This window comes from Staphylococcus saprophyticus subsp. saprophyticus ATCC 15305 = NCTC 7292 (assembly GCF_000010125.1).
In the GTDB taxonomy this organism is placed as follows: Bacteria; Bacillota; Bacilli; order Staphylococcales; family Staphylococcaceae; genus Staphylococcus; species Staphylococcus saprophyticus.
This window is the reverse complement of record NC_007350.1, coordinates 1,557,132-1,672,474: the sequence shown is the minus strand read 5'-3', so window position 1 is coordinate 1,672,474 and position 115,343 is coordinate 1,557,132. Positions and strand designations below refer to the sequence as shown.

General features: G+C 33.4%; 100 protein-coding genes and 1 riboswitch (1 of these 101 only partly in view). Of the genes, 92 read left to right on the top strand and 8 right to left on the bottom strand.

What is annotated here, in order from left to right; translation table 11 throughout:
- The first annotated feature begins 349 nt into the window (after window positions 1–349).
- The 5 genes from SSP_RS13190 to SSP_RS08080 all read left to right on the top strand — a co-directional run bounded on the left by SSP_RS13190 (window position 350) and on the right by SSP_RS08080 (window position 4,760).
- Window positions 350–604, top strand: coding sequence for an adenylate kinase (locus tag SSP_RS13190; RefSeq protein WP_011303338.1), 255 nt, complete (start codon window positions 350–352; stop codon window positions 602–604).
- Window positions 605–1,129: 525 nt separating this feature from the next.
- On the top strand, window positions 1,130–3,013 hold the full coding sequence (locus SSP_RS08095) for a glycosyltransferase family 2 protein (RefSeq protein ID WP_011303336.1): 1,884 nt from the start codon (window positions 1,130–1,132) through the stop codon (window positions 3,011–3,013).
- 616 nt (window positions 3,014–3,629) lie between these two features.
- The gene (locus SSP_RS08090) at window positions 3,630–3,764 is read left to right on the top strand and encodes a beta-class phenol-soluble modulin (RefSeq protein ID WP_011303335.1); all 135 of its coding nucleotides are present in this window, start codon (window positions 3,630–3,632) and stop codon (window positions 3,762–3,764) included.
- Between the two features lie 38 nt (window positions 3,765–3,802).
- Window positions 3,803–3,937: a beta-class phenol-soluble modulin gene (locus tag SSP_RS08085; protein ID WP_011303334.1), complete on the top strand. Its 135-nt coding sequence runs from the start codon at window positions 3,803–3,805 to the stop codon at window positions 3,935–3,937.
- 139 nt (window positions 3,938–4,076) lie between these two features.
- Window positions 4,077–4,760 (top strand): YjjG family noncanonical pyrimidine nucleotidase, encoded by a 684-nt coding sequence (locus tag SSP_RS08080; RefSeq protein WP_011303333.1) that lies wholly within the window; start codon window positions 4,077–4,079, stop codon window positions 4,758–4,760.
- Window positions 4,761–4,874: 114 nt separating this feature from the next.
- Here the strand turns inward: SSP_RS08080 and SSP_RS08075 are convergent, their stop codons facing one another.
- Window positions 4,875–5,315, bottom strand: coding sequence for an N-acetyltransferase (locus SSP_RS08075; RefSeq protein WP_011303332.1), 441 nt, complete (start codon window positions 5,313–5,315; stop codon window positions 4,875–4,877).
- Between the two features lie 262 nt (window positions 5,316–5,577).
- Here SSP_RS08075 and bshC point away from each other — a divergent pair, with 262 nt between their 5' ends.
- The 31 genes from bshC to SSP_RS07920 all read left to right on the top strand — a co-directional run bounded on the left by bshC (window position 5,578) and on the right by SSP_RS07920 (window position 40,198).
- Window positions 5,578–7,191 (top strand): bacillithiol biosynthesis cysteine-adding enzyme BshC, encoded by a 1,614-nt coding sequence (gene bshC, locus SSP_RS08070; protein ID WP_011303331.1) that lies wholly within the window; start codon window positions 5,578–5,580, stop codon window positions 7,189–7,191.
- A gap of 149 nt (window positions 7,192–7,340) precedes the next feature.
- Window positions 7,341–7,772, top strand: a complete 432-nt coding sequence (gene mraZ, locus SSP_RS08065) for a division/cell wall cluster transcriptional repressor MraZ (protein ID WP_011303330.1) — start codon at window positions 7,341–7,343, stop codon at window positions 7,770–7,772.
- 14 nt (window positions 7,773–7,786) lie between these two features.
- A complete protein-coding gene (rsmH, locus tag SSP_RS08060; RefSeq protein ID WP_011303329.1) occupies window positions 7,787–8,722 on the top strand; it encodes a 16S rRNA (cytosine(1402)-N(4))-methyltransferase RsmH in 936 nt (311 codons plus the stop codon).
- A gap of 14 nt (window positions 8,723–8,736) precedes the next feature.
- Window positions 8,737–9,129 carry a cell division protein FtsL gene (ftsL, locus tag SSP_RS08055; RefSeq protein ID WP_011303328.1) on the top strand — a complete coding sequence of 131 codons (393 nt, stop codon included), beginning with the start codon at window positions 8,737–8,739 and terminating at the stop codon, window positions 9,127–9,129.
- Window positions 9,110–11,344, top strand: coding sequence for a penicillin-binding protein (locus tag SSP_RS08050; RefSeq protein WP_011303327.1), 2,235 nt, complete (start codon window positions 9,110–9,112; stop codon window positions 11,342–11,344). Before ftsL ends, SSP_RS08050 begins: the two co-directional genes overlap by 20 nt.
- Window positions 11,345–11,537: 193 nt before the next feature.
- Window positions 11,538–12,503: a phospho-N-acetylmuramoyl-pentapeptide-transferase gene (gene mraY, locus SSP_RS08045; protein ID WP_011303326.1), complete on the top strand. Its 966-nt coding sequence runs from the start codon at window positions 11,538–11,540 to the stop codon at window positions 12,501–12,503.
- A gap of 1 nt (window position 12,504) precedes the next feature.
- Window positions 12,505–13,854 (top strand): UDP-N-acetylmuramoyl-L-alanine--D-glutamate ligase, encoded by a 1,350-nt coding sequence (gene murD, locus SSP_RS08040; RefSeq protein ID WP_002483544.1) that lies wholly within the window; start codon window positions 12,505–12,507, stop codon window positions 13,852–13,854.
- 15 nt (window positions 13,855–13,869) lie between these two features.
- Window positions 13,870–14,757, top strand: coding sequence for a cell division protein FtsQ/DivIB (locus SSP_RS08035; protein ID WP_011303325.1), 888 nt, complete (start codon window positions 13,870–13,872; stop codon window positions 14,755–14,757).
- Between the two features lie 105 nt (window positions 14,758–14,862).
- Window positions 14,863–16,293 carry a cell division protein FtsA gene (ftsA, locus tag SSP_RS08030; RefSeq protein WP_011303324.1) on the top strand — a complete coding sequence of 477 codons (1,431 nt, stop codon included), beginning with the start codon at window positions 14,863–14,865 and terminating at the stop codon, window positions 16,291–16,293.
- 29 nt (window positions 16,294–16,322) lie between these two features.
- Window positions 16,323–17,495: a cell division protein FtsZ gene (gene ftsZ, locus SSP_RS08025; protein WP_002483541.1), complete on the top strand. Its 1,173-nt coding sequence runs from the start codon at window positions 16,323–16,325 to the stop codon at window positions 17,493–17,495.
- A 486-nt stretch (window positions 17,496–17,981) separates the two neighbouring features.
- Window positions 17,982–18,770 (top strand): peptidoglycan editing factor PgeF, encoded by a 789-nt coding sequence (pgeF, locus tag SSP_RS08020; protein ID WP_011303323.1) that lies wholly within the window; start codon window positions 17,982–17,984, stop codon window positions 18,768–18,770.
- A 17-nt stretch (window positions 18,771–18,787) separates the two neighbouring features.
- Window positions 18,788–19,462: a YggS family pyridoxal phosphate-dependent enzyme gene (locus SSP_RS08015; RefSeq protein ID WP_011303322.1), complete on the top strand. Its 675-nt coding sequence runs from the start codon at window positions 18,788–18,790 to the stop codon at window positions 19,460–19,462.
- Window positions 19,463–19,467: 5 nt separating this feature from the next.
- Entirely contained in the window at window positions 19,468–20,073 is a 606-nt protein-coding gene (locus SSP_RS08010) for a cell division protein SepF (protein WP_002483538.1), read from the top strand.
- A 13-nt stretch (window positions 20,074–20,086) separates the two neighbouring features.
- Entirely contained in the window at window positions 20,087–20,377 is a 291-nt protein-coding gene (locus SSP_RS08005; RefSeq protein ID WP_002483537.1) for a YggT family protein, read from the top strand.
- Window positions 20,378–20,433: 56 nt separating this feature from the next.
- Window positions 20,434–21,264, top strand: a complete 831-nt coding sequence (locus tag SSP_RS08000) for an RNA-binding protein (RefSeq protein ID WP_046199697.1) — start codon at window positions 20,434–20,436, stop codon at window positions 21,262–21,264.
- 139 nt (window positions 21,265–21,403) lie between these two features.
- On the top strand, window positions 21,404–22,006 hold the full coding sequence (locus tag SSP_RS07995; RefSeq protein WP_011303320.1) for a DivIVA domain-containing protein: 603 nt from the start codon (window positions 21,404–21,406) through the stop codon (window positions 22,004–22,006).
- 242 nt (window positions 22,007–22,248) lie between these two features.
- A complete protein-coding gene (ileS, locus tag SSP_RS07990; RefSeq protein WP_011303319.1) occupies window positions 22,249–24,999 on the top strand; it encodes an isoleucine--tRNA ligase in 2,751 nt (916 codons plus the stop codon).
- Between the two features lie 251 nt (window positions 25,000–25,250).
- A complete protein-coding gene (locus SSP_RS07985) occupies window positions 25,251–26,045 on the top strand; it encodes a VOC family protein (protein ID WP_011303318.1) in 795 nt (264 codons plus the stop codon).
- 194 nt (window positions 26,046–26,239) lie between these two features.
- Window positions 26,240–26,716, top strand: a complete 477-nt coding sequence (gene lspA / locus SSP_RS07980; RefSeq protein ID WP_011303317.1) for a signal peptidase II — start codon at window positions 26,240–26,242, stop codon at window positions 26,714–26,716.
- Window positions 26,717–26,728: 12 nt separating this feature from the next.
- Complete coding sequence (locus SSP_RS07975; RefSeq protein ID WP_011303316.1) at window positions 26,729–27,646, top strand: RluA family pseudouridine synthase; 918 nt, start codon at window positions 26,729–26,731, stop codon at window positions 27,644–27,646.
- A gap of 484 nt (window positions 27,647–28,130) precedes the next feature.
- Window positions 28,131–28,658, top strand: coding sequence for a bifunctional pyr operon transcriptional regulator/uracil phosphoribosyltransferase PyrR (gene pyrR / locus SSP_RS07970; protein WP_011303315.1), 528 nt, complete (start codon window positions 28,131–28,133; stop codon window positions 28,656–28,658).
- Window positions 28,659–28,931: 273 nt separating this feature from the next.
- Window positions 28,932–30,239, top strand: coding sequence for a uracil-xanthine permease family protein (locus SSP_RS07965; protein WP_002483529.1), 1,308 nt, complete (start codon window positions 28,932–28,934; stop codon window positions 30,237–30,239).
- Between the two features lie 33 nt (window positions 30,240–30,272).
- On the top strand, window positions 30,273–31,175 hold the full coding sequence (locus SSP_RS07960; protein WP_011303314.1) for an aspartate carbamoyltransferase catalytic subunit: 903 nt from the start codon (window positions 30,273–30,275) through the stop codon (window positions 31,173–31,175).
- Window positions 31,172–32,446 carry a dihydroorotase gene (locus SSP_RS07955; RefSeq protein ID WP_011303313.1) on the top strand — a complete coding sequence of 425 codons (1,275 nt, stop codon included), beginning with the start codon at window positions 31,172–31,174 and terminating at the stop codon, window positions 32,444–32,446. Before SSP_RS07960 ends, SSP_RS07955 begins: the two co-directional genes overlap by 4 nt.
- Complete coding sequence (locus SSP_RS07950; protein ID WP_011303312.1) at window positions 32,446–33,546, top strand: carbamoyl phosphate synthase small subunit; 1,101 nt, start codon at window positions 32,446–32,448, stop codon at window positions 33,544–33,546. Before SSP_RS07955 ends, SSP_RS07950 begins: the two co-directional genes overlap by 1 nt.
- The gene (gene carB, locus SSP_RS07945; RefSeq protein WP_011303311.1) at window positions 33,539–36,712 is read left to right on the top strand and encodes a carbamoyl-phosphate synthase large subunit; all 3,174 of its coding nucleotides are present in this window, start codon (window positions 33,539–33,541) and stop codon (window positions 36,710–36,712) included. The genes SSP_RS07950 and carB overlap by 8 nt, the downstream gene beginning before the upstream one ends.
- Before the next feature lie 96 nt (window positions 36,713–36,808).
- Complete coding sequence (gene pyrF, locus SSP_RS07940; protein WP_011303310.1) at window positions 36,809–37,501, top strand: orotidine-5'-phosphate decarboxylase; 693 nt, start codon at window positions 36,809–36,811, stop codon at window positions 37,499–37,501.
- A gap of 1 nt (window position 37,502) precedes the next feature.
- Window positions 37,503–38,114 carry an orotate phosphoribosyltransferase gene (pyrE, locus tag SSP_RS07935; RefSeq protein ID WP_011303309.1) on the top strand — a complete coding sequence of 204 codons (612 nt, stop codon included), beginning with the start codon at window positions 37,503–37,505 and terminating at the stop codon, window positions 38,112–38,114.
- A 22-nt stretch (window positions 38,115–38,136) separates the two neighbouring features.
- Window positions 38,137–38,322 carry a hypothetical protein gene (locus SSP_RS07930; protein ID WP_011303308.1) on the top strand — a complete coding sequence of 62 codons (186 nt, stop codon included), beginning with the start codon at window positions 38,137–38,139 and terminating at the stop codon, window positions 38,320–38,322.
- 521 nt (window positions 38,323–38,843) lie between these two features.
- Complete coding sequence (locus SSP_RS07925) at window positions 38,844–39,698, top strand: YitT family protein (RefSeq protein ID WP_011303307.1); 855 nt, start codon at window positions 38,844–38,846, stop codon at window positions 39,696–39,698.
- A 92-nt stretch (window positions 39,699–39,790) separates the two neighbouring features.
- Window positions 39,791–40,198 (top strand): VOC family protein, encoded by a 408-nt coding sequence (locus SSP_RS07920; RefSeq protein WP_011303306.1) that lies wholly within the window; start codon window positions 39,791–39,793, stop codon window positions 40,196–40,198.
- A gap of 102 nt (window positions 40,199–40,300) precedes the next feature.
- On the opposite strand, the gene SSP_RS07915 is transcribed toward SSP_RS07920, so the two are convergent.
- Complete coding sequence (locus SSP_RS07915; RefSeq protein WP_011303305.1) at window positions 40,301–41,998, bottom strand: Rqc2 family fibronectin-binding protein; 1,698 nt, start codon at window positions 41,996–41,998, stop codon at window positions 40,301–40,303.
- Window positions 41,999–42,157: 159 nt separating this feature from the next.
- On the opposite strand from SSP_RS07915, the gene gmk reads away from it, so the two are divergent.
- From gmk to SSP_RS07845, 15 genes are all read left to right on the top strand, one after another.
- Entirely contained in the window at window positions 42,158–42,781 is a 624-nt protein-coding gene (gene gmk, locus SSP_RS07910; RefSeq protein ID WP_011303304.1) for a guanylate kinase, read from the top strand.
- Entirely contained in the window at window positions 42,781–42,993 is a 213-nt protein-coding gene (gene rpoZ, locus SSP_RS07905; RefSeq protein ID WP_011303303.1) for a DNA-directed RNA polymerase subunit omega, read from the top strand. The genes gmk and rpoZ overlap by 1 nt, the downstream gene beginning before the upstream one ends.
- 236 nt (window positions 42,994–43,229) lie before the next feature.
- Window positions 43,230–44,438: a bifunctional phosphopantothenoylcysteine decarboxylase/phosphopantothenate--cysteine ligase CoaBC gene (gene coaBC / locus SSP_RS07900; protein ID WP_011303302.1), complete on the top strand. Its 1,209-nt coding sequence runs from the start codon at window positions 43,230–43,232 to the stop codon at window positions 44,436–44,438.
- A 1-nt stretch (window position 44,439) separates the two neighbouring features.
- The gene (priA, locus tag SSP_RS07895; protein ID WP_011303301.1) at window positions 44,440–46,848 is read left to right on the top strand and encodes a primosomal protein N'; all 2,409 of its coding nucleotides are present in this window, start codon (window positions 44,440–44,442) and stop codon (window positions 46,846–46,848) included.
- Between the two features lie 399 nt (window positions 46,849–47,247).
- The gene (locus tag SSP_RS13185; protein ID WP_225310421.1) at window positions 47,248–47,562 is read left to right on the top strand and encodes a hypothetical protein; all 315 of its coding nucleotides are present in this window, start codon (window positions 47,248–47,250) and stop codon (window positions 47,560–47,562) included.
- Window positions 47,487–48,182 (top strand): GNAT family N-acetyltransferase, encoded by a 696-nt coding sequence (locus SSP_RS07890; protein ID WP_002483513.1) that lies wholly within the window; start codon window positions 47,487–47,489, stop codon window positions 48,180–48,182. Before SSP_RS13185 ends, SSP_RS07890 begins: the two co-directional genes overlap by 76 nt.
- Window positions 48,183–48,481: 299 nt before the next feature.
- Entirely contained in the window at window positions 48,482–48,970 is a 489-nt protein-coding gene (locus SSP_RS07885; protein ID WP_011303300.1) for a peptide deformylase, read from the top strand.
- Window positions 48,963–49,895: a methionyl-tRNA formyltransferase gene (fmt, locus tag SSP_RS07880; RefSeq protein ID WP_002483511.1), complete on the top strand. Its 933-nt coding sequence runs from the start codon at window positions 48,963–48,965 to the stop codon at window positions 49,893–49,895. Before SSP_RS07885 ends, fmt begins: the two co-directional genes overlap by 8 nt.
- A 2-nt stretch (window positions 49,896–49,897) precedes the next feature.
- Window positions 49,898–51,202 carry a 16S rRNA (cytosine(967)-C(5))-methyltransferase RsmB gene (gene rsmB / locus SSP_RS07875; RefSeq protein ID WP_225310433.1) on the top strand — a complete coding sequence of 435 codons (1,305 nt, stop codon included), beginning with the start codon at window positions 49,898–49,900 and terminating at the stop codon, window positions 51,200–51,202.
- A 3-nt stretch (window positions 51,203–51,205) separates the two neighbouring features.
- On the top strand, window positions 51,206–52,300 hold the full coding sequence (rlmN, locus tag SSP_RS07870) for a 23S rRNA (adenine(2503)-C(2))-methyltransferase RlmN (protein ID WP_011303297.1): 1,095 nt from the start codon (window positions 51,206–51,208) through the stop codon (window positions 52,298–52,300).
- Between the two features lie 4 nt (window positions 52,301–52,304).
- Window positions 52,305–53,048, top strand: coding sequence for a Stp1/IreP family PP2C-type Ser/Thr phosphatase (locus SSP_RS07865; protein WP_002483508.1), 744 nt, complete (start codon window positions 52,305–52,307; stop codon window positions 53,046–53,048).
- On the top strand, window positions 53,045–55,099 hold the full coding sequence (gene pknB, locus SSP_RS07860) for a Stk1 family PASTA domain-containing Ser/Thr kinase (protein WP_011303296.1): 2,055 nt from the start codon (window positions 53,045–53,047) through the stop codon (window positions 55,097–55,099). Before SSP_RS07865 ends, pknB begins: the two co-directional genes overlap by 4 nt.
- Before the next feature lie 286 nt (window positions 55,100–55,385).
- The gene (gene rsgA / locus SSP_RS07855; RefSeq protein WP_011303295.1) at window positions 55,386–56,261 is read left to right on the top strand and encodes a ribosome small subunit-dependent GTPase A; all 876 of its coding nucleotides are present in this window, start codon (window positions 55,386–55,388) and stop codon (window positions 56,259–56,261) included.
- Window positions 56,262–56,906 (top strand): ribulose-phosphate 3-epimerase, encoded by a 645-nt coding sequence (gene rpe / locus SSP_RS07850; protein WP_011303294.1) that lies wholly within the window; start codon window positions 56,262–56,264, stop codon window positions 56,904–56,906.
- 5 nt (window positions 56,907–56,911) lie between these two features.
- On the top strand, window positions 56,912–57,547 hold the full coding sequence (locus SSP_RS07845) for a thiamine diphosphokinase (RefSeq protein WP_011303293.1): 636 nt from the start codon (window positions 56,912–56,914) through the stop codon (window positions 57,545–57,547).
- Between the two features lie 98 nt (window positions 57,548–57,645).
- Here SSP_RS07845 and rpmB read toward each other — a convergent pair whose 3' ends face one another.
- Window positions 57,646–57,834: a 50S ribosomal protein L28 gene (rpmB, locus tag SSP_RS07840; RefSeq protein WP_002483503.1), complete on the bottom strand. Its 189-nt coding sequence runs from the start codon at window positions 57,832–57,834 to the stop codon at window positions 57,646–57,648.
- A 251-nt stretch (window positions 57,835–58,085) separates the two neighbouring features.
- On the opposite strand from rpmB, the gene SSP_RS07835 reads away from it, so the two are divergent.
- The 5 genes from SSP_RS07835 to recG all read left to right on the top strand — a co-directional run bounded on the left by SSP_RS07835 (window position 58,086) and on the right by recG (window position 64,059).
- The gene (locus SSP_RS07835; RefSeq protein ID WP_002483502.1) at window positions 58,086–58,457 is read left to right on the top strand and encodes an Asp23/Gls24 family envelope stress response protein; all 372 of its coding nucleotides are present in this window, start codon (window positions 58,086–58,088) and stop codon (window positions 58,455–58,457) included.
- A 14-nt stretch (window positions 58,458–58,471) separates the two neighbouring features.
- Window positions 58,472–60,130, top strand: a complete 1,659-nt coding sequence (fakA, locus tag SSP_RS07830; protein ID WP_011303292.1) for a fatty acid kinase catalytic subunit FakA — start codon at window positions 58,472–58,474, stop codon at window positions 60,128–60,130.
- 333 nt (window positions 60,131–60,463) lie between these two features.
- On the top strand, window positions 60,464–61,129 hold the full coding sequence (gene sdaAB, locus SSP_RS07825) for an L-serine ammonia-lyase, iron-sulfur-dependent subunit beta (protein WP_011303291.1): 666 nt from the start codon (window positions 60,464–60,466) through the stop codon (window positions 61,127–61,129).
- 12 nt (window positions 61,130–61,141) lie between these two features.
- Window positions 61,142–62,011 (top strand): L-serine ammonia-lyase, iron-sulfur-dependent, subunit alpha, encoded by an 870-nt coding sequence (gene sdaAA, locus SSP_RS07820; protein WP_011303290.1) that lies wholly within the window; start codon window positions 61,142–61,144, stop codon window positions 62,009–62,011.
- A 2-nt stretch (window positions 62,012–62,013) separates the two neighbouring features.
- Window positions 62,014–64,059 (top strand): ATP-dependent DNA helicase RecG, encoded by a 2,046-nt coding sequence (gene recG, locus SSP_RS07815; protein WP_011303289.1) that lies wholly within the window; start codon window positions 62,014–62,016, stop codon window positions 64,057–64,059.
- Between the two features lie 163 nt (window positions 64,060–64,222).
- On the opposite strand, the gene SSP_RS07810 is transcribed toward recG, so the two are convergent.
- Window positions 64,223–65,785: a M4 family metallopeptidase gene (locus SSP_RS07810; protein ID WP_011303288.1), complete on the bottom strand. Its 1,563-nt coding sequence runs from the start codon at window positions 65,783–65,785 to the stop codon at window positions 64,223–64,225.
- Window positions 65,786–66,140: 355 nt separating this feature from the next.
- Here SSP_RS07810 and fapR point away from each other — a divergent pair, with 355 nt between their 5' ends.
- From fapR to ffh, 10 genes are all read left to right on the top strand, one after another.
- Complete coding sequence (fapR, locus tag SSP_RS07805) at window positions 66,141–66,710, top strand: transcription factor FapR (RefSeq protein ID WP_011303287.1); 570 nt, start codon at window positions 66,141–66,143, stop codon at window positions 66,708–66,710.
- A complete protein-coding gene (gene plsX / locus SSP_RS07800; RefSeq protein ID WP_011303286.1) occupies window positions 66,703–67,689 on the top strand; it encodes a phosphate acyltransferase PlsX in 987 nt (328 codons plus the stop codon). Before fapR ends, plsX begins: the two co-directional genes overlap by 8 nt.
- Window positions 67,682–68,608, top strand: coding sequence for an ACP S-malonyltransferase (gene fabD / locus SSP_RS07795; protein ID WP_011303285.1), 927 nt, complete (start codon window positions 67,682–67,684; stop codon window positions 68,606–68,608). Before plsX ends, fabD begins: the two co-directional genes overlap by 8 nt.
- A complete protein-coding gene (gene fabG / locus SSP_RS07790) occupies window positions 68,601–69,335 on the top strand; it encodes a 3-oxoacyl-[acyl-carrier-protein] reductase (RefSeq protein ID WP_002483493.1) in 735 nt (244 codons plus the stop codon). Before fabD ends, fabG begins: the two co-directional genes overlap by 8 nt.
- A 243-nt stretch (window positions 69,336–69,578) precedes the next feature.
- Window positions 69,579–69,812 carry an acyl carrier protein gene (locus tag SSP_RS07785; RefSeq protein WP_002483492.1) on the top strand — a complete coding sequence of 78 codons (234 nt, stop codon included), beginning with the start codon at window positions 69,579–69,581 and terminating at the stop codon, window positions 69,810–69,812.
- Window positions 69,813–70,039: 227 nt separating this feature from the next.
- Window positions 70,040–70,774 carry a ribonuclease III gene (gene rnc / locus SSP_RS07780; RefSeq protein WP_011303283.1) on the top strand — a complete coding sequence of 245 codons (735 nt, stop codon included), beginning with the start codon at window positions 70,040–70,042 and terminating at the stop codon, window positions 70,772–70,774.
- A gap of 243 nt (window positions 70,775–71,017) precedes the next feature.
- Window positions 71,018–74,587 carry a chromosome segregation protein SMC gene (gene smc / locus SSP_RS07775; protein WP_011303282.1) on the top strand — a complete coding sequence of 1,190 codons (3,570 nt, stop codon included), beginning with the start codon at window positions 71,018–71,020 and terminating at the stop codon, window positions 74,585–74,587.
- Window positions 74,584–75,804 carry a signal recognition particle-docking protein FtsY gene (gene ftsY / locus SSP_RS07770; RefSeq protein ID WP_011303281.1) on the top strand — a complete coding sequence of 407 codons (1,221 nt, stop codon included), beginning with the start codon at window positions 74,584–74,586 and terminating at the stop codon, window positions 75,802–75,804. The genes smc and ftsY overlap by 4 nt, the downstream gene beginning before the upstream one ends.
- Window positions 75,791–76,123 carry a putative DNA-binding protein gene (locus SSP_RS07765; RefSeq protein WP_011303280.1) on the top strand — a complete coding sequence of 111 codons (333 nt, stop codon included), beginning with the start codon at window positions 75,791–75,793 and terminating at the stop codon, window positions 76,121–76,123. The genes ftsY and SSP_RS07765 overlap by 14 nt, the downstream gene beginning before the upstream one ends.
- Window positions 76,124–76,151: 28 nt before the next feature.
- Entirely contained in the window at window positions 76,152–77,519 is a 1,368-nt protein-coding gene (gene ffh / locus SSP_RS07760) for a signal recognition particle protein (protein WP_011303279.1), read from the top strand.
- Window positions 77,520–77,644: 125 nt separating this feature from the next.
- Here ffh and SSP_RS07755 read toward each other — a convergent pair whose 3' ends face one another.
- The gene (locus SSP_RS07755; protein WP_011303278.1) at window positions 77,645–78,943 is read right to left on the bottom strand and encodes an LLM class flavin-dependent oxidoreductase; all 1,299 of its coding nucleotides are present in this window, start codon (window positions 78,941–78,943) and stop codon (window positions 77,645–77,647) included.
- Between the two features lie 21 nt (window positions 78,944–78,964).
- The gene (locus SSP_RS07750) at window positions 78,965–79,717 is read right to left on the bottom strand and encodes a 3-oxoacyl-ACP reductase (RefSeq protein WP_011303277.1); all 753 of its coding nucleotides are present in this window, start codon (window positions 79,715–79,717) and stop codon (window positions 78,965–78,967) included.
- A 106-nt stretch (window positions 79,718–79,823) separates the two neighbouring features.
- Window positions 79,824–79,922: riboswitch (TPP riboswitch) on the bottom strand.
- A 213-nt stretch (window positions 79,923–80,135) separates the two neighbouring features.
- On the opposite strand from SSP_RS07750, the gene rpsP reads away from it, so the two are divergent.
- The 4 genes from rpsP to rplS all read left to right on the top strand — a co-directional run bounded on the left by rpsP (window position 80,136) and on the right by rplS (window position 82,325).
- Entirely contained in the window at window positions 80,136–80,402 is a 267-nt protein-coding gene (rpsP, locus tag SSP_RS07745) for a 30S ribosomal protein S16 (protein ID WP_002483484.1), read from the top strand.
- Window positions 80,403–80,627: 225 nt separating this feature from the next.
- Window positions 80,628–81,134 carry a ribosome maturation factor RimM gene (gene rimM, locus SSP_RS07740; RefSeq protein WP_002483483.1) on the top strand — a complete coding sequence of 169 codons (507 nt, stop codon included), beginning with the start codon at window positions 80,628–80,630 and terminating at the stop codon, window positions 81,132–81,134.
- Window positions 81,134–81,871 (top strand): tRNA (guanosine(37)-N1)-methyltransferase TrmD, encoded by a 738-nt coding sequence (trmD, locus tag SSP_RS07735; protein WP_002483482.1) that lies wholly within the window; start codon window positions 81,134–81,136, stop codon window positions 81,869–81,871. Before rimM ends, trmD begins: the two co-directional genes overlap by 1 nt.
- Before the next feature lie 103 nt (window positions 81,872–81,974).
- The gene (gene rplS, locus SSP_RS07730) at window positions 81,975–82,325 is read left to right on the top strand and encodes a 50S ribosomal protein L19 (RefSeq protein ID WP_011303276.1); all 351 of its coding nucleotides are present in this window, start codon (window positions 81,975–81,977) and stop codon (window positions 82,323–82,325) included.
- Window positions 82,326–82,463: 138 nt separating this feature from the next.
- Here rplS and SSP_RS07725 read toward each other — a convergent pair whose 3' ends face one another.
- Complete coding sequence (locus SSP_RS07725) at window positions 82,464–85,085, bottom strand: YfhO family protein (RefSeq protein WP_011303275.1); 2,622 nt, start codon at window positions 85,083–85,085, stop codon at window positions 82,464–82,466.
- A gap of 42 nt (window positions 85,086–85,127) precedes the next feature.
- Window positions 85,128–87,707, bottom strand: a complete 2,580-nt coding sequence (locus SSP_RS07720) for a YfhO family protein (RefSeq protein WP_011303274.1) — start codon at window positions 87,705–87,707, stop codon at window positions 85,128–85,130.
- A gap of 366 nt (window positions 87,708–88,073) precedes the next feature.
- On the opposite strand from SSP_RS07720, the gene ylqF reads away from it, so the two are divergent.
- The 22 genes from ylqF to nusA all read left to right on the top strand — a co-directional run.
- Window positions 88,074–88,934 carry a ribosome biogenesis GTPase YlqF gene (ylqF, locus tag SSP_RS07715; protein ID WP_011303273.1) on the top strand — a complete coding sequence of 287 codons (861 nt, stop codon included), beginning with the start codon at window positions 88,074–88,076 and terminating at the stop codon, window positions 88,932–88,934.
- 6 nt (window positions 88,935–88,940) lie between these two features.
- Window positions 88,941–89,711, top strand: coding sequence for a ribonuclease HII (locus SSP_RS07710; protein WP_011303272.1), 771 nt, complete (start codon window positions 88,941–88,943; stop codon window positions 89,709–89,711).
- Between the two features lie 107 nt (window positions 89,712–89,818).
- Window positions 89,819–90,985, top strand: a complete 1,167-nt coding sequence (gene sucC / locus SSP_RS07705; RefSeq protein WP_011303271.1) for an ADP-forming succinate--CoA ligase subunit beta — start codon at window positions 89,819–89,821, stop codon at window positions 90,983–90,985.
- 21 nt (window positions 90,986–91,006) lie between these two features.
- Window positions 91,007–91,912, top strand: coding sequence for a succinate--CoA ligase subunit alpha (sucD, locus tag SSP_RS07700; protein ID WP_011303270.1), 906 nt, complete (start codon window positions 91,007–91,009; stop codon window positions 91,910–91,912).
- A gap of 306 nt (window positions 91,913–92,218) precedes the next feature.
- Complete coding sequence (dprA, locus tag SSP_RS07695; protein ID WP_011303269.1) at window positions 92,219–93,094, top strand: DNA-processing protein DprA; 876 nt, start codon at window positions 92,219–92,221, stop codon at window positions 93,092–93,094.
- Between the two features lie 202 nt (window positions 93,095–93,296).
- Window positions 93,297–95,363: a type I DNA topoisomerase gene (gene topA / locus SSP_RS07690; RefSeq protein WP_011303268.1), complete on the top strand. Its 2,067-nt coding sequence runs from the start codon at window positions 93,297–93,299 to the stop codon at window positions 95,361–95,363.
- 154 nt (window positions 95,364–95,517) lie between these two features.
- A complete protein-coding gene (gene trmFO, locus SSP_RS07685) occupies window positions 95,518–96,825 on the top strand; it encodes an FADH(2)-oxidizing methylenetetrahydrofolate--tRNA-(uracil(54)-C(5))-methyltransferase TrmFO (protein WP_011303267.1) in 1,308 nt (435 codons plus the stop codon).
- A 118-nt stretch (window positions 96,826–96,943) separates the two neighbouring features.
- Window positions 96,944–97,834 (top strand): tyrosine recombinase XerC, encoded by an 891-nt coding sequence (gene xerC, locus SSP_RS07680; protein ID WP_011303266.1) that lies wholly within the window; start codon window positions 96,944–96,946, stop codon window positions 97,832–97,834.
- Between the two features lie 3 nt (window positions 97,835–97,837).
- On the top strand, window positions 97,838–98,380 hold the full coding sequence (gene hslV, locus SSP_RS07675; protein ID WP_011303265.1) for an ATP-dependent protease subunit HslV: 543 nt from the start codon (window positions 97,838–97,840) through the stop codon (window positions 98,378–98,380).
- A 112-nt stretch (window positions 98,381–98,492) separates the two neighbouring features.
- Window positions 98,493–99,905, top strand: a complete 1,413-nt coding sequence (gene hslU, locus SSP_RS07670) for an ATP-dependent protease ATPase subunit HslU (RefSeq protein ID WP_011303264.1) — start codon at window positions 98,493–98,495, stop codon at window positions 99,903–99,905.
- A gap of 23 nt (window positions 99,906–99,928) precedes the next feature.
- Window positions 99,929–100,702, top strand: a complete 774-nt coding sequence (gene codY, locus SSP_RS07665; protein WP_011303263.1) for a GTP-sensing pleiotropic transcriptional regulator CodY — start codon at window positions 99,929–99,931, stop codon at window positions 100,700–100,702.
- Window positions 100,703–100,940: 238 nt separating this feature from the next.
- A complete protein-coding gene (gene rpsB, locus SSP_RS07660; protein WP_002483467.1) occupies window positions 100,941–101,729 on the top strand; it encodes a 30S ribosomal protein S2 in 789 nt (262 codons plus the stop codon).
- 93 nt (window positions 101,730–101,822) lie between these two features.
- Window positions 101,823–102,701 (top strand): translation elongation factor Ts, encoded by an 879-nt coding sequence (gene tsf, locus SSP_RS07655; RefSeq protein ID WP_011303262.1) that lies wholly within the window; start codon window positions 101,823–101,825, stop codon window positions 102,699–102,701.
- A gap of 134 nt (window positions 102,702–102,835) precedes the next feature.
- On the top strand, window positions 102,836–103,558 hold the full coding sequence (pyrH, locus tag SSP_RS07650; protein WP_002483465.1) for a UMP kinase: 723 nt from the start codon (window positions 102,836–102,838) through the stop codon (window positions 103,556–103,558).
- A 16-nt stretch (window positions 103,559–103,574) separates the two neighbouring features.
- Window positions 103,575–104,129 carry a ribosome recycling factor gene (gene frr / locus SSP_RS07645; RefSeq protein ID WP_002483464.1) on the top strand — a complete coding sequence of 185 codons (555 nt, stop codon included), beginning with the start codon at window positions 103,575–103,577 and terminating at the stop codon, window positions 104,127–104,129.
- A gap of 229 nt (window positions 104,130–104,358) precedes the next feature.
- Window positions 104,359–105,123 carry an isoprenyl transferase gene (locus tag SSP_RS07640; RefSeq protein ID WP_011303261.1) on the top strand — a complete coding sequence of 255 codons (765 nt, stop codon included), beginning with the start codon at window positions 104,359–104,361 and terminating at the stop codon, window positions 105,121–105,123.
- 17 nt (window positions 105,124–105,140) lie between these two features.
- Window positions 105,141–105,923 carry a phosphatidate cytidylyltransferase gene (locus SSP_RS07635; protein WP_002483462.1) on the top strand — a complete coding sequence of 261 codons (783 nt, stop codon included), beginning with the start codon at window positions 105,141–105,143 and terminating at the stop codon, window positions 105,921–105,923.
- A 323-nt stretch (window positions 105,924–106,246) separates the two neighbouring features.
- Window positions 106,247–107,533: an RIP metalloprotease RseP gene (rseP, locus tag SSP_RS07630; RefSeq protein WP_011303260.1), complete on the top strand. Its 1,287-nt coding sequence runs from the start codon at window positions 106,247–106,249 to the stop codon at window positions 107,531–107,533.
- A gap of 19 nt (window positions 107,534–107,552) precedes the next feature.
- Window positions 107,553–109,253 carry a proline--tRNA ligase gene (locus SSP_RS07625; RefSeq protein WP_011303259.1) on the top strand — a complete coding sequence of 567 codons (1,701 nt, stop codon included), beginning with the start codon at window positions 107,553–107,555 and terminating at the stop codon, window positions 109,251–109,253.
- Window positions 109,254–109,659: 406 nt separating this feature from the next.
- Window positions 109,660–113,976: a PolC-type DNA polymerase III gene (locus SSP_RS07620; RefSeq protein WP_011303258.1), complete on the top strand. Its 4,317-nt coding sequence runs from the start codon at window positions 109,660–109,662 to the stop codon at window positions 113,974–113,976.
- A 290-nt stretch (window positions 113,977–114,266) separates the two neighbouring features.
- Window positions 114,267–114,734, top strand: coding sequence for a ribosome maturation factor RimP (gene rimP / locus SSP_RS07615; RefSeq protein WP_002483458.1), 468 nt, complete (start codon window positions 114,267–114,269; stop codon window positions 114,732–114,734).
- 23 nt (window positions 114,735–114,757) lie between these two features.
- Window positions 114,758–115,343, top strand: the 5' portion of a protein-coding gene (gene nusA / locus SSP_RS07610; RefSeq protein WP_002483457.1) for a transcription termination factor NusA. It continues 608 nt past the right edge of the window; only the first 586 of its 1,194 coding nucleotides appear in the window; it begins with the start codon at window positions 114,758–114,760; the stop codon falls past the right edge of the window.

Genomic DNA, 115,343 nt, shown 5'->3' with positions numbered 1-115,343 from the left:
ATGAGTTACACCTTGTTTTCATGTTAATTTAATAATATGCAAAATCAAATAAATTAACAACTCATTCAAATAAATAGTTAGCTGTTTTTTAAATTGCGAAAATGGGCGAAATGGTTGGTTGGAAATAGTAAGGACAGAGAAACAATAAAAAATATTCAAAGGCTCTACGTTCTAATAAACGTAAAATATACAGATTTAGTGTTTGGCTATTGTTTCCATTACAGTGATATTTAGTATCATATTCTACAAAATGATTCACAATATATGCTTAATCGTATATGCTTAACGTTACTTACCACTCATATCATAATGTCTATAACTTTCAACATAGTTAAATGGAGGTAGAACGATGGATAAGGTAATGGTTGTTGGGTCTTCTGGATCAGGAAAATCAACATTTTCACGTCAATTATCAAAGATACTTAAAGTCCCTGTTTATCATTTAGATATGTATTTTTGGAAACCAAATTGGCAGATGATGCGTTATGACGAACAAATTAAGATACATAAGCAATTGATTCAAAATAATAAATGGATAATTGATGGCAATGATTCATCGCTATTTGATGAAAAAATTAATGAAGCAGATACAATCATTTTATAGATTTACCTAGAGTCGTTTGTTTTTACAGAGTGTTTAAAAGATATATTGCAAATATAGGAAAAACACGTATAGATATGAGAGAAAGTTGTGAAGAAAGGTTAACTTTCACATTCTTAAAATATATTTGGCGCTATCCAATTGATAGAAAACCGCAAGTGCTAGAAAAAATTAAAATGCAAAGTAACCATAAACATGTATTTGTATTGAAGGGTCAAAAGCAAATTCGAAATTTTTCGAGGAATTGTTAATTTATATGACGCAATATGATTAAAATTCGAGATTTTTCATCTTATACTTAGAAGGTTGAAATATTGATTTTTCTATTAAATATATTCCTATAATATATTTAATGATTATATGTGTAGTATATGGTTATTGTATGTTAACGTAAGATAAGACTTTCTCAAAAATTAATTTTTAAGTATTCAATTATATCTACAACTTAGATTATAAAAGTGTTAGAAAACATTTAGCATTAACATATATAAGTATCAAACAGAATTTATTTAAAAGGGGATTCATGCAATGAAGAAATTGCTATCTATCATAGTACCTGTATACAACAAAGAGTTATTTTTAGAATCATGTGTAGAGTCTATTAATAATTTAAATATAAATAAAGAAGCCATTGAAGCAATTTTTGTAGATGATTGTTCTAGTGATCAGTCTTTAGAAATAATAGAAGAATTTGTGGCTAAATACAATTTTATTAAATTGATTAAATTAAATGAAAATACAGGGAGCCCTTCGGAACCTAGAAATGTAGGGATAAACAATGCGCAAGGTGAGTATATTACGTTTTTGGATGCCGATGATTGGTTAGACGCAGAAGGATTGCCAACATTATTAAATCAAGCAGTGGATCATCATTCAGATGTCGCATTTGGTCAAAGTGTTAAACATACTGAAAAAGCAATTAAGAAATTAGGTAGATTTAGCTCGTATAAAGTCGCCAATCATTTAGTTCCTTATGAAATTGAACGTATATTTAGAGCTGTAGGTCCACCTGGAAAAATCATAAAACGTCAAATTATTTTAGATAATAATATAAAATTCAAACATATGAAGTATGGAGAAGATAAGTTATTTTTTATAGATGCGATCTCAAGATGTCAAACGGCGTCGATGAATCCGAGTCCGGTATATCATGTTAACCGTTATTCTTATAACCAATCTTTAGTCGGCGAAACGAGCATTATTGAGAAAACACAATTAAACTTATCTGTTTTAGAAGAAGTACTAAAATTAGATATTCCTGAAAACGCTGAATATCAAGCGATTAGTAGAATTATTGAAATGGATTTTATGTCGCGTTTATTTAATAACAAGCGATTTTTAAATGCTGAAGATAAGCAAGCGTTTTATGATTTGTTTAATCAGATGGAGCGCACGCTAGAAACTCATGGTAAAAATTTAGAATACTATTTATTGAATGATAAATTTAGAAATATCTATCACTTTTTAACACATGAGTCATATCAGGAATTATGTGATTTCATAAAATTGGTTATACAAGGTGGAAACGCTAAAAAGTATGTTAAAGATAACCAAATATATTTTTTAATGTCTGATAATTTAACAGAAGCGTTACCTATCAAAGAACCTCTTTTCGCAGTTTATGAAGGCACACACTTTATCGATAATGAAATGAAAGAGGTCGTTCGTTTATATAAAGATGATAATAAGGTAATTAACAAGGTTGTACTGACTGAACTTAATAATGAAATCAATACAATAGATGTAGAATTTGAGGAAAAAAATCAATATATTTATTTTAGGACTGATGATTTGAAGCAATGTGATTTTGATTTCAATATTAGTATTATTTACGATGGTTATAAATTCGTAAACGTCAATATGAACTTACCCAATGCAAATACTACTATAAATCTTAAAAGACAAGGATTTAAAGCAGAATTCATATCAACAATAAAACCGAAGTCCAAAAAAGTGGATGATAGTAAATATTTAACATATAACCCTAAAGCGATTTCTCTTGTGAAACAAGCCAAACTGTATGATGATGTTGAATTTAAACAACCTGCTCAAATGACCATTGAAATGGGGGAATTAATAAATATTAAAGCATTGGTATATACGCGAAACGGGACACCAAGACTTCAGACAGAAAAAGGTCACTATTTAACTGCAAATAAGCAATTTATTCAAGCAGTTAATAAATCGAAACAAGCCCAATATATTTATAATCAACCTAGAAGCGTTAACATCTTGAAAAAATGTAAGGAATACTCAAACAGAAAATTCGATGGAGAAGCAGTGAATGTATTATCTGTTAGCGATCATGTAGACATTCAAAAAATTGTACTATCACCTAAGGGGACGCCAAGACTCAAAACTTTTAAAGATACATTTATCACTGCTAATCGTGATTTTGTAGAGGAAAGTTAAGATCCAAGAGATTTAAATTTGGTCCATAAAACGAAAAGTAAAAAAACTAAAGCGAGCGACAGAAATCGAATGGTCCAATAACGATTTCATAGTTCCATCTAGCCATTCACTAACTGGCTAAAAAGACTAAGACATTTTTTATGTGCTTAGTCTTTTTTTGTAAATAATGATAAATCTCTAAAATACATTGCTGTCGATGTGCTTATACTGCATTGATTAGCGCATGGCATTTTATTATGCCCTCTATTTATCATACTTTTTAAATTAGCATCCATTTTGCGGTTAGATCATGAAAGTAATAATCAATTACATAATGATATTCAATTTCATACTTTAAAATACTAAACAAACTCAAAAGAAATATTCTGTTTACTTAATTGTGCGATATTAAATTGTGCATAATACAGTTAGGCATGCGAAACTGTTTTGAATTTGAGATAAAAGGACAGTTAAAGCCAATTTATGACTAAGTAAGAAAAATCGACAATTAAATCACGTCATATCTTATAGTATATATATCGAACGATAGCTAGACGAAATAAGATTTTAGTAAATATCGTTCACTACATTAAAAACAGTCATAATAATCTAATTTTTTATCGAGGGGCTTATTATAATGGAAGGTTTATTCGAAGCAATCAAAAACACAGTTCAAGCAGGTATTGCTGCAGACGGCGCAAAAATTGGATCAGGCGTTTTAGATATTATTTCTAACGGCGCATCATTAATTGGCAAAGCATTAGGACTTTAATCCAGAATTAAAAATAATACTTAAAGGGGCTTATTATAATGGCAGACTTATTTAACGCAATCAAAGAAACAGTACAAGCAGGCATCGCTGGAGACGGCGCGAAATTAGGAACAAGCATTGTAAGCATCGTAGAAAACGGTGTAGGCGTATTATCAAAATTATTCGGATTTTAGTATTATTAATATCATAAACAATGGTCAGGGTGATAACCTTGGCCATTTTTGTGTTATATAAGTATATAATAATATGGAGAAATTAAAGAATATGATATATTTGAAATAAATATATTTAAGCGTACTAGAGGGTGACAAAATGAGAACGAAAAGTTTACTTATAGATTTTGATGACACATTGGTGGATTTTGACGATGCAGAAGCATATGCATTTTATGAAATGACACAACAATTTCAAATAAAGACCAACCAAAATGATTTGCATACATTTAAAAAAATAAATCAGGCACATTGGGATGCTTTTCAAAAGAATGAATTAACTAAAGATGAAGTTTTAAGTAAACGTTTTGAGGCATACTTTCATTTACATCAAATGAAGATAGATGGTAAGTTAGCTGATCAAATCTTTAGAGATGAACTTGCGAATGCACCGATTAAACATTTTGATCAAACAATTGAAACTTTAAAACAATTAAAAGAACATCACGATTTGTATATAGTGACTAATGGTGTTTTAGAAACGCAAGAAAGACGAATTGAAAAAACGAAGATAGGTCATTGGTTTAAAGATATTTTTGTTTCTGAACAAACAGGATACCAAAAACCGATGCCTGAATTTTTTGATTACGTATTTAATAAGATAGGTGAAGATAAACGAGGTTACGCAATGATTATAGGTGATTCTATGTCTTCTGATATTTTAGGTGGGAAAAATGCGAATATCGAGACATGTTGGTTTAATCCAAGAAATAAAACAAATGATACGGAAATTAAACCAGATTATGTAGTGAATTCGTTAAAAGAAGTAATCGCGTATGTTTAACCGTTCATTTAATTATTACTAAACGAATTCAAGTCATATAAAATGCCCTTCAAAGTTTTCATTTTTTAATGATTGCTTTGAAGGGCACTTTTCATTTTATTAGGACCCGTTTGATTATGGAGTCCAAACTAAAACATCATGACCATCTCTATTTGTTTCTTCTAAATCTGTAAAACCTTGTTTAATGAAAAAATCTTTAGATTGATTTCGTGCGATGACTTTGATTGGTAAGCCTTGATCTTTGGCAAAATCTAATAAAGATGTGCCATAACCACGACCTTGAAAATCACGTAGCACTTCTAATTTCCAAATTACGTTATAATCATCAAAGCCCGGGAAATGAGTTTCCTCAACTTCTCCTTTACGATATAGTGCCATTCGAGCCCCTAAACAATCACCTACATAAATACCATAGAAAGGTGAATCTGAACTTGCATCAATCATTTCTCCTCGAAGTTCATCTACTAAATACAAATCTTTATTACCGAAGTTTCTGAAATCTTCGAATAGTTCGTCTGTTTTATAATTTATATCAAGACGCTTTACACTACTCATCGCATCTTCCCCCTTTGTTATCATTTATTCTATTATACCTTATTTTTATTGTTTTTTCACAAAAACGATAGTTTAAACATATATGTATAGTTGTTTATATATATATAAAATAGATACTGAAGTTTTTTGAAAAATGAAGTGATCTAAGTGTGTACATATTATATAGGTTATTAAAATTTGAAAATTATAAGCCGTTAAATTGTCAATGATGTATATAAACTTTATACTAATTAGGAATAGAGTAACATAAGGAGAATTACGCATGGATTGTATGATTACAAAACTTAATGAAAAAGATCAATTTATTTCTAAAATCAAAGATAGTGATTCAAAAATAGGACAGTTTTATCACTTTGATGCTATGCAAGAAAAGAGCTATAGTGAACGTTTATCAATGTCGAATAATGGCAGAGAAGTGGCATTAGCTCAAGTTATTAAAAATTACATGAGCGACTTAACATTAACAGAGAAGCAATTGCAAAATATTTCATTATTAAGCGAAGGCGCAAAAGTCATCATAGGTGGACAACAAGCTGGATTGTTTGGTGGGCCTTTATATACTTTTCATAAAATATTTTCTATTATAACGATGAGTGAAAAACTCTCAAAAGACTATAATACAAATGTAATACCAGTATTTTGGATTGCTGGTGAAGATCATGATTTTGATGAAGTAAATCATACTTATGCCTATAATGCTCAAAATGCAAAATTACAAAAAATAAAATATCATACAATGACGCCACCTGAAGCAAGCGTCTCAACATATTATCCTGATAAAGCGCAATTAAAAGACGCGTTGAAACTATTTTTTAAAGAAATGAACGAAACCACACATTCTAAGCAAATGATTGAAATGTGTACGAAGATTATTGATCAGTATGATAGCTGGACGGATATGTTTAAAGCGTTGTTGAACGAAGTGTTTAAAGCGTATGGTTTATTATTGATTGACGCAAACAATACTGAATTACGTAAATTAGAACAACCATTTATCCAAAAAATTATTGAACATCATCAAGATGTAGATGCGTCATTTAGAAATAATCAACAAAACACGATTGCTAATGGATTAGAACAAATGATACAGACTGATACGAATGTACATTTATTTTTACATGAAGATAACATGAGACAGTTACTTACTTTTAAAGATAATCAATTTTACCTAAGTAAATCAGATAAATACATGACTAAAGAGGAATTATTAAAAATACTTGAAGTTGAACCAGAACGTTTTTCAAATAACGTAGTCACACGACCAATAATGGAAGAATGGTTATTTAATACAGTTGCTTTTATTGGTGGTCCAAGTGAAATTAAATATTGGACGGAACTGAGTGAAGTTTTTAATACATTGGATGTATCGATGCCAATTGTATTACCACGATTAAGAATTAGTTACTTGTATCCACGAACTGAAAAATTACTTAGTCAATATCAATTAAAACAGCATTCGATTATAGAACAAGGTATTGAAAAAGATAAGGAAAAATTCATACGTGCGCAAGCATCTCAAACATTTGTTGATAAAGTGGAAGAAATTAAGGTGCAACAAGAAAAATTGTATCAATCACTACTAACTGAAGTTGCTGGTAACAATGATAACCAGTTATTAGTAGAGAAAAACAATCATATACACCAAAAACAATATGAGTATTTAATTAATAGGTATTTATTGAATATTGAAAGAAAAAATGAAATAAGTATGAAGCACTTTAAAGAATTAAGTGAAACACTTCATCCGATGGGCGGATTGCAAGAAAGAATTTGGAATCCACTTCAAATAATGAACGATTTTGGGATAGACGTGTTCAGTCCCTCCACCTACCCCCCACTTTCTTACACATTTGATCATATTATTGTTAAACCCTAGATATGAAAGGGATTCACCCGATTCATCAATTTGATGAATCGGGTATTTTTTTACGCTTTTTAAGAAAAACTAGTTAAATTTGTATAATTAGTGGAGGATAGTGGTGAGATGTGGTAAATTATATATATGAGAAGGTAAGGTGATTATAAATGTTCATGGGAGAATACGAGCACCAATTGGATACAAAAGGACGTATGATCGTTCCATCCAAGTTTCGCTATGACTTAAATGAGCGTTTTATAATCACTCGCGGCCTTGATAAATGTTTGTTTGGCTACACTTTAGAAGAATGGCAAGTCATCGAAGAGAAGATGAAGACATTACCAATGACTAAAAAAGACGCACGTAAATTTATGCGTATGTTCTTCTCTGGTGCTGTTGAAGTTGAGTTAGATAAACAAGGGCGTATTAATATTCCACAAAATTTACGCCAATACGCGAACTTAAGTAAGGAATGTACAGTAATAGGGGTTTCAAATCGCATTGAGATTTGGGACAGAGAAACTTGGAGCAGTTTCTATGATGAATCTGAAGAAAGTTTTGAAGATATTGCTGAAGACTTAATTGATTTTGATTTTTAAATGGAGGTGCTAAATTGTTTCATCATGTCAGTGTAATGCTTAAAGAGACCATTGATTATTTAAATATTAAGGAAGATGGCGTGTATGTCGACTGTACATTAGGTGGAGCAGGCCACGCACTCTATTTATTAAATCAACTCGGAGACGAAGGTAGACTTATTGCGATAGATCAAGATACAACAGCTATAGAAAACGCAAAAGAAGTATTGAAAGAACACTTACATAAAGTGACCTTCGTCCATAACAACTTTAGAAAAATAACTGAAATTTTAAATGATCTGAATATTGAAAAAGTAGATGGTATTTATTACGACCTTGGTGTTTCTAGTCCGCAACTGGACGTTCCTGAGCGAGGTTTTAGTTACCATCATGATGCAAAACTGGACATGCGTATGGATCAAACACAATCATTATCTGCTTTCGAAGTAGTAAATGAATGGGAATTCGAAAAATTAGTCAGAATATTTCATCGTTATGGTGAGGAAAAATTCTCTAAACAAATTGCCCGACGCATAGAACAAAATAGAGAGCAAAAGCCAATCGAAACGACATTAGAACTTGTAGATGTTATTAAAGAAGGTATTCCAGCTAAAGCAAGACGAAAAGGTGGACATCCAGCTAAAAGAATATTCCAAGCAATTAGAATTGCTGTAAATGACGAATTATCGGCATTTGAAGATTCATTAGAACAAGCAATTGATGCAGTAAAAATGGATGGTAGAATTTCAGTCATCACATTCCATTCATTGGAAGATCGGTTATGTAAACAAATGTTTCAAGAGTACGAAAAGGGGCCAGATGTACCAAGGGGATTACCAGTAATACCTGAAGCATACACACCTAAATTGAAACGCGTTAACCGTAAACCTATTATCGCAACTGACGAAGATCTTGAAGAAAATAATCGAGCGCGTAGTGCGAAGTTACGTGTTGCAGAAATATTAAAATAAGGAGTGAATGTTGAGTGGCAGTAGAAAAGATATATCAACCTTATAACGACATAGAGACACAAATACCTGAGTCGCCACCGTCGACCCAGACCAAAACCGTAAAACGCAAGGTAGTAGTTCAACTTACAAAGTTTGAGAAGATGTTATACATAGGACTAATAACAGTAATTGCTTTAATAAGTATATATATGCTATCTTTAAAAATGGATGCGTATGATACTCGAGGAAAAATTGCAGATTTAGATACAAAAATCGAAAAACAATCAAGTGAAAACAGCGCAATAGAATCTGAAATTAAAAAGAACTCTTCATATGAACGCATTTACGATAAGGCTAAAAACGAAGGAATGAGCCTTAAGAACGACAATGTAAAGGTAGTGCGTAATAATGTCGAAGCGAAAAATTAGATTTAAAAAACCCAAATTTCAAATAAAACAAAGTAAAATAGGGGCAGTCCTACTCATCCTTGGATTCGGACTGCTCTTTTTTACGTTGGTTTTAAGATATTCATATATTATGTTGACCGGACATTCTTCTGGAGAAGACTTAATAATGAAGGCAAATGAGAAATACTTAGTAAACACCCAAGAACAACCAGAACGAGGGAAAATTTACGATCGAAACGGCAAGGTATTAGCAGAAGATGTTGAACGGTATAAAGTAGTTGCAATTGTTGATAAAAAAGCAAGTGAAGGTAGCGATAAACCTAAACATGTAACTGACAAAAAGAAAACTGCGAAAAAATTGGCTACCGTTGTTGATATGTCGGCTAAAGAAATTGAAGATAAATTAAATAATAAAAAAGCTTTCCAAGTTGAATTTGGTCAAAAAGGTACAGATTTGACTTATCAAGAAAAAGAAAAAATAGAAAAAATGAAACTTCCAGGTATCACACTATATCCTGAAACCGAAAGATTTTATCCTAATGGAAACTTTGCGTCTCATTTAATCGGTATGGCACAAAAGAATCCAGACAATGGAGAATTGAAAGGTGCTATGGGCGTAGAGAAAGTTTTTGATAGTTATTTATCTGGTCAAAAAGGTGCGTTATCTTATATTCATGATATCTGGGGATATATAGCGCCAAATACTAAGAAAGAGCAAACACCTAAACGCGGTGATGATGTTCATCTTACACTCGATTCGAATATTCAAGTATTCGTTGAAGAAGCATTGGATGGCATGGTAGAACATTACAAACCAAAAGATTTATTTGCAGTAGTGATGGACGCACATACAGGAGAGATATTGGCGTATAGCCAAAGACCAACTTTTAATCCTGAAACTGGTAAAGATTTTGGTAAAAAATGGGCAAACGACTTGTATCAAAATACGTATGAACCGGGTTCTACTTTTAAATCATATGGTTTAGCAGCAGCTATTCAAGAGGGTAAATTTGATCCAGATAAAAAATATACAGCTGAACCAAGAGAAGTAATGGGTTCAAAAATTTCTGACTGGAATAAAGTGGGTTGGGGTAAAATCCCAATGTCACTTGGTTTCACTTATTCTTCAAATACATTAATGATGCATTTGCAAGATTTAGTAGGTGCAGATAAAATGAAGGATTGGTACGAGAAATTTGGTTTCGGTAAGTCGACAAATGGTATGTTTGACGGTGAAGCTACAGGCGGCATCGCTTGGGATAATGAAGCTCAACAGAAAACATCTGCCTTTGGTCAATCTACAACAGTTACCCCAGTGCAAATGCTAAGAGCACAATCAGCATTCTTTAATGATGGTAATATGTTGAAACCATGGTATGTTAACAGTATTTCAAATCCAGTAAGCAAAGATACTTTCTTCAAAGGTAAGAAAGAATATGCAGGCAAACCGATAACTAAAGATACTGCTAAAAAAGTTCGTACTGAATTAGATAAAGTAGTTAATAGTGAAGACAGTCACGCGAAAAATTATCAAATTGATGGTTATGATGTAGCTGGTAAAACAGGTACCGCACAAGTAGCTGACTCAGATAACGGTGGTTATGTTAATGGAGAAAATCCTTATTTTGTTAGCTTTATTGGTGATGCACCTAAAGATGATCCAGAAGTGATTGTTTATGCTGGTATGAGTTTAGCTCAGAAAAATGATCAAGAGGCATATGAAATGGGTGTCAGTAAGGCGTTCAAACCAATTATGGAAAACACATTGAAATATCTAAATGTTGGAGATAAAGAATCTAAAGACAAGTCAGATGTTAAATATAGTGAAGTACCTGAAGTTGAAGGTCAAGAAACTCAAAAAGCGCAAGATAAAGTGAATAGCAAATCGTTAGAACCAATCGTTATTGGTGACGGTGAGAAAATTACAAAACAATCGGTAACTGCAAATAAAAAAGTATTACCAAACAGTAAAGTCTTGTTACTCACTGATGGCGATATAACAATGCCAGATATGTCAGGTTGGACAAAAGAAGAAGTGGTAGCATTTGAAAATCTTGCGAATGTGAAGATAACGACTAAAGGTAGTGGATTTGTTTCACAACAATCAACAACCAAAGGTCAGAAAGTAAGCAAAAATGATAAGATTGAAGTAACTTTATCTTCAGAAGCTATTGATGGTCAGTCCTCAGAGGAGCAAGATAGTGAAAAAGATTCGAAAGATAGTAAAGATTCATAGCACATAACGAATACGGTATTACATTGATATTATCATGCATACTGCTGTACTAAATTGAGGTTTTAAACAATAGTGCGAATATTTTAAAGTGGAGTCAACACTGTGGAATGTTCGCCTATGACCTCTATACATAGTTTTAAACACTCAGCATAACGACATAATCCAATTAATTAAGTATATAAAGGAGCATAATATGGTTTATCTACTCGCAATCATCGCACTTTTAATCACATTTATATTAGTCCCAGTATTAATACCGACATTGAAAAGGATGAAATTTGGGCAAAGCATCCGAGAAGAAGGTCCTCAGAGTCACATGAAAAAAACAGGTACACCAACAATGGGTGGACTCACTTTCCTAATTAGTATCATCATAACTTCAATTTTAGCGATTATTTTTATAGATAATTCTAATCCTATTATTTTATTGTTATTTGTAACAATTGGATTTGGTTTGATTGGCTTTATAGATGATTACATTATTGTTGTAAAGAAAAATAACCAAGGCTTAACTAGTAAACAAAAGTTTTTAGCTCAAATCGCGATAGCAGTTATATTCTTTATATTGAGCCAAGTGTTTAATTTAACGGACTTTTCAACAGGAATTCATATACCATTTATCAATTTTGAAATTCCTTTGTCAATTGCGTATGTAATTTTCATAGTTTTTTGGCAAGTTGGCTTTTCAAATGCAGTTAATTTAACAGATGGCTTAGATGGTTTAGCAACTGGACTATCAATTATTGGTTTCGTTATGTATGCAATTATGGCTTATTTCCAAGGTGCAACATCTATTGGTTTATTCTGTATTATCATGATTTTTGCATTATTAGGATTCTTACCATTTAACTTAAACCCTGCAAAAGTATTTATGGGTGACACAGGTAGTTTAGCCTTAGGTGGTATCTTTGCTACGATTTCTATTATGTTAAACCAAGAACTTTCATTGCTATTTATTGGATTTGTATTCGTAGCTGAAACATTATCAGTGATGATACAAGTAACATCATTTAAATTAACAGGTAAACGTATTTTCAAAATGTCACCTTTACATCACCATTTCGAACTTGTCGGTTGGAATGAAACTAAAGTAGTAACGGTATTTTGGACAGTCGGTCTAATTACAGGACTAATTGGTTTATGGATTGGAGTGAGTTAACATGCTTAAATATAGAGGATTAGAAAATAAAAATGTTTTAGTCATTGGACTAGCAAAAAGTGGCTATGAGGCAGCGAAATTATTAAATAAACTTGGCGCAAATGTGATTGTGAATGATGGTAAAGATTTAAGTCAGGATGCACATGCAATTGATTTAGAAAATGAGGGTATTAAAGTCATTGGTGGAGAACATCCATTGTCTTTACTGGATAGTCATCCCATTATTGTGAAAAATCCGGGGATTCCTTATACAGTACCTTTGATAGAAGCGGCTGTTGAAAAAGGTTTAACTATTTTAACTGAAGTTGAATTGAGTTACTTAATATCGGAAGCACCAATTATAGGTGTAACGGGTACAAATGGTAAAACAACTGTGACTTCATTAATTGGAGATATGTTCCAAAAAAGTAGAGTGACTGGGAAATTGTCTGGTAACATTGGCTATGTGGCTTCTAAAGTAGCACAAGAAGTGACTGCTGACGATTACTTAGTGACTGAATTATCTTCATTCCAGTTATTAGGAATTGATCAATATAAACCTCACATTGCTATTATTACAAATATCTATTCTGCACATTTAGACTATCATGAAACTTTAGACAATTACCAAAATGCCAAAAAGCAAATTTATAAAAACCAAACTGAAAATGATTATTTAATATGTAATTATCATCAACGTCATTTAATTGAATCAGAGACACTAAGAGCAAAAACGTATTATTTTTCAACACAACAAGAAGTTGATGGGATATATGTTAAAGATGACTACATCGTTTTCAAAGGTTTTAGAATTATCCATAAAGACGATTTAGTATTACCAGGAGAGCATAATTTAGAAAATATTCTTGCTGCTGTATTGGCTGCGCTACTTTCAGGTATATCCGTTAAAGCCATTATTGATAGTTTGACTTCTTTTTCTGGCATTGAGCATAGATTACAATATATTGGCACGAATAAAACAAATAAATATTATAATGACTCTAAAGCGACGAATACACTTGCGACACAATTTGCATTGGATTCGTTTAAACAACCAATAATTTGGTTATGTGGCGGCTTAGATAGAGGAAATGATTTTGATGAATTAATTCCTCATATGAAAAATGTCAGAATGATGGTCGCTTTCGGTGAAACGAAAGAAAAATTTATCAAATTAGGTGAAAGTCAAGGAAAGTATGTAATTACAGCAAACGACGTGCAAGATGCTGTTGATAAAATTCAGTCAGTTATAGAGCCAAACGATGTTGTGTTACTTTCTCCGGCTTGCGCAAGTTGGGATCAATACAATACTTTTGAAGAGCGAGGAAATAAGTTCATTAAAAGTTTCCAAGCAAATTTACCTTCTTTTTAAAGGGTGTGAAAATGAATGGCTGATAAAGTAAAAGAATTTGATTCGGATTATTTGAAAGAAAAAAGAGCAAAACGACGAAAAAGACAGAAACAAATTCAATATTCAATATTTGGTGTTTTGTTATTCATCATCATTTTAATCTTGATTTATATGTTTACACCCTTAAGTAAAGTTAATAGTGTGAAGATAGCTGGAAACGATAATGTTTCTAAAAGTACGATAGATAAAGCTATTAATGTAAAAAGCAGTTCACGAATGTATACGTATAGTACAACAAAAGCTAAAAACAATTTAGAAGACGACGAGCTTATCAAAAGTGCAGAAGTTAAAAAAGTTTTTCCAAATAAACTATCCGTTAAAGTGACTGAAAAGCAAATCGTTGCGATGGTTCAAAAGAAAGATAATTATGTGCCAATTTTAGAAGATGGATCAGAATTAAAGAATTATGATGGAAATGCGACGGATGATGGCCCAATTCTTGAAGGGTTTGAAAAAGATAAAAAAGAAAAAATTATTCATGAATTATCAAGTATGCCAGCAAATGTGAGAAGCATGATTGCAGAAATTAAATACGATCCTCAAGAAAATGCGCAAAGCCAAATCAAATTATTTACAACAGATGAAATACAAATAGTAGGTAATTTAAATACAATTGCTAATAAAATGAAGTATTATCCACAAATGTCACAATCCTTAGAACGTGATGAATCTGGTAACTTGAAAAAATCAGGGTATATTGATTTATCAGTAGGTGCATCATTTATTCCATATAGTGATGGAGGTAGTACAAAATCTACGAGTGAGCAAAATGTACAGAAAAAAACAAGCGAAGAAAATGAAGCAAAAGATGAGTTGCAAAGTGCATTAAATAGAATTGCAGATAAGTCAAACGAAAATAATTAAAAAATTTAGACAAATACATGTGTTTATAGTTCACAAGCGTTAAAACGTATTGTAAACTGTTAATAGTGTGAACTTGAATAAGTGATTGTCAGGAGGTGCCTATCTATGGAAGAGCATTATTATGTAAGTATAGATATCGGTTCATCAAGTGTTAAAACAATAGTGGGCGAAAAATTTCACAACGGAATAAATGTGATAGGTACAGGACAGACCTACACAAGTGGGATTAAAAATGGTCTTATTGATGACTTCGATATTGCGAAACAAGCGATAAAAGATACAATCAAAAAAGCCTCTATTGCTTCAGGAGTAGATATAAAGGAAGTCTTTTTAAAACTTCCAATAATCGGAACAGAAGTATTTGATGAGTCTAATGAAATAGAATTTTATGAAGATACTGAATTAAATGGTACGCACATTGAAAGTGTGCTTGAAAGTATTAGAGACAAAAATGATGTACCAGAAACTGAAATTATTAACGCATTTCCAATTAAATTTGTTGTTGATGGCGAAAATGAAGTTTCTGATCCAAAAGAACTGATTGCAAGACATAGTTTGAAAGTTGAAGCAGGCGTCATCGCAATTCAAAAATCAATTTTAATTAATATGATTAAATGTGTTGAGTCTTGTGGAGTAGATGTACTAGATGTTTATTCTGACGCATATAATTATGGCTCAGTGCTTTCTGCTACTGAAAAAGAATTAGGTGCTTGTGTAATTGATATTGGTGAAGACATCACACAACTTGCGTTTTATGAACGTGGAGAATTAGTTGATGCAGATGCTTTAGAAATGGCAGGTCGTGATATTACTGAAGATATAGCCAAAGGGTTAAATACTTCATTTGAGACTGCTGAAAAAGTTAAACACCAATATGGACACGCTTTCTTTGAATCTGCATCGGATCAAGATATCTTTACTGTTGATCAAGTAGATAGCGAAGAAGATGTTCAATTTACTCAAAAAGATTTAGCAGATATTATCGAAGCACGAGTTGAAGATATTTTCTTCAATGTATTTGAGGTTTTACAAGACTTAGGTCTTACAAAAGTAAACGGCGGTTTCGTAGTTACTGGTGGTTCGGCTAATTTATTAGGAGTCAAAGAATTGTTGCAAGATATGGTGAGTGAGAAAGTTAGAATTCATACACCATCACAAATGGGAATTAGAAAGCCTGAATTCTCATCAGCAATTTCAACAATTTCTAGTAGCATTACTTTCGACGAATTGCTAGATTATGTTATAATTAGTAATCGTGACAGTGAAGAATTCGAAGAGGAAGTCATCGAATCTGATGAAAGAGAACACAGTACAAAATCAAGCGGATTTGATTGGTTCAAGAAAAAATCGAACAAGCAAGATGATGAACTTCAAGCTACTTCTTCAGAATCAACTCGAACAAAAGAATCTGTTGTTGATGAAGAAGAACCAGAGGTATACGATGATGAAGTAAATGTCGACCACGATGAAGAACTTAAACCTCAGGAAAAAGAAGAAGGTAAATTTAAAAAACTTATGAAATCTCTATTCGATTGATTGGCCATTAAAACTAGGAGGAAATATAAATGTTAGAATTTGAACAAGGATTTAATCATTTAGCGACGTTAAAAGTCATCGGTGTAGGGGGCGGCGGTAATAACGCTGTAAACCGTATGATTGACCATGGTATGAATAATGTTGAGTTTATTTCTATTAATACGGATGGACAAGCTTTAAACTTATCTAAAGCTGAGTCAAAAATCCAAATTGGTGAAAAATTAACTCGTGGTTTAGGTGCTGGCGCTAACCCTGAAATTGGTAAAAAAGCAGCTGAAGAATCACGTGAACAAATCGAAGATGCAATCCAAGGTGCAGATATGGTATTCGTAACTGCTGGTATGGGTGGCGGTACAGGTACTGGTGCAGCACCTGTAGTAGCTAAAATTGCTAAAGAAATGGGTGCGTTAACAGTTGGTGTTGTAACACGTCCATTTGGTTTTGAAGGTCGTAAGCGTCAAACTCAAGCTGCAGCAGGTGTAGAAGCTATGAAAGCTGCTGTTGATACATTAATTGTTATTCCTAATGACCGTTTATTAGATATCGTTGATAAATCAACACCTATGATGGAAGCATTTAAAGAAGCCGATAATGTATTACGCCAAGGTGTTCAAGGTATTTCTGATTTAATCGCAGTATCAGGTGAAGTTAACCTTGACTTTGCAGACGTTAAAACAATTATGTCTAACCAAGGTTCAGCATTAATGGGTATCGGTGTTTCTTCTGGCGAAAATCGTGCTGTTGAAGCTGCTAAAAAAGCAATTTCATCACCATTATTAGAAACTTCAATCGTTGGTGCACAAGGTGTGCTTATGAATATTACAGGTGGAGAATCATTATCATTATTCGAAGCTCAAGAAGCAGCAGACATCGTACAAGATGCAGCTGACGAAGATGTTAATATGATATTTGGTACTGTAATTAATCCTGAACTACAAGATGAAATTGTTGTAACAGTAATCGCAACTGGTTTTGAAGATAAACCTTCATCACAAGGTCGCAAAGCTTCAAACACAGGATTTGGAAGCAGTGCTACAAGCAGCAATACAACTAAAGAAGACACATTCGCTTCAAACACAACGAATGCGTCTCAATCATCAGATAGTGCTAGTGAAGGTAGAGCACATACTACGAATGAAGATGATATTCCAAGCTTTATTAGAAATAGAGAAGAAAGACGTTCAAGAAGAACTAGACGTTAATTTAAAATCTTTTTGTAATATATGATTATAAATAAAAGTTGAGTCTGAGGCATAAACAATGCTTCAGGCTCTTTTCTGATATGATAAAGTATCGCTTATCCATAGAACTACTTTTTGGAACTACTTTTTAGAACTACTTTTTAGAACTACTTTTTAGAACTACTTTTATAGAACTACTTATTCATTTATGAAAAATAGTAGTTCTTATACATGAGCTTTAGCTCAGGTAATCCGTTTTCTTACTGTTTCTTTTTCAAATTTAAAGAAAATAAAATGAGTCGGCTTCCAATTACAAATGGATCTACTCATAGATTTACAAATGCTAGTATAAATAGAGATATTTTATTATAATTAAAGTGTGTCTGTTATATGAATGACAAATGTTTTTCAGATAAGCAGAAAGTTGAAACTAGCCATTATTTTGGAAGGGCATGTTGATTCGTAATATTAAAATTGAATAATATAAATTAATGGAGGTTCGTTGTGATGCAAGATAAATTTATTAAAAAGCGTCATATCTTGGAATATGAGGATAAACAATTAATAAATGTAAAACTGGGTATAACAACAAGAGAAGACGGTTTAAGTCCATATCCTCATAATGCGTTTAATATGGCAAGATATATTGATGATTCTCAGCAAAATATTACGAAACATCAAGAAATGCTTGCAACAGTTATTGGGTTTCCAAGAGAACAATGGGTCTTCCCTATCCAAACACATGAAAACAAAGTTGTTAAAGTAACTAGCAACGATAAAGGAACAAATATTGATGCGTTAAATGATGCATTGCATGGTGTAGACGCACTATATACTTATGAACCCAATCTATTACTTACAATGTGCTATGCAGATTGTGTCCCAATATATTTTTACAGTGAAAAAAATCATTTTATTGGACTGGCGCATGCTGGTTGGAGAGGGACGGTTGGACAAATCGTGAATGCATTAATCTCAAATATTGATTTTGACTTAAATGATTTAAATGTTGTTATTGGACCTGCTACTTCGACATCATATGAAATTAATGATGATATTAAATCAAAATTTGAAACGCTTCCCATTGATATCAACCAATATATTGATACTAGAGGCACAGACAGACATGGTATTGATTTAAAACGTGCCAATGCATTATTACTTGAAAATGCGGGTGTTCCCAAAGATAATATATATATAACAAATTATGCGACATCTGAAGATTTATCTTTGTTCTTTTCCTATCGAGTTGAAAAGGGGAACACAGGTAGAATGTTAGCATTTATTGGTCAATAATGAAGAGGTGTTTAAAGTTGGATGTACAATATAATTTAGAAAAAATAAATGAACAAATTGAAGCACATTGTAAAAAAGGTAATATTACAACGAAGCCAGACGTGATAGCAGTGACAAAGTATGTTACAATAGACCGAGCTAATGATGCATATAATGTTGGCATTAGACATTTCGGTGAAAATCGTTTAGAAGGCTTTCAACAAAAGAAAGCAGCTTTACCAGATGATGTTGTGATGCACTTTATTGGTTCATTGCAAACACGAAAAGTGAAAGATGTTATCAATGAAATAGATTATTTTCACGCGTTGGATCGGTTAAAATTGGCAAAAGAAATCAATAAACGTGCTGAACATAAAATTAAGTGTTTTGTTCAAGTCAATGTTTCAGGTGAATCATCGAAACAAGGTGTTTCATTATCTGAAGTAGAAACATTTATAAAAGAATTAAAGCAATATGAAAATATAGAAATTATAGGACTTATGACTATGGCGCCATTAACTGACGATGAGTCATATATTAAACGTTTATTTCAATTATTAAAATTAAAAAGAGATGAAATTAAAGCGCTCAATTTAAATTATGCACCATGTACTGAGTTGTCAATGGGAATGAGTAATGATTTCCATTTAGCTGCTGAAGAAGGTGCATCATTTGTGAGAATTGGGACTAAACTTGTAGGAAAAGAGGAGTGAGCCCCGTGGCTTTAAAAGATTTATTTAGTGGATTTTTCGTGGTTGAAGAGGAAGATGACGAATTAGAAGCACCACCAGAAGAAAATGAGCAACAAGAAAGACAACAACCTAAACAACAAGCGCAGTCTCAAAATCAATTTACAGAACAACCTAGAAATGTGAATTCAGAAAGACCGAGATCGATTCAATCCGTGCCCAAAAAGCAGTCAACTAGATTACAACAATCATCGGGTGAAAGGAAGTATCAAATGAATAACACTACATCAAAAAATAATGCTAGGAACGTTGTGAATATGAATAATCAAGAGCAAGAAAATTATGATTTTACACAAGAAAGTTCTAAAATGTGTTTATTTGAACCACGTGTTTTTTCAGATACACAAGATATAGCTGACGAATTAAAAAATCGTCGTGCAACATTAGTTAACTTACAACGTATCGATAAAGTATCAGCTAAACGCATCATAGACTTTTTAAGTGGTACTGTATATGCGATTGGTGGAGACATCCAACGCGTCGGATCAGATATATTCTTATGTACACCAGACAATGTTGAAGTTGCTGGCAGTATCACGGATCAAATAGAAAATATGGAATACCAAGGTGAATAGAGGTTAAAAATAAATGGATATAGGTTTATTAGCAAATATATTTAATTTTATTTTATTCTTGGTTCAAATTTATTATTATGGAATGATTGTTTATTTCTTTATGTCGTGGATTCCAAATGCACGAGAAAACAGATTTGGTCAATTTTTAGCCAAAATTTATGAACCATTTTTAGAACAATTCCGTAAGATTATTCCGCCGCTCGGAATGATTGATATTTCGTCAATTGTTGCCATCATTGTACTTGTATTATTCAGAAGTGGATTGGCAAGTATCTTCAATCTTATTTTGAGTAAATTAATGTAATGATTAAAGCAATAATTAATATTTAGAGTGAATTTAAAAAACTACGTATAAAATAAATGATAAGCACCTACGTTCATAGACGCGAGGTGCTTTGTCTTGTATTTGGGGTGAGCGTCATAGATATATATCAGCATTTCAGAAAAGAAGAGCATGAATTAATAGATCAACTTATAGATAAATGTAATCGGGCTAATGATCAATATTCGCCTATTTTAACGCCATTTTTAGATCCACGTGGTCAGTATATTATGAATGTGGTGGCTGGCAGTTTTGAAGATTTAGAAGTTACATTTTATGGTGGGCCATTCGCGGAAAGAAAAAGAGCGATGATTGCGCCAAGTTATTTTCAACCAGATGCAGAGGCATTTGAAATTGTATTAATTGAAATAGATTATCCTCAAAAATTTGTAACATTACAGCACCAACACATATTGGGTACAATCATGTCTTTAGGTATTGAAAGAGATCAACTAGGTGACATTGTTGTAGATGATCGAATTCAATTTACTTTGACAAAACAATTAGAATCTTATATTATATTGGAATTAACTAAAATCAAAGGTGCTTCAGTTAAACTTAATTCTATTCCTATAAAAGATATGATACAATCAAAAGAGCATTGGCAATCTTTTGAAACGACTGTTAGTGGTTTAAGATTAGATGTCGTATTAAAAGAGATGGTGCGTAAATCACGCTCGATAGCTAAGCAACTTATTGATAAAAAGCGTGTTAAAGTCAACCATACAGTGATTGATGCTGCAGATTTCCAACTAGATAGTGGGGATTTGTTGTCTATCCAAGGATTTGGAAGAGCGATGATTACTGATATTGGTGGTAAAACAAAAAAAGATAAAATACGCATTTCATATAAAACGCTGTTTAAATAATATGAAGTTTATGAAAGCGAATATAAACACTTTGCACAATTAACTAAATGATATATTATAAAAGAATATTGTAGGAAAAACACTATTTATCTTATTTAATCAAAGCTGATAATAGTGTATTATAGAAGGAGGATCATGTATGCCTTTTACACCAAGTGAAATAAAAAACAAAACATTTACTCAAGTAAAAAGTGGGTTTGAACCTAAAGAAGTTGAAGACTATTTAGAACAATTAAGTAATGAAATTGAACGTCTAAAAGAAGACAAAGCTCAGTTAGAAAAAGTCATTGAAGATAAAGAAACAAATATTCAATCTTACAAGGATGTACATCAATCCGTAAGTGATGCTTTAATTCAAGCAAAACATGCTGGTGAGGAAACTAAAGCAGCTGCTACAAAAGAAGCAGAAGCAACAGTAGCAAAAGCAAAAGCAGAAGCGGATAAAATTGTTAATGATGGTGTGGAAAAAGCACGTCGCTTATCTTTCCAAACAGAAGATATGAAACGTCAATCAAAAATTTTCAGATCGCGTTTCCGTATGCTAGTTGAAGCACAATTAGATTTACTTAAAAGTGAAGATTGGGATTACTTATTAAATTATGATTTGGATTCTGAACAAGTGACTCAAGAAAATATTAATCATTTGAATGAAAAGGATTTAACTGAAGAAGAAAAAGCTATGAAAGCAAAAGCAGAAGCAGATAATACTGCACAATCAAATGATGATCCGAATAAAGCATAAGGATAACAGACACGTTTGAAACGAAACACATATCAAAGCGAGTTAGGAATAGTGAGAGCCTTTCATATGTGCGTTTCTAATATCACTGTTGTCACAATTTATATAACATAAATGAGAGAACTCTAAGTTGAGTTAACCAGGGTGGTAACGCGGTCAATATCGTCCCTGTTAATTGAACTTAGGGTTCTTTTATTGTATAAAATGAACTAACTTAGAAAATCGGAAGAAGGAGTGTATTGAAAATGGATTATAAAGATACGTTGTTAATGCCAAAAACAGATTTCCCAATGCGTGGAGGTTTGCCAAATAAAGAGCCAAAAATACAAGAAGAATGGGATGCCAAAAATATTTATCAAAAAGTATTAGATAAAAATGAAGGTAATCCGTCATTTATTTTACATGATGGACCACCGTATGCGAATGGTAATTTACACATGGGCCATGCCTTAAATAAAATTCTTAAAGATATTATTACGAGATATAAATCCATGCTTGGTTACTATGCACCATACGTTCCAGGTTGGGATACACATGGTCTTCCAATTGAACAAGCATTGACTAAAAAGGGCGTTAAACGTAAAGAACTATCAATCGCTGAATTTAGAAAAAAATGTGAAGCATTTGCATTAGAACAAATCGACAACCAGAAAAAAGATTTTAAACGTTTAGGTGTTAAAGGTGATTTTAATAATCCATACATTACGCTTAAACCTGAATATGAAGCAGCTCAAATTCGTTTGTTTGGTGAAATGGCAGACAAAGGATTAATTTATAAAGGTAAAAAACCTGTTTATTGGTCACCATCAAGTGAATCGTCATTAGCTGAAGCTGAAATTGAATATCAAGATAAACGTTCACCGTCTATTTATGTAGCTTTTGATGTTATAGATGGTAAAGGTATTGTAGATGACGATGCACAATTCATCATCTGGACAACAACACCATGGACTTTACCTTCAAATGTTGCCATTACAGTACACCCAGATTTAACTTATGGTCAATATAATGTTAACGGCAAAAAATATATTATCGGTAAAGATTTAGCGAGTGATGTGGCTGAAGCGCTAGATTGGGACGAAGATACTTTAGAATTAGAAAAAGAATTCAAAGGTAAAGACTTAGAGTACATTAAAGCGCAACATCCATTCTTTGATCGTGAATCATTAGTTATCAACGGGTTACACGTTACTACTGATGCAGGTACAGGTTGTGTACACACAGCACCAGGTCATGGTGAAGATGACTATATTGTTGGTCAAAAATACAATTTACCTGTTATCAGTCCTGTTGATGATAAAGGTGTGTTTACTGATGAAGCAGGTCAATTTGAAGGCATGTTCTATGATAAAGCAAACAAAGAAATCACAGATTTATTAAAAGAAGATGGCTCATTATTAAAATTAGAATTTATTACACATAGTTACCCTCATGATTGGCGTACTAAGAAACCAGTGATCTTTAGAGCGACACCACAATGGTTTGCTTCTATTGATAAAGTACGTGAGGACATCTTAAGTGCAATAGACGATACGCAATTCAAAGTTGATTGGGGTAAAACACGTATCTATAATATGATTCGTGATCGTGGAGAATGGGTTATTTCTCGCCAACGTGTATGGGGTGTGCCATTACCAGTATTTTATGCAGAAAATGGTGACATCATCATGACAAGTGAGACCGTAAACCATGTTGCAGATTTATTTGAAGCAAATGGTTCAAATATTTGGTTTGAACGTGAAGCGAAAGATTTACTGCCAGAAGGTTTTACACATCCTGGTAGCCCTAACGGCGAATTCACAAAAGAAACGGATATCATGGATGTATGGTTTGATTCAGGTTCTTCACACCGTGGTGTATTAGAGGCACGTCCAGAATTATCATATCCTGCAGATTTATATCTTGAAGGTAGTGACCAGTATCGTGGTTGGTTTAACTCTTCAATAACAACTTCTGTAGCTACAAGGGGACAATCACCATATAAAATGTTACTTTCTCATGGCTTTGTCATGGATGGCGAAGGTAAAAAAATGAGTAAATCATTAGGAAATGTGATTGTTCCTGATCAAATCGTTAAACAAAAAGGTGCAGACATTGCACGTCTATGGGTAAGTAGTGTAGATTATTTAGCAGATGTTCGTATATCTGATGAAATCTTAAAACAATCTTCTGATGTATATCGTAAGATTAGAAATACGCTAAGATTTATGCTAGGAAATGTGAGTGATTATAACCCTGCCACAGACGCTATCGCAGAAAAAGATTTACTAGAAGTAGATAAATATTTATTAAATAGATTACGTGAATTTACTGCAAACACATTAGATCACTATGATAACTATGATTATTTAGATATTTACCAAGAAGTTCAAAACTTTATCAATGTGGAATTAAGTAATTTCTATCTAGATTATGGTAAAGATATTCTATATATTGAAGAACGTGATTCACACAAACGTCGCAGCATGCAAACGGTGTTATACCAAATTGTAGTAGATATGACAAAACTACTTGCACCGATTTTAGTTCATACTGCTGAAGAAGTTTGGTCTCATATTCCACACGTAGAAGAAGAGAGTGTACATTTAACAAATATGCCAGAGCGCGTAGAAATTGATCAAGCGTTTGTTGATAGATGGAATACATTTATGAAATTACGTGATGATGTTAACCGTGCATTAGAAGTTGCACGTAATGAAAAAGTAATCGGTAAATCACTCGAAGCAAAAGTTGTGATTGGCTCTAATGAAAACTTCGATGCGACGACATTCTTACAACAATTCAAAGATTTACAACAACTATTTATCACTTCTCAAGCTGAAGTTGTCGATAAAGTAGATGACGGTGTTGCATATCAACATGGTGATATCCGTATCGAACATGCTCATGGAGAAAAATGTGAACGTTGTTGGAATTATAGTGAGGAATTAGGTTCAGTAGGTGAATTAGATAACTTATGTCCTCGTTGTCAAGCAGTTGTAAAAACACTTGTATAAGAATTAGAAAGTAAGTAAAAATGATTCAATAAGTTCAAAGGTTACTTATATTTGCATTCAGCAAATTAAGTAACCTTTTCTTATGGCAATAATTGTTGTTATAATTTAGTGAAAATAAAATGCTAATGGCGCGGATGTACAGTAATATCAATAATGAAGGACGTATGAATTAGCATAGGTAGATAGATAAAAATTAAACGTAAAGTGTCATTTTAATGAATAAGAAATTGACATTTGGAAAGGTGTTTGTCATGTTTCATAATCAAAGTGCTCATTTTGTAAATGGCATCACATTAAATGTAAGAGATAAAGAAGCAATGAAGCATTTTTATCAAGACATATTAGGATTGAATGTAGTGAATGAATCACTATCTATTGTTCATTATGAAATAGGAAATATGAATCATTTTTTAACATTAAATCAAATAAATATGGGGAGAGAGCCATTAACATCGGAAGCTGGCTTATTTCATTTAGCTATAAAGTTACCTTCAAAGACAGACTTAGCAGATTTACTTGTACAGTTAAGTGAATATACAATTCCAGTTAACGGCGGTGAACACGAAACGGCTACCTCAATTTTTCTAGAGGATCCTGAAGGCAATGGACTTGAATTCTATGTCGATAATCCAATGGAAGATTGGTCTTTTGAAAATGGACAAGTTGTATTAGAGACCCAACCGATTAATGTGCCACATCTATTGACTTATGTATCAAATGAAAAGTGGCAAGGCATTCCAGATGAAAGTATTATTGGTTATATTAATCTAAAGACAATAGAGTTAAAACGTATTAAATTATATTACAAGCGATTTTTTGGTTTAGAACCATCCGCTTTAGAAACCAATCATTCAGTATATTTATCATCAAATGGTTATCATCAGCATATCGTTGTGAATAATTGGTACTCTAGTATCAAACGTATTGAAAATGAACGTACCTATGGTTTGGTTTGTGTAGATTACCATTATCCTGAATCGACTCATAAACGCTTAACTGGACCCGATGGGATTCAATTTAGATTCAATTTCTACAAAGTGATATAAAGAAGCGAAATAAAAAATGAAAAGCATAGTTAGAAATTTCCTGATTGCATCGGTATAATTTTAAACGTCAAAATTTCGTATAGGAAATGTAGTTTTTTTACAGATAATGAAACTGTAACTTTTTTTATAAGTTTGAGTAGGATATAATGAGAGTTGTTGTAAAAGCGACTGAACCTAGAATAGGAGGTACGGACATGAAACGTCAGTACTATATTGGTATTTCTTTATTCATAACAATCATTATATTAGTATTAGATCAAATCACAAAATTTATTATTGCTAGTTCAATGAAAGTGGGAGATTCATTTGAAGTTATTCCCAACTTTTTAAATATAACTTCGCATCGTAATGATGGTGCAGCTTGGGGAATTTTAAGTGGAAAGATGAGTTTTTTCTTTATTATCACAATCATTATACTGGTTGTACTCATCGTATTTTATATTAAAGAAGCGAAAAACAATTTATTGATGCAAATCGCAATTAGTTTATTGTTTGCTGGTGCATTAGGGAACTTCATCGATCGTGTGTTACATGGAGAAGTTGTAGACTTTGTAGATACATATATCTTTGGATATAATTTTCCAATATTTAATGTAGCTGACTCAAGTTTAACGATAGGCGTTTTATTAATTATTATCGCTTTGCTAACAGATATGAAGAAAGAAGAATAGGAGAGATATTGTATGGATATACATCAGTTTAAGATTGAAAATCCAGAAGATACAGGCCAACGTATCGATAAATTACTACCTGAATATCATTCAGAGTGGTCACGTACACAAATTCAAGACTGGATTAAAGCTTCTCTAGTAAAAGTAAACGACCAGGTCATTAAATCTAATTATAAGACAAAAATGAATGATCACATTGTTGTAACCGAAAAAGAAACCGTTGAAGCGGATATTCAACCAGAAAATTTAAATTTAGATATTTATTATGAAGATGATGATGTAGCGATTGTATATAAACCTAAAGGTATGGTTGTGCATCCATCTGCAGGTCATTATACCGGTACATTAGTGAATGGTCTAATGTATCAAATGAAAAATTTATCAGGTATTAACGGTGAAATACGTCCAGGTATTGTACATCGTATTGATAAAGATACCTCAGGTTTACTCATGGTTGCTAAAAATGATGTGGCACATCGTAGTTTAGTTGATCAACTCGTTAATAAAACCGTGACACGTAAATATGTCGCTTTGGTACATGGTAAAATTCCTCATGATTATGGTACTGTTGATGCGCCGATTGGTAGAAATAAAAACGATCGTCAATCTATGGATGTTGTAGATGATGGTAAAGAGGCGGTTACACATTTTAATGTTTTAGAACATTTTAATAAATACACATTAATAGAGTGTCAATTAGAAACCGGACGTACCCACCAAATCCGTGTGCATATGAAATATATTGGTTATCCATTAGTTGGTGACCCCAAATATGGCCCTAAAAAAACATTAGATATAGGTGGCCAAGCGTTACACGCTGGAATTATTGGCTTTGAACATCCAGTTACACATGAGTATATTGAAAAATCAACTGCATTACCTGAAGATTTTGAACAGTTATTGTCAGAATTACGTAGAAGTGATAAATAAAAATGATAAAATTTTATAAAATGGATTATTAAACATTCATAGTGCCTAATTTTTAATTAATCAAACTGTCATTTCCACTAAAGATACACATTTTAAATTGAAACAAGCATACCGTTTTCTGTCTCACTACTGTGTTTATTTCTTAAGTGGCTTGCAAGTGAATGCGTTTCATGGTAGTATGGTGACAGTTTAATAAAGAGCGTACGTCTTTAATTGTAAGTCCAGAGAGGCTTCGAAGACATGTATTTATTAAAGGTAGACAAACAATATTTTTCTCATTTGAGAAAAATACCTGTTGTAGTTAGTATCATATAACGCAACGGAAGATACAGTCGTTAGTAAAAACACTGTAAAGAGAAATCAGCTTGGATAAGAAAGCATATGTCTCTTATACGTTTGTCATACACTTTAACAAACCTCATGTCTTAATAAAGACATGAGGTTTTCTTTATATCATCATCATTTTAAAAGGTAGGTGCCTAAGATGTCAGAACGCATTATTATGGATGAAGCGGCAATTCAACGTACTGTGACACGTATTGCACACGAAATTTTAGAATATAATAAAGGTACTGATAATTTAATCTTATTAGGTATTAAGACACGTGGCGCATTTTTAGCAAGAAGAATTCAACAAAAAATTGAGCAAATTGATGAAATTGCTGTGCCTACAGGTACAATCGATATAACACAATTTAGAGATGATTTGGAACAAACGATAAATCAAGTAGATGAAAGATCATATGAAATTGATGTAAATATTACTAATCAAGTAGTCATTATTATCGATGATGTCTTATATACTGGTAGAACTGTAAGAGCGTCACTAGATGCAGTGTTACAGTATGCTAGGCCGAAGAAGATTGGGCTAGCGACACTAGTAGATAGAGGGCATAGAGAGTTACCAATAAGAGCTGACTTTGTAGGTAAAAATATCCCGACAGCCAAGGAAGAAGATGTTTCAGTATATTTAGAAGAAATAGATGAAAGAAATGCAGTTGTAATTGAATAACACCTTTTAATTCGGTACGAGAGACTGAAAAAGGGGAGAGGGTTAAACGGATGCAATAATATCGATAAATGTTTTATTGTAATACATCCGTTTATAAATTAAACAATTAATGAAACAACCTCTTCAATTATCTAATTTTATTTTTAAAGCACATTAATATTATAGAAGTTACATAACTTTTTATATGTGCATGAGTAAATTAGATAATATACTTTTTAGTCTCTTTACATGAATTTAATGTAAAGAGATTTTTTTATGAGAGGAAGCATAACCATGGAAAATGAAACAATGTTTGAACGGACAGTCAAGCCAGTATTAGATGTACAAGATAAACCAAAAATTGGACAGTGGGCATTTTTAAGTACACAGCATTTATTCGCAATGTTTGGTTCGACCGTACTTGTACCATTTTTAACTGGATTACCCATATCATCAGCGCTTTTAGCATCAGGTATAGGAACATTGCTTTATATCCTAATAACAAAAGCTAAGATACCAGCATATTTAGGATCGAGCTTTGCATTTATCACACCGATTATAACGGGGTTAAATTCTCATAGCCTTGGTGATATGCTGATGGCACTCTTTATGAGCGGCGTGATGTACGTATTAATAGGCTTAGCAATTAGATTGAGTGGTACGGGCTGGCTTATGCATCTTTTGCCACCTGTTGTTGTAGGACCAGTGATTATGGTCATAGGATTGAGTTTAGCACCAACAGCAGTTAATATGGCCATGTTTGAGAACTCAGGGGACATGAAAGGTTACAACTTAAGTTACTTGATTGTAGCTATGATTACGTTATTAGTAACAATTATTGTTCAAGGTTATTTTAAAGGATTCTTATCACTCATTCCTGTTCTAATAGGAATCATAACAGGTTACATCGTTTCGGCTTGTATGGGATTAGTCAACTTTGCACCGATTGCTAAAGCAAAATGGCTACAGTTTCCAGAAGTCTACATACCATTTAAAGATTATACACCTTCGTTTCATCTAGGACTCATACTCGTCTTGATACCTATTGTATTTGTGACGGTAAGTGAACATATCGGGCACCAAATGGTTATCAATAAGATTGTAGGACGTAATTTTTTCAAGGATCCAGGCTTAGACAAATCAATCATTGGTGATGGTGTTTCAACCATGTTTGCAAGTATTATCGGAGGTCCTCCAAGTACAACATATGGTGAAAATATCGGCGTTTTAGCAATCACAAAAATTTATAGTGTTTATGTGATTGGTGGCGCAGCAGTCATTGCAATCATTTTAGGATTTGTCGGGAAATTTACAGCACTGGTTTCATCTATACCAACCCCAGTCATGGGTGGGGTATCCATCCTGTTATTTGGCATTATCGCAGCAAGTGGCTTGAGGATGTTAGTGGAAAGTGAAGTAGATTTTGCGAGCAATAGAAACCTAGTCATTGCATCGGTCATACTTGTTATTGGTATTGGCAATCTAGTATTCAATTTAAATGGATTAGGGATTAACTTAGAAATAGAAGGTATGGCATTAGCAGCGTTAGCAGGTATTATACTTAACTTGATTTTACCTAAAACAGCACCAACCAATAATTAAAAGAAATTCTGATGATGAGGGAGCTGAATAAAAATGGATAATTTACTTTCAACGGAATACTTAAATACGACTGAAATTTACGATCTAATACAACGTGCGAGCGCTTTTAAAAATGGTAACGCGCAGCCAGGATGTTTTGAAGATAAATTTGTTGCTAATCTATTCTTTGAAAATTCCACACGTACAAAAAGTAGTTTTTTAGTAGCGGAACAAAAATTAGGACTAAAGTTAATAGATTTTGAGACAAGTACATCATCCGTTCAAAAAGGTGAATCATTGTATGATACTTGTAAAACGCTGGAACAAATTGGTGCCAATGTGTTAGTTATTCGACATTCACAAACAACTTATTATGATGAATTAAAGCATTTAAATATACCTATCATCAATGCTGGAGATGGTAGCGGACAACATCCGACACAAAGTTTACTAGACCTCATGACAATTTACGAAGAATACAAGACTTTTGAAGGTTTGAATGTACTTATCTGTGGTGATGTCAAGAACTCACGTGTAGCGAAAAGTAATTACCAAAGTCTAACAGCATTAGGTGCGCATGTCATGTTCTCTAGTCCAGATGAATGGAAAGATGAAACATTAGAAGCACCTTATGTTGATATTGATGAAGTGATTGATCGAATCGATATTGTCATGTTGTTAAGAGTCCAACACGAGAGACATGAGGATAGTGAAGTTACTAGCTTTGAAGTGAGTCAATATCATGAAAATTTTGGTTTAACGCAATCACGTTATGATTTATTGAAAGATCGAGCAATTATCATGCATCCTGCACCAGTAAATCGCGGTGTAGAAATTGAAGATACATTAGTAGAAGCACCGAAATCACGTATTTTTAAACAAATGGAAAATGGTATGTATATACGTATGGCAGTTATAGATCATATCTTACAAACGGAAGGGGCAACAGCAAAATGAAATTATTAACAAATGCAAAAATCTTAAAAAATGGTGAATTAACGACGGTATCGATTTTAATTGAGGGACAACATATTAAAAAAATCGCACCACACATTGATGTTACATTAGAGACTGAAGTCATAGACGTTAAAGGACAATTCGTTTCGCCAGGATTAGTTGATGTCCATGTCCATTTACGTGAACCAGGCGGTGAACACAAAGAAACAATAGAAACGGGTACGAAAGCAGCGGCGAGAGGTGGATTTACTACAGTATGTCCAATGCCGAATACGAAACCTGTGCCTGATTCAGAAGAAAATCTGAATCGCTTAAACCAATTAATTGAAGAAAATGCACAAGTAAGAGTATTGCCATATGCAGCAATCACAGTTAGACAGGCTGGGAAAGAACACGTGGACTTTGAAACACTTGCTAACAACGGTGCATTCGCATTTACAGATGATGGTGTTGGTGTACAACAAGCTAGCATGATGTACGAAGCTATGCAAGCGGCTGCAAAAGTAAATAAAGCAGTTGTTGCACATTGTGAAGATAACAGTTTAATATACGGCGGAGCAATGCACGAAGGTCAGCGTAGTGAAGCGTTAGGTATACCAGGTATTCCAAATATATGTGAAGCTGTACAAATCGCGAGAGATGTTTTACTGGCAGAAGCAGCAGGCGCACATTATCATGTATGTCACGTATCTACAAAGGAAAGTGTCAGAACAATTAGAGATGCTAAAAAGGCAGGCATTCATGTAACTGCTGAAGTCACACCACACCATTTATTATTAACAGAAGATGATGTACCAGGTGATGATGCTATTTATAAAATGAACCCGCCTTTAAGAAGTAAAGAGGATAGAGAGGCATTATTAGAAGGTTTATTAGATGGCACGATTGATTGTATAGCTACGGATCATGCACCACATGCAGCAGAAGAAAAGAATCAGCCAATGACGAAAGCACCATTTGGTATAGTTGGAAGTGAAACAGCGTTCCCATTACTATACACTCATTTCGTTAAAAATGGAGATTGGACACTTCAACAATTGGTAGATTATTTAACAATCAAACCTGCACAAACATTTGATTTACCTTTTGGAAGATTGGAAGAAGGTTATTTAGCAGATTTAACAGTCATTAACTTAGAAGAAGAAAGCGAAATTAAAGCAGAAGATTTTGCATCTAAAGGAACCAATACACCATTTATCGGTTACAAAGTTTACGGTACACCCGTATTAACAATGGTTGAAGGCGAAGTTAAATTTGAGGAGGAAGAATGATGTTGAAAAAACGTTATCTCGTATTAGAAGATGGTTCATATTATGAAGGTTATCCAATAGGTTCAGATCAATTAACATTAGGAGAAATTGTATTTAACACAGCTATGACTGGTTACCAAGAAACAATTTCAGATCCATCATATACTGGTCAAATTATTACATTTACTTATCCATTAATTGGTAATTATGGTATTAACAGAGATGATTTTGAAGCACTTGTTCCAACGTTAAATGGTGTTGTAGTGAAAGAAGCGAGTCGCCAACCAAGTAATTTCAGAAAGCAAAAGACATTCCATGAAGTATTACAAGAATATGATATACCAGGTATTTCAGGTGTAGATACACGTAGCATTACACGTAAAATAAGAAACAATGGTGTATTAAAAGCAGGTTTTACAGATGAAAAAAGTGAAATTGATTCAATGATTGCAAAGCTGCAATCCGTTGAATTGCCGCGAAATGAAGTCACAACTGTTTCTACTAAATCACCATATGTTTCTACAGGTTATGGACTTAGCGTCGTACTAGTAGATTTTGGAAAAAAACAAAACATAGTTAGAGAATTAAACGCGCGTGGTTGTAATGTAACTGTAGTGCCTTATGACACTTCAGCAGAAGCGATTATTCGCATGTCACCTGATGGTGTTATGCTGTCAAATGGCCCAGGTGACCCTGAAGAAGTCCATGTAGCTGTTGAAATGATTAAAGGCATTTTAGGGAAAATACCATTTTTTGGTATTTGTTTAGGACATCAATTATTTGCATTATCACAAGGTGCTACGTCATTTAAGATGAAATTTGGTCATAGAGGGGCTAACCATCCGGTTAAAGATTTAAAAACTGGAAAGATAGCTTTAACAAGTCAAAATCATGGTTATGCCATTGACAAAGCATCTCTAAAAAATACTGACCTAGAAGTGACACATATTGCAATTAATGATGATACGGTTGAGGGCTTGAGACATAAATCATTACCAGCTTTTTCAGTACAATATCATCCAGAAGCATGTCCAGGACCATCAGATTCAAACTACTTATTCGATGAATTTATAGACATGATAAATGAATATAAAACAAAGGAGCTTACAAATAATGCCTAAACGTCAAGATATAGAAACCATTTTAGTAATAGGATCAGGACCAATTATTATCGGTCAAGCTGCAGAGTTTGATTATGCTGGAACTCAAGCTTGTCTTGCGTTAAAAGAAGAAGGATACCGCGTCATTTTAGTGAATTCCAATCCTGCAACAATTATGACGGATAACGAAATTGCAGATAAAGTTTATATTGAGCCTTTAACACATGACTTCATCGCACGTATTATACGTAAAGAACAACCAGATGCATTATTACCTACACTTGGTGGCCAAACTGGTTTGAATATGGCGATTCAGTTGCATGATAGTGGTGAACTAGAAGCGAATAATGTAAAACTATTAGGTACTGAATTGGAATCCATTCAACAGGCGGAAGATAGAGAGTTATTTAGAACACTTATGAACGATTTAGGCGTACCAGTTCCTGAAAGTGATATCGTTAATACAGTTGAACAAGCTTTTGCTTTTAAAGAAGAAGTGGGTTATCCACTCATCGTTAGACCTGCATTCACAATGGGTGGCACAGGTGGCGGTATTTGTCACAATGATGCAGAATTCAAAGAAATTGTAACAAACGGTCTACATTATAGTCCGGCAACACAATGTCTAATTGAAAAATCAATTGCAGGATTTAAAGAAATAGAATATGAGGTTATGCGTGATAAAAACGATAACGCAATCGTAGTTTGTAATATGGAAAATATTGACCCTGTCGGCATACATACAGGTGATTCAATCGTTGTTGCACCAAGCCAAACACTATCAGATGTAGAGTATCAAATGTTACGTGATGTATCATTGAAAGTTATTCGAGCGCTCGGTATAGAAGGTGGATGTAATGTGCAATTAGCATTAGACCCACACTCATTAGATTATTATATTATTGAAGTGAATCCACGTGTTTCAAGATCATCTGCATTAGCTTCAAAAGCAACGGGCTATCCGATTGCTAAATTAGCAGCTAAAATCGCTATTGGTTTAACACTAGATGAAATGTTAAATCCGATAACAGAAACATCCTATGCAGCATTTGAGCCAACTTTAGATTATGTAATTTCTAAAATTCCTCGTTTCCCATTTGATAAATTCGAAAAAGGAGAACGTGTCTTAGGAACTCAAATGAAAGCAACTGGTGAAGTAATGGCAATTGGTAGAACATATGAAGAATCACTACTAAAAGCAATTCGTTCCTTAGAATATGGTGTACATCACTTAGGATTACCTAATGGTGAAACATTTGATTTAGGTTATATTAAAGAACGTATTCAAGACCAAGATGATGAACGTTTATTCTTTATAGGTGAGGCAATTCGCAGAGGTACTACATTAGAAGAAATACATGAAATGACAAAAATAGATTATTTCTTCTTAAATAAATTCCAACACATCATAGATATTGAACACGATTTGAAATCAAATAAAGGTGACATTGATTATTTAAAATTCGCAAAAAATTACGGTTTTAGTGATAGAGTAATCGCACATCGATTCGATATGACAGAAGAAGAGGTGTACGATTTAAGACAACAAAACGGCATTATACCAGTGTATAAAATGGTTGATACATGTGCTGCAGAATTTGAATCTGCTACGCCTTATTATTACGGCACGTATGAATATGAAAATGAATCTGTAGTCACAGAGAAAGAAAAAATTCTTGTCTTAGGTTCAGGACCTATTAGAATTGGACAAGGTGTAGAATTTGATTACGCCACTGTACATGCTGTATGGGCAATTCAACAAGCGGGCTACGAAGCGATTATAGTTAATAACAATCCAGAAACTGTTTCGACCGACTTTTCTATTTCGGATAAATTATACTTTGAACCGTTAACTGAAGAAGATGTCATGAACATTATAGATTTAGAGCAACCTAAAGGTGTCGTTGTACAGTTTGGTGGGCAAACGGCCATTAACTTAGCCGATAAACTAGCGAAACATGACGTGAAGATTTTAGGAACATCATTAGAAGATTTAAATAGAGCAGAAGACCGTAAAGAGTTTGAAGCGTTATTACACACGATTGATGTACCACAACCTAATGGTAAAACTGCAACGTCACCACAAGAAGCATTAGAAAATGCACGCAGTATTGGCTATCCAGTCGTCGTCAGACCTTCTTATGTATTAGGTGGTCGCGCTATGGAAATCGTTAATAGTGATGCAGAATTAGAAGACTACATGAATCAAGCAGTTAAAGCAAGTCCAGACCATCCGGTATTAGTCGATAGATATTTGACAGGTAAAGAGATTGAAGTAGATGCGATTTCTGATGGTGAAACAGTGATTATACCAGGTATTATGGAACATATTGAAAGAGCGGGAGTCCATTCAGGTGATTCCATTGCTGTTTATCCACCACAAACGTTAAAGCAAGAAGAAATGACAACATTAGAAGACTTTACGATTCGTTTAGCAAAAGGCTTAAACATTGTTGGTTTAATTAACATTCAATTTGTAATTGCGCATGATGGTGTATATGTATTAGAAGTGAATCCACGTTCGAGTCGTACAGTACCATTTTTAAGCAAGATTACGAATATTCAAATGGCACAGTTAGCTATGCGTGCAATCATAGGTGACAAGCTAGTGGACTTAGGATATCAACCAGGCATCCAACCTTATACAGAAGGTGTCTTTGTGAAAGCACCCGTATTTAGCTTTAACAAATTGAAAAACGTCGACATCACGTTAGGACCTGAAATGAAGTCAACAGGTGAAGTGATGGGTAAAGATGCAACTATGGAAAAAGCACTGTTTAAAGGTTTAACAGCTAGTGGGATGGAAGTTAAAGATCATGGTACGGTCTTGATGACAGTCAGCGATAAAGATAAAGATGAAATTGTCTCTATTGCACAACGATTAAATGAAGTAGGATATAGAATCTTAGCAACACAAGGTACTGCACGAAAATTAGCCGAGAATAATATACCTTCAGAAGTAGTAGGAAAAATTGGTGGCGAAGATGATTTACTTACGCGTATACAAAATGGAGAAGTACAAATCGTTGTGAATACGATGACCAAAGGTAAAGAATTCGAACGAGATGGTTTCCAAATTAGACGCGCCTCCGTAGAAAATGGCGTGCCTTGTCTAACCTCATTAGATACGGTTGTTGCATTAACACGTGTAATTGAAAGCATGACATTTACAATGAAAAATATGTAGTAATGAATAAGTGAGAAATGTCACAACAATGAACAATCATTGACTTTGTGATGGATTAGATAAGATGAAATAAAAAAGGTTAGGATGTAGAGCTAGATGAAAAACTTGCCAATTATTGCTTTAGATTTTGATTCAACAGAAGCTGTAGATCAGTTTTTAGACCAATTTAATGAACCACTATTCGTGAAAATTGGAATGGAACTCTTTTATCAAACTGGACCTCAACTGATTGCTTCAATAAAGGATAGAGGACATGACATTTTTCTTGATTTAAAATTGCATGATATTCCTAATACGGTTGGCAAAGCAATGGAAGGCTTAAGCAAATTAAATATCGATCTTGTGAATGTGCATGCGGCAGGTGGTACAGAAATGATGAAACAAGCCTTGAACGGTTTGCAAAAACACAACCCCGATATTAAATTAATTGCAGTTACTCAATTGACGTCAACAACTGAAACGATGTTGCACAAGGAACAAAACATTCAAACTTCAATTGAGGAGGCTGTTTTGAACTATGCAACTTTAGCACAATCATCAGGTTTGGATGGCATCGTATGTTCACCACTAGAAGCAAAATTAGTGAAAAATGAATTAGGTAATGACTTTTTAAAGGTAACACCTGGTATCAGACCAAAAGATGCTAGTTCAGACGACCAAAAACGTATTACAACACCAGAAGATGCTAAAGAATTAGGTTCAACACATATTGTTGTTGGAAGACCAATCACCAAAAGTGAAAACCCAGTAGCAAGTTATCATAAAATCAAAGAAAGTTGGTTAGGTTAATATGGCTAAAGCAATTGCAAAAGCATTATTAGAAATTGAAGCAGTATCACTATCCCCGAATGATCCATTTACTTGGAGTTCTGGTATAAAATCACCAATTTATTGTGATAATCGTGTAACACTTGGATATCCAGAAGTACGTCAACATATTAGAGATGGACTGTGTGACTTAATCGAAACATATTTTGGAGACGTGGAAATAGTTTCAGGTACTGCCACAGCTGGTATACCCCATGCTGCGTATGTTTCTGAAAAATTAGCTTTACCGATGAATTATGTTCGTTCTAAAAGTAAGAGTCATGGCAAACAAAATCAAATTGAAGGTGCTTTAAGTAAAGGAAAAAAAGTAGTTGTTATTGAAGATTTAATTTCAACGGGTGGTTCATCAATTACTGCAGTCGAAGCTTTAAGAGAAGCGGGGGCAGATGTTATTGGTGTCGTAGCTATCTTTACTTACGGTTTAAAAAAAGCAGATGAACAATTCAAACAAGCGCAAATGCCATTATATACATTAAGCAATTACAATGAATTAATTGATGTTGCAAAAGAAAATGGAGAAATTTCTGATAATGATATTAGGTCTTTAGTTGATTGGAGAGACAACTTGTCATAATATACTAAGTGGAGGGGATGTTATGACAAAAGACCCGAAAGAAGCTTATAATCATTTCGCACATTTGAATAAATTTTTGAATAAAAATGAAGATTATAGAGACCAAAACATATCAGATATTGATTACGAAATGTTAAAGCAAAAATCAGAAGAAAATATATATAAAAAATCTAAATCAACTATAAAGCAAAAAGGGCATATTAAATAATAAGCTTAACGAATAGACGATTTAAGTTAATAACATGGCAAATAAGTAGGGGCTAATCAAATTTATTTTATTAAATAAGTTTGATTAGCCCCTATTTGAAATAAGAAAGGGAACAACATTTATATTGATTATCATGAATTGTTGATTTCAATTATAGGTGCCCCGTACGTTATAAATTTTTTAATAGTGTATTAGCGAATCATTATTTTAATGATGATATAGCCTACAAGTAATACAAGGGCTGCAATAAGTAAAGGAATAATATAAAAAGACATGAACATTACCTCCAATGTAATTTAGTTTCATTTTAACTATAGAAGTTAAAATGGTAAAAGAAAAAGCTATTAGTTTAAGTATAACAGTTAATAAGTATATTCATATGATATGCTTAGTTTACTAAAAAAGATAATTAAAGTATCAAATGATTTATAAACTATGTATTTAAGATCTATATACTTATTTTAAAATAAATTGTAAAAATAAGATATTAAAGCTTTGATATTTTGGTAAGGGGGACTTGTATGCAAAAAATTCGACAGTTACTTAAAAACAATACAAAAGATATGATCATTTGTCTTATTGGTTCTTTTATTAGTGCTATTGCAGTCAATTGCTTTATACTAGGGTCAAATTTAGGTGATGGTGGCACCGTCGGCATGTCATTAGCGCTTAAATACGCTTTCGGTTGGTCACCAGCACTTTCATCTTTAATTATTAATACCCTCGTCATTATTGTTGGCTGGAAATTTTTAAGCACAAGAACAGCGATTTATACTGTGGTCGCCAATACTTCCATTTCTATATTTTTAGATTTAACTGAACATTGGAAGACAGGGGTAGATAATTTTGTAATTAATGCAACGTTTGGTGGTGTACTAGTCGGTGTGGGCATTGGGTTAGTTATTGCATCCGGTGGTGTTATAGGTGGTACATCAGTTATTGCAAAAATGCTTAATAAGTATTTTGATATTAAAACAGCACAGGGTATTTTTGTATTAGATGGTTTAGTCGTACTATCATTTTTATTTGTATTGCCACTCACGAACGTGCTATTTACAATAATAATGATTTTCATTACTGAGCGTGCGACCTCATTTATAATTGAAGGTTTTAATCCCAAAAAGGCAGTTACAGTCATTTCTAGTAAAAACGAAACGATTAGTGATAAAATCAACAGCTTCACAGGTAGAGGCTCTACGATACTAAACGGTAAAGGTGGTTATGGTAAACATAAGACAAGCATGTTATACGTTGTTGTGCCACAATCACAAGTAACAAGAGTTAAAAAGTTAGTAAATGAAGAAGACGAAAATGCATTTTTAGTGATTCATGACGTACGTGACGTACTTGGTAATGGATTTATTAACTTATCTTAAATTTAGAAATTTACGAACATAAAATGCATAAATTCGATTTTTGATAGTATATCCTTTATTCTAAAGTGTATAAAGGTTTAGGAGGTAGAATAATGGCAATACCTAAGATAACAACTTTTCTGATGTTTAACGGCAATGCAGAAGAAGCTATTAATTTATATGTTAATACATTTGAGGACGCTGAAATATTAGCGTTGGTAAGATATAGCGAAAGTGATGAAGAACCAACAGGCGCTGTTCAACATGCCATTTTTAGATTAAAAGATCAAGTATTTATGGCAATTGATAATATGAATGGGGTAGATATTGAGATGAACCCTGCAATGTCATTATACGTGACAGTTGATAGCGCAATTGAAATGGAGAGATTATTTAGTAAACTGAAAAGTGGTGGCGCCATTTTAATGCCAAAAACAGAAATGCCACCTTTTAGAGAATTTGCATGGATTCAAGATAAGTTTGGTGTTAATTTCCAATTAGCCTTACCTGAGAAAAATTAAATACTAATATAGAAGCGGGACGATGAAATCAACATTTCTAAAATTGATTTCATCGTCCCGCTTTTGTTTGTTATAGGATACAACCGTAATATTATATCGTATTTACTTTACTTTCATTTTTTGAATGTGATCATAATCGGGTGTTGCATAAAGTGTTTTTTGGTTATCATAAGTTACAAAACCTGGTTTTGCACCTGAAGGCTTATGCACGTGTTTAATTTCAGTAAAATCAACTGGAATTTGAGCTGAACTACCTGCTTTTGAGAAGTAACCAGATAACATGGCCGCTTCTTTAATTGTTTCTTCACTCGGATCATCACTTAATATGACGACATGTGATCCGGGAATATCTTTCGTATGGAACCAAAGTTGATGTTTCTTAGCTAATTTATTCGTTAAATAATCATTTTGTTTATTGTTTTTACCAACCATGATTGTATCTCCATCTGTAGATACGTATTCTTGTAACTGCATAGTTTGTTTCTTTTTCTTCTTACTCTGTTTACGTTGTTTCATATACCCTTGCTCGGCTAATTCATCGCGAATGTCATCAATATCATTGACTGAAATATGAGCAAGTTGTTGTTCTATACTTTCAAAATAATTAATGTTTTCTTTGGTTAAATCGATTTGATGGTGCAATTCATGTTCTCTTGTCTTTAATTTATTATACTGTTTGTAATAATTTTGTGCATTCACTGCTGGTGCCTTTGTAGGGTTAAGCGGTATAGTGACTTCTTCACCAGTGTAATAATTTAAGGCTGTGACCGATTTGTCACCTTGTTTAATACGATAAATGTTAGCAGTGATAAGTTCCCCATACAATTGTTGTAATTCTTTTTCTTTTGTACCTTCTTGTTCATCAATCAATTTATTTAATTTATTTTGAAATTTATGCAATTGTTGTTGTACAAATTTCACTAAATCATTTGCACGTTGTTTTACACGCTCTCGCTCTCCACGTGCATCATAATAACGGTCTAATAAATCATGTAATGAGTCATATTCTGTTACATCATCATAAAATTGATTTAATTTCATAAAGTAAAAATCTTCTTTACCCGTCTCGTGATTTTTATGAAAAACGGGTGTAGGTGTATGGTTAATTTCATTGATGACTTCATCAAATGCTTCTGGTAACGTATCATTTGTCATAAATCGTTTGCGATTCACAATTTCATTTGTAATTAATGGACTAAAGCCTTCGAAATGATCAAGAAGTTGACGTGCAATTTTGCCCTTATTGAAATCGATATATTGTATGACTTTATTACCAGTTATTTCAAAAGGATTAATTTTATTTTGAGTTGGTGGTGTTTCATATTGAAAGCCAGGCATTACTGTGCGATATTGATTGGTATTCGGTGTTAAATGCTTAAAGCCTTCAATGATTTTACGCTGATCATCAACTAATATTAAGTTACTGTGTTTACCCATAATTTCTAAAATTATAGTTCTATATATTGTATCTCCAATTTCATCTTTGCTTTGAACATCAATTTCTACACGTCTATCATTCCCAATTTGTCTTACTGCTTTAACGATACCACCTTCTATATGTTTACGGAAAACGCGTGCAAACATGGGTGGATCAAATGGATTATCATATTTTTTATTTGTTAAATGCATTCTAGCAAAGCTAGGATGAATAGAAAGTAGAAGCTGATGATTTTTTCGGTTTTGTCGAATAACGACAAGAAGCGTGTCGTTTTCTGGTTGATTTATTTTATGGATTCTTCCGTCTACAAGAAATTGTAACGATTCCACCATTTTTCTTGTAAATAAACCATCATATGCCATTACTATCAGCCACCTTATTTTTAGTCATTCATCATATTGTAACATGGCATAAAGAAATGGTCATGACCAAAGTTTGTGCTGTTGGACGCTATACAACTAAATGAAAATTGTGGTATCATAGTTTAATAATAGAAGAATAGTTTAGAGAGGTAGTAAGTCATGGATAATGAGAAAGGTTTGTTGATTGTACTATCTGGACCTTCTGGCGTTGGGAAAGGTACAGTTAGAAAGAAAATATTTGATGACCCGTCCACATCTTATAAATATTCTATTTCGATGACGACACGTGATAAGCGTCAGGGTGAAGTCGATGGTGTTGATTATTTCTTCAAAGCAAAATCAGAGTTTGAAGAGTTAATAAAACAAGATCAATTTATAGAATATGCAGAGTACGTAGGAAATTATTATGGGACGCCTGTGCAATACGTTAAAGACACTATGGATCGTGGGTACGATGTATTTTTAGAAATTGAAGTAGAAGGTGCAAAACAGGTACGTAAAAAGTTCCCAGATGCATTGTTTATTTTTCTTGCGCCACCAAGTTTAGATCATTTACGTGAGCGCTTAGTAGGTCGTGGTACAGAATCCAGTGAAAAAATTCAAAGCCGAGTGCATGAAGCTCGTAAAGAAGTGGAAATGATGAATTTATATGATTATGTTGTAGTTAATGACGAAGTTGAGTTAGCTAAGCAACGTATTCAATCTATTGTTGAAGCTGAACATTTGAAGAGAGAACGTATAGAAGCAAAATATAGAAAAATGATACTGGAGGCAAAAAAATAATGTTACAACCACCATTAAACCAATTAACATCAAAAATTAATTCAAAATATTTAATTGCAACTACAGCTGCAAAACGTGCGCGTGAAATAGACGAGAAACCTGAAAGTGCATTATTAACAAAATACATTTCAGAAAAACCTGTTGGTAAAGCTTTAGAAGAAATTGCTGACGGTGTAGTTTTCCCAGACGAACTATTCTTAAAAACGTATTAATTAAAAAGCATAGATATTGAATTTTATATAGCCATCTATGTGTTTTTAAATGAATATCTTTCAAGTGCACACCATGCAGTCGCAAGGTGTGCTTTTTTTATTTAACTAATAAATTGTGTATAATGAACAGTAATCGAAAAGTTAATTTAATTATGAGGGACATACATTTTGATTTTCAATTATAAGAGACGTCACCCACGTCTGATCTAATTCAATCGAAGGAGAATGACTATATAATGAAACGAATATTACTTGCTGTTACAGGTGGTATAGCTGCATATAAAGCAATTGATTTAACGAGTAAACTGACGCAGGCTGGATTTGATGTCAGAGTCATGCTTACTGATCATGCTCAGGAATTTGTTACCCCACTAGCATTCCAAGCTATTGGGAGAAATCCCGTTTATACGAGTACATTTATAGAGCAAAATCCTCAAGAAATTCAACATGTTGCGCTGGGTGATTGGGCAGACGCAATTATCGTAGCGCCAGCAACTGCAAATACAATTGCTAAATTAGCAAATGGCATTGCAGATGATATGGTTACGTCAACGTTGTTAGCAACTGAAACGCCTAAATTTATTGCACCTGCAATGAACGTGCATATGTATGAAAATAAGAGGACACAACATAATTTAGTGACTTTAAGTTCAGATGGTTACTATTTTTTAGAACCTGGAGAAGGTTTTTTAGCATGTGGATATGTAGCGAAGGGGCGTATGGAAGAACCTTTACAAATTGTAGAGCGCATAAAGCAATACTTTAATGACATAAAACAAAAAGCTGTGCCAGCATCAAGTAGCTTTATTGGTAAACATGTATTAATTACTGCTGGACCCACTGTAGAAGAATTAGATCCAGTTCGTTTTTTATCAAATCGATCTTCAGGTAAGATTGGATACGTGCTTGCTGAATCTTTAGCTAAACGAGGTGCAGAAGTTACTTTAGTTTCAGGACCGACACATTTAACACCACCGAAGCATGTTGATGTAGTACACGTACAAAGTGCAGAAGAAATGTTCGAAGCGGTTCGAAGTCGTTTTGCTAAACAAGATATCGTTTTTAAAGCTGCTGCCGTGTCAGATTATGCGCCAGTAGAAATGTTGGACCATAAATTAAAAAAACAAGATGGTACTTTATCTGTAGAATTTAAACGTACACCAGATATTTTGAAATATTTAGGAGAACATAAAGAATCACAATACTTAGTTGGATTTGCAGCAGAAACACAAAATATTGAAGCTTATGCACAAAAAAAATTGCATAATAAAAATGCAGATGTGATTATTGCGAATAATGTTGGAGACCGTACGATTGGCTTTAGTTCCGATGACAATGATTATACGATGTATTATAAAAATGGAGACGCTATACCTTTAGGCAAACACAAAAAAGTCGAATTAGCGGAGCATATATTGAATAGTTTAGAAACAAGGTGGCAATAAAATGATAGCAAAAGTAATTGTTGATATACCTTCTAAGAGTGTTGATTTTACATTTGATTATATAATTCCTATAAGGTTACAATCAATGATTCAAATAGGTATGCGTGTCATTGTTCCATTTGGACCAAGAACAATTCAAGGTTATGTCATGAAGATAACAGACCAGCCTGATAGCAATATAGATATAAAAAAATTAAAAGAAATTCAAGAAATTCAAGATATAAAACCCGAATTGACTGAAGAATTAATTCAATTTACTGAGTGGTATAACAATTACTTCGTTACAAAACGTATTTCAATGCTTGAAGTTATGCTGCCAAGTGCAATTAAAGCAAAATATACCAAGGTCTTTTCTATTGAAGATACGAATGCACTGCCTGAAACTTTAGCAGGGAAATTTGACTCATCAGGACACTATGCATTTAAAGCAGCACAGCAAAATGATGATTTAACACAAATTGCGCCATTATTAAAACAAGGTATTGTATCTGAAGTAACCTTACTATCACAAAATGTAAATAAGAAAAAACAACGTGCCATATGTGTTGTTGAAGGATTTAACTATGATAGTGTGCTAAATTCATTAGAAAAATCTAAGAAGCAATATGAATTATATGCCTTTTTATTAGATGAACAACATCGCATCGTTTTACTTAAAGACATAGAAGCAATGGGTTATTCAAAATCTAGTGTAGATACATTAATTCGCAAGGGCTTTGTTGAAAAATATGATGCTGTCGTTGAACGTGATCCATTTGAGACTAGGGTCTTTGAACAAGATGTGAAACAACATCTGACTTCAGACCAACAACGTGCATTTGAAGCCATATCAGAAAAGATACATGCTCATGAACAATGTACCTATTTATTGCATGGTGTGACAGGATCAGGCAAAACAGAAGTGTATTTACAAACAATTGAAGAAGTACTAAATCTTAATAGACAAGCAATGATGTTAGTTCCAGAAATTGCCTTAACACCACAAATGGTATTAAGATTTAAACGTAGATTTGGAGACGAAGTTGCTGTACTACATTCTGGATTATCCAAAGGTGAACGCTATGATGAATGGCAAAAGATTAGAGACGGTAAAGCACGTGTGAGCGTAGGTGCACGTTCAAGCGTCTTTGCACCATTTAAAAATTTAGGGATGATTATTATAGATGAAGAACATGAATCTTCGTATAAGCAAGAAGATTATCCCAGATATCATGCAAGAGATATCGCGCAATGGCGTAGTGAGTATCATCAATGTCCTTTAATATTAGGCAGCGCGACACCAAGTTTAGAATCATTTGCACGAGCTGAAAAGGGTGTATATGAGTTACTATCGTTACCTAACAGAGTTAATCAACAAGCTTTACCTGAGGTAGAAATTGTAGATATGAGAGAAGAATTGAACTCTGGAAATCGCTCTATGTTCTCTAATCAATTACGAGATGCAATACAACAACGCTTAGATAATCAGGAACAAATTGTACTCTTTTTAAATCGACGCGGTTATGCTTCATTTATGTTGTGTAGAGATTGTGGGCATGTTCCACAGTGTCCGAACTGTGATATTTCATTGACTTATCACAAATCAACAGATCAATTGAAATGTCATTATTGTGGTCATCAAGAAGTACCACCTAATCAATGTCCTAATTGTGAAAGTGAGCATATTAGACAAATGGGTACTGGCACACAGAGAGTTGAAGAACTTTTACAAGAAGCGTTTCAAGAGGCTCGTATTATACGGATGGACGTGGATACTACTTCTAGAAAAGGTGCTCATGAAAAGTTATTAAATGATTTTGGTTCAGGAAAAGGGGATATCTTGTTAGGGACACAAATGATTGCTAAAGGATTGGATTTTCCTAATATTACGTTAGTAGGTGTTTTGAATGCTGACACAATGTTGAATTTGCCAGACTTTAGAGCAAGTGAGCGAACATACCAATTGTTAACGCAAGTTGCTGGTCGAGCTGGTCGTCATGAAAAAGAAGGACAGGTGCTTATTCAAACATACAATCCAGATCATTATGCTATTAAAGATGTCCAAGAAAATGATTACACAGCCTTTTTCCAAAAAGAAATGAATTATAGGAAAATTGGAAAGTACCCACCGTATTTCTTTTTAATTAATTTTACTATTGCGCATAAAGAAATGAAAAAAGTTATGGAAGCATCCAAGCATATTCATAAAATATTACTGCAACATTTAACAGACAAAGCACTTGTACTTGGCCCATCTCCGGCCGCATTATCAAGAATCAATAACGAATATCGCTTTCAAATATTAGTGAAATATAAACGAGAACCTGCATTACACGAAGCATTAAAATATTTAGACGATTATTATCATGATCAATATTTAAAAGAAAAATTATCTTTGAAAATAGATATCGCACCGCAGATGATGATGTAATATTGAGCACGTTATATAACGAAGCTAATGTATACTGACTTTTGTATAAAAATATTAGAAAAAAGAACAAATTGTTTTGCTAGGTAAATGATTAGCCATTAAAATAGTTTGTTCTTTTTTTTGGACAAAAAAACATAAAAGTTAGATATAAATATGAAGTATAGTGATGGCGCTATGGATATAATCTTAACAATTAACTAATATTTATTAAAATTTATAAAAAATAATTTGCTACATTTTTTTGCATTTAATATTAATTAAAGTTATATTAAAGAGTAACGAGTCACGCATAAATGATTAGAGTACGTATTGAGAACGACAATAACGATTAAGAAAAGCAACCGACTAAGTGAGAAATGAGATCAATATCTTTTTATGTCTAATCTAAGGAGTACGCCTATGAGTTTAATTCGAAATAGAAAAGCAATTGGATTAAGTATCAATGAGTTGTCAAACAGAATTACGTCCTTTTACGATATCGTATTAAATCCAGAGATGATTAAGCAAATTGAACAACAACAATTAACACTCAATCAAAATGACGCTAAAATATTAGCTGAATTTTTAATACGACTGCGGAAGATTTACTTTAGTATAGTAACGTTAGTTTATGCTTTAGGGAAAAAAGGAGTGTTCATGTGCGATATAATGAGTTTAAGCAACCCATTGGTGAAGAACAAAATGAGTTTAAACAAGCTCATTTACCCAATGTGAAAGTTTTAGAAGGGCAATATTGCAGATTAGAAAAGTTAGCGCAATGTCATATTCAAGATTTATTTAATTATTTTTCTGATGAAGCGGATGCGCCGAATTGGACATATTTACCTGATGAGCAACCTCACGATTTTCAAGCATTTGAAAATTATATAGATAAGAAAATCAATTCTACTGATCCGTATTTTTTCGCCATTATTGATAAAGAAACATCTGAAGCAGTGGGCATTTTATCTTTACTCAGAATTGATCGCCATAATGGTTCAATTGAAGTTGGTCATATACATTACGCTAATGTCATGAAACAAACACGTATTGCCACGGAAGTGCAATTTTTATTAGCCAATTATGTATTTCAAACATTAGGTTATAGAAGATATGAATGGAAATGTGATGCTTTAAATGAACCGTCTATTAAAGCTGCCCAACGGCTAGGGTTTAAATTTGAAGGTATTTTTAGAAATCATAAAGTGTATAAAAATCGTAATCGTGACACATATTGGTTAGCAATGATTGATAAAGAGTGGCAGCAAAATAAACTTAAATTTGAAAGTTGGTTAGCAGCACAAAATTTCGATGAACTTGGTAATCAAGTGAATCGGTTAACGATTCTAGATTGATGAAAAACAATAAGCTTAAAGAACGATCAATGCTCAATATATAATGAAAAATGTAAAGGTTTGAAATATGTCTTGTATACTATGAACATCGTTTTAAAGTGCAGTATAGATAAAAAGCCCATTTAAATATGAGCAGATATCTATTTCTGCACTTTTTATATTTTATGAAGATAGATTGAATGAAGACTTATCCTACTACTTACTCAATATGTTCAGTAAAGTATTCTTTCAATGAATGGTGCAATTTCCACTAAAATAAGTTATAATAATATGATGAATTTTTATGAGGAGAAATCGATATGACAATCAAACAACTTGTAACAAGCAAACACCCTATTCTTAATAAGTCTATACCGGATGTGACAAAATTTGATGAAAATTTAGAACAATTATTGTTAGATTTAGAAGATACAATGTATGATGTTGAAGCATCTGCGATATGTGCGCCGCAGATAGGTGTTGCACAAAAAGTAGCGATGATAGATATGGAAATGGATGGATTGTTACAACTGATTAATCCTCAAATTATAAGTGAATCGGATACAAAAGTGACTGATTTAGAAGGGTCTATCAGTATACCTAATGTTTATGGTGAAGTGGAAAGAAGTAAAATGATTGTCGTTAAGAGTAATGATAAAAAAGGTAATGAAGTTGAGATGACTGCATATGATGATATCGCGAGAATGATTTTACATATGATAGATCATTTTGAAGGAAGATTGTTTACTGAACGTGTAGAGAAATTTTTAAGTGAAAGTGAAATGGAGGCGTATTTTGATAATGAGTAAAGTCATTTTTATGGGAACACCAGATTTTTCAACAAAAGTGCTAGAAATGTTAATTGCTGAACATGATGTGATTGCAGTAGTCACGCAACCAGACAGACCAGTAGGTAGAAAACGTGTTTTAACACCTCCACCAGTGAAAGAAGTTGCAATTAAGCACGGTTTACCAGTATATCAACCAGAAAAATTAGCCCAATCATCAGAGTTAGAACAACTTATTGACTTAGAAGCAGATTTAATCGTAACTGCAGCCTTTGGGCAAATATTGCCTGAATCATTATTAAATGCGCCAAAGTTAGGGGCAATCAATGTCCACGCGTCGTTATTACCTAAATATAGAGGTGGAGCGCCGATTCATCAAGCTATCATGGATGGTCAAACAGAAACAGGTATTTCTATAATGTATATGGTTAAGAAATTAGATGCAGGAGATATCATTTCTCAACAAGCAATAGAAATTGAGCACCAAGATGATGTCGGTACCATGCATGATAAATTGAGCTTTTTAGGTGCAGAATTATTAAAAGAGACTTTACCTTCTATTATTAATGGTACAAATAACCGCATTACACAGAATGAAAGTGAAGCTAGTTTTGCTACTAATATAAGTAGAGAACAGGAAAAGATTGATTGGTACCAATCGGCTGAAGTTATTTACAACCATATAAGAGGTCTGTCACCATGGCCAGTAGCTTATACAGTTATGGATGATGGTAACATGAAAGTATATGCATCCCGAATTGAAAAAGGTAAAACAGGTGAACCAGGTACAATTATTGAAACAACGAAAAAAGCAATCATCGTTGCGACAGGTTCCGACGATGCAATTGCATTAACAGATATTCAAGTTGCAGGGAAAAAACGTATGTTAACTGCAAACTACTTAAGTGGCGTGCAAACTTCACTTGTTGGGAAGGTACTAACATGACAATAGAAACAAATGTGCGAGCGTTAGCATTTGAAACCATTCAAGATATTATAAATGATAAAGCCTATAGTAACATCATCATTAATGATGTGTTATCAAATAATGAATTAAATAGAGCAGATAAAGGATTATATACAGAATTAGTATATGGCACGTTAAAAAGAAAATATACTTTAGATTATTTGCTGAAACCTTTTGTTCAAACAAAGTTAAAAGGTTGGGTCAGACAGTTACTTTGGATGAGTATTTATCAATATGTCTATTTAGATAAAATACCTGAACACGCGATTATTAATGAAGCCGTTGAAATTGCTAAATATAAAGGCGGTCCGCATAATGGTAATGTTGTGAACGGTATACTAAGAAATATTATGCGCAGTGACTTACCAGATTTTACTGAAATTACAGATGACAAAAAACGTATCGCGATTGAATACAGTTTACCCAAATGGTTGGTTGATCACTGGACAACGCATTTTGGTATTGAAAAAACAGAAACAATTGCGCAATCATTTTTAGATAAAGTAACTACAACCGTACGTGTTAACTTAACTCGTATTTCAGTAGACGATGCTATTAGAAGACTCACTGATGATTATATTGTAGAACAAGATAGAGAAATCGAAACTTGTCTACATATTAGTGGTAAGCCAATTATTGAATCTCGTATGTTTAAAGATGGACTGATATCTATTCAAGATAAGAGTTCAATGTTTATTGGTGAATTAATGGCATTAAAAGAAGGTGACCAAGTTTTAGATGCTTGTAGTGCACCTGGTGGAAAAGCTTGTCATATTGCTGAAATATTAAATGGTACTGGACATGTTGATGCGACGGACATTCATGAACATAAAATAGATTTAATAGATTTTAATATAAGAAAATTACGTTTATCTAACATTTCTGCATTTGAACACGATGCAACTGAAAAATATGATAAAGTGTATGATAAGATTTTAGTAGATGCGCCATGTAGTGGTTTAGGTGTTTTAAGACATAAACCAGAAATAAAATATGAACAATCGCAACATGCAATTGAATCTTTGGTTGAAATTCAATTGGAAATCTTAAATAATGTGAAATATAATGTGAAACCTGGTGGTACAATGATTTATTCAACTTGTACGATTGAGCAAATGGAAAATGAAAATGTTGTATATACATTTTTAAAAGAAAATAAAGATTTTGAATTCGATCAATTTGAACATCCAATAACTGGAGAAAAAGTAAAAACGATGCAAATTTTACCTCAAGATTTTAACTCTGATGGCTTTTTCATAACTAGGATAAGAAGAAAGGAAAATTAAAATATGATAACTGCAGAAAAGAAGAAAAAAAATAAGTTTCTTCCCAATTTTGAAAAGCAATCAATTTATTCATTAAGATACGATGAGATGCAAGATTGGTTGGTACAAAATGGTCAGCAAAAATTCAGAGCGAAACAAATTTTTGAGTGGCTTTACGAAAAACGCGTCGATGACATTGATGATATGACAAATTTATCTAAAGAATTAAGAGAAGTACTTAAAGATAATTTTACAATGACAACCATGACAACAGTTGTAAAACAAGAAAGTAAAGACGGTACAATTAAGTTTTTATTTGAATTACAAGATGGTTATACAATTGAAACGGTCCTTATGAGACATGAATACGGGAATTCTGTTTGTGTAACCACACAGGTTGGTTGCCGTATTGGTTGTACGTTTTGCGCTTCTACATTAGGCGGTTTAAAACGTAACTTAGAAGCTGGAGAAATTGTTTCTCAAGTATTAACAGTTCAAAAAGCTTTAGATGAAACAGAAGAGCGTGTATCACAAATCGTTATCATGGGTATTGGAGAACCATTTGAAAACTATGATGAAATGATGGATTTCTTAAAAATTGTTAATGATGATAATGGACTAAATATTGGAGCGCGTCATATTACAGTGTCAACTTCAGGAATTATTCCAAGAATATACGATTTCGCTGATGAAGATATTCAAATTAATTTTGCGGTTAGCTTACACGGTGCAAATGATGAAATTCGATCACGTTTGATGCCGATAAATAGAGCATATAATGTAGAAAAATTAATGGAAGCTATTCATTATTATCAAGAAAAAACAAATAGACGTATTACTTTTGAGTATGGTTTATTTGGTGGCGTCAACGACCAAATTGAACATGCTAGGGAATTAGCGCATTTAATTCAAGAATTGAATTGCCATGTTAACTTAATACCAGTGAATCACGTACCAGAAAGAAATTATGTGAAGACACCTAAAGAAGATATCTTTAAATTTGAAAAAGAATTGAAGCGTTTAGGGATAAATGCAACAATTAGACGTGAACAAGGTGCTGATATTGACGCTGCTTGTGGTCAATTAAGAGCTAAGGAACGAAAAGTAGAAACGAGGTAGGGGCATGCTAAAAGCACAATTTTTTACTGACACGGGTCGATACCGTGATAAAAATGAAGATGCAGGTGGCGTATTTTATAATCGTACAGAGCAACAGCTATTAGTGCTTTGTGATGGTATGGGTGGTCACCTAGCAGGAGAAGTTGCGAGCCAATTTGTCACTGATGAGCTTCAACGTCGTTTTGAAGTGGAAAATCTTATCGAAGCTGATCAAGCTGAAAATTGGTTGAGAACAACTTTAAAAGCTATTAATCGTGAGTTATATGAAATGTCAGTAGAAAACCCAGAATATAAGGGCATGGGTACAACTTGTGTCTGTGCTTTAGTATTTGATAACTATATTGTAGTAGCAAATATTGGTGATTCACGAGCTTATTTAGTGAATAGTAGAGAGATTGAACAAATTACGAATGATCATTCGTTTGTTAATCATCTCATGATGATTGGGCAAATTACTGCTGAACAAGCATTTAATCATCCTCAACGAAATATCATTACCAAAGTGATGGGGACTGATAAGTTAGTGACGCCAGATATATTTGTGAAAAAAACGAATTTCTATGATTATTTAATGTTAAATTCTGATGGTTTAACCGATTTTGTACGTAACCATCAAATTCAAGAAACATTGGTGCAAGCGAAAGAATTAGAGACACACGGTCAAGACTTAATAGAACTTGCACTATCTGAAGATACGAATGACAATGTGAGTATTGTATTGGCTGAGATTGAAGGTGATAAAGTATGATAGGCAAAATAATAAGTGAGCGCTACGAGGTCATTAAAAAACTCGGTGGTGGCGGAATGAGTACTGTCTATCTTGCCGAAGACACAATTCTCAATCGTAAAGTAGCGATCAAAGCAATTAGGATTCCTGCTGGTGAGAAAGAAGAAACTATTAAACGTTTCGAAAGAGAAGTACATAATTTAACACAACTATCACATAAAAATATAGTGAACGTGTTTGATGTTACGGAAGATGATGATAATTTCTATTTAGTAATGGAATATATAGAAGGACCGACATTATCTGAATACATTCAAAAAAACCAACCTTTGGATACCACAACAGCACTCAACTTTACCAATCAAATTATTAATGGAATTAAACATGCTCATGATACTAAAATCGTACACCGTGATATTAAACCACAAAATATTTTAATAGATAAGCACCAGACTTTGAAGATTTTAGATTTTGGTATTGCGAAAGCTCTAAGCGAAACAACAATGACACAAACGAACCATGTATTAGGTACAGTTCAATATTTATCACCCGAACAAGCACGTGGTGAATCGACAGATAATGGTACCGATATTTATTCAATTGGTGTTGTATTATATGAAATGCTTATTGGTAAACCACCGTTTTCTGGAGAAACAGCAGTAAGTATTGCAATTAAGCATATCCAAGATCCTATGCCTAATATTACTGATGAACGCTCGGATGTACCTCAAGCACTAAGTAATGTTGTACTGAAAGCAACGGAAAAAGATAAGACGGTGCGTTACCAATCAGTAAGAGATATGCAAAGTGATTTAGAAAATGTATTGTCTGAAAATCGTGAGAATGAAGCGAGGTATCAATCCGTTGAGGAGAATACCAAGACAATTCCTATAAATAAATCAGATATTGTCAACCAGACGAGAGATGAAGATAAAGGAAAAAACATAAAAGAAACAATGCAGATTCCTATCGTCAATCAACAACAATTTCAATCAAGTGAAGAACATATTTATGAGGTACCACAAAAAAAGCGTACAAAGAAAAAGAAGTTTTTCTATACACTTATAATCGTCTTATTGCTGTTTGGTTTATTTGGATTCATGGCAATGGGTATGTTTGGAAATAAATATTTAGAAACACCAGATTTATCAGGTAAGACAGAAAAAGAAGCAGAACATATTTTAAAAGAAAATAAATTACAAATGGATAATATATCGCGTGAATATAGTGATAAATATCCAGAGAATAAAATTATAAAAACGACGCCTGAGAAAGGGGATCGTTTAGAACAACAAAGTAAAGTTGACATTGTTTTATCTAAAGGACCTGAATTGACGGAAATGCCAAATTTATTTGGTATGACAAAATCCGAAGCTTTAGATAAATTAAAAGATTTAGGCATCAAAGATTCAAAAGTGAAACAAGCGTACACGAAACAAAATATCGCTAAAGGTTTAATTGAATCACAAAATGTGAATCCTGGAGATAAAGTGAAAGTGAATGATAGTAATATAGAGCTTACTGAATCTTTAGGGACAAAACAAGTTTACGTTGATGACTATGAGAATAAAGCTTTTAAAACGGCAAAATCAGAGTTAGAGGCAAAAGGATTCAAGGTAGTTGTCACTCAGGAAACTGAGGACAAGAAAGTTAAAAAAGATAATGTTATCAGCCAATCACCAAAAGATGAAGAAATAGACGAAGGTTCAACAATTGAATTCACCGTTTCAAAAGGCGCTCCAAAATCTGATGATGATAAAGAAGATGAGGAAAAAAATGCTGACGATAAAGATAAAGATGACAAAGAATCTAAAGATGATGAACCAGCGACTAAAGATTATACAGAAACGTATGAAGTTCAATATACTGGTAAAGATGACGACAGCCAAGAAGTAAAAGTGTTTGTAAGAGACAAAGATGGCGAAGGGACATCACCTTCACAAACATTTAAAATAAAAGACAATAAAACCATTAAAATACCGATGACAATAGAAAAAGGTAAAACGGCTGGTTATACCGTTCGTGTAGATGGTAAAGTTGTTGCTGATAAAGATATACCTTATGATTTTTAGCGACACTTAGCGAGCGAAGAGAGCATAGTGTCGCTTATGCAAGAGCGAAAGCTCTAGCGAACCACAAATAGAAGATATAAAATGAGCACCAATTTAGTCGAATTTGGATTAAATTGGTGCTTTTAATTTATTATCTCAATTTCATTCATAGAATAATTAAGTGGAAAAGTATCGTTATCGATATTTACAACTGAAAATTTAGCCGAAATCGTTTCAAATCATATTTAAATCAAAAATGCTTTGCTATAATATAAATGGTAAAAGTATTTAAAAGAGGGGTGCCTAAGTGAAAACAGGACGCATCATAAAATCAATCAGTGGTGTTTACCGAGTTGATGTAGACGGTGAAATGTATGATACAAAACCACGTGGCCTTTTTAGAAAAAATAAATTTTCACCTATTGTAGGTGATGTCGTTGATTTTGAAGTAGAAAATGTAACGGAAGGTTATATACATCATGTACATGAACGAAAAAATGAAATAAAGCGACCGCCTGTTAGTAATGTCGACCATCTCATTATTGTAATGAGTGCTGTAGAACCAGATTTTTCTACACAGTTACTAGATAGGTTTTTAGTAATTGCGCATTCTTATCATATGCGTCCGCGTATTCTTGTAACTAAAAAAGATTTGACATCTTTGGAAAAACAACACGATATTGAAAAATTGCTAGAAGTTTATGAGAATATGAGCTATAAAACACAATTCATAAGTATTAATGAAGATATTGAACAAGTCTTTTCAAGTTGGGGTGATGGTTTAGCTGTGTTGAGTGGTCAATCAGGTGTTGGTAAATCAACGTTATTGAATAAATATTTTCCTAATATAGAGATTGAAACACAACACATTTCTAAAGCGTTAAATCGTGGTCGTCATACAACACGTCATGTTGAATTGTTTGAGAGAGCTAAAGGCTTTATAGCAGATACGCCAGGCTTTAGTGCTTTGGATTATGATCATATACAAAAAGATGAAATCAAAAATTATTTCATGGAAATACATGAATATGGTGCGACATGTAAGTTCAGAGATTGTAACCATATTAATGAACCGAAATGTAATGTTAAAGCTGAATTAGAAAATGGCAATATTGCCCAGTTTAGATACGATCATTATTTACAGCTATTTAAAGAAATTTCAAATAGAAAGGAAAGATATTAAGTGGCAAAATTATATCCATCATTATTATCAGCAGATTTTTTGAATTTACAACAAGAGTTAACTGCTTTAGAAAAGGCAGGCGTTGATGGGGTACATTTTGACGTCATGGATGGACAATTTGTACCTAACATTTCAATCGGACTACCTATATTGGATTCAGTACGTAAAGGTACAGATTTACCTATTGATGTGCATCTTATGATAGAAGAACCTGAAAAATATGTTGAATTATTTGCTGAGCATGGCGCTGATATGATTTCAGTACATGTTGAAGCAACACCCCATATTCACAGAGTGATTGAACAAATTAAGAATAAAAATGTAAAAGCTGGTGTGGTGATTAATCCTGGGACGCCAGTTGATTCAATTCGTCCGGTATTAAAAATGGTAGATTATGTATTGGTTATGACAGTAAACCCTGGTTTTGGTGGTCAAACATTTATAAATGATTGCGTAGAAAAACTGGATCAATTATCTGAAATCAAAAAAGCGCAAGGCTTAAACTTTGATATTGAAGTAGATGGTGGTATTAACAATAACACTGTTGAAACTGTAGTTAACCATGGTGCGACAATGTTAGTTGCAGGGTCATACTTTTTTAAACACGATGATTATCAAACGGTAACTAACACATTGAAAGGTTGACATAGATGAAAGCCAATTTATTATGTGGCAATAGAAATTTGCCCAAGCATATTTTAGTGGAACATAAACATGAACATTGGATTGGTATAGATAGAGGCACCTTGATCTTGCTAGAATCTGGGATTACACCTCAATTTGCAGTCGGTGATTTCGATTCTATTTCTGATTCAGAGAGGAACTTTATACAACAACAGATAGAGATAAATCCTTATAATTCTGAAAAAGATGACACAGATTTAGCTTTAGGTATTGATCAAGCAGTAAAGCGTGGCTATCGAAATATTGATGTTTATGGTGCGACGGGCGGTAGACTAGATCATTTCATGGGCGCCTTACAAATACTGGAAAAACCGGAATATGCAAAAATGAATATCAACATTAAATTAATAGATGATACAAATGAAATTCAATTTATACAAAAAGGTCAGTTTAATGTGACGTATAGTGAACAATTTCCATATATTTCATTTATACCAGTCATCTATCCAACTGTAATTTCATTGAAAGGCTTTAAATATAACTTACAAAATGAAACACTGAAACTTGGTTCAACGCTTACTATTTCAAATGAATTAAGTCAATCTTGTGGGAATATAGAAATAATTGAAGGCAGTGTATTGATGATTCGAAGTAAAGATTAAATGAGGATTTTTAAATATACGCTGATATCTAAAAGAAAATGAAATAAAAAAAGACCAATCCTCCACATAAGGATTAGTCTTTTCGTGCATTATATTTATTAAACTCTAGTTACTTTACCAGATTTTAAAGCACGTGCAGAAACCCAAACTTTTTTAGGTTTTCCGTCTACAAGAATTCTAACTTTTTGAAGGTTAGCATTCCATCTTCTTTTAGAAGAATTTAAAGCGTGAGAACGATTGTTTCCAGTTGAAGCTTTACGACCTGTTACGAAACATTGTTTGCCCATGAAAGTACCTCCTTTAATAAATATAAATACACGTATCTACTACATACTTGAATAATGTACCACAAATAAGTATAGATAGCAATAAAACGAGAAAAATTTTTCGTTTACATGAGTAATACTTTTGTTAATATTAAATTATGGTATAATTGTAAACTGTGGATAAATATAGTATTTTTTTTAATAAGATAATCAAAACGCATTGTTTATTATTGGCGATTATGATATAACCATAAACTTAGGAGGCCTATTTTATGACATTAGAAATCACAAATGATTACGGTAGTATAGACATTTCAAACGAAGTAATATCTTCAGTTGTGGGTAGTAAAGCAGTAGAATGTTATGGAATTGTAGGCATGGCTTCTAGACAACAAGTTAGAGATGGCATTGCAGAAATACTCGGACATGAAAATTATGCTAAAGGTATCATTGTACGAGAAGATAATGGCGTTGTTGACGTAGATATGTACATTATTGTAAGCTTTGGAACAAAAATATCTGAAGTAGCTAGCAATGTACAATCAACAGTAAAATATACATTAGAACAAACATTAAAAATAAAAGTAAATTCAATCAATATATTTGTACAAGGTGTGCGCATTAATAATGGCACGAAAAACTAGGAGGACATTACGCAATGGTAAGCAAAATAGATGGTAAATTATTTGCCGAGATGATTATACAAGGGGCGCAAAATTTATCAAATCATGCAGACTTAGTTGATTCATTGAACGTTTATCCAGTACCAGATGGAGATACTGGGACGAATATGAATTTGACGATGACATCAGGGAGAGAAGCAGTCGAAAACAATTTATCTCAACAAATTGGTGAACTAGGTAAGACATTTTCTAAAGGTTTATTGATGGGTGCTAGAGGGAACTCTGGTGTGATTTTGTCACAATTATTTAGAGGGTTTAGTAAAAGTTTAGAAACATATGAAACAATTAATGCTAAACAATTTGCTGAAAGTTTTAAAGCAGGTGTAGATACAGCGTATAAAGCAATCATGAAACCAGTTGAGGGAACGATTTTAACAGTAGCAAGAGATGCAGCTGATGCAGCTATACAAAAGGCAGAAGAAACCGACGATTGTATTGAATTAATGGCTTACATTCTCGAAGAAGCAGAAGTCTCACTTGAAAACACACCGAATTTATTACCAGTATTAAAAGAAGTCGGTGTTGTAGATAGTGGAGGTAAAGGCTTAGCTATTGTTTACGCTGGATTTTTAAAAGCATTAAAAGGTGAAACGATATCTGCACAGTCACCAAAATTAAATAAAGAGTCTTTAGTTAATGAAGAACATGATTTTCATGGCGTAATTAATACGGAAGATATCGTTTATGGCTATTGTACTGAAATGATGGTTCGTTTTGGAAAAAATAAAAAAACCTTTGATGAGCAGAATTTTAGAGAAGACATGAGCCAGTTTGGGGATTCTTTATTAGTTATCAACGATGAGGAAATTGTTAAAGTGCATGTGCATACAGAAAAACCAGGTGACGTATTTAACTATGGTCAACAGTATGGTGAATTAATTAAGTTAAAAGTCGAAAATATGCGTGAACAACATCGTGAAGTTGTGAAAAAAGAACATGACGGTGGCAAAGCAATATCTACAGAAGAAACGCAGGCAGTCGACACTGCAGTCATTGCAATCTCCATGGGTGAAGGTATTTCAGAGATTTTCAAGTCAATGGGTGCGACACACATGATTAGTGGTGGACAAACAATGAATCCATCAACAGAAGATATTGTCAAGATTATTGAACAATCACAATGTAAACGTGCAATCATTTTACCTAATAATAAAAACATTCTAATGGCTAGTGAACAAGCTGCTGAAATTGTAGAAGCTGATACTATAGTCATTCCGACCAAATCAATACCACAAGGCATTGCTGCGTTATTTAATTACGATGAAACTGATTCACTCGAATCTAATAAATCAAGAATGGTGGAATCTTTAGAAGCAGTACGTTCTGGTTCAGTGACATACGCTGTGAGAGATACTAAAATTGATGGTGTTGAAATTAAAAAAGACGCATTTATGGGCTTGATTGAGGATAAAATTGTAACAAGTCATGCTGATCAATTTGAAACGGTTAAGGGATTAATGGCAGAAATGATTAATGAAGATAGTGAAATCATTACGATGATCGTTGGTATGGATGCTGATAAAACAGTTACTTCAGACATTGAAGATTGGATGGAAGCAACATATCCAGACGTTGAATTAGAACAACATGATGGTCAACAACCTGTTTATCAATATTTGTTTTCTGTAGAATAATATAAATCACAGCATTAGAATCTTAAAAGAGTATCATTTATACAATAGTATATGACTTCAAAAGGAAAAACATCGACTATATCAGTCATGTTACAGATGGGAGTGAGAAAATCAGATTTTAAAATTTGATTAATTCTTACTTCCATATTTTTTTGAAATAATGACATTTTTTAAATGGTTTTAAGGTTGTTAGCAATTTAATTTTGCATTTAATAAGAACAATACAACCAGTTTTGGTTTATAATGTTTATTGAACTTGTTATAATAAACAAGATGTTTAAGAATGAAAGCGCAACACTTTAGAAACATTAAAAATAAGAGTGGGGTATAATTATGAAATATAAAACAGTCTTCGATATAATTGGTCCTACAATGGTAGGCCCTTCGTCTTCTCATACTGCAGGCGCAGTGAGAATAGGTTTAGTAGCTAGAGACTTATTTAATCAATTACCGAAACAAGCTGATATATATCTTTATGGTTCATTTATGGAAACATATAAAGGACATGGCACTGATGTTGCTTTAGTCGGTGGCTTGTTAGGCTACGATACTGATGATGATCGTATACAAACAAGTTTGGAAACTGCTGAGGAAGCTGGGATGAAAGTCAACTTTATTGAAATGGCAGAAGAAAGATCACATCCGAACACGGCTATTATTAATATGCGTGATGGAGACAAAGAAATATCCGTTGAGGGTGTTTCAATTGGTGGCGGAAAAATTGAAGTAGTAGCAATCAATGGATTCAATATCGCGATTAGTGGTAATTACCCGGCATTACTTGTATTCCATAAAGATACGTTTGGTACTATTGGTCGTGTAGCCAATATACTGGGAGACTCAAGTATTAATGTAGGTAGTATGCAAGTATCTAGGAAAGAAAAAGGCGATCAAGCATTAATGACTTGTGAATTAGATGATGCAGTGAATGATGAAACAATAGAGAAAATTAAAAACGTCGATGGTGTAGTGACGGTTTCACTCATGGGAGACGCCTAATGGAGGTATTGCATGTTTAAAAGTGTGAAAGAATTAGTAGAAATGTGTGAAGAGCAAAATAAAAAAATCCATGAAATTATGCTTGAACAAGAAATGGAAGTTACAGGACTATCTGAAGCAGATGTTTATGCACATATGGACAAAAACTTACAAACGATGGAGAATGCTTTAGACGAAGGTTTAGCAGGGGTTACATCTACAACAGGGCTCACTGGTGGAGATGCTTTACTAATTAAAAAATATTTGAAAACGGGGAAATCACTCGCAGGACCAACTTTGTTAGACGCAGTTAGTAAAGCTGTTGCGACAAATGAAGTCAATGCAGCTATGGGGAAAATTTGTGCAACACCTACAGCAGGTTCTGCAGGTGTTGTACCAGGCGTGTTATTTGGTCTTAAACCGCGTTTAGAACCATCAAGAAAAGATATGTTAAATTTCTTATTAACTTCAGGTGCATTTGGTTTTGTTGTTGCCAATAATGCATCTATTTCAGGTGCTGCTGGTGGTTGTCAAGCAGAAGTCGGTTCAGCTGCGGCGATGGCAGCTGGAGCAACTGTAGAACTTGCAGGTGGAACGCCGCAACAGTCAGCTGAAGCTTTTGCAATTTGTTTGAAAAATATGCTAGGTTTAGTATGTGATCCAGTAGCTGGTTTAGTAGAAGTACCTTGTGTTAAGAGAAATGCTGCAGGTGCATCAAACGCAATCGTATCTGCGGACATGGCTTTGGCAGGTGTGACTTCAAGAATTCCTACAGATGAAGTGATTGAAGCAATGTATAAAATCGGTCAAACGATGCCATCCGCTCTACGTGAAACAGGTCGTGGAGGTTTAGCGGGTACACCTACGGGTCAGCGCCTAAAACAAGAAATATTTGGTGATTAATTATGTCAAAAGTCAATTTAATTGAAAGTCCATTTCCATTATCTCAAATAAAAGGATTAGGTCCGAAACGCTTAGCAGTATTGAATGAATTAAATATTCATACTGTTGAAGATTTAATTCTATATTTACCAACACGTTACGAAGATAATACTGTAATTGACTTAAATGAAGCTGAAGATCAAGCGATAGTGACAGTGGTGGGTGAAGTTTATTCAACACCAACTGTCGCTTTTTTTGGTCGTAATAAATCTAAATTAACAGTACATATCATGGTCGACCAAATTGCTGTGAAATGCACATTTTTCAATCAGCCTTATTTAAAAAAGAAAATAGAATTACATGGAACCGTAACAGTCAAAGGAAAATGGAATAGAGCAAAGCAAGAAATCAACGGTAACAGAATGTTTTTTAGCCAACAAATGGATGAGAGCGGACAATATGAACCTGTATATCGCATTAAAGAAGGTATTAAACAAAAGCCTTTAAGAGATATGATTAGACAGGTACTAGATCAGGTGACGATTCAAGAATGGCTCTCTGAAGACTTAAGAAAAAAATACAAATTAGAAACTTTAGAAGATACAATTAAAGCTTTGCATTTTGCAACTGATAAAGCATCTTTACTGAAAGCACGTAGAACATATGCTTTCACAGAATTATTTATGTTTGAATTAAGAATGCAGTGGTTGAATCGTCTTGAAAAAACATCAGATGAAGCAATTGACGTAGACTATGATATTAATTTAGTTAAACATTTTATAGATAGTCTACCGTTTGAATTAACAGACGCTCAGAAACATAGCGTGAATGAAATATTCAGAGATTTGAAAGCACCCATTCGCATGCATCGTTTATTACAAGGCGATGTAGGTTCTGGTAAAACAGTTGTCGCTGCTATTTGTATGTATGCCTTGAAAACAGCAGGCTATCAGTCAGCTTTAATGGTTCCGACAGAAATATTAGCGGAGCAACATGCAGAAAGTTTAGTTGACCTATTTGGTGATAGAATGAACGTGGCTTTATTGACTGGCTCTGTTAAAGGCAAAAAACGGAAGCTGTTATTAGAACAACTGAATAATAATGAAATTGATTGTATCATTGGAACACATGCATTAATTCAGGATGATGTTAAGTTTAATAATGTGGGTCTTGTTATTACAGATGAACAACATCGTTTTGGTGTTAATCAGCGACAGTTGTTAAGAGAAAAAGGTGCTATGACCAATGTCTTATTTATGACAGCAACGCCGATACCAAGAACATTAGCCATTTCAGTATTCGGTGAAATGGATGTTTCTTCAATTAAACAATTGCCTAAAGGTAGAAAACCAATCATCACTTCTTGGTCTAAGCATGAGGCTTATGAAAGTGTATTAAATCAAATGACTTCAGAACTGAAGAAGGGTAGACAAGCTTATGTCATTTGCCCACTGATTGAAAGTTCAGAGCATCTTGAAGATGTACAAAATGTTGTTGAATTATATGAATCATTGCAATCATATTATGGAGTTGAAAAGGTTGGTCTGCTTCATGGTAAATTACATTCAGATGAGAAAGATGAAGTGATGCAACGATTTAGCAATCATGAAATTGATATATTAGTGTCAACAACGGTAGTTGAAGTAGGTGTGAACGTGCCAAATGCGACGTTTATGATGATATATGATGCTGATCGTTTTGGTTTGTCTACGTTACATCAATTGCGTGGACGAGTGGGGAGAAGTGAACAACAAAGTTACTGTGTATTAATCGCATCACCGAAAACAGAAACAGGTATTGAACGTATGAATATCATGACCCAGACTACAGATGGCTTTGAACTTAGTGAACGTGATTTAGAAATGAGGGGGCCAGGCGATTTCTTTGGTGTAAAGCAGAGCGGTTTACCTGATTTCTTGGTTGCAAATGTAGTGGAAGATTATAAAATGCTAGAAGTTGCTAGAGATGAAGCCGCCGAATTAATACAGTCGGGTGTCTTCTTTGAACCACAATATAATATATTAAAATCTTTTATTGAAGAAAATTTATTGTATATGAGTTTTGATTAAAAATTGTTGGTTTGTATTTCATGGAAATCCATTGTATACTTTCTATTATATTCTAAATAAAAATGACACTCGTAAATAATTTAATTATTTACGAATGCCATCCGAAGTTAGAATATGATTTATTGTGGGAGTCTGTTAGATAATTAATTATCTAACAGGCTTTTTAATTTACGCCAACTTCTGTCCAAGCCTTATCAATAGCGTCAGCTTCAGCGCTATTATCACCATAAAGTTTATTTGCGGCTTCTTTTAAAGCTGTTTTAGCATCTGAAAATTCTGAATTTTGCGTCAGATATTGAGTTAATGCAAGGTAGTAAATTTGTTCAGCTTTATCTTTTCCAATTTCATTAATTGTCAGATATGCAGCCTTGTTAGGAATACCACTATTTGTGTGTACACCACCATTATCCTGGCTACCTGATTGATCTTGATACATGTGTGCCGGTTGATTATATCTTTCAGGGTCTTTTAAGCTTCTAAGACCATCTCCTTCAGTTCCAGGTGTATATACATCTTCACCCATTAACCAGTCATCTGGATCTACAAAATACCCAAATACATCTGAAAATGATTCATTCAAAGCGCCTGATTGATCTTGATATTTTAAGTTAGACGTACGCTCAGTTACGGCATGTGTTAATTCATGAGCGATGATATCATTGGCTCCTGATAATGCTTTGAAGGTTTGTCCATCACCATCACCGTATATCATATATTGCCCTGTCCACGCAGCATTATTGTAATCTTTATCATAGTGTACGACAGAGTCAATCTTTCCTCCGGCGTTATCATAACTATCACGATGATGTTTATCTAAATAATAGTTATACACTTCATTAGCATAATAATGTGCATCTACGCCAGCCTTGTGTTCTTCCTTGTCGAAATTATTACTATCGTTTGTGATTTCTGAAAAATCATCTGTAGTATTATTAGCAGTTTGTGTATGCATTTCTGCATTTTGCGTTGTATCTTTTAATGTGTATTCACCATTATTCTCTGTTAAATTCAATGGTGACTTTTCATCGTCGTTCACGCCTGTACCTTTTCCTGTTGCTGAGGCATTTTTGATGACATTTTCTTTATTCAATATTTCTCCAGTGCTAGCATCGACTTGAATTTTCCAATGAGCGGCCTTAGGTGAAATATAGTTTAATTCAACATCGTATACAAGTTTTTGACTGTCGCTGTTAATATCTAATTTGTTTTTATTTACGATATCGTAGCCTTTGATATTGTTAACATCTGCCTTGTTTTTTCCTATAGCTTTAAATGCGCTATTTTCAGCATCAACTGCAGAAATTTTCACTTCGTTGTCAACCTTGACAGTTGGTTTATCAATGCTACCGTTTATTAAAGTGACATCACCTTGTTTGTTTACATGAACTTTTAATGCGCTATCTTCAGCAGTTATACCATTGACTTTGGGTTTCAAGGTATAATGAGTGATTCCAGTAGGGTCTTGTTGTTTATCTGTAATTTCATATTGCTCAAATGCATTATCTTGAACATTAGCATTTCCAGATTCTTTAGATTCCTTGATAATCTTTGATGTATTATTTTGTAAATATGCTTTTACATCTTGATCATTATGAACTTTTGTATTTATGGGTTTCTTGAGACTTTCTGGTTTGATGCTATTGTTTTCTTGCGCGTGTGCTTGTAATGATGTGACAGATATCAGTGAACATGTTACGAGTGTTGTGGTAATCAATTTCTTCATCATGTAATCCTCCTAATTATTAATCTTTTGGCTTTAGAAACAATTGCTTTTCATATAAATATTTATTTACATAAAATATCACAACCCTTTAAATTATTTTGAATTATACGTTCCAAATATTTTTATTTCAATAGTGCACTACAAATAATCTTTTAATTGTTACATTTGTAATAAAATAGTAATGTTAAAAGAGTTTTTTGATACTATATAAAAAACTTATTATTAAATTGAGCTAATGCTAAAGCAAATTTAATTTAGCGACAGCATATGTTTTTTGTTGAGCAAATGAAATAGAAAGTGTTATGATATGTTAGGAATGTTTAAGACTTGGTACTAAAAACATGGGAGTTTGAATGCGATGAAATTAAAAAAACAAGAACGACGTAATGAAATAAAAAATGAAATAGAGAAAAATCCTTTTATTACTGACTTAGATTTAAGTGTGTTGTTCTCGGTGAGTATTCAAACGATTAGACTTGATCGTACACATTTAAATATTCCTGAGCTAAGAACACGCATTAAAACTGTTGCAAAAGAAAATTACGAAAGTATTCGCTCTATAGAAGGTAGTGAAATTATTGGGGATGTAATCAATGTACAACCTGATCAAACTGCCACTTCAATTATAAGAATAGACGAAAAATCTGTGTTTACTAGAAATAAAATTGCTAGAGGACATGTATTGTTCGCACAAGCAAACTCCCTGTGTGTGGCACTGATACATAAACCAGTTGTTTTAACAAGAGATAGTAATGTAACATTTATAAAAACAGTAAAATTAAATGAAACGGTACGTGCTGATGCACAAACTATTGAAATTAGAGATAAATTTTATACGATAAAAGTGCGATCATATGTAAAAGATACGCTCGTTTTTAAAGGAACTTTCAAAATGTATTATACAAGTGAGGATGAACAAAATGGTTAAATTAGCGATTGATATGATGGGTGGGGATGATGCACCTGGAATCGTTTTGGAAGCTGTTGAAAAAGCGGTTAATGATTTTAAAGATTTAGAAATAATTTTATTTGGAGATTCATCGCAATGTACATTAGAACATGATCGTGTAGAAGTGCGTCACTGTACGGAATCTATCACGATGGATGATGAACCAGTAAGAGCAATTAAACGTAAAAAAGACAGCTCTATGGCGCGTATGGCTGAAGCAGTTAAGTCGGGTGAAGCCGATGGATGTGTTTCTGCTGGTAATACTGGCGCACTGATGTCTGCTGGACTATTCATCGTTGGTCGTATTAAAGGTGTAGAACGACCTGCATTGGTTGTTACGCTACCGACTGTATCAGGTAAAGGTTTTGTATTTATGGATGTAGGTGCTAATGCTGATGCAAAAGCAGAACATTTATTGCAATATGCTCAGTTGGGTAATATTTACGCTCAAAAAATTAGAGGTATTGCTGAACCATCTGTATGCTTGTTAAATATTGGTACAGAAGCAGCGAAAGGTAATAGTTTAACTAAGAAAGCATACCGTTTAATGGAAGATCAACATGATTTTAACTTTACAGGTAATGTCGAAGCGAAAGGTTTAATGAATGATGTTGCTGATGTTGTAGTCACTGATGGCTATACAGGTAATATGATTCTTAAAAATCTAGAAGGTGTTGCAAAAGCAATGGGTAAAATGTTTAAATCTACACTGTTAAGTAGTTTTAAAAATAAAATGGCAGCACTGATTTTACGCAAAGACTTGAACGGTTTAATGACAAAAATGGATTATGCAGAATATGGTGGTTCAGTATTGTTAGGATTAAATGGTACGGTAGTAAAAGCACATGGCAGTTCAAGTGCAAAAGCATTCTATTCTGCAATTCGTCAGGCAAAAATTGCTGGTGAACAAGAAATTGTGAAAACAATGAAAGAAACGGTGGGTACAGAAAATGAGTAAAACGGCAATTATCTTTCCAGGTCAAGGTTCTCAAAAAGTTGGTATGGCGAATGATTTATACGAACATAATGAAGCAGCGACTACAATTTTAAATCAAGCCCAAAACGCTGTGGATTTTGATATTTTAGAAACGATGTTTACAGATAAAAAAGCAAAGTTAGGCCAAACAGAAAATACGCAACCAGTTTTATTAACGCATAGTTCAGCTTTATTAAACGCCCTTAATGATTTAAATGCAGATTATACTATGGGACATAGTCTGGGGGAATATGTGAGTTTAGTTGCAAGTGGTGTATTGAAATTTGAAGATGCAGTAAAAATTGTAAGAAAACGTGGTCAACTTATGGCAGAAGCCTTTCCAGATGGTGTGGGTAGTATGGCAGCCGTACTTGGACTGGATTATGAAGCGGTTGACGCAATTTGTAAACAGCTTTCTACAGAGAGTGAAATTATTGAACCAGCTAATATCAATTCACCGGGTCAAATTGTTGTATCTGGCCATAAATCATTGATTGATCAGTTAGTTGAAGAAGGGAAATCGCTAGGTGCTAAACGTGTAATGCCATTAGCAGTTTCAGGTCCATTCCATTCATCAATGATGCAAGTTATCAAAGATGATTTTGCAGATTTTATTGACCAGTTTGAGTGGTCTGATGCTCAATTCCCGGTTGTACAAAATGTGCATGCACAAGGTGAAACAGATGCAAATGTAATTAAAGCGCATATGATTGAACAATTATATTCACCAGTGCAATTTATTGATTCTACAGAGTGGTTAATTGAACAAGGTGTTGATAATTTCCTCGAAATTGGTCCTGGTAAAGTACTTTCAGGATTAATTAGAAAAATTAATAAAAATGTAAAAGTTACCTCAATTCAAACATTAGAAGATGTGAAAGGTTGGAATGAAAATGACTAAAAGTGCATTGGTTACAGGTGCTTCAAGAGGAATAGGACGCAGTATTGCTATACAATTAGCGGAAGAAGGCTATAAAGTTGCAGTGAACTATGCTGGAAATAAAGAAAAAGCAGACGCTGTTGTGGAAGAAATCAAAGCTAAAGGCGTTGAAGCTTTTGCAATTCAAGCAAACGTTGCAAATGGTGACGAAGTTAAAGCGATGATTAAAGAAGTCGTTAGCCAATTTGGTTCAGTAGATGTGCTTGTTAATAATGCAGGTATCACACGCGATAATTTATTAATGAGAATGAAAGAACAAGAATGGGACGATGTCATTGATACAAATTTAAAAGGTGTATTTAATTGTATTCAAAAAGTAACACCACAAATGTTAAGACAAAAGAGTGGCTCAATTATTAACTTATCAAGTGTCGTGGGTGCAGTAGGTAATCCTGGACAAGCTAACTATGTTGCTACAAAAGCGGGTGTAATTGGATTGACTAAATCAGCAGCTAGAGAGTTAGCTTCTAGAAATATTACAGTGAATGCTGTAGCACCTGGTTTTATTGTTTCTGATATGACAGATGCTTTAAGTGAGGAACTCAAAGCACAAATGTTAGAACAAATTCCATTAGCTAAATTTGGTGAAGATTCTGATATAGCCAATACTGTAGCGTTTTTAGCTTCAGAGAAAGCAAAATATATTACTGGACAAACGATTCATGTCAATGGCGGCATGTACATGTAAGTCGATTTAGAAAAAATAATCATCGCTACAAGCTTTTAAACAATAGTGGTATGACTGATTATATTTTTTAAGTAAAATGTCATTTTGGATGTCTGACACATGCGTCATGATACGGTATAATTGTCAAATTTAGTAGATTATGTGTATTTCTAGTGTATCAATTGAAATACTACTTGTATTTCAATTGATAAAATGGGAAAATATAAAAGTCTATCAATAGACTTTTAAAGGAGGTGAATCGACGTGGAAAACTTCGACAAAGTAAAAGATATCATCGTTGACCGTTTAGGTGTTGACGCTGAAAAAGTAACTGAAGATGCATCTTTCAAAGATGATTTAGGCGCTGACTCACTTGATATCGCTGAATTAGTTATGGAATTAGAAGATGAATTTGGTACTGAAATTCCTGATGAAGAAGCTGAAAAAATCAACACAGTTGGTGACGCAGTTAAATTTATCAACAGTATTGAAAAATAATAAACAAATATCTGAGTCGTTGTCATTACGGCTCAGATTTTTTGTTTTTTTGATAGAATCAATGAAACTTAACGCATGATTTTTTGTACCTTCGATATTAACTACATCCATGACTTGTCGCTGTTTTACATGCGAAAAACAACAGTTTTTTCTTTAGTTTTGATGTGATTTCACGTAAAATATAAAGGTATACAGAATCCTAGCGCTATTTCTGAGGAGGAACTAGATTGACCAATCAAAAAAAGAAAGAAATGGTACAAACATTCCAAAATAAGTTTGAAAAAAAGATGCAAGAATTAAATTTAGATTTTAACCGAGTAGATTTATATCAACAAGCTTTTTCTCATTCAAGCTTTATCAATGACTTTAATATGAACAGGCTTGACCACAATGAGCGATTAGAATTTTTAGGAGATGCGGTATTAGAATTGACGGTTTCACGCTATTTATTTGATAAATACCCAGAATTGCCTGAAGGTAATTTGACTAAAATGCGTGCAACAATTGTTTGTGAGCCCTCACTTGTAATATTTGCGAATAAAATTCAGCTCAACGATTTAATTTTATTAGGTAAAGGCGAAGAAAAGACAGGTGGTAGAACACGACCTTCACTTGTATCCGATGCGTTTGAAGCATTTGTCGGAGCGTTGTATTTAGACCAAGGATTAGAGGCAGTCTGGCAATTTTCTGAACAAATCATTTTCCCATATGTGGAAGATGATGAATTGGACGGTGTTGTAGACTTTAAGACGCAATTTCAAGAATATGTGCATAGACAAAATAAGGGAGATGTCACATATCGTCTGATAAATGAAGAAGGACCGGCGCACCATCGTCTTTTTACTTCTGAAGTGATTCTAGAAGAAGATGCCGTAGCAGAAGGCAAAGGTAAAACAAAAAAAGAATCTGAACAAAAAGCTGCAGAACGTGCATATAAAATATTGAAAAATAAAAACGCTTAACATTGGATGCGTTTAAACATCATGATTCACTAGATGGAAATATCATAGTTATAAGTATGATTAATGATGACATAGCATTTATATAATGAAAAATTGCGTTTTTAAATATACAGCTAAGATTAAATAATTAAGTTAATCATAATAAGATGGAATAAGTGTTATGAATGGCGAATGAAGTTAAAATGAATTAGCCATTTCATTCCCGTGCTGTAGAACAGTCAGGAATATTTAAAGGAGAATAGTATGGTTTATTTAAAATCTATAGATGCCTTTGGTTTTAAGTCATTTGCTGAACATACAAATGTCCAATTTGATGAAGGTGTAACAGCAATTGTTGGACCTAATGGTAGCGGTAAAAGTAATATTACTGATGCGATAAAATGGGTGTTAGGTGAACAGTCAGCTAAATCATTACGTGGCGCCAAAATGGAAGATATTATATTTTCAGGCGCCGAGCATAGAAAAGCTCAAAATTATGCAGAAGTAAAATTGAAATTAGAGAATAGTTCTGGAAAGTTACAAGTTGATTCAACTGAAGTAACAGTTACACGTCGTTTGTATCGAAGTGGCGAAAGTGAATATTATTTGAATAATGATAGAGCAAGATTGAAAGATATCATTGATTTATTTTTAGATTCAGGGTTAGGAAAAGAAGCGTTCAGTATTATTTCGCAAGGACGTGTAGACGAAATATTAAATGCTAAGCCTATAGATAGAAGGCAAATATTAGAAGAATCTGCTGGAGTTTTAAAATATAAAAAAAGAAAAGCAACTTCTGTTCAAAAATTGGATCAAACAGAAGATAATTTGTCACGCGTAGAAGATATACTTTATGACTTAGAAGGTCGTGTAGAACCATTACGTGAAGAAGCCGCGATTGCAAAAGAATACAAACACTTATCCAAAGAAATGGAAAAAAGTGACGTCTTAGTAACGGTCCATGATATAAAACAATATAGTGACAATATTAATGAATTAGATGATAATTTAAACCATTTAAAAAGTCAGCAGGCAACAAAGGATGCTGAAAAAGTACAACATACACAATCTTTAAATAAATATAAAGTTGAAAGACAACAATTAGATATACGCATCGAGTCATTAAATTTCGAGTTGGTCAAAGCAACTGAAGAAGTAGAAAAATTCACAGGACAGCTCAATGTATTGGAAGAACGAAAAAGAAATCAATCGGAAACGAATGCACGCTTTGAAGAAGAACAAGAAAGTCTATTAAATCAAGCTGAGAATTTAAATAAAGAGAAGACAGAAGTTCAGTTAGAAATCGATAGATTAAAAGCCCAACAAAAAGAATTAAATGAAAAAGTGCAATATTTAGAATCACAATTGTATGTTACTGATGAACAACATGATGAAAAACTTGAAACCATTAAAGATGAATATTATCAACTTATGTCTGAACAATCAGATGTAAATAATGATATTCGCTTTTTAGAACATACGATTCAGGAAAATGAATCAAAACAATCACGTTTAGATTCAAGGTTAGTAGAGGCGTATGAACAATTAAAGCATATTCAATCTGATATTAATGAGGCAGAAAAGCAAAGCACAACAACGAAAAAAGAACTGAAAAACGCAGAACAACAATTGAATGAATACGAACGTAAATTAACACAATTAAAACAACAACGTAGTGAATATGAAGAAAAATTACATCAAGCATATCGTTTTAATGAAAAGTTAAAGTCTCGTATTGATAGTGCGGCAACACAACAAGAAGAATATAGTTACTTTTTTAATGGTGTAAAGCATATTCTGAAAGCTAAAAACAAACAACTTACAGGTATACGAGGGGCAGTTGCTGAAGTTATTCAAGTACCTTCTGATTTAACAAAAGCGATTGAAATAGCTTTAGGCGCCTCTTTACAACATGTAATAGTAGATTCTGAAAAAGATGGCAGACAAGCGATTCAATATCTTAAACAAAATGGATTGGGTAGAGCGACCTTTTTACCTTTAAATGTGATACAACCAAGACATATTGCGAATGATATTTTAAATTCTGCAAAAACGTCCCAAGGATTCATTAATATTGCATCAGAGGCTATCCAAGTCGATTCAGATTATCAGAATGTATTACAAAATTTATTAGGAAACACCATTATTGTCGATGAATTAAAAAATGCAAATGAGTTAGCAAGAAAAATTCGTTATCGCACTAGAATTGTTACGCTCGAGGGCGATATCGTTAACCCAGGTGGATCGATGACTGGTGGTGGTGATCGTAAAACTAAAAGCATATTGGCACAAAAAGATGATCTAGCTAAAATGCGAGCACAACTAGAAGACTATCAACAACAAACCATTGAATTCGAAAAGCAATTTCAAGCAATTAAAGAAGCGTCAGATCAAATTAGTGAAAATTATTTTGAAACAAGTCAACAATATAATTCTGCAAAACAAAGATTACATAATTTTGAATTAGAATTAGACCGTTTGAGAAAAAGTGAAGCACATTTGAAAGATGAACATGAAGAATTTGAATTCGAAAAAAATGATGGTTATCAAAGTGAAGCAAGTAAGCAGACGTTAACAGAAAAGAAACAAAGACTTGACCAAATTAAAGCGCAATTACTTAAACTTGAAGAAAACATCAATCTTTACACTAAATTATCAAAAGAAGGTAAAGCAAGCACCACTCAAACCCAACAACAATTACATCAAAAACAGTCAGATTTAGCTGTCGTAAAAGAACGTTTAAATGCCCAAAAACAATCTCTTACAAAAATCACTAAACAATTGGAAAGTGTAGAGAAGCAACAAGAAAAATTGGATGAGCAAATTAAATTATTTAACTCAGATGAAATGACTGGGGAAAAAGCATTTGAAACGATTCAAAGTCATATTGAACAAAGTAAGGTTACTAAAGAAAAACTTACTGTTGATATAGAAGACGTTAAATCGCGCAGACTAGAATTGAATGATACAATTGAAGAGACAGATCAAAAACTTCAAGAGGCTAACCAAGATATATTATCTATTGAAAATCGCTATCAAGATATCAAGGCAGAACAGTCACGTTTGGATGTGTTAATCAATCATGCGATTGACCATTTGAGCGATGATTATCATTTAACTTATGAACGTGCAAGTGAATTATATGAATTAGATGAAGCGATTGATGTATTACGTAAAAAAGTAAAATTAACAAAAATGTCAATAGAAGAACTAGGGCCTGTTAATTTGAATGCAATTGAGCAATTTGAAGAAATTAATACGCGCTATACGTTTTTAGATGAACAACGTGCTGATTTAAGAGCAGCTAAATTAACTTTAGAACAATTGATTGATGAAATGGATCAAGAAGTAAAAGATCGTTTTAAAGAAACGTTCCATGCAGTACAAGGCCACTTTGCTGATGTGTTTAAATCTCTTTTTGGTGGTGGACAAGCAGAACTACGCCTTACTGATGATGATTATTTATCAGCGGGTGTGGATATTATTGTGCAACCACCTGGTAAAAAACTACAGCACTTATCGTTATTAAGTGGTGGGGAAAGAGCACTAAGTGCTATCGCATTATTGTTTGCCATACTTAAAGTACGCTCAGCACCATTTGTAATTTTAGATGAAGTTGAAGCCGCTTTAGATGAAGCTAATGTAATACGTTACGCGCAATACTTAAAAGAATTATCAGATCAGACTCAATTTATAGTTATTACACATCGTAAAGGCACAATGGAATTTTCAGATAGATTATATGGTGTGACGATGCAAGAATCTGGCGTATCTAAATTAGTGAGTGTTAATTTAAATACAATTGATGAAGTCATTAAGGAGGAACAAGTATGAGCTTTTTCAAACGGTTAAAAGATAAATTTGCTTCTTCATCAGAAGCGGAAAATAAGCAAGAAGATTTAGAGCAATTATCTGAATTAGAACAACAAGATACGGATCAAACGAAAGAAGACGAACCAAAGAAAAAACCTAAAAAATTAAAAGAAGCCGATTTTGATGATGATGGTCTAATTTCTATAGAGGATTTTGAAGAGATAGAGGCACAACAATTAGGTGCGAAATTTAGAGCAGGTTTAGAAAAATCAAGAGAAAATTTCCAAGCACAACTAAACAACTTAATCGCACGTTACCGTAAAGTAGATGAAGAATTCTTTGAAGCATTAGAAGAAATGTTAATTACTGCAGATGTTGGTTTTAATACAGTTATGCAGTTAGTTGAAGAATTAAGAGAAGAAGCACAAAAACGTAATATATCAGAAACAGAAGATTTACGTGAGGTTATCGTAGAAAAAATTGTTGAAATATACCATCAAGATGATGAACACTCAGAAGTCATGAATATAGAAAACGAAGGTCTGAATGTTATTTTAATGGTTGGTGTAAATGGCGTAGGTAAAACAACTACAATTGGTAAGTTGGCTCATCGTTACCAAGCTGAAGGTAAAAAAGTTATGCTTGCTGCAGGTGACACTTTCAGAGCAGGCGCAATCCAACAGTTAAAAGTATGGGGAGAACGCGTTGGCGTTGATGTTATGAGTCAAAATGAAGGTTCAGATCCTGCTGCTGTGATGTACGATGCAATTAATGCAGCGAAAAGTAAAGGCATTGATATTTTAATTTGTGATACAGCGGGTCGTCTACAAAACAAATCTAATCTGATGAATGAATTAGAAAAAGTAAAACGTGTTATCAGCCGTGCAGTACCTGAAGCACCACATGAAGTACTGTTATGTTTAGACGCAACAACTGGACAAAATGCCTTATCACAAGCTAAATCGTTTAAAGAAGTGACTAATGTAACAGGGATTGTGTTAACTAAACTAGATGGAACTGCTAAAGGTGGTATTGTATTAGCGATACGTAATGAATTGCACATACCAGTTAAATATGTTGGCTTAGGTGAAAAATTAGATGACTTGCAACCATTCAATCCTGAAAGTTATGTATATGGTCTGTTTGCTGATATGATAGAGCAAAATGTAGAAGAAGTCGATGATGTAACTGATGAACAATCGAACGAAATTGAAGGTCAATCTGATGAGTCAAAATGATTTAATAAAAACAATTCGTATGAATTACTTGTTTGATTTTTATCAAGCCTTGCTCACTAAGAAGCAAAGAAATTATTTAGAATTATTTTACCTGCAAGACTATTCATTGAGTGAGATAGCTAATACATTTGATGTGAGTCGCCAAGCAGTGTATGATAACATAAGAAGAACTGGCGATTTAGTGGAAGATTATGAGGAAAAATTGGGATTATATCGAAATTTTGAACAAAGACAGAACTTATATGAACAAATAAAACAACATATTAATGATCCAGAACAAATAAAAAAATATATTCAAGCACTTGAAGATTTAGATTAATTAGAGAACAAAAAGGAGGGTATTTGATATGGCATTTGAAGGATTATCCGATCGTTTACAAGGAACGATGCAAAAAATCCGTGGTAAAGGTAAAGTGACAGAAGCAGACATTAAGCTAATGATGCGTGAAGTTAGACTCGCATTATTAGAAGCCGATGTTAACTTTAAAGTTGTAAAGGATTTTGTCAAAACTGTATCAGATAGAGCTTTAGGTTCAGATGTTATGAAATCATTAACACCTGGACAACAAGTGATTAAAATTGTTCAAGAAGAACTTACCCAATTAATGGGTGGGGAAAATTCAACAATTACGATGGCAAATAAACCACCTACTGTTGTGATGATGGTTGGTTTACAAGGTGCCGGAAAAACAACAACTGCAGGTAAACTCGCATTATTAATGCGTAAAAAATACAATAAAAAACCTATGCTGGTAGCTGCTGATATTTATCGTCCGGCTGCAATAGATCAATTGCAAACAGTTGGTAAACAGATTGATATACCAGTTTATAGCGAAGGTGACCAAGTCAAACCGCAGCAAATTGTAGAAAATGCAATTAAGCATGCTAAAGAAGAACATTTAGACTTTGTTATTATTGATACAGCAGGTCGTTTACACGTTGATGAAGCTTTAATGCAAGAGTTAAGTGATGTTAAAGAAATCACAAAACCTGATGAAATCATGCTTGTCGTGGATGCAATGACAGGTCAAGATGCAGTTAATGTTGCACAATCCTTTGATGAACAATTAGAGGTATCTGGTGTAACGCTAACTAAACTCGATGGTGATACGCGCGGTGGTGCTGCGTTATCCATTAGATCCGTAACTCAAAAACCAATTAAATTTGTTGGTATGAGTGAAAAATTAGACGGTTTAGAACCATTCCACCCTGAACGTATGGCATCTCGCATTCTCGGTATGGGTGACGTACTAAGTCTAATAGAAAAAGCACAACAAGATGTAGATGAAGACAAAGCAAAAGATTTAGAAAAGAAAATGCGCACGTCTTCCTTCACTTTAGATGACTTTTTAGAACAACTTGATCAAGTGAAAAATCTTGGTCCTTTAGATGATATTATGAAAATGATACCGGGTATGAACAAGATGAAAGGTATCGATAAACTTAATATGAATGAAAAGCAAATCGATCATATTAAAGCAATTATACAATCCATGACACCAAGTGAACGTAACGATCCAGATACTTTAAATGTATCTCGAAAAAAACGTATCGCTAAAGGCTCAGGACGTTCAGTTCAAGAAGTTAACAGATTGATGAAACAATTCAATGATATGAAGAAAATGATGAAACAATTTTCCGGTGGCGGCAAAGGTAAAAAAGGAAAACGTAAACAGATGGAAAATATGATGAATGGTATGAATTTACCGTTTTAAAATGTGTTTCTTAAATTGAGTAATAATTAAAAAGTAGTAATCCACAGCAGAGTCGTGGATTACTACTTTTTTTGTGCTACATCCAATCTATAAACTAATAGAAAGCGTACGATGTTGAATCACTATTAAATTCCAATATTTTCTCTAAATGTTGTACCTTCGTATTCAGTACGATACAATCCACGTTTTTGTAATTCAGGCACAACATCATCGACAAAATCTTCTAAACTATTTGGAAATTCTGGAGGCATTAAGTTAAAACCATCCGCAACACCCGCGTCAAACCAGCGTTCCATTTCATCTACAATATCCTTTGGTGTTCCGATGAGTGTTAAATGCCCACCTCCAGCACTTAAATAACCTAATAACTCACGTAATGTTGGATTTTTATCTTTAATGATTTCTAGCACAGTTTGATAGCGTCCTTTAGGTCCTTTAAAAGATTCGACAGGTGGTAATGGTGGTACCGGTTCATCCAAATCCCAGCTATGGCAATTTTGACGAATAAAAAAGGCTAATTGATTTAAAGCGGTATCAACTTCTAAAGATTCATCGAGTTTTTGTTTTTTTGCATAAGCTTCTTCATAAGTTTGTCCGACATATGCAACTAATCCAGGAAATACTTTCAAACTATCTTTAGGCTTACCTTCTTGTATCAATTTTTGATTTAATTTGTTCTTGAAAGCGCTAGCTTGATTGAAATTCCAAGCAACAGCATAAACTGCATCAGCATATTTAGTTGCTAATGCGATACCAGGATCGGAGGCGCCCGCTTGCATTGCAATGGGTTTCCCTTGAGGGCTACTTGGGGTTGTTAAAGGTCCACGGACATTGAAATGTTCTCCTTCATGATTAATAGCGTTGATTGCTGATGGATTGATTAACTTATTATCTTCTTTATCGTGTAAAAAGTCATCCAATGACCATGATTCGAGTAAACGATTCATCACTTGTGCAAATTCATCTGCTTTTTTATAGCGTTCCTCGTGTTCAGGTAAATGGTCCATACTATGATTAGCAGCTTCCATATCAGTCATTGACGTTACTAAATTCCAACCAGCACGACCTTGACTCATATGGTCTAGACTGAGTAGTTGTCTAGCAGCTGTGAATGGATTGGAGAATGTACTAGATATCGTAGCAACTAGGCCCACATGTTGTGTAACTTGCGATATTGCTGCTAAATTAACGAGGGGATCAAACCAAAATGCAGGCATATCACTTTTCGAACTAGCTGGAAAAGATTGATTGTCAGCAAAAAATATGGCATCAAATAAGCCTTGTTCTGCAGTTCTTGCTAATGATTGATAATAAGTAATATCACCAATACGCTCAATGCTTGAATGTGGCATACGCCATGCAGCCTGGTGATGGCCACAAGCATAGATAAGTACACCAATGCTTAAATGTTGTGATTGTGTCATTGAATGACTCAGTCCTCCTTATTAGTTCATTGTTAAGCCACCGTCGACTGTAAAATTTTGACCTGTGATGCCATTTGCTTCATCTGATACGAGATATGCAACCATATTAGCAACATCTTGTGGTGCGGTTACCTTTTTTATTGGAGTGGTTTGAGCAATTAAATCGAATACTTCAGTAGTGGTACTTGCACTTGCATCCGTTGTCTTTAATAAGCCGCCAGAAACGACATTAGATGTGATACCATATTGACCTAATTCTGCAGCTAAATTGCGTGAAAAACCAATCAAACCAGCTTTAGCTGTTGTATATTCATGATAAGGGACGACAGGATTTTGAAATAAATTTGTACCAATTGAAATGATATGGCCATTTTGTCTTTCGATGAATTGAGGTATAACACTTTGACACAAATTAAAAGCAGCTTTCAATGTACCATCAATTTGTTGTTGATAATCCTCCCATGTAAGGTCAACAAATGCTTGTTGTTGAACAGGGTCAAATTTAAAGCCAACAAGTGCATTATTGACTATAGCATCTATGTGACCAAAATATTGCGTAGCTTTCTCAACTAACGCGTCTATTTCATTGCGTTTTGTAACATCTGCTTGGATAGCGATTGATTGATGAGTTCCAATTTCATCTACAAGTTGTTGTGCAGCTTGTCTGCTGTTGTGATAGTTTATGACAACGTTATGTCCTTGTTGCGCTAATGTGTTCACGATTGTCGCACCTAATCCTCGACTGCTACCAGTTACAATTACAGTTTTTTTCATTTTATACACTCCTTATTTTCTATAAAAAAATACACAACGCTCCTGAAAGAAGGTTGTGTATAATGAATATCGACATATGTATCAAAGTACTTCAAAATATTGAAATATGCTAGACTTCACACTTTCCTCCGCTAGTTTAAACTAGATCAGGTTCAAAGGGTTTGAGTCAGACTCATCTCAGTTAGAAACACCCCTAGTGCATTTGTTATGTAATTTAAGTTAAATGTATATTTTTTAGTGAATTATGTCAAGTTAAGGGTGATTAAGGAGATGTGACTTCCCAAGAATTAAAGTAGAAAAAGAATTTTGCGTAATAATGAAATTGGTAAAGAAGAAACTCTTTACAAATTATTGAATTACTGTTATTATTATTTCTTGTAGAAAATAAAAACTATGAAAACAAAAGGAGCGAATATAAATGGCAGTTAAATTACGTTTAACACGTTTAGGTTCAAAAAGAAATCCATTCTATCGTATCGTAGCAGCTGATGCTCGTGCACCACGTGACGGTCGTAATATCGAACAAATCGGTACTTACAACCCAAACAATGTGAATGCAGCTGAAGTTAAAATCGACGAAGAATTAGCACTTAAATGGTTAAAAAATGGTGCGAAACCAACTGATACAGTTCATAATATCTTATCAAGAGAAGGCATCTTGAAGAAATTTGACGATCAAAAATAGGATTTCGACAAATAAACAAATATATGATTTGTAAGGGTACCTTGAAGGGTACTCTTTTTTTATAGACATTATCGATAATAATATAAGCAAGTTGATATTTTAAAAATGTCATTACATGAATATTGTATTTGTGTCACTGCGTATAACTTCACATGTTATAATAATAAGACAAATCATAGCATACATAATCAATTTTAATAGATAAATAATAGTGGAGGCACGTATATGAAGGTAGAGATAGGTAAAATTGTTAATACACATGGTATTAAAGGAGAAATAAAAGTAAAATCAAATTCAGATTTTACAGAAACACGCTTTCAGCCTGGGGAGCTTGTAATTATTGAACGTAAAAATAAAGAGCCATTAGAATTCACAATTGCTTCTTATCGTATGCATAAAGGTCTTCATATGTTGACATTTGAAGGCATTAATAATATTAATGATATTGAATATTTAAAAGGTGAAACCATTATGCAAGAACGAGATCATGAAGAAATAGAACTCGGTGAACATGAATTTTATTATTCAGATATCATTGGTTGCACTGTATTTGATGACGATGATACACCAATTGGACGCGTTACAGAAATTTTCGAAACAGGCGCAAATGACGTGTGGGTAGTTAAAGGTGACAAAGAGTACTTGATTCCATATATCGCTGATGTTGTTAAGGATATTGATGTAGAGGGTAGACGTATTCAAATTACACCAATGGAAGGATTGTTGGATTAATGAAGATTGATTTTCTAACTTTATTTCCAGAAATGTTTAATGGTGTTTTAAACCAATCCATTTTAAAGCGTGCACAAGATAAAAATATGTTAACAGTCAATACAGTTGATTTTAGACATTTTGCAGAAAATAAACATAATCAAGTGGATGATTATCCTTTTGGTGGTGGTCAAGGCATGGTATTAAAGCCTGAACCCATTTTTAATGCAATGGAAAGTATTGAAAAAACAGATGACACAAGAGTGATTTTAATGTGTCCGCAAGGCAAACCATTTACACAAGCGATAGCAAATGAACTAAGCCAATCAGAACATGTAGTGTTTATTTGTGGTCATTACGAAGGCTATGACGAAAGAATACGTGAACACTTAGTTACAGACGAGATTTCTATGGGAGACTATGTATTAACGGGAGGCGAATTACCTGCAATGGTGATGACAGACGCCATAGTGAGATTATTACCAGGTGTTTTAGGTAACCAACAATCTCATGAAGATGATTCATTCCAAGATGGCTTATTAGAATTCCCACAATATACAAGACCACGAGAATATAAAGGGATGAGTGTACCGGATGTATTACTTTCAGGTAATCATGCTCATATTGATCGATGGCGACATGAACAAAAAATTCTACGTACATTTGTAAAACGACCAGATTTATTAGAACGGTATCCAATGACAGTTGAAGAAAAAGATATTGTAGAAAGATACAAAAAGCAATTGAAAAAAGACTAGCAATGTGCTAACATATTTTAAGTGTGCGACACACGAAAAATCACTATGATCCGCTGCTATATTTTGTCGAGGCAAGAACATAGGTTGAAGGAGAGAAAAAATAATGAGTAATCACAAATTAATCGAAGCAGTAACTCAATCGCAATTACGCACAGATTTACCTTCATTCCGTCCAGGTGACACTTTAAAAGTGCACGTACGTATTATTGAAGGTACACGTGAACGTATCCAAGTATTCGAAGGTGTAGTAATCAAACGCCGTGGTGGAGGTATTTCAGAAACTTTCACTGTTCGTAAGATTTCTTCAGGTGTAGGTGTGGAACGTACTTTCCCATTACACACACCAAAAATCGAAAAAATCGAAGTTTCACGTCGTGGTAAAGTTCGTCGTGCTAAATTATACTACCTACGTGAATTACGTGGTAAAGCTGCTAGAATTAAAGAAATTCGTTAATCAGCATATTAAGCATATAAAAAGCGGTTCTCATTATGAGAATCGCTTTTTTATTTAAATATATAGCTCACGACGATTAGTAAATGGCAAAGTCGTGGGCTTTTAATATGACCAAATAGGGACTAAAAAAATATGTCCTTAAATTTCTCTTTTTGAAGATTTTGAAATGCGCTTTGTAAAAATAATACTTGAGATGATACCTATCACCGTCAAAATAATTAATGTTTTATGGTAAGGTGGTGCATATTTGAGTTTGATTATTTCTTGTCCTTTATCAACAGGAATGACAGTCATTATACCATTACCTTGCTTTACAGTGACTTTTTTATCTCCTTCATAGGCTTGCATCCCATCTCTATACGCCATTGGCAAGACTAAGTAGCCTGCATCATTTTTATGCTTATGAATCGTATAGCCATTACGTTGTTGTGTGACTTTAACAGCGTCTAATGAACTAGATGCATGGCGCAAGGTATGATAATCTTCGCCATATATGCCTTTAACATTCACTCTATACTTACCTTTAGACAATTTAAGATTAAGTTTTTCGTTTGCTTTAACCCTCATTGTGACTGGTGTTACAAAACGTCTATATTTATAAGATAACTCATTACGATGTTGATTGTATTCGTTAATACCAACGTCATGTTCCTTATCTGGAGAAAGTAATTCAACATCCATTTCAACGTACATATCTTTATATTTATTAGCAATAGACGAAGGCAATTGGTAACTTATACCACCATTGTCTTTTTCTATAATCAGTTGATGATTATCTAATCTGTGTGCATCTTTTAGTGTTGCAGAAGCATCGGATAATAAGTTTTTATTCGGCTTGAACGATTGATTGGCTTCTGTATTATTGTCAAAAACGACACCTTGTAGCATGGCTTGTTCTTTATCTAAGGGTGATTTTAAATCATTCGCATTATAAACCTTATCTGTAATGTGTGCACTTGGATAATGGATTTGATTAACTGAATGTATAAATGATTCTTTTTTAGAATGATGAACTATATCTTTCTGTGTAAATCCATAGGGCATATTTAAATCATCAGGCCGACGAATACGGTCCTCTACATGCCATAAAGCCATTAAGTTGGCGCGATTAGATAATAAACGATACGTGCTGTTTTTATCTGTATGCATATTGATTTGTAGTGTTTTATCATAATATTTTAAAATATCGCCATCGAAAATACTTGAATATAAAGCAATGCCATTAAAATGGTAAATCATTGGTGAATTTAATCCATATTGAGACATATAATCGATACGATGTAATGGATCATCTTGCTGGTGGTTTATTGCATTTATTTTTTTGGCTAAAGCTGGGCTATGATAATCAGAGTCCTGTATGGCTTGTTTTGTAGATTCATATCTTTTCACATTATTATAGTAATCATTAGATAATATGAATGCTTGTTGAATTACAAATAAAACTATTATGGATACCTTAAACCAATGATTTTGTAATAAGTTTTTCTTAAATAATAATAAAGCGATAAATACCATAAGTATGAAACAAATAATCATCCATGACATTTTTTGATCTGTAACGATAATATTCATGACTAGCATGATGATACATACTGGAATGCAGGTTAAGATATAGGCTTTCAGAGTTAATTCCGATAGGTGCTGGATAAATAGGGCGATTAAGCCAGCAGACATGATTGCAAATATGTATACCCATCTACGTTCTGGAGTTGAAAATCCATTGAACATGCTATCGAAATGTGGTGTAAGTGACCCAATCAACATGATCCACGTAGCAATTGCAAATAATCTATAATAATAATGTTTGTATAGTTTAAAAGATAATAAAGCGACCACAGTTATTATAGACACTGTAATATAAAAACCATTTGTGAAAAAATGCTTTTGACGTGCGAAATCAGTGAACAGTGGAATTTTAAAATATGGGTTACTAACTCGATCGTTATTGAAAAATGAAGTAACGCCCGTATAAAAGCCCCAGATGCCTATTAAAGTACTTAAAATAACTGCAATAGGAATCAAAATAAGTTGTTGTTTCCGAGAAACCAAATCAGTTGGATGTGGAAAGATAAACCTATAAGCGACGTATGCTAGGAGGACAATCGCTTCGTAATAACTAAAATAAAAATTTGAAAATAAGGTTAGTGCAATGGCGAATATGAATAAACCAATTTTCTTTTCTTTATAAAATCGTTCAACACCTAGTAATGATAAAGGAAGGAAAATAAGTAAATCACCGTAATACGACCAAGTGAAATTAAAATAAATCACAGTCGTTGATGAAGCATAAAGCATTGCAGCAAGCAACGTAGCATAATTTTTAAATTTTAAATATCTAAAAAAGTAAAATGAAATGACAAACGTGACAACACCTTTGACAAAAGCAACAATAATTTGATTGCTTGCCCAATAACTTATTTGGTTAGGATGACTATTAAATAAAATCTCTGAAAACCAAACAAAAATGAAGTTAATCCATGTTAAAGGTGAGGTCGAATAATAATATGATAAGTCTTTAACATAATCGCCACCTAGCCCAAATGAGTGATCATAAAATAGTTTGAATTGGCTAAAGTGTTCATAAAGGTACATTTGAAAGGGCATCATTTGCCTAAAACCGTCACCTGATCCACTAAATACATTACCTTGCGTTATATATCGATAGATGTACGGTGTAAATGTTAATAGTGCAACTAAAATGCCCATTGCTATAATACAAAATAATCTTGAAACTTTGTGAGACCAAAGTTTACGAAACATGGTTATACCTCATCTCCGACAAACTCCTTTTAAATTATGAATTTATTTGTTTTTATATCTCTTTCTCATAAACCATGATAGCGATCCTATAATGAAAATAATTGAAATAGCAGTAACCGTATACCAATATTTTGGACGATATTTGATTATGATTTCTTTGCTATCTTTTGAAACTGGCACGCCAGTCATCATATAATTCACATTTAATGGTTTAATTTTTTTGTTGTCGACATATGCAGTCATGCCTTCACGATACGGTATATTAATCGTAGCGATTCCTTTTTCGTGAGGACCTAACTTAACCTTCACGCCATTTTTAATATCTGTATAATGTCCATCGTTATTTTGCTTTGCATATGCTGATTTTAAATGATTGTAGTTTTCACCATGCAAACTTTGAATATCTAGATAGTAATTACCTGTTGGGCTTAGCCCAACATTTATATTACCATTTTTATCAGGTTGTGTTCTATAAAGTTGTGTATCCACACCTGTTCGATAAGTCGAATTGTTGTACAAGCGGTTATTTGTATAGTTATTTATTTGGACTGAAAAATTACTATCTGGTAGACCACGTTTGACTTTAATCGTTAAATAAAAGTCATGATAACGTTGTCTTAAATGTTTAGGTATATGAATTTGTACATGGCTATCGTTTTTAGAAGCATGTATTTGATGATTGCGTTTGTTATCTATATCTTTGTACGTGATACGAGTTTGATTTAATAAATTTGGTGCCTTTGCCGTATAAGATGCACCTTTATTATTTAAAATAACGCCATCCATCATTGCATGTTCTTTATCAATAGGGTTATGTAAATCATTTGAATTATACTTTTTATTAGAAACACGTACAGATGGTAAATTTAAAGTGTTTTCATAAATTTCATATTGACCATCGTTTTTAATCTTTTTGAAGTATGCAGGAATATTATGTTGATAGCGCTTGACCATTAGATATTTAATAGAAAATAAACTGCTCATATTTTGACGCCCATTGGTTGATTGATATCTACTCACTGATTCTTCTTGCATATTGATTTTTAGCTCATCATAGTAAAAATCTAATATGTGATGATCAAATATACTAGAATAGATACTTAGTCCTTTAAATTGTTGATACATCGGCGTATTGTCTTGTTCATTGACACGCCAATCTATGCGCTCATCTTCAAGTTTATGTGTATTCATATCTTTAACTAATTGCTGTTGTAATGGTGTGTTAAAAAGGCTTGCATTCACAAAATAAGCATTAGCACGTTTGACATGGTCTTCAAAATAAATTTGATTTCGTATAAATACAGTAGAAACTAAGACTGTTAAAATCATTATTGATAAAACAAATAAATGTGTAAGTTTAAGTTTGATATGAGATTCATTGATTAATAGAATTAAAAAGCCAATTAAACTCACTATGGGTGCGAACCAAACCCATGCTACAACATCATCATAATACCATGCACTTAAGCCAATAATACTTAATGAGATAACGGATGAAAAAATATAGTTTGGTATAGAAATTGTCCGAAAATATTTTACATATAAGCCAATTAAAACTGCAGAATTAAATGCTATTAAATAATGCCAACGTTTTTGTGGCGCTGAAAAGCCATTAAATATCTGATCGATAAAAGGAACAAAACTAGCACAAATTAATATAAGCGTAGAAATTGCAAATAATTTGAAATAATAATGTTTGTATAATTTGAATGATAATAACGCCTGACCAGTGATAAATAATATTACGATTAAATAATTATCATAAAAAACATTGGTATTTTGATTGAATGGCTCAAATAAATCTACATTGCCGTCAAAAGGTGTGCGTCTATTATTAAAGAAACTTTGAATTGCTGGGAAAAAGAATGGAAGACTACATCCTAATCCAATAACTGATGCAATAAATAAAGACATGAAAGACTTGAACCTAGGAATGATATCAGCTTGATGTCTAAACACTAGTCTGATAGTTAAATAAATTAATCCAGTTAATAATTGATAATATGCAAAATAAAAATTATTGATTAATGTAATGGCTACTATAATGATAAAGAAACCAATCTTCCCACTTTTTAAAAAACGTTCGATTGACCACAATAACAACGGTAACCAAATAAAAACATCACTGAAAAATGGCCAATATACTGTGAACCTGAAATAGATTGGTGAAATTACAAAAATGAACGCAGCTAGAACGGCAATTTTTTTATTTAAAGCTATATAACGGACATATAGATAAGTCGCAAGCATTGCAATCGCAGATTTAAAAATAGAAACAATGAGTGCATTGGTCATCCAAAACATAATATGAGTAGTATCCAGTGTTATAAACGTCTTTAATAAAACAATTACAATCACATTTATGATAAAAATAATATTTGTGGAGAAGTAATAGCTTAAGTCACTAAAAAAATCACCACCGAGTCCAAAATCTGAAGCATAAAAGAAATTACCATGATGCCAGTTATCAAATAGATACATTTGAATCGGCACCATTTGTTCCATACCATCATTAGGACCCGTGAATAAAACACCATCATGAATAAATCTATATATGATGTAACTATGGCCAACGACTGCCAATGTTACGAATAAACAAAGATATAATAATTTTTGTTTCATAGGCAATCTCCTATTTATTTGTTTAATATAATTCTATTGTATCTACATTTTTAGTATTTAGATAAAAATAACTATTATTATTTAGAAAAATTTTAATTTTGAATGCTAGGTTTTTAATTTTTACAAAGAAAGGTTAGAAATTCAAGTTATTGTTTAATGAATCATTGGTATTGTAAATAAAAATGAAAATATCATGCACTTGCTGTTTTTTTGTTGTAAAATTAAGAATGAACAGTGATTATCTAATTAATTTGTTTATAACACATGCACCAACGTGTTATGATGCTAAAGCAAACTAAACGGTATGAACGAATAAAATAATAAACAAAATTGATAAAAGTCATAAGTAATAGAAGGGTGAGATATATGGTAATTCAGTGGTATCCAGGTCATATGGCCAAAGCAAAAAGAGAAGTTTCAGAGCAATTAAAAAAAGTAGATGTTGTATTTGAACTTGTAGATGCGCGCATACCTTATAGTTCTAGAAATCCAATGATTGATGAGGTTATACAACAAAAGCCTAGAGTCGTTATTTTAAATAAAAAAGATATGGCGAATTTAAAAGAATTAGAGAAATGGGAATCATATTTTAAAGAAAAAGGCTTTTATCCAGTTGCAATTGATGCGAAGCATGGTAAAGGTCTAAAACAAGTTGAACAAACTGCTATCAAAGCAACCAAAGAAAAATTTGAAAAAGAAAAACAAAAAGGATTAACACCACGTGCGATTAGAGCAATGATAGTAGGGATACCCAATGTAGGTAAATCAACATTGATTAATAAATTAGCTAATAAATCAATTGCAAAAACGGGTAACACGCCTGGTGTTACAAAGCAACAACAGTGGATTAAAGTAGGTCAATCGCTACAATTATTAGACACACCAGGTATATTATGGCCAAAATTTGAGGATCAATTGGTTGGAAAAAAATTAAGTGTTACGGGTGCAATCAAAGATAGTATTGTTCACTTAGATGAAGTGGCAATCTATGCGTTAGACTTTATGAAAGCACATGATTATGACGGTTTAATACAGCACTATAAAATAGATGTTTCAAAAGAAGCAGAAAATATAGAGTGGTTTGATGCGATAGGCCGTAGAAGAGGATTGTTAAGACGAGGTAATGAAATTGATTACGAAGCGGTCATAGATTTAATTATACACGAAGTGAGAAACGCTAAAATCGGTACGTATACATTTGATATTATTTCCGAAATGGACGTGTAATGGATTATGAGCGAAACGATAAAGGACATTAAAAGTAAGTTACAGCATATGCTGTCAATAAGTGAATTAGAGCGAAGTGAATATAATAATGATGCACGCAAAGGTGTGCAAAATGCAATGATACAAAGACGTAAACAATTAGAAAAAGAACAAGTGTTATTAGATAATTATGTGAAAATGACGGAATTTGAAAATAGCATCTTAGCAGAAAATCCAGACGCGCTTATTTGTGGTATAGATGAGGTGGGGCGTGGTCCATTAGCAGGTCCAGTTGTTACATGTGCAGTTATTTTAAATAAAAATCATCATTTCACAGGGTTAAATGATTCTAAAAAACTTTCAGCAAAACAAAGGCATTCAATCGAAAGTAAATTACTGAATGATGTGTATGCTTATGCATATGGATATGCTTCGGTGGAAGAAATAGATGAAATAAATATTTATGAGGCAACGAAATTAGCAATGCACAGAGCGATTGAAGGATTGAGAATTAAACCAACACATCTACTTGTAGATGCTATGACATTGGATATTGATATACCGCAAACATCTTTAATTAAAGGTGACGCTAAAAGTGTTTCGATAGCTGCTGCTAGTGTCTTAGCTAAAGAACACAGAGATCAATATATGCGAGATTTAGGTAGAAAATACCCAGGTTATAGTTTTGAAAACAATGTTGGATATGGTACGCAACAACATTTAGATGGAATTAAAAAATATGGCATTTTAAATGAACATCGAAAAACATTTGAACCAATTAAATCTTTGGTAAATTAATAGTTAAAATAAAATAATTGGATTAAGTAGGATAAATGAGTTTACAATAGCGCTTTCATTTCTTATAATTGAATATGAACTTAACCTAAGAAACAGGAGGATGGAGAATGAATATCCACGAGTATCAAGGTAAAGCAATATTTCGTTCTATGGGCGTTGCTGTCCCAGAAGGACGCGTAGCATATACTGCTGAAGAAGCAGTAGAAAAAGCAAAAGAATTAGATTCAAAAGTTTACGTGGTTAAAGCACAGATTCACGCAGGGGGCAGAGGGAAAGCAGGCGGTGTTAAAATCGCTAAATCTCTTTCTGAAGTTGAAACTTATGCTAAAGAATTATTAGGTAAAACACTTGTTACACATCAAACTGGTCCAGAAGGTAAAGAAATTAAACGCCTTTACATAGAAGAGGGCTGCGATATTCAAAAAGAATATTATGTTGGTTTTGTCATCGATCGTGCGACAGATAGAGTTACTTTGATGGCTTCAGAAGAAGGCGGTACTGAAATTGAAGAGGTTGCTGCTAAAACACCTGAAAAAATATTCAAAGAAACAATTGATCCTGTTGTAGGATTAGCACCATATCAAGCTAGAAGAATTGCTTTTAACATTAATATTCCTAAAGAATCTATAAATAAAGCAGCTAAATTTTTAGTATCACTTTATAATGTTTTCATCGAAAAAGATTGCTCAATCGTTGAAATCAACCCACTTGTTACTACGGGTGAGGGTGAAGTTTTAGCATTAGATGCTAAAGTTAATTTTGATGATAACGCATTATTTAAACATAAAGATATTCAAGAATTACGTGATTTAGAAGAAGAAGATCCAAAAGAAATCGAAGCTTCTAAATACGATTTATCATATATCGCTTTAGATGGTGATATTGGTTGTATGGTTAACGGCGCTGGTTTAGCAATGGCAACTATGGATACAATCAATCACTTCGGCGGTAATCCGGCTAACTTCCTTGACGTAGGGGGCGGCGCAACTAAAGAAAAAGTTACTGAAGCATTTAAAATTATCTTAGGTGATGAAAATGTAAAAGGTATCTTTGTAAATATCTTTGGTGGCATTATGAAATGTGACATTATCGCTGAAGGTATTGTTGCTGCAGTTAAAGAAGTCGAGCTTACTTTACCACTTGTCGTACGTTTAGAAGGTACAAATGTTGAAAGAGGTAAAGAAATTCTTAAAGAATCTGGATTAGCAATTGAACCAGCAGCTACAATGGCTGAAGGCGCACAAAAAATCGTAAAACTTGTTAAAGAAGCATAAGGAAAGGATGGGAGCACGAAGATGAGCGTATTTATTGATAAAAATACAAAAGTAATTGTACAAGGTATCACAGGGTCAACTGCCCTTTTCCATACAAAACAAATGCTTGAATATGGTACACAAATTGTTGCTGGGGTAACTCCAGGTAAAGGCGGACAGGTTGTTGAAGGCGTTCCAGTATTCAATACAGTTGAAGAAGCACAAAAAGAAACAGGTGCAACAGTATCAGTTATTTATGTACCAGCACCATTTGCTGCTGATGCAATTTTAGAATGTATCGAAGCTGAACTAGATTTAGCGATTTGTATCACAGAACATATTCCTGTAATTGATATGGTTAAAGTAAAACGTTATTCAGAAGGTAAGAAAACACGTATAGTAGGACCTAACTGTCCAGGTGTCATTACTGCTGATGAATGTAAAATTGGTATCATGCCAGGATACATCCATAAAAAAGGTCATGTAGGCGTTGTATCACGCTCTGGTACATTAACATATGAAGCGGTACATCAATTAACTGAAGAAGGTATCGGTCAAACGACTGCGGTTGGTATTGGTGGCGACCCAGTTAATGGTACAAACTTTATAGATGTATTAAAAGCATTTAATGAAGATGATGAAACTAAGGCTGTCGTTATGATTGGTGAAATCGGGGGTACTGCAGAAGAAGAAGCTGCTGAATGGATTAAAGCTAATATGACGAAACCTGTTGTAGGCTTCGTAGGCGGTCAAACAGCTCCTCCTGGTAAACGTATGGGCCATGCTGGTGCGATTATCTCAGGTGGTAAAGGAACTGCAGAAGAGAAAATTAAAACACTTAACAGTTGTGGTGTAAAAACAGCAGACACACCTTCTGAAATTGGTACAACTTTAATTGATGCAGCTAAAGAAGCTGGCATCTATGAACAATTATTGACTGTAAAATAATTTTATTTATTAAAAGTCAGCGCAAATTCCGATAGTATGTCGGAGTTTGTGCTTTTTTAGGTTGTATGAGCTGATATTAAAATAAAAAAATGCATTTGATAAAGTATTTTATATAGTAGAAATGCGACCGCTAAATTAAAGATAAATACAATTAATATCTCCAATTGAAACATCAGATGTTGTCAATTTAGGAATTTAAAATTACTCTTTAAAATCATATGACTTATTACGATCATTTGACAAAATTTTGTAATACGCAGCATATATATTTTATCGTATAATATGAGATATAAAGGAGTATGATAAATGAACGATTTAGACCTTTTAAAGCTTCGATTTGCTGGACTATCTACACAACAAATACATCGATTATTAAGATTTTCTCCCTCTTTTATGAAATATAGTAAGGTAGATAAACAATACATACTCAAACAATTTTTGGGAACAGTAAAAATAACTGCAAAAAATGAAAATGTATACCGATTATATGTGACAACTAATTTAGAAGTACTATTCAAACAATTAAAAGCATGGAAAGTTCATTTCATAACAATTAATCACCGTTTATATCCACAGTTATTGCGAGAAATTTATGATCCACCCCTAATCCTATTTTATCGCGGTAAGCTCACTTTAATGCAATCTCCTCGTACCCTAGCTATTATTGGATCTAGACAAGCGACACAATATACATGGCAATCACTTCAAACATTTTTTCCTTCATTTAAAAAACATCATTTGACGATAATATCAGGGCTTGCAAAAGGTGCAGATATGATGGCGCATCAACATGCTTTGTTATTTAAGTTACCTACAATTGCGGTATTAGGATTTGGACATATGCATCATTATCCGAAAGAAACTAAAGAGATAAGACAGCAAATTGAAAAAGATGGAATAGTTATAAGTGAATATCTCCCTCTCGAAAAGCCCAAAAGATACCATTTCCCAGAAAGGAATAGATTGATTAGTGGACTTTCTAAAGGTATCTTTATCACAGAATCTGCAGAAAATAGTGGTACAAGTATCACGACGCGATTTGCATTAGAACAAAATAGAGATGTGTATGTCTTACCTGGTACAATATTTAATAAAATGACATTAGGCAATTTGCGTAGTGCTCAAGAAGGGGCGAAAATTGTATTGAATGCGGATGATATATTAGAAGATTTTATTATATGAAAAGTAAATAGCACACAACTTTAAAACAGATTTTATTTAACGCTTTTTTTAATAATATATGAAAAAATACTGCTGATTGATAAAGTTTGGGATGAAATAACGGTATAAATTTAATCAAGTCAAAATTAAAAACATTGACAAAAACAAAATACACCGTTTATCATTTATCTTTGTAATTAGAAAATGCAAGGGGGTAACTACTTTGGCAGAAAATTTAGTCATAGTTGAATCGCCTGCAAAAGCTAAAACCATTGAAAAATATTTAGGTAAAAAATATAAAGTAATCGCATCAATGGGGCACGTTAGAGACTTGCCTCGTAGTCAAATGGGTGTAGATGCTGAAAATGATTATGAACCCAAATATATTACGATACGTGGTAAAGGTCCAGTTGTAAAAGAATTGAAAAAACATGCTAAGAAAGCGAAAAAAGTATTCTTAGCGAGTGACCCCGACCGTGAAGGTGAAGCTATTGCTTGGCATTTAGCGAATATATTAAACTTGGAAGATTCAACAGAAAATAGAGTAGTGTTTAATGAAATAACAAAAGATGCAGTAAAAGATAGTTTTAAACATCCAAGAGGCATCGAAATGGAACTCGTTGATGCGCAACAAGCACGACGTATTCTAGATCGTTTAGTCGGTTATAATATCTCACCCGTATTATGGAAAAAAGTTAAAAAAGGGTTATCTGCTGGTCGTGTACAATCTGTGGCATTAAGACTAGTTATAGATCGTGAAAATGAAATTAGAAATTTCAAACCAGAAGAATATTGGAAAATTGAAGGCGAATTTAGATATAAGAAAACAAAATTCACAGCTAAATTTCTTCATTTTAAAAATAAACCATTTAAATTAACTGAAAAAGCAGATGTTGAAAAAATTACTACGCAGTTAGATGGCGATCAGTTTGAAGTGACTAAAGTGACTAAAAAGGAAAAAACGCGTTATCCAGCTAATCCTTTTACAACGTCAACACTTCAACAAGAAGCTGCTCGTAAATTGAATTTCAAAGCACGTAAAACAATGATGTTAGCCCAACAACTATATGAAGGTATAGATTTGAAAAAGCAAGGTACAGTTGGTTTAATCACTTATATGCGTACAGATTCAACAAGAATCTCAGACCAAGCGCAATCAGAAGCGAAAAATTACATTCAAGAAACATATGGTAATGACTATACATCTAATCGAAAATCAAAAGGTCAAGGCGATCAAGATGCCCATGAAGCCATCAGACCGTCTAGTACTTTACGTACACCAAATGAAATGAAAAATTTCTTAACTAGAGATCAACATAGATTATATAAATTAATTTGGGAACGTTTTGTTGCCAGTCAAATGGCACCTGCAATTTTAGATACAGTTGCAATGGATTTGACGCAAAATGACATCAAATTCCGAGCAAATGGACAGACAATCAAATTTAAAGGTTTTATGACTTTATATGTTGAAACCAAAGATGACAGTGAAGATGGTAAAGATAACAAATTACCAAATATTGGTGAAGGTGAAATGGTTACAGCTACGAACATTGAACCATCACAACATTTTACTCAACCACCACCACGCTATACTGAAGCGCGTTTAGTGAAAACAATGGAAGAATTGAAAATTGGACGTCCTTCCACATATGCACCAACGATCGATACAATCCAGAAAAGAAATTATGTGAAAAATGAAAGTAAACGTTTTGTGCCAACTGAATTGGGCGAAATTGTTCATGAACAAGTTAAAGATTACTTCCCAGAAATTATCGATGTTGACTTTACAGTAAACATGGAAACATTATTGGATAAAGTTGCCGATGGTGAGATTGGCTGGAAAAAAGTGATTTCAGATTTTTACAGTAGTTTCAAACAGGATGTAGAACGCGCAGAAGAAGAAATGGAAAAAATAGAAATAAAAGATGAACCTGCTGGTGAAGACTGTGAAGTCTGTGGTTCACCTATGGTTATTAAAATGGGTCGTTATGGTAAATTCATGGCTTGTTCAAATTTCCCAGATTGTCGAAATACAAAAGCTATTGTTAAGACAATTGGTGTGACTTGTCCTAAGTGTAAAGAAGGCGACGTTGTAGAACGTAAATCTAAAAAGAATCGTATTTTTTATGGTTGTTCTAAATATCCAGAGTGTGATTTTGTAACTTGGGATAAACCGATAGGAAGAGATTGTCCTAAATGTGAGCATTACTTAGTTGAGAAAAAACAAGGACGTAAGAGCCAAGTAGTATGTTCAAATTGTGATTACAAAGAAGAAGAGCAAAAGTAATATAGTATAGCGAATTTACGCTTGCAATCGTATTTATGAAAGAAATAGTTTAAACAATAACAGCAACTTATGACACATATATATAATGTAGATGCATGTATTTATATTTATGATACGATGTCTAAGTTGCTTTTTAATTATGGGAGGAAATCGAATGACTCAAGTTGTAAATGTAGTAGGTGCTGGTTTGGCTGGTTCAGAAGCAGCATATCAATTAGCGCAACGAGGCGTAAAAGTAAATCTTATAGAAATGAGGCCGGTGAAACAGACACCTGCACATCATACCGATAAATTTGCAGAACTCGTATGTTCGAATTCACTACGAGGCAATGCTTTAACAAATGCTGTCGGTGTACTTAAAGAAGAAATGAGACAGTTAGATTCTTTAATTATCAGTGCAGCGGATAAAGCGCGTGTGCCTGCCGGTGGCGCTCTAGCAGTCGATCGACATGATTTTGCTGGCTATGTGACTGAAACATTAAAAAATCATCCAAATATCACAGTTTTAAATGAAGAAATTAATAGCATACCTGAAGGATATACGATTATTGCAACAGGTCCTCTAACAACAGACAAGTTAGCAAACGAAATTGTGGAGGCAACTGGAAAAGATCAGTTGTATTTCTATGACGCTGCGGCACCAATTATTGAAAAAGACAGTATTGATATGAATAAAGTGTATTTGAAATCCCGCTATGATAAAGGTGAAGCCGCATATTTGAATTGTCCTATGACAGAAGATGAGTTTAATACATTTTACGATGCGCTCATGGAAGCTGAAGTTGCACCTGTAAATGAATTTGAAAAAGAAAAATACTTTGAAGGTTGTATGCCATTTGAAGTAATGGCTGAACGTGGTAGAAAAACATTATTGTTCGGTCCAATGAAACCCGTGGGTCTCGAAGATCCTAAAACAGGCGAAAGACCATACGCTGTCGTACAACTACGCCAGGATGATGCTGCAGGAACACTATACAACATTGTAGGTTTCCAAACACATTTAAAATGGGGAGCTCAAAAAGATGTCATCAGATTAATTCCAGGATTAGAAAATGTTGAAATAGTTAGATATGGTGTCATGCACCGTAACACATTCATCAATTCGCCTGATGTTTTAACTGAAACTTATGAATTAAAAGGAAGAGAAGAACTTTATTTCGCAGGTCAAATGACTGGTGTTGAAGGGTACGTAGAGAGTGCCGCTAGTGGACTCGTTGCAGGTATCAATGTAGCACATAAAATGCTTAACAAGGGAGAAGTCATTTTCCCTAGAGAAACGATGATAGGTAGCATGGCATATTATATTTCACATGCCAAAAATGAAAAAAACTTCCAACCAATGAATGCTAACTTTGGTTTACTAACAACATTGGAAAAGAAAGTAAAAGATAAAAAATTACGTTATGAAAAATTAGCAGATCGTGCTTTAACATATTTAGATAATTACAAACAAACGCTATAAAATATTGTATTTTTATAATTCTTTCCGAAAATTTTGAAAGTTTTACTCAATTTAATAGTTATTTTTCGCAGACCCCTCTGTCAATATGCTACAATTTATGTTGATGGAGGGGTTTTTATTGGAAAAAATCCAACAAGCGTATTTATATATGCTAAAAGTAGAAAAACAATTTTCAGAGCACACTTTAAAATCCTATCATGATGATTTAGAACAATTTAATGTTTTCTTAGCTCAAGAACATTTAGATTTGAATGCGTTTGAATACAAAGATGCTAGGAACTATCTCAGTTACTTATATTCAAAAAACTTGAAAAGAACCTCAGTTTCACGTAAAATTTCTACGCTGAGAAGTTTTTATGAATATTGGATGACACAAGATGAAGCGGTGGTAAATCCGTTCATACAATTGGTACATCCGAAAAAAGAACATTATTTACCACATTTTTTCTATGAAGAGGAAATGGAAGCATTATTTGACACGGTTGAAAATGATGCAAAAAAAGGCTTGCGAGATAGGGTAATCTTAGAACTACTTTATTCTACTGGTATTAGAGTTTCAGAGTTAGTGCATATAAAAGAACAAGACATAGATATGACGTCGCCAGGTGTAAAGGTATTAGGTAAGGGTGGCAAAGAACGTTTTATCCCCTTTGGCGAGTTTTGTAAACAAAGTATGGAACGATATTTAGCGTCATTCAAACCTAAATTAAATAGTAATCACGATTATTTATTAGTTAATATGAAAGGCGATCCTATCACTGAACGTGGCGTTCGTTATGTATTGAACGACGTAGTGAAACGAACGGCTGGTGTTACAGAGATACATCCTCATAAACTTAGACATACATTTGCGACACACATGTTAAACCAAGGTGCAGATTTAAGAACAGTGCAATCTTTGCTCGGTCACGTTAATCTGTCAACAACTGGTCGATATACGCATGTGACAAATGAACAATTAAGAAAAGTATATTTAAATGCACATCCTCGTGCAAAAAAGGAGAATTAAATAATGAGTACATCTATACATGCAACAACAATATTTGCAGTACAACATAATGGACATGCAGCAATGGCTGGAGATGGTCAAGTTACTCTAGGTGAACAAGTCATCATGAAACAAACAGCGAGAAAAGTGAGACGTTTATATAATGATAAAGTATTAGCTGGTTTTGCTGGAAGTGTAGCAGATGCGTTCACTCTATTTGAAAAATTCGAAACAAAATTACAACAATTTAGTGGGAATTTAGAAAGAGCTGCAGTGGAATTAGCACAAGAGTGGAGAGGCGATAAACAATTACGTCAGCTAGAAGCTATGTTGATTGTAATGGATGAAACATCAATCTTAGTAGTTAGCGGTACAGGAGAAGTAATCGTACCAGATGATAATTTGATTGCAATTGGGTCAGGTGGTAACTATGCGTTAAGTGCAGGTAGAGCGCTAAAACGTAATGCAACACATTTGTCTGCGAGCGAAATGGCTTATGAAAGTTTGAAAGTTGCTTCAGATATTTGTGTATTTACAAATGACCGAATTATAGTTGAGAATTTATAGCTGAGTAAATAAATTAATGAAAATGTCTAAATTTAGAATTAATTGGCAATAGTAAACATGTATAAATTATAAGTTGTTTTAAAGCACAAAATTAATGGAGGTAACGTATCATATGGAGACAAATGGAATAAAATTAACACCTAGAGATATTGTATCAAAACTTAATGAATATATTGTTGGTCAAGACGATGCTAAACGTAAGGTTGCAATTGCATTAAGAAATAGATATAGAAGAAGTCTATTAACTGAAGAAGAAAAACAAGAGGTCGCACCTAAAAATATTTTGATGATTGGACCTACGGGTGTAGGTAAAACGGAAATTGCAAGACGTATGGCTAGATTAGTTGGCGCTCCATTTATTAAAGTTGAAGCAACTAAATTTACAGAAGTAGGTTATGTTGGACGTGATGTAGAAAGTATGGTTAGAGACCTTGTAGATGTTGCTGTTAGACTTGTAAAAGATCAAAAAAAGGCATTGGTACAAGATGAAGCCCAAGATAAAGCGAATGAAAAGTTAGTGAAATTGTTAGTACCTAGTATGAAGAAAAAAGCTAATAACAATACGAACAGTAATAACCCATTGGAATCTTTATTTGGTGGTTCAATCCCTAATTTTGGTCAAAATAATGATGACGAAGAAGAAACACCCACTGATGAAGTGAAAACGAAACGTTCAGAAATTAAGCAACAATTATTAAATGGTCAATTAGAAGATGAGAAGGTACGCTTAAAAGTTGAACAAGATCCAGCTGCTATGGGCATGTTAGGTACGAACCAAAACCAACAAATGCAAGACATGATGAACCAATTAATGCCTAAGAAAAAAGTTGAAAGAGAAGTTCCAGTTAAAACTGCACGTAAGATATTAACTGATGAATTTGCTGATGAATTGATTGATCAAGAAACAGCTAACCAAGAAGCTATTGAATTAGCTGAACAAATGGGCATTATATTTATCGATGAAATAGATAAGGTTGCGACAAATAATCAAAATTCAGGGCAAGATGTATCTCGCCAAGGTGTTCAAAGAGATATATTACCAATTCTTGAAGGTAGCATGGTTCAAACAAAGTATGGTACTGTTAACACTGAACATATGCTATTTATTGGTGCTGGAGCATTCCACGTGTCTAAACCAAGTGATTTAATTCCAGAGTTGCAAGGCCGTTTTCCAATTCGCGTTGAACTAGAAAGTCTTTCAGTTGAAGATTTTGTTCGAATCTTGACGGAACCTAAATTATCACTTATCAAACAGTATGAAGCGTTACTACAAACAGAACAAGTAACGGTTAAATTTACAGATGAAGCAATTAAACGATTAGCAGAAATTGCATTCCAAGTAAACCAAGATACTGATAACATTGGTGCACGTCGATTGCATACTATACTTGAAAAAATGCTAGAAGATTTATCATTCGAAGCACCAAGTATGCCTAATGCGGTTGTAGATATTACACCACAATATGTTGATGATAAGTTGAAATCAATTTCAACAAACAAAGATTTAAGTGCATTTATTTTATAATATAAATATAAAGGAGTAGGAATATGAGCTTATTATCAAAAACGAGAGAATTAAATACACTTTTGCAAAAGCATAAAGGTATTGCGGTAGATTTTAAAGATGTAGCACAAACGATAAGTAGTGTGACAGTAACAAATGTTTTTATAGTTTCAAGAAAAGGTAAAATTTTAGGTTCGAATTTAAATGAATTATTAAAAAATGAACGTATCATCCAAATGTTAGAAAATAGACATATACCTGTAGAATATACAGATCAATTGATGGATGTGAAAGAAACACAATCCAATATTGGTATTGATAATGTACTAACTGTTTTCCCACCTGAAAATAATGATTTATTCGGTGATAGCAGAACAACAATTTTCCCAATTTTAGGTGGTGGCGAAAGACTTGGTACATTAGTTCTAGGACGTGTGACAGAAGATTTTTCTGAAAACGACTTGGTATTAGGTGAATACGCAGCTACAGTTATCGGTATGGAAATATTACGTGAAAAACATAATGAAGTAGAACAAGAGGCAAGAGATAAAGCAGCTATTAGTATGGCGATCAACTCATTATCATATTCTGAAAGTGAAGCGATTGAACATATATTTGAAGAACTAGGTGGTAAAGAAGGCTTACTGATCGCTTCAAAAGTTGCAGATAGAGTCGGCATTACACGTTCAGTTATTGTAAATGCCTTGCGTAAACTAGAAAGTGCGGGTGTAATCGAATCACGTTCATTAGGTATGAAGGGTACATTTATTAAAGTTAAAAAAGACAAGTTCTTAGATGAACTAGAAAGAATCAAATAAAATTTTATTGCGTAACGACTTAATTGAGAACGACTAATAGATGGGCTTAGTCGTTCTTTATAATGTGTAAATTAATGGACAAAAACTATTGATTTGCATAGGTAAATATGATATATTTATTGACGGCTATGAAGCCAATACACACACAGAAAGTTAAAGTATAAAGGGTGCGATATTTAATTGTCGTGTTTATATGAGCTTTTTGTGGAGGTAATAAACCAATAGGAGGAATTTTATTATGGCAGTAATTTCAATGAAACAATTGCTAGAAGCAGGTGTTCACTTCGGTCACCAAACACGCCGTTGGAACCCAAAAATGAAAAGATACATTTTCACTGAGAGAAACGGTATTTACATTATCGATTTACAAAAAACAGTGAAAAAAGTAGAAGAAGCTTATAACTTCATTAAACAAGTATCAGAAGATGGCGGAAAAGTTTTATTCGTTGGTACGAAAAAACAAGCACAAGATTCAGTTAAAGCTGAAGCAGAACGTGCTGGTCAATTCTATGTAAACCAAAGATGGTTAGGTGGAATCTTAACTAACTATAAAACAATTTCTAAACGTATTAAACGTATCTCTGAAATTGAAAAAATGGAAGAAGATGGCTTATTCGAAGTATTACCTAAAAAAGAAGTTGTAGAACTTAAAAAAGAATATGACCGTTTAATTAAATTCTTAGGCGGAATTCGTGATATGAAATCTATGCCTCAAGCATTGTTCGTTGTTGACCCTCGTAAAGAGCGCAACGCAATTGCTGAAGCACGTAAATTACACATCCCAATTGTTGGTATTGTAGATACTAACTGTGATCCAGATGAAATTGATTACGTTATCCCTGCAAACGATGATGCTATCCGTGCCGTTAAATTATTAACTGGTAAAATGGCAGATGCAATCTTAGAAGGTCAACAAGGTGTATCAAATGAAGAAGTAGCAGCTGAACAAAATATTGATTTAGATGAATCAAAAGAAGCTACTGAAGCAGAAACAACTGAAGAAAACACTTCTGTTGAATCAAACTAAGAATAATGTAAAATGGGTGATAAGATATTGAAGCTTATCACCTTTTTTTAAAATAAATAAAATAAAATTCATTAAATAATGGAGGAATTTGAAATGGCAATTTCAGCTAAACTTGTAAAAGAATTACGTGAAAAAACTGGCGCTGGTATGATGGACTGTAAAAAAGCGTTAACAGAAACTGATGGTGACATCGATAAAGCGGTAGACTTCCTACGTGAAAAAGGTATCGCTAAAGCTGCTAAAAAATCTGACCGTATTGCGGCAGAAGGTTTAGTACACGTTGAAGAAAGAGGAAACGAAGCAGCAATTGTTGAAATCAATTCTGAAACTGACTTCGTTGCTCGTAATGAAGGTTTCCAACAATTAGTGAAAGAAATTGCTATCCAAGTATTAGATACTAAAGCAGAAACAGTTGAAGCACTTTTAGAAACAAACTTACCAGATGGTAAATCAGTTGACCAACGTGTTAAAGAAGCTATCTCAACTATCGGTGAAAAATTAAGTATCCGTCGTTTTGCTGTTAGAACTAAAACAGACAACGATTCATTCGGTGCTTATTTACACATGGGTGGACGTATTGGTGTATTAACTGTAGTTGAAGGTTCTACTGATGCTGAAGCAGCTAAAGATGTTGCAATGCACATTGCTGCAATCAACCCTAAATATGTTTCATCTGAACAAGTAAGCGAAGATGAAATCGCTCATGAAAGAGATGTTTTAAAACAACAAGCTCTAAATGAAGGTAAACCAGAAAATATCGTTGAAAAAATGGTTGAAGGTCGTTTACGTAAATATCTACAAGAAATTTGTGCAGTTGACCAAAACTTTGTAAAAAATCCTGATCAAACAGTTGAAGCTTTCTTAAAATCTAAAGGTGGTAAACTAGTTGACTTCGTACGTTATGAAGTAGGCGAAGGCATGGAAAAACGTGAAGAAAACTTTGCTGACGAAGTTAAAGGACAAATGAAATAACTTTTCATAAGTTAAAACAAGGAAGAAGACACCTTTTGTGCTCCGTATGAAAGATTCACTTTTGTATTGGAAGACCTATTGTGTCTTCTTTACTTGTATAATTTACATATTTTTACAATAGAGAGGATAAGACAATGGCTCAAACTTCTAAATACGAACGTGTTGTATTAAAATTAAGTGGCGAAGCACTCGCAGGTGACGATGGATTTGGAATTAACCCAATTATAATCAAAAGTATTGCAGAACAAGTAGCTGAAGTAGCTAAATTGGACTGTGAAATTGCTGTTATCGTTGGTGGCGGTAATATTTGGAGAGGTAAAACTGGTAGCGATTTAGGCATGGATCGTGGTACAGCAGACTACATGGGTATGTTAGCTACAGTAATGAATGCATTAGCATTACAAGATAGCCTCGAACAATTAGAATGTGACACACGTGTTTTAACTTCAATAGAAATGAAACAAGTTGCAGAACCTTATATTCGCCGTCGTGCAATCAGACATTTAGAAAAAAATCGTGTGGTCATCTTTGCAGCAGGTATAGGTAACCCTTACTTCTCTACTGACACAACTGCAGCATTGCGTGCAGCTGAAGTTGAAGCTGATGTTATCTTAATGGGCAAAAATAATGTCGACGGTGTTTATTCTGCTGATCCAAAAGTAGATCCAAATGCAATCAAATATGAGCACCTAACGCATATCCAAATGTTACAAGAAGGTTTACAAGTTATGGATTCAACAGCTTCATCATTCTGCATGGATAATAATATTCCATTAAATGTATTTTCAATAACTGAAGAAGGTAATATTAAACGCGCTGTCATGGGTGAAAAAATAGGAACATTGATTACAAAATAATTAGAGGTGTATGACTATGAGTGACATTATTAATGAAACTAAATCAAAAATGCAAAAATCAATAGACAATCTTTCAAGAGAATTAGCTAATATCAGTGCTGGTAGAGCGAATTCAAACTTATTAAATGGTGTAAATGTTGATTATTACGGTGCGCCAACACCAGTTCAACAACTTGCTAGTATTAGTGTGCCAGAAGCACGCTTATTAGTCATTTCTCCATATGATAAATCATCAGTTGGCAATATTGAAAAAGCAATCAATGCAGCTAACTTAGGTGTTAATCCTTCAAGTGATGGAGAAGTTATCCGTATCAGTGTACCAGCATTAACTGAAGAACGTCGTAAAGAGCTTGTTAAAGATGTTAAAAAAATTGGCGAAGACGCTAAAGTTGCAGTAAGAAATGTGCGTCGTGACTCAAACGATGAGCTTAAAAAACAACAAAAAAATTCTGACATCACTGAAGATGATTTAAGAACACAAACAGATGATGTACAAAAATTAACTGACGATTCAATAAAAGAAGTTGAAAAATTGTTAGAAGAAAAAGAACAAGATATTATGTCAGTATAAACATGGTAATGATGATAATGGCTTCAATCATTAAGGCGATATAATTGAACTTATATTGTTGCTGATTAAGAGGCTAATCATATTTTTATCTGAACTGTATCAAATCAGACTTTGGTACAGTTTTTTTATTTGTTTATTCAATGCAACAATCTAGTATGATAAAATGGTAGATAATTGCATCTAGAACCTATTATAATAAACATAGATGATCACGCTCGGAGGAAATACCATGTTTAAAAAGTTAATTAAAAAAAATAAAAATCAGCCAATCCAATCAGAGTTTGGCTTGGACTTACATAACATACCTGAACATGTTGCTATAATCATGGACGGTAATGGTCGCTGGGCAAAACAAAGAAAATTGCCTAGAATTAAAGGTCACTATCAAGGTATGCAAACAGTTAAAAAAATCACAAAAGTTGCTAGTGATATTGGAATTAAATATTTAACATTGTATGCATTTTCTACAGAAAATTGGACTAGACCTGAAAATGAAGTCAATTATATCATGAACTTGCCAGTTAACTTTTTAAAAACATTTCTACCAGAGTTGATAGAAAATAATGTAAAAGTCGAGACAATTGGTTTTATGGAATATTTGCCATCATCTACACTCAAAGCAATCGCTAAAGCCAAAGAAGATACTAAAGATAATACAGGTTTAAAATTAATCTTCGCGATTAATTATGGTGGTCGTGCTGAAATATTAAACAGTGTAAAAACAATCTATGATGAACTAACTGCTAAAGGATTAACTAGTGATGACATTACAGAACAGATGATTGATGATCATTTGATGACACATGCATATCCTGACCCAGATCTTTTGATAAGAACATCAGGTGAACAAAGAATAAGCAATTTCCTTATTTGGCAAGTATCTTACAGTGAATTTATTTTCAATGAAAAGCTATGGCCAGATTTCGATAAAGAAGAATTAATAAATTGTATTAAAATTTATCAATCACGGCAGCGTCGATTTGGTGGATTATAAATAGTTAGGAGAATAGTATGAAAGTTAGAACTTTAACGGCAATTATAGCACTTATCGTTTTCCTCCCAGTTTTACTTAAGGGTGGCCTTATTCTAATGCTATTTTCATATTTATTGGCATTCATCGCTTTAAAAGAATTGCTTAATATGAATATGATTAAGTTCTTATCAATACCAGGGATAATTAGTGCATTAGGTATTTTAATCATTATGTTACCTCAAGATGCGGGGAGCTGGGTTAACGACCTTCAATTAAAATCGTTAATAGCAATGAGTTTTATTTTATTAAGTTATACAGTACTTTCTAAAAATAGATTCAGCTTTATGGATGCGGCATTTTGTCTAATGTCCATCGCATATGTAGGTATCGGATTTATGTATTTATATGAAACACGCTCAGAAGGTTTACATTACATATTATTTGCGTTTTTAGTGGTTTGGTTAACTGATACAGGTGCGTATATTTTTGGTAGATTGATGGGTAAACACAAATTATGGCCAGTCATTAGCCCTAACAAAACTGTTGAAGGCTTTGTAGGTGGTTTGATTTGTAGTTTAATCGTACCGCTAGTAATGATGATCTTTGTAGATTTCAATATCGCACTATGGTTATTGCTAATCATTACGATTATTTTAAGCATGTTTGGTCAATTGGGTGACTTAGTAGAGTCAGGATTCAAGCGTCACTTTGGCGTAAAAGATTCTGGAAGAATTTTACCAGGTCACGGTGGCATTTTAGATCGTTTTGATAGTTTTATGTTTGTCTTACCATTATTAAATATTTTATTAATTCAAATATAATACATTTACGATATGACTTTTATAATTTTATAAAAATGCGAAAGGAGTTAATGGATTGAAATAACTGGTTATTTAATAACAGTTAATGATATTCTTAACTCCTTTTGACAAGGTCGAAAGATTTCACAATGCTAAATTAAATTTTCAATATTTATAAGTTAGCATGTTGATAACTGTTGAATAAAAATGATTAGAGTTACGTGTATGACAAAGTATAGTTGTGGTATACTTTTATAACTTAAAGTTGGTAGTATACATTACTGACACATTGCATTTTATCCAACATGCAGTTAATTTATTAAGAAAATATGAGGTGTATCAAATTGAGTTTTCTAGTAACAATTATTTCTTTTATCATTGTTTTTGGTGTCCTCGTAACCGTACATGAATATGGGCATATGTTTTTTGCTAAACGTGCAGGAATTATGTGTCCAGAATTTGCTATTGGTATGGGACCTAAAATATTTAGTTTTAGAAAAAATGAAACATTATATACGATACGACTATTACCAGTTGGTGGTTATGTGCGTATGGCTGGTGATGGTTTGGAAGAACCGCCGGTACAACCAGGTATGCATGTTAAAATAAAATTGAATGATAAAGATGAAATTACACATATCATTTTGGATGACCAACATAAATTCCAACAAATTGAAGCGATAGAAGTGAAACAATGTGATTTTAAAGATGGCTTGTATATCGAAGGTGTAACGCCTTATGATCAAGAACGTCATAGGTATAATATTGCTAAAAAATCATATTTTGTTGAAAATGGTAGCTTAATTCAAATTGCACCAAGAGATAGACAATTCACGTATAAAAAGCCTTATCAAAAGTTTTTAACATTATTTGCTGGACCACTATTTAACTTCTTACTTACATTGGTATTATTTATCGGTCTTGCGTATTATCAAGGTACACCGACAAATGGCATTGATGAAGTCATGAAAGATTCACCGGCACAACAAGCTGGTCTTAAATCTGGTGATAAAATTGTTAAATTAGATGATAAAAAAATTGAAACTAAAGGCGATATAGATAGTGTTGTAAAAAATATTAAAGATAATAAGACAGAAGTTACGGTTGAACGTGATGGAAAAACACATACGATGGATATCAAGCCTAAAAAAGTAGAACAAAAAGTGACGAAAACTAATACACAAACTAGATATTTATTAGGCTATAGTGCAAGTACCGAACATACAATATTTAAACCAATTGCAGCTGGTGTTGAACGATCACTAGAGGCGGGTAAATTAATATTTACAGCTATTGTAAGTATGATTGCCAGCATATTTACTGGTCATTTTTCTTTCGATATGCTAAACGGACCAGTTGGTATATATCACACTGTGGATTCAGTAGTTAAAACAGGTATCATTAATTTAATTTCTTGGACGGCACTATTAAGTGTTAACTTAGGCTTAATGAACTTGTTACCAATACCTGCACTAGACGGTGGCCGTATTTTATTCGTCATATATGAAGCGATATTTAGAAAACCGGTTAATAAGAAAGCCGAAACAACAATTATTGCGATTGGTGCTGTTTTTGTACTTATTATAATGGTCTTAGTGACATGGAACGATATTCAACGTTATTTCTTATAAAAGGGAGAGAGGTAGTTAAATGAAACAATCAAAGGTATTTATTCCAACAATGAAAGAGGTACCAGCAGGAGCAGAAGCACTGAGCCATCGTTTATTACTGAAAGCTGGTTTAATTAAACAAAGTACAAGTGGGATCTATAGTTATTTACCTTTAGCTGCACGCGTACTGAATAATATTGAAGCAATTGTGCGTGAAGAAATGGAACGCATAGATGCGGTTGAAATCTTAATGCCTGCATTACAACAAGCAGAATTATGGGAAGAGTCAGGTCGCTGGAGTGCTTACGGTCCAGAACTGATGCGTCTACAAGATCGTAACGGACGTGAATTTGCATTAGGACCAACACATGAGGAAGTTGTAACGTCCATCGTTAGAGATGAATTGAAGTCATACAAACAATTACCACTTACGTTATTCCAAATACAATCTAAATACAGAGATGAAAAGCGTCCACGCTTCGGTTTGTTACGTGGTAGAGAATTTATCATGAAAGATGCTTATTCGTTCCATGCGGATGAGGACTCTCTAGATGCATCTTATCAAGACATGTATAACGCATACGGTCGCATATTTAAACGTGTTGGTATTAATGCGCGACCAGTTGTTGCAGATTCAGGAGCAATTGGTGGCAGTCACACACATGAATTTATGGCACTAAGTGAAATCGGCGAAGATACGATTGTGTATAGTGAACAGAGTGACTATGCTGCAAATATTGAAAAAGCGGAAGTAGTCTATCAAGCCAATGAAAAACATGAAGATTTACAACCATTAACAAAAATAGAAACACCAAATATTCATACTGCGCAAGAACTGGCTACATTCTTAGACAAACCCTTAGACGAAATTACTAAATCTATGGTATTTAAAATAGATGGAGAATTTATTATGGTCTTAGTTCGTGGTCACCATGAATTGAATGATATTAAGTTAAAAGCATACTTTGGTACGGATAATATTGAATTAGCTTCTGAAGACGAAATTGTTAATCTTTTAGGTGCGAAACCTGGCTCGCTAGGTCCAGTTTTTGATAAAGAGATTAAAGTCTATGCCGATAATTTCATTCAAGATTTAAATAATATTGTCGTTGGTGCAAACGAAGATGGCTATCATTTATTAAATGCTAATATTGGTCGTGATTTCGAAGTTGATGCTTTCGGAGACTTTAGATTTATATTAGAAGGTGAACCATTATCAGATGGCTCCGGACCAGCTCGCTTTGCAGAGGGCATTGAAGTTGGACAGGTATTTAAATTAGGAACGAAATACTCTGAATCAATGAATGCAACATTTTTAGATAATCAAGGTAAAGCACAGCCACTATTAATGGGTTGTTATGGAATTGGCGTATCAAGAACATTAAGTGCGATTGTTGAACAAAACAATGATGAAAATGGCATCATTTGGCCAAAATCTGTAACACCATTTGATTTACACTTAATTACGATTAATCCTAAAAAAGATGATCAACGTGAATTAGCAGATCAATTATATACCCAGTTAAAAGAAAACTACGATGTTTTATATGACGATCGTAAAGAACGTGCAGGTGTTAAATTTAATGATGCTGATTTAATTGGATTGCCAGTGCGTGTGGTTGTTGGTAAAAATGCAGCAGAGGGTATAGTAGAAGTGAAACGTCGTGATACAGGTGAAAGTGAAGACGTCCATGTGGATAATTTAATTAATTATGTAAACACATTGTATTCTAATATCTAATTTTAGAGCAGGAACTAGGATAATTTGTTATAATATACAAAGTAAACTGTGCGTTAAAAAGTATAAATATGGGAGATAGGTAGAAACCGGATTTTTCAAAAGGTTTCATTGTCCCAGCTTGACAATTATGACTAGGGTAGATGATTACTTGAATTGAAGCTCATGTATAAGAGTGAGACTTTACATCTACTGCCAATTGACAAAAAAGTCTGAGACATCTATTTGTGTCTCAGACTCTTTTGTTATTCATGTAAAGTAATATCATAGTGCGACAAGTTGAACTAATAGAAATTTTTAGATATTCCGTTATAGTATAGAACATGTAAATTCATACATACACCGTCATAAAATATAAGTATCTATATATAAGAAAAGTAGTGTAATTAATAGTAAGGTGGTTATCGTCATGGCAATGACAAATGAGGAAAAATTTAAAATACTAGCTGACCAAATCAAAATTACTGAGCATTTAGATTCAGAAATATTGGAAAATAGTGAATTAACACGTGTTGATGTCAAAACATCAGATCGAACTTGGGTATTTCAAATTACATTCCCACATTTTTTAACAATTGAAAATTATTTGCTTTTTACAGGTGCAATCATTGAAGAATTTAAAACGATTGCAGATGTAAAATGTAATTTCACGGTAAAAGATAAAACAAATCAAGATGAATTTGCAATAAAATATTTTAGCCACTGTATTGATCAAACAAAATTATCACCCAAAGTAAAAGGACAATTAAAACAAAAACGCTTAATTATGTCAGGTGATGTATTAAAAGTCATGTGCCAAAACGATGTTGAACGAGATCACTTTGATAAAGCGTGTAATGGTAGTTTGATTGCAGCATACCAACAGTGTGGGTTTAATATAAGTAAAGTCGTTTTCGAAACAGATAGTGCAGTTAACGATGGGGATTTAGCGTCATTAGAAGCACATATTCAAGAAGAAGATGAGAAAAGTGCGCGTGAAGCAACAGAAAAATTAGAGAAAATGAAGGCTGAAAAAGCAAAACAACAGGACAATAACGAAAGTGATGTTTCAAAATGTCAAATTGGTAAACCAATCCAAGTTGAAAATGTACGTCAAATTGACTCAATTATCGAAGAAGAATTTAAAGCTGCTGTAGAAGGTGTTATTTTCGATATCAATTTAAAAGAATTGAAGAGTGGGCGTCATATTGTAGAATTAAAAGTAACAGATTATACAGATTCTCTTGTCTTGAAAATGTTCACACGTAAAAATAAAGATGATTTAGCGCATTTTAAAGCTTTAAGTGTAGGTAAATGGGTTCGTGCACAAGGGCGTATTGAGGAAGATACATTTGTACGTGACCTAGTTATGATGATGTCAGATATCGAAGAAATAAAAAAAGCTACAAAACAAGATAAAGCTGAAGACAAACGTGTTGAATTCCATTTACATACGTCAATGAGTCAAATGGATGGTATTCCAAACATATCAGATTATGTAGATCAAGCTGCGAAATGGGGACATAAAGCCATTGCGGTAACAGACCATAATGTTGTGCAAGCATTCCCAGATGCACATAGTGCTGCCGAAAAAAATGGAATTAAAATGATTTATGGCATGGAAGGTATGCTGGTAGATGATGGTGTACCAATCGCATATAAACCAAAAGATTGTGACCTAAAAACAGCTACTTATGTAGTATTTGACGTTGAGACAACGGGACTTTCAAATCAATACGATAAAATTATTGAACTTGCAGCTGTTAAAGTAAAAGACGGCGAAATTATTGATAAATTTGAACGATTCAGTAATCCTCATGAACGATTGTCAGAAACAATTAAAAACTTAACGCATATTTCAGATGACATGTTAGTAGATGCCCCTGAAATAGAAGAAGTGCTTACTGAGTTTAAATCATGGGTAGGCGACGCCATTTTTGTAGCGCATAATGCATCATTTGATATGGGCTTCATCGATACAGGTTATGAACACGTTGGCATTGGTGCTTCCACGAACGGCGTCATTGATACATTAGAATTATCTAGAACAATTAATACAGAATATGGTAAGCATGGCTTAAATTTCTTAGCTAAAAAATACGGGGTTGAATTAACGCAACACCATAGAGCGATATATGATACAGAAGCAACGGCTTATATGTTCATAAAAATGCTTAAGCAGCTAGAAGCGCTTGGTGTTCACAACCATCAAGATATCAATACGTCATTGTCAAATGAAGATGCGTATAAGCGTGCACGACCAAATCATGTAACACTCATTGTGCAGAACCAAGATGGTTTGAAAAATCTATTTAAAATTGTGAGTGCATCTCTTGTTCAATATTATTACCGTACACCAAGAATTCCACGTTCCTTGTTGGATGAGTATAGAGAAGGAATACTTGTAGGCTCTGCGTGTGATGAGGGCGAAGTATTTACAGCAGTTATGCAAAAAGACCAGTCTCAAGTAGAGCGAATTGCCAAATATTACGATTTTATTGAGGTTCAACCGCCAGCACTTTATCAAGATCTAATTGATAGAGAGCTAGTAAGAGATAATGAAACTTTACATGAAATTTATAATCGTTTAATTCGAGCGGGGGATGTAAATAATATTCCAGTGATTGCAACAGGTAATGCACATTATTTAAATGAACATGATGCGATTGCTCGTAAAATATTAATTGCCGCTCAACCGGGTAATCCATTAAATCGCTCTACTTTACCAAAAGCGCATTTTAGAACAACGGATGAAATGTTAGATGAATTACACTTTTTAGGTGAGGAAAAAGCATATGAACTTGTAGTTCAGAATACGAATGATTTAGCAGATAAAATAGAACGTGTCGTACCAATTAAAGATGAACTATTCACACCGAGAATGGAAGGTGCGAATGAAGAAATACGTGAAATGAGTTACGATAATGCAAAAGCACTTTACGGCGATGATTTACCACAGATTGTCATTGATCGTTTAGAGAAAGAATTGGAAAGTATTATAGGTAATGGTTTCTCAGTAATATATTTAATTTCTCAAAGATTAGTTAAAAAATCACTGAATGATGGTTACTTAGTAGGTTCACGTGGTTCTGTTGGTTCGAGCTTTGTGGCAACAATGACTGAAATTACAGAAGTGAATCCCCTACCACCACATTATATTTGTCCAGAGTGTAAGCAAAGTGAGTTCTTTGATGATGGTTCTGTTGGTTCAGGATTCGATTTACCAGACAAGAAATGTGAATCGTGCGGTTGTGATTTGATTAAAGAAGGCCAGGATATTCCATTCGAAACTTTCTTAGGATTTAAAGGGGATAAAGTACCTGATATTGACTTGAACTTTAGTGGTGAATATCAACCTGAAGCGCATAACTATACTAAAGAGCTATTTGGTGAAGATAAAGTATTTCGTGCGGGAACGATCGGTACGGTTGCAGAAAAAACTGCTTTTGGTTTTGTGAAGGGATATTTAAACGATCAAGGTATTCATAAACGAGGAGCAGAAATAGACAGACTTGTAAAAGGTTGTACTGGTGTTAAACGTACGACTGGACAACATCCAGGTGGTATTATTGTTGTTCCCGATTATATGGATATTTACGATTTTACACCTGTTCAATTCCCAGCAGATGATCAAGGTTCTTCTTGGATGACAACGCACTTTGATTTCCATTCCATTCATGATAATGTGTTGAAATTGGATATACTGGGTCACGATGATCCTACTATGATACGTATGTTGCAAGATTTGTCAGGTATTGATCCAAAAACGATTCCAGTAGATGATAAGGAGACGATGGGCATTTTTAGTTCGCCAGAGCCTTTAGGTGTCACTTCCGATGAAATTTTATGTAAAACAGGTACATTTGGTGTACCAGAATTCGGAACTGGATTTGTTAGACAAATGTTAGAAGATACGAAACCAACAACATTTTCTGAATTAGTTAGAATTTCAGGGCTATCTCATGGTACGGATGTATGGTTAGGTAATGCACAGGATTTAATACGCTCTGGTAAATGCGATTTAGCAAGTGTAATTTGTTGTCGTGATGATATCATGGTCTACTTGATGTATAACGGTTTGGAACCTTCATTAGCCTTTAAAACAATGGAATTTGTTCGTAAGGGTAAAGGTTTAACTGATGATATGGTAGAAGCGATGGTTGATAATGAAGTGCCAGATTGGTACTTAGACTCATGTAGAAAGATTAAATACATGTTCCCTAAAGCCCACGCAGCAGCTTATGTACTAATGGCTGTACGTATTGCTTATTTCAAAGTGCACTATCCATTATATTACTATGCTAGTTACTTTACTGTACGTGCTTCAGACTTTGATTTAATCTCAATGATTAAAGATAAAGAAAGTATACGTAACACGGTAAATGATATGTATTCACGTTATATGGATTTAGCAAAAAAAGAAAAAGATACGTTAACGGTGCTTGAGATTATGAACGAGATGGCACAACGTGGCTACCGAATGCAACCAATCAGTTTAGAGAAGAGCAAAGCATTTGAATTCATAATCGAAGGGGATACTTTAATTCCTCCATTTATTGCTGTACCAGGTTTAGGTGAAAATGTTGCACAAAGAATTGTAGAAGCGCGCGATGAAGGGCCTTTCTTATCTAAAGAAGATTTAAATAAAAAAGCTGGTTTATCTCAAAAAGTTATTGAGTATCTAGATGAATTAGGTTCATTACCTAATTTGCCAGATAAAGCACAGCTTTCCATTTTTGATATGTAATCCTTAAATATGATTTACTAGAGACTATTTAGATTTCAATTAAGTGTATTATTTTATAGATTTAGTAAAAGTATAAGAGGTTGATATATTTTACTTGAATTTGACATTAATTAAATATAAGTAAATTTGAGAATAACTTAAGTAAGTTGTCATTGTGCCGTTTAACAAATATAGTTATTTGTATAGAAAATGAACATATGGTATAATAATAGTGCTTAAAAAATTAGACTCAGGCAGAAAGAGTGGGCATAATACCCGCTCTTTTCTATTTGCCAAAAAAGGAGGTCAGCATGAGTAAAATAACTGAGCAAGTTGAGACTATCATTCAACCTGTCCTTAACGACTTAAATTTTGAATTAGTAGAAGTTGAGTTTACCAAAGAAGGAAAAGACCATTTTTTAAGAGTATCTATAGATAAAGAAGGCGGCGTTGATTTAAACGATTGTGCGCTAGCTTCTGAAAAAATCAGCGAAGTCATGGACGCGGAAGATCCTATACAAGAAATGTATTATTTAGATGTCGCGTCACCTGGTGCTGAAAGACCAATTAAAAAAGAAAAAGATTTCCAAAATGCAATAACAAAACCAGTATTTGTTTCTTTATATGCACCGATTGAAGGTTCTAAAGAATGGTTAGGTATTTTACAATCTGTTGATGAAACAAACATTGTTATGGAAGTTAAAGAAAAGGCTAAAACAAAGCAAATTGAAATTCCAAGAAATAAAATCGCAAAAGCACGCCATGCTGTAATGATATAACGTGATGAGGAGGATGATAAGTCGTGTCAAGTAATGAATTATTATTAGCTACTGAGTACTTAGAAAAAGAAAAAAAGATTCCTAGAGAAGTATTAATCGATGCCATTGAAGCAGCTTTAATCACTGCTTATAAAAAGAACTACGATAGCGCGAGAACTGTACGCGTAGAATTAAATATGGATCAAGGTAGTTTCAAAGTAATCGCTCGTAAAGAAGTGGTTGAAGAATCAATGGATGATAGAGAAGAAATTAGTTTAGATACTGCATTAGTAAAAAATCCAGCCTATGAAATTGGTGATATTTACGAAGAAGATGTAACGCCAAGTGACTTTGGTCGTGTAGGTGCGCAAGCAGCGAAACAAGCTGTTATGCAACGTTTACGTGATGCAGAACGCGAAATCCTTTACGATGAATTCATCGATAAAGAAGATGATATTGTAACGGGTTTAATTGATAGAGTAGACCATCGTTATGTATATGTGAATTTAGGCCGTACTGAAGCTGTACTATCTGAAGCTGAAAGAAGCCCAAATGAAAGTTATATTCCGAATGAAAGAATTAGAGTGTACGTAAATAAGGTTGAACAAACTACAAAAGGTCCACAAATTT

What these genes read in the sequence shown, in the direction of transcription:
- SSP_RS13190 (WP_011303338.1), top strand. Translation starts at nt 350, where the DNA reads ATGGATAAGGTAATGGTTGTTGGGTCTTCTGGATCAGGAAAATCAACA.
- SSP_RS08095 (WP_011303336.1), top strand. Translation starts at nt 1,130, where the DNA reads ATGAAGAAATTGCTATCTATCATAGTACCTGTATACAACAAAGAGTTA.
- SSP_RS08090 (WP_011303335.1), top strand. Translation starts at nt 3,630, where the DNA reads ATGGAAGGTTTATTCGAAGCAATCAAAAACACAGTTCAAGCAGGTATT.
- SSP_RS08085 (WP_011303334.1), top strand. Translation starts at nt 3,803, where the DNA reads ATGGCAGACTTATTTAACGCAATCAAAGAAACAGTACAAGCAGGCATC.
- SSP_RS08080 (WP_011303333.1), top strand. Translation starts at nt 4,077, where the DNA reads ATGAGAACGAAAAGTTTACTTATAGATTTTGATGACACATTGGTGGAT.
- SSP_RS08075 (WP_011303332.1), bottom strand. Translation starts at nt 5,315, where the DNA reads ATGAGTAGTGTAAAGCGTCTTGATATAAATTATAAAACAGACGAACTA.
- bshC (WP_011303331.1), top strand. Translation starts at nt 5,578, where the DNA reads ATGGATTGTATGATTACAAAACTTAATGAAAAAGATCAATTTATTTCT.
- mraZ (WP_011303330.1), top strand. Translation starts at nt 7,341, where the DNA reads ATGTTCATGGGAGAATACGAGCACCAATTGGATACAAAAGGACGTATG.
- SSP_RS08050 (WP_011303327.1), top strand. Translation starts at nt 9,110, where the DNA reads ATGTCGAAGCGAAAAATTAGATTTAAAAAACCCAAATTTCAAATAAAA.
- mraY (WP_011303326.1), top strand. Translation starts at nt 11,538, where the DNA reads ATGGTTTATCTACTCGCAATCATCGCACTTTTAATCACATTTATATTA.
- murD (WP_002483544.1), top strand. Translation starts at nt 12,505, where the DNA reads ATGCTTAAATATAGAGGATTAGAAAATAAAAATGTTTTAGTCATTGGA.
- SSP_RS08035 (WP_011303325.1), top strand. Translation starts at nt 13,870, where the DNA reads ATGGCTGATAAAGTAAAAGAATTTGATTCGGATTATTTGAAAGAAAAA.
- ftsA (WP_011303324.1), top strand. Translation starts at nt 14,863, where the DNA reads ATGGAAGAGCATTATTATGTAAGTATAGATATCGGTTCATCAAGTGTT.
- ftsZ (WP_002483541.1), top strand. Translation starts at nt 16,323, where the DNA reads ATGTTAGAATTTGAACAAGGATTTAATCATTTAGCGACGTTAAAAGTC.
- pgeF (WP_011303323.1), top strand. Translation starts at nt 17,982, where the DNA reads ATGCAAGATAAATTTATTAAAAAGCGTCATATCTTGGAATATGAGGAT.
- SSP_RS08005 (WP_002483537.1), top strand. Translation starts at nt 20,087, where the DNA reads ATGGATATAGGTTTATTAGCAAATATATTTAATTTTATTTTATTCTTG.
- SSP_RS08000 (WP_046199697.1), top strand. Translation starts at nt 20,434, where the DNA reads ATGATAAGCACCTACGTTCATAGACGCGAGGTGCTTTGTCTTGTATTT.
- SSP_RS07995 (WP_011303320.1), top strand. Translation starts at nt 21,404, where the DNA reads ATGCCTTTTACACCAAGTGAAATAAAAAACAAAACATTTACTCAAGTA.
- ileS (WP_011303319.1), top strand. Translation starts at nt 22,249, where the DNA reads ATGGATTATAAAGATACGTTGTTAATGCCAAAAACAGATTTCCCAATG.
- SSP_RS07985 (WP_011303318.1), top strand. Translation starts at nt 25,251, where the DNA reads ATGTTTCATAATCAAAGTGCTCATTTTGTAAATGGCATCACATTAAAT.
- lspA (WP_011303317.1), top strand. Translation starts at nt 26,240, where the DNA reads ATGAAACGTCAGTACTATATTGGTATTTCTTTATTCATAACAATCATT.
- SSP_RS07975 (WP_011303316.1), top strand. Translation starts at nt 26,729, where the DNA reads ATGGATATACATCAGTTTAAGATTGAAAATCCAGAAGATACAGGCCAA.
- pyrR (WP_011303315.1), top strand. Translation starts at nt 28,131, where the DNA reads ATGTCAGAACGCATTATTATGGATGAAGCGGCAATTCAACGTACTGTG.
- SSP_RS07965 (WP_002483529.1), top strand. Translation starts at nt 28,932, where the DNA reads ATGGAAAATGAAACAATGTTTGAACGGACAGTCAAGCCAGTATTAGAT.
- SSP_RS07960 (WP_011303314.1), top strand. Translation starts at nt 30,273, where the DNA reads ATGGATAATTTACTTTCAACGGAATACTTAAATACGACTGAAATTTAC.
- SSP_RS07955 (WP_011303313.1), top strand. Translation starts at nt 31,172, where the DNA reads ATGAAATTATTAACAAATGCAAAAATCTTAAAAAATGGTGAATTAACG.
- SSP_RS07950 (WP_011303312.1), top strand. Translation starts at nt 32,446, where the DNA reads ATGTTGAAAAAACGTTATCTCGTATTAGAAGATGGTTCATATTATGAA.
- carB (WP_011303311.1), top strand. Translation starts at nt 33,539, where the DNA reads ATGCCTAAACGTCAAGATATAGAAACCATTTTAGTAATAGGATCAGGA.
- pyrF (WP_011303310.1), top strand. Translation starts at nt 36,809, where the DNA reads ATGAAAAACTTGCCAATTATTGCTTTAGATTTTGATTCAACAGAAGCT.
- pyrE (WP_011303309.1), top strand. Translation starts at nt 37,503, where the DNA reads ATGGCTAAAGCAATTGCAAAAGCATTATTAGAAATTGAAGCAGTATCA.
- SSP_RS07930 (WP_011303308.1), top strand. Translation starts at nt 38,137, where the DNA reads ATGACAAAAGACCCGAAAGAAGCTTATAATCATTTCGCACATTTGAAT.
- SSP_RS07925 (WP_011303307.1), top strand. Translation starts at nt 38,844, where the DNA reads ATGCAAAAAATTCGACAGTTACTTAAAAACAATACAAAAGATATGATC.
- SSP_RS07920 (WP_011303306.1), top strand. Translation starts at nt 39,791, where the DNA reads ATGGCAATACCTAAGATAACAACTTTTCTGATGTTTAACGGCAATGCA.
- SSP_RS07915 (WP_011303305.1), bottom strand. Translation starts at nt 41,998, where the DNA reads ATGGCATATGATGGTTTATTTACAAGAAAAATGGTGGAATCGTTACAA.
- gmk (WP_011303304.1), top strand. Translation starts at nt 42,158, where the DNA reads ATGGATAATGAGAAAGGTTTGTTGATTGTACTATCTGGACCTTCTGGC.
- rpoZ (WP_011303303.1), top strand. Translation starts at nt 42,781, where the DNA reads ATGTTACAACCACCATTAAACCAATTAACATCAAAAATTAATTCAAAA.
- coaBC (WP_011303302.1), top strand. Translation starts at nt 43,230, where the DNA reads ATGAAACGAATATTACTTGCTGTTACAGGTGGTATAGCTGCATATAAA.
- priA (WP_011303301.1), top strand. Translation starts at nt 44,440, where the DNA reads ATGATAGCAAAAGTAATTGTTGATATACCTTCTAAGAGTGTTGATTTT.
- SSP_RS13185 (WP_225310421.1), top strand. Translation starts at nt 47,248, where the DNA reads ATGAGTTTAATTCGAAATAGAAAAGCAATTGGATTAAGTATCAATGAG.
- SSP_RS07885 (WP_011303300.1), top strand. Translation starts at nt 48,482, where the DNA reads ATGACAATCAAACAACTTGTAACAAGCAAACACCCTATTCTTAATAAG.
- fmt (WP_002483511.1), top strand. Translation starts at nt 48,963, where the DNA reads ATGAGTAAAGTCATTTTTATGGGAACACCAGATTTTTCAACAAAAGTG.
- rlmN (WP_011303297.1), top strand. Translation starts at nt 51,206, where the DNA reads ATGATAACTGCAGAAAAGAAGAAAAAAAATAAGTTTCTTCCCAATTTT.
- SSP_RS07865 (WP_002483508.1), top strand. Translation starts at nt 52,305, where the DNA reads ATGCTAAAAGCACAATTTTTTACTGACACGGGTCGATACCGTGATAAA.
- pknB (WP_011303296.1), top strand. Translation starts at nt 53,045, where the DNA reads ATGATAGGCAAAATAATAAGTGAGCGCTACGAGGTCATTAAAAAACTC.
- SSP_RS07845 (WP_011303293.1), top strand. Translation starts at nt 56,912, where the DNA reads ATGAAAGCCAATTTATTATGTGGCAATAGAAATTTGCCCAAGCATATT.
- rpmB (WP_002483503.1), bottom strand. Translation starts at nt 57,834, where the DNA reads ATGGGCAAACAATGTTTCGTAACAGGTCGTAAAGCTTCAACTGGAAAC.
- SSP_RS07835 (WP_002483502.1), top strand. Translation starts at nt 58,086, where the DNA reads ATGACATTAGAAATCACAAATGATTACGGTAGTATAGACATTTCAAAC.
- fakA (WP_011303292.1), top strand. Translation starts at nt 58,472, where the DNA reads ATGGTAAGCAAAATAGATGGTAAATTATTTGCCGAGATGATTATACAA.
- sdaAB (WP_011303291.1), top strand. Translation starts at nt 60,464, where the DNA reads ATGAAATATAAAACAGTCTTCGATATAATTGGTCCTACAATGGTAGGC.
- sdaAA (WP_011303290.1), top strand. Translation starts at nt 61,142, where the DNA reads ATGTTTAAAAGTGTGAAAGAATTAGTAGAAATGTGTGAAGAGCAAAAT.
- recG (WP_011303289.1), top strand. Translation starts at nt 62,014, where the DNA reads ATGTCAAAAGTCAATTTAATTGAAAGTCCATTTCCATTATCTCAAATA.
- SSP_RS07810 (WP_011303288.1), bottom strand. Translation starts at nt 65,785, where the DNA reads ATGATGAAGAAATTGATTACCACAACACTCGTAACATGTTCACTGATA.
- fapR (WP_011303287.1), top strand. Translation starts at nt 66,141, where the DNA reads ATGAAATTAAAAAAACAAGAACGACGTAATGAAATAAAAAATGAAATA.
- plsX (WP_011303286.1), top strand. Translation starts at nt 66,703, where the DNA reads ATGGTTAAATTAGCGATTGATATGATGGGTGGGGATGATGCACCTGGA.
- fabD (WP_011303285.1), top strand. Translation starts at nt 67,682, where the DNA reads ATGAGTAAAACGGCAATTATCTTTCCAGGTCAAGGTTCTCAAAAAGTT.
- fabG (WP_002483493.1), top strand. Translation starts at nt 68,601, where the DNA reads ATGACTAAAAGTGCATTGGTTACAGGTGCTTCAAGAGGAATAGGACGC.
- smc (WP_011303282.1), top strand. Translation starts at nt 71,018, where the DNA reads ATGGTTTATTTAAAATCTATAGATGCCTTTGGTTTTAAGTCATTTGCT.
- ftsY (WP_011303281.1), top strand. Translation starts at nt 74,584, where the DNA reads ATGAGCTTTTTCAAACGGTTAAAAGATAAATTTGCTTCTTCATCAGAA.
- SSP_RS07765 (WP_011303280.1), top strand. Translation starts at nt 75,791, where the DNA reads ATGAGTCAAAATGATTTAATAAAAACAATTCGTATGAATTACTTGTTT.
- ffh (WP_011303279.1), top strand. Translation starts at nt 76,152, where the DNA reads ATGGCATTTGAAGGATTATCCGATCGTTTACAAGGAACGATGCAAAAA.
- SSP_RS07755 (WP_011303278.1), bottom strand. Translation starts at nt 78,943, where the DNA reads ATGACACAATCACAACATTTAAGCATTGGTGTACTTATCTATGCTTGT.
- SSP_RS07750 (WP_011303277.1), bottom strand. Translation starts at nt 79,717, where the DNA reads ATGAAAAAAACTGTAATTGTAACTGGTAGCAGTCGAGGATTAGGTGCG.
- rpsP (WP_002483484.1), top strand. Translation starts at nt 80,136, where the DNA reads ATGGCAGTTAAATTACGTTTAACACGTTTAGGTTCAAAAAGAAATCCA.
- rimM (WP_002483483.1), top strand. Translation starts at nt 80,628, where the DNA reads ATGAAGGTAGAGATAGGTAAAATTGTTAATACACATGGTATTAAAGGA.
- trmD (WP_002483482.1), top strand. Translation starts at nt 81,134, where the DNA reads ATGAAGATTGATTTTCTAACTTTATTTCCAGAAATGTTTAATGGTGTT.
- rplS (WP_011303276.1), top strand. Translation starts at nt 81,975, where the DNA reads ATGAGTAATCACAAATTAATCGAAGCAGTAACTCAATCGCAATTACGC.
- SSP_RS07725 (WP_011303275.1), bottom strand. Translation starts at nt 85,085, where the DNA reads ATGTTTCGTAAACTTTGGTCTCACAAAGTTTCAAGATTATTTTGTATT.
- SSP_RS07720 (WP_011303274.1), bottom strand. Translation starts at nt 87,707, where the DNA reads ATGAAACAAAAATTATTATATCTTTGTTTATTCGTAACATTGGCAGTC.
- ylqF (WP_011303273.1), top strand. Translation starts at nt 88,074, where the DNA reads ATGGTAATTCAGTGGTATCCAGGTCATATGGCCAAAGCAAAAAGAGAA.
- SSP_RS07710 (WP_011303272.1), top strand. Translation starts at nt 88,941, where the DNA reads ATGAGCGAAACGATAAAGGACATTAAAAGTAAGTTACAGCATATGCTG.
- sucC (WP_011303271.1), top strand. Translation starts at nt 89,819, where the DNA reads ATGAATATCCACGAGTATCAAGGTAAAGCAATATTTCGTTCTATGGGC.
- sucD (WP_011303270.1), top strand. Translation starts at nt 91,007, where the DNA reads ATGAGCGTATTTATTGATAAAAATACAAAAGTAATTGTACAAGGTATC.
- dprA (WP_011303269.1), top strand. Translation starts at nt 92,219, where the DNA reads ATGAACGATTTAGACCTTTTAAAGCTTCGATTTGCTGGACTATCTACA.
- trmFO (WP_011303267.1), top strand. Translation starts at nt 95,518, where the DNA reads ATGACTCAAGTTGTAAATGTAGTAGGTGCTGGTTTGGCTGGTTCAGAA.
- hslV (WP_011303265.1), top strand. Translation starts at nt 97,838, where the DNA reads ATGAGTACATCTATACATGCAACAACAATATTTGCAGTACAACATAAT.
- hslU (WP_011303264.1), top strand. Translation starts at nt 98,493, where the DNA reads ATGGAGACAAATGGAATAAAATTAACACCTAGAGATATTGTATCAAAA.
- codY (WP_011303263.1), top strand. Translation starts at nt 99,929, where the DNA reads ATGAGCTTATTATCAAAAACGAGAGAATTAAATACACTTTTGCAAAAG.
- rpsB (WP_002483467.1), top strand. Translation starts at nt 100,941, where the DNA reads ATGGCAGTAATTTCAATGAAACAATTGCTAGAAGCAGGTGTTCACTTC.
- tsf (WP_011303262.1), top strand. Translation starts at nt 101,823, where the DNA reads ATGGCAATTTCAGCTAAACTTGTAAAAGAATTACGTGAAAAAACTGGC.
- pyrH (WP_002483465.1), top strand. Translation starts at nt 102,836, where the DNA reads ATGGCTCAAACTTCTAAATACGAACGTGTTGTATTAAAATTAAGTGGC.
- frr (WP_002483464.1), top strand. Translation starts at nt 103,575, where the DNA reads ATGAGTGACATTATTAATGAAACTAAATCAAAAATGCAAAAATCAATA.
- SSP_RS07640 (WP_011303261.1), top strand. Translation starts at nt 104,359, where the DNA reads ATGTTTAAAAAGTTAATTAAAAAAAATAAAAATCAGCCAATCCAATCA.
- SSP_RS07635 (WP_002483462.1), top strand. Translation starts at nt 105,141, where the DNA reads ATGAAAGTTAGAACTTTAACGGCAATTATAGCACTTATCGTTTTCCTC.
- SSP_RS07625 (WP_011303259.1), top strand. Translation starts at nt 107,553, where the DNA reads ATGAAACAATCAAAGGTATTTATTCCAACAATGAAAGAGGTACCAGCA.
- SSP_RS07620 (WP_011303258.1), top strand. Translation starts at nt 109,660, where the DNA reads ATGGCAATGACAAATGAGGAAAAATTTAAAATACTAGCTGACCAAATC.
- rimP (WP_002483458.1), top strand. Translation starts at nt 114,267, where the DNA reads ATGAGTAAAATAACTGAGCAAGTTGAGACTATCATTCAACCTGTCCTT.